This is a genomic window from Luteibacter aegosomatissinici (assembly GCF_023078495.1).
Taxonomy (GTDB): domain Bacteria; phylum Pseudomonadota; class Gammaproteobacteria; order Xanthomonadales; family Rhodanobacteraceae; genus Luteibacter; species Luteibacter aegosomatissinici.
In genome coordinates this window covers 4697501-4811862 of the sequence record NZ_CP095742.1, presented here as the reverse complement: position 1 = coordinate 4811862, position 114362 = coordinate 4697501, and the positions used below count along the sequence as shown (strand labels likewise).

Genomic DNA, 114362 nt, shown 5'->3' with positions numbered 1-114362 from the left:
ACCTGCGCCAGGACGCAGACTTCGTCGGCCACATCGGTGGCGACGATTTCATGGTGGTGTTTCAGGGCATGGACTGGCCTGCGCGCTGCGATGCCATGCGTCAGCGTTTCAACGCAAGTGCCGGTGCGCTGTTCGATGAAGGCGACCGCGTGCGTGGCGGCATCGATAGCGAAGACCGCCACGGGCACCGCCGCTTTTTCCCCATCACCACGGTGGCCGTCGGCGTGGCCTGCTTCGGTGACGCGTTCCCCGCCGATGCCGAAATGGTCGCCAGCCTGGCCGCATCGGCCAAGCGCGTGGCCAAGAATGCGCAGCTCGGCATGCACGTGGTCGAGTGGCGAAACGATGCCGACATCCTCGCGCCACGAAGAATTCAACTCACTGAAATAAAAGAGTAATTTTGCGAGTCGGCGCTAAAGTTGCCGAATTTGCGGCCGATGCCGGGGTATCCCCAACCGCTCCGAGCACCGCCATGCGCCTCCCCCAGGCCACCTTGCCCACGCTGACGCTTCGCACCCGTCTCGCCCTCCGCCTTGCCGGTACGATCCTGTTGCTACTCGCCCTGTGGATCGTCGGCGGCGTGCAACTGCGCCAGGCCAACGCCCGTTTGCAATCGGTGGTCGGCGAAACCCTGGCCCCGGTCGCCGCCGTCGGCCACATCCAGAACGACTACAACGACCTGCTCGACGCGCTGGTGCACGCCACGCTCGCCAAGCTGCCGTCCGCCACCGACGACGCGGTGACGGCGATTGGCGCGAACCGGCACGACATCGACAAACAGTGGAAGGAACTGGAAGCCAGCGGACTTGGCCAACAACAGAAGAAGCTGGTGGCCCTCGCGGCCGAGCATCGCAAGGCGGCCGATGCCGCTGTCGATGGGGTGGTCGAATTGTTGAAGGCGGAGCAGTACGAGATCGCGCCGCTGCAGCTCTCCAACGACGTGCAGTCGGCGGTGGGTCCGCTGAAGAGTGACTTCTCCAACCTGTTCCAGCTGGCGCTCGCCGGTGGCAAGGCGGAGGCGGATGCGCAGCAGGCCGCGGTGAGCCACGGTGCCGTCCTTTCCGCCGTGCTTCTGGCTATCGCGCTGCTGCTCGCCAGTGTCGTCGATATCGCCATCATTCGTTCGCTGCACCGTCGCCTCCGCCAGGCCACCGGGGTCGCCGCAGCGATCGCGCGTGGTTCACTGGGCACGGCGATCGATGTGGGCCGCGATGATGAGATTGGTCAGCTCCTGTCCTCGTTGTCCGCGATGGATGCGCAGCTCGGCAACGTCGTGGTGCAGGTCCGCGATCGTGCCGATCACGTTGCCAGCGCCGCTAGCGGCATTGCACGCGGTAACGATGCATTGAACGACCGCACGCGCACGCAGGCCGAACACCTCGAACACACCTCGACCTCCATGCGCGACATGGCCGAAGCCGTACGTGGTGGACTCGGTCATGCCACGGCCGCCAACCAGGCCGTCATGGAAGCGCGCACGATGACCGACGAAGGCCACCGGGTGGCGATGGATGCGGTGGAGAACATGCGCGCCATCCGCCAGACCAGTGAACGCATGGGCGAGGTGCTCGATCTCGTGGACCAGGTGGCCTTCCAGACCAACCTGCTGGCGTTGAACGCGGCGGTAGAAGCCGCCCGCGCGGGCGAGCATGGCCGCGGCTTCGCGGTGGTCGCCCATGAAGTGCGCGAACTGGCACAACGCTGCGGCATGGCCGCACGGGATATCCGTGCATTGATCGGTGCCAGCGACGAGGCCGTGCAGGCCGGTGTCGCCTCGGTCGATCGCGCCGGCGCGGTCCTGTCCGGCATCGGCGAACGCGTCGGCGCGCTCTCGGCCATGGTCGCCGACGTCATGGCGGCCACGCATGGCCAGACCCAGGGCATCGAACGCGTCAATGGCGCCATCGTCATCATCGACGAAACCACCCGCGAGAACGCCGCCCTGGTGGAGCAGGCCGCCTCGGCCAGCCGGGCCATGCGCGAAAGCGCTGAGATCCTTCGCCGCGAAGTGGCTTATTTCACGCTGGAAGCCGCCTGACGCTTACGTCCATGCCGCCTTGTGAAGCGTATGCGCGGGCAACGCATATGCGACTGCCCGCCGCATCATCGCCGGGCTGACGTAGCGCCGGTGCACGCCACGGATGGCGCGGATGTACAGGCGCCCGAACGCGTTATGGCAGCGAACGCGAGTGCCCATGGACACGTCGACGCGGCCATCGGTGATCCGCACGGCGACACACGAGCGGAAGCGCAGGTGCCGATCGTTCGCGCCAAGGATGACCTGGGCGTACGAGCCATCGGGGGAGACGTATTGCGTATGCACCGGGAAGCGGCCGGCAAAGACATGCTTATCCACCGGCCCAAGCAGCGAGGACACCGGGCAACCCAGATGCGAGGTGCGCAAGCCAAGCGGCTTCACCAGTGCATTGCGCAGCGCCATCAAATGCGAGACACCGCGTGGTGGATCGTTGACGAAACCCTCGAGCACGTCGGCAAGCAGTATCTCGGCACGCACGCCACATGGCTGGCGCTGCGATACCGCCAGCCGAAATGCATCTTCGTGGTCGAAGCCCTCTGCCAGCTCCGCATGGAGCAGGGAATCCGGGTCGGGCCCATCGAGCTCAACCACCGTCTGCCAACCCAGCGTCTCGCGCAGGAAGCCACCCGCGTGGCCGAGTGCAGCAAGCCTCGCGCGCAACGTGCCGACGATACGCCGTGCGAAGCCGCACAGCTTTACCTGCAACGAATCCGGCGCGGCCTCGAGCGCCAGCGCCATGAGCGGAACGTGCAGCTGATCGGGCGGCGTGTGCGCCATCCACGCCTGGACGGCGGCCGGTAGCACCTCGGTCAGGGCGGGGATGCTTGCTTCCCCATCCATCACCTTCTGGCGCAATGCCGGGTCGAGCTCACCGCCCAGTTCGTTGGTGTGGCAGGACAAGGCGAAGAACGCGGGGTGCTGGCTGCGCGGGTTCAGCGGCAGGAACTGGTGCCAGGTGCCGCCGCCAAAGCGCACGGTGAACAGGCAATCGGGCGGAATGCTCACGTGGCGTAGCAAGCGGGCGAAGTTCGCAGGGTCGGCCGCGAGGTCGTCCGCCGTGGCCGTGCTGAAGCGGAGCAGGGCCCCGCCGCTGCCGGATACCGCCGTAAAGACGCGATGGCCGGCATGGCGATGGAACGGGTGGCCCTTGGCGCCGACAGCGAAGGTGTACAGCGACGTGGTATCACCCTGCGCCAGGTGCATGCCGCCCAGCTGGGCGGAAGGCTCATCCAGCTCATCGATGAAGGAGGGATGGGCGCGCTGGCGGGCCTGGGCCGAAGCGACAAGCTGGCTGCCCGCGCCGTGGCCCAGCTGGGCAATCAGGTTCACCTCGACCGGCAACCCACCCTGCGCGGGCGTGATGGTGGCCGATGGAAACGATGCGGTGGCATGCGAACGGTACGACATGGAAACCCCTCCCTTTCCGATGGCGCGCTGCGCCGCTTAGCCCGTGGTCTTCTTCGCGGCGATACGGCGTGATTCGCGCTTGAGTGGCTTGCCCACCGGGCAGATCTCGAAGGCGAAGCCGGTAAGCGTGTTGACCAGGCTGTCGCGGTTGAGCTGGTAAACCACGTATTGCCCGCGCTTCTCACTGCTCACCAGGCCTGCGCTTTCCAGCACGGAAAGGTGCCGGGAAATGGAGGGCGCACTCATGTCGAAGCGGCTGGCGATCTCACCGGCGGTCATCTCGGTGGCCGAGAGGTAGGCGAGGATTTCCCGGCGTGGCCGGGAGGCGAGGGCTTCGAAGACCTGGTCGATGGCCATGTATGCTTCGTTAGTTAGCAAAGTTGCTAATTATCTAAGCGCGTATCGCCGTTCCCGTCAAGTGCCCGGCGTTTCCGGGCAGCCGGCTCAGGTCAACGAACCGCCTTGAGCGTCTTGTACAGGGTGGCGCGCGATACGCCGAGCACCTGGGCAATGTAGTTCGCGGCGTGGCGTATATCGAACAATCCACGCGACGCGAGCACACGCACCAGGGCCTCACGCTCGGAAAGTTCCAGCGCCGCGAGGCTGGTGCCACGCTCACCGAGGAACTGGCCGACCAGGTCGTTGACCTCCTCGCGCCAGTCTTCGCGAAACAGTGCCGCCGGCCGTGGTGCATCGTCGGCGAAGCGCAGGAAGTCCTTCAGCGTGCCCTGCATCGCGGCGAACATCGATACATCGAGGTTGATGCACATCAGGCCCGTCGGCTTGCCGCGGCCGTCACGCAGGACGGCCGTCACCGATTTCATCGGGCGGCCATCCGCGTTCGTCTTGGGATAGGGCCCGATCACGGTGTCATCGGCCGCTGGCAACTCGCCGATATCGTTTAGCGACGGATCGCCCACCGCGCGCCGCGACAGGCGATTGGCGATGTGCCGGATCGTGCCGTTGCCAAGGTCGTGCACGACGACCTCGGCGTGGGGCTTCAGTAGTGCGGCCACCGCGTCGGCGACAGGGATAAACGGGGCAAGCGAATCAGGCATGCCCCGGATGATCCCATGGCGAGATTTTTTGTCCAGCCGGTTGTCTCGCTCAGTAGTCCAGCTTCGGGTACCAATCGGGCTTCCGGCCCTCCGGCGTGCTGTCGAGGATCGTCCACAACGGCATCAGGTCCGGCGCGCCGCGTGGGTCCTGCCCTGGGTCCGATGTATCGAAGTTCATCTCACCTGCCCAGAAATGACGCACCGTGCCATCGCGGCGGGTGAACACGTTGAACGCCGGGATATCGTTGCCCTGGTCGAGCGCGTAGTAGTCGCGGCTGAAGTTGCCGTTGGTATCGGTGAAGAAGCGCAGGTGCTGCCAGCCACGCGAGCGTGCAAAGGCCTGCATGCGCTCCAGCGGCGAGCGCGAAATCACCACCAGCGCCACGTTCTGTTCGACATCGCGCGCCTCGCCATCCCATGACGACAGCAGCGAGGTACACATGGGGCAGGGCTTTTCGCGCTGTGGGCCAAACATCCAGCTGTAGGTCACCAGGGTCTGCTTGTCGCCGAACAGCCCCGCGAAATCGACCGGGCCGTCCGCTCCGATGAACTGGTAGTCGCCAATGACTTCGCCGCCCGGCGGCAGCGCGCGGCGCTGCTCCGCCACGCGCTCGATTTGCCGGCGAAGCTCGATTTCTTCGGCAAGCAGGGCCGTGCGTGCGGCACGATAAGCCGCGCTTTCATTCGGCATGCGCATGGGGCTGCGCGCGGCCAGTTCGGCGGCAGGAATCAGGGGTTGTGCACTCATGGGGTACTCCTGTTAGTCGCGGTCGGGCGCGCCAAGGGGGAATAGCGCGCGATAAGGGCGGGCCTCGTCCACGGCCCGGGCGAACGAAGGGCGTGCAAGGAGGCGCCGGCGGTACGCATGCACGTGGGCGAACGCGGGATCGATCGGGTGCGTCCAGTCGGCGTAGAACAGCGAAGGTGCGGCACCGCAGTCGGCCAGGCTGAAGGCCTCGCCCACGGCCCAGGTGCGGGCCTCCATGTAATGGTCCAGCCAGGCGTAGGCGACATCGAGCATGCAGGTCGATTGCTTCACCCCATAGGCATCGTGCTCATGGCCCGGGCGCAGCGCGTTGCCGACGACGGCCTGCAGGGGCGTGGAAATGTAGTTGTCGAAGAACCGGTCCAGGCTGCGCACATCGAGGGCCGCCTTCGGATCGGCCGGCAGCATGGGCGCCGGGCCGGGATGATAGAGCTGCAGGTACTCGATGATGGTGCTGGCCTCGGTCACCACCCGCTTGCCATCCACCAGCACCGGAAACCGCTTGAGCGGCCAAAGATCGGCGAACTCCGCGTAAATCTCCGGGTGATCCGGCGAAAGCATCTTCCAGTCGAACGCCGTGCCGTTTTCGTACAGGGCAACCAGCGCCTTCTGGCAGTACGACGAGAAGGGGTGGGCGTACAGCTTCAGCGTCACGGGCAGTTCCTCGCTACGAACGTGGGCTCTCCTCCTTCGTCGAACGGGCCGTGGCGTTTTCGACAAACCGCCTTGCTATGCTCGGCACGACACGGAGGAACCATGAAGATCGCGATCGTGGGCTACGGAACGGCGGGGCAGGCCAGTGCCATCCTGCTCGCCGGGCAAGGGCATGAGGTTACCGTTTTCGAGAAGAGCCCGTCGCTGGGGCCGGTAGGCGCGGGTTTCCTCCTACAGCCGACCGGGCTGGCCGTGTTGTGCCGGCTGGGGCTGGCGGACAAGGCCCAGGCGCTGGGCCAGCGTATCGATGAGCTGCACGGCTGCACGCCGCGAGGCCGTGCGGTCATGGCCATGCGCTACCGTGACCGGCGCGAAGGGTGTTTCGGCCTGGGCATGACACGCGGCGCGCTATTCGAGTTGCTGCGTGGCGCACATGCGGAAGCGGCGAGCGTGCGCACCGGCGTGCGTATCGAAAGCTACGACCCCGCGACGCACACGCTCAGGGACGATGCCGGCACCGAACATGGCCCGTTCGACCTGGTGGTGGCCGCCGATGGCGCCCACTCCGCGCTGCGGCCGCACTGCACGGGCAACGTTCGTCGCGCCGCCCTGTATCCGTGGGGCGCGGTGTGGTGCCTGCTGCGCATCGACGACTGGCCCTCGCCGCATACCCTGTTGCAGCGTTACGCCGGCACGCGCGCCATGATCGGCATGCTGCCGGCGGGCACGCGCCCTGGCCATGACGGCCAATGGGTCACGTTCTACTGGAGCCTGCCGGGCACGGCCGTTGAGGCGTTCGACGACGCGGCCGTCGCGGCGATGAAGGAAACCGTCCATGGCATCTGGCCGGAGATCTCACCGCATCTGGCACACCTGCAACGTGCTGACCAGCTCAACCGCGCCCGCTATCGCGATGTGCTGCTGAAGGCGCCACACCATGAGCGCCTGGTCGTGATCGGCGACGCCGCCCATGCCATGAGCCCGCAGTTGGGCCAGGGCGTGAACATGGCGTTGCTCGATGCGGCCGCGCTCGCCGACGCACTGGCGGCGCATGCATCGCTCAGCAAGGCACTCAAGGCCTACCGCCGCGAGAGACATGCCCACGTGCGCATCTACCAGCGCATGAGCCGCTGGCTCACGCCCCTGTTCCAGTCCGACTACACCGCCCTCGGATGGTGCCGCGATGCCGTGTTCGGGCCGCTGGGCCGCGCCCCGGGTGCACGGCAAGCCATGCTCAGCATCCTTACCGGCGAGGCGGGCCACCGGCGCACCATACCTTTGGCTGAAAGCCATCCGCCGGCCGATGAAGGTAACCTCGACGCCCAAAGCACCCAGGGAGTTTCCGCATGACCCGCCTGCTCGCCAGCCTGGCTTTGTTCCTGGCCATGGCCACCACCGCCAGTGCTGCCGTGCCCTCGTGGGGTGCGAAGCAATCCAGCCCCGCTGATACGCCACCCTCGGCACTGAAGCCGGGTGAGTGGATATGGGGTGGCGCGCCCATGGCGCCGGGCCCGATGGCGGTGATCGTGAGCCTCACCGAGCAGAAGGCTTACGCCTATCGCAACGGCATCCTTGTTGGCGTGACCACGGTGAGCACGGGTAAGAAAGGCCATGAGACGCCGACCGGTGTGTTCACGATCCTGCAGAAGGACAAGGACCACAAGTCCAACGTGTACAACGCTGCGCCCATGCCCTACCAGCAGCGCCTGACCTGGGATGGCGTGGCCCTGCACGCGGGCGGCTTGCCCGGCTATCCGGAATCGCACGGTTGCGTGCACATGCCCACCGAGTTCGCGAAGCTGTTGTTCGAAGCCACCAACATGGGCATGACCGTGGTCGTGGCCGAAGAAGGCACGGCACCGGTCACCGTGGTTCACCCCAGCGCGGTGATTCCCATCGATCCGCGCAATGGCAAGGATCTGACCGTCGCGCCGTTGATGAACGGCTCGATGTACAGCTGGAACCCGGAAGCATCACCCACCGGTCCGATCTCCATGGTGCTCAGCGTGCCCGACCAGCGCGTGATCGTGCTGCGCAACGGCATCGAGATCGGCCGCGCGAAAGTCGAGGTGAGCAACCCGCTTGTCGGCACGCATGCCTATATCGTCTCGCAGGGTTACATGGCCAACTCGGCCACCCGCGAAGGCCTGCGCATGCCCAACTGGATCACCATCGGCATTCCCGGCCACGGTGACGAAGCCGGCAAGGTGGTGGATGAGGCGCTTGCCGACCGTGTCGCGGCACCGCGTGAGTTCATGGAAAAGATCCTGCCCGAGCTGAAGCCCGGCGATGTGCTGCTCGCCACCGACGAGCGCATCCTGCCCTCCACTACCGGGCCCAAACTCCAGGTCATCGATTCCAACCCACCGGAACGCGCGCCTTAATATCAAGTTCTGATTTAGCATCGAGGCGAATGGGGCGCATGCAGGGATGTGGATGCCGGATCTTCACGACATCAAGAAACACCTTCAGCAGTCGCTTGGCGATGGGTTAATGGTCGTCATCGGGTCGGGCTTGTCGTGTGCCGAGGGATTGCCAAGCATGGGGGCGCTTGCGTCGTTTCTTAGTGCTCACATCGGCAAAGATCTGGATGCCGAAGATCGAGTAGCTTGGGATAATATCGCGCCCCTCCTCAAGGACCTCGGGTTAGAAGCAGCGCTGCTGAAAAGTCCTCCCACGGCAACACTTGAAGCTCACATAGTGCGCCTTACAGCAGCGTACATCGCTGAGGCAGAGGCTAGAGTGTTGCAGCAGGTCGTGGCAGAGGGCCGAGAGCTAGCGTTTACTCGGCTACTCGGGCATCTCGTAAAGCCGGCGACGGGAATTCCCGTTGTTACGACAAACTACGATCGGCTGATTGAGTACGCGACCGAGTACGCGGGCGTAGGCGTAGATACCATGTTCGCTGGCTCGATTGTCGGCCGCCTCGATGAGCGTGAAAGCAGAATGGGGCTATGCCGCGAGCTCGTTCTGCGCTCGAAGATTCCAGTTCTCGTCTACAAACAGCGAATTACGCTGTTCAAGCCCCATGGAAGTCTCGACTGGTATCAGATTGCTGGCGAACCACGTCGAGTCAGTATAGCGGTCGACGCGCCGCGCCTAATTATCACTCCAGGCCTCAATAAATTTAGAAATGGCTACGAGAGCCCGTTCGATAAGCACCGTGATAGAGCTAACACTGCAATCGATCGTGCGGCCCGGTTTCTTATTATTGGGTAAGGCTTTAACGACGATCACTTGGAGACTCATTTGCGGCCTCGCATCGAGGCAGGCATCCCGTCGATCATGCTCACTCAAACACTGTCAGAGAACGCGCGCACGCTCGCGATCAATTGCAGGCGAGTTACTGCGCTAAGTGCGGCGCGAGTGGATGGAATTGACGGAACCGAAATCATTCGTGACGGAGAGATCGCTTTCTTAGAAGGTGTCGATCTGTGGAGCCTAAAGTCATTCATAACCGAGGTCCTTGAGCCATGAAAGAGGTTGCGCTCCAATTTGCCGACGAGAGCAAGGTTGGCGTTGTTGATGCAGTAGACACGAGCCGTGTCTCGATATCCGTTAGTAACTCAGATCTTCTGACGCGGGTCGGAATTGGCCAGCTCATCGCAATCAGAGGTGCAACAGAGTCCGAGCTTCTAATAGCGATCACCGAACGCGTAACACGCTCTCTTCGAGAGGGCCTGGCGTCTCCATCGGACGACTCCGAGGACCCGAGTCTGGATTTGGTGACGGTGGATGCAATTCAAGCCGCGTTGATCGGGATATATCGTTCCGTTGACGGGACGAATGCAAACACATTCAAGAGGGGGGCGGATAGCTTTCCACAGATTGACAGAGACTGCTTCATAATTGATGCAGCCAATCTTCAGAGATTCATGGGGATCTTGGGTGAGGGCTTCGAGCCAGAAGAGCGGCTGAAGATTGGGCGATTTGTCATTGATGCAACCGCCGATGCAATCATCAATGGGGATAAGTTTTTCCAGCGACACGCCGCAATATTAGGTAGTACCGGGTCTGGAAAAAGCTGGGCGGTCGCGTTAATTCTCGAGAAGGCGGCGAGACTGAAATATCCGAATATCGTAGTGCTAGATATGCATGGGGAGTACACGCCGCTTGCGCATTCTGATAAGCCTATCGCCCGGAGATTTCGCATTGCTGGACCTGGCGATATTGGAAAAGACGCCGACGATGTGATCTTTCTACCCTACTGGTTGCTGAATCGGGATGAGATGCTTTCAATGATTCTAGATCGAAGTGACCAGAATGCACCGAATCAAGCATCTCGATTTACAAGCCATGTGAGGAAGCTGAAAGGCGACACCCTTGCAAAGGAGAAGAGAGAGGATGTCCTTCGAACGTTTACGGTCGACTCTCCTATCCCGTACGACATTAGGGAGCTTGTCGCCTTGCTCACTAAGGACAATACGGAAAAGGGAGTTGGCAAGACGAATCAGCCTGTTAAGGGTGAGTGGGAAGACAAACTGACTCGATTCATATCTCGACTAGAAGCAAAGCTTGAGGATCGCCGGTACGGATTTATGTTTGCTCCGCCGGGTCGAGTGAACGAGTACGAGTGGCTGTCAGACGTTGCGAAGATGCTTCTCACGAGCGAGCCGCGCGGTATAAAGGTTATTGACTTCTCTGAGGTCCCGTCGGATGTCCTTCCGGTTGTTACCGGCACCTTCGCAAGGCTGCTGTACGACATTCAATTTTGGATGCAGCCCTCGGCGAGGACGCCAGTAACCCTCTTATGCGATGAGGCGCACCTATACTTGCCGACTAGAGACGATGCGGATGTGGTTCAACGGCAGGCATTGCAGGTATTCGAGCGAATAGCGAAGGAAGGGAGAAAGTACGGATTCTCACTGCTCGTGGTTAGCCAGAGGCCGTCGGACGTGAGCAGGACGATACTTAGTCAATGCAATAATTTCCTATCATTGAGACTAACGAATGACACAGATCAGGCAGTAATTAAGCGGCTGATGCCCGACTCTCTCGCTGGTCTGACGAGTTTCCTGCCGCTCCTGGATACGGGCGAGGCGCTTCTACTGGGCGACGCGGTTCTTCTGCCTACAAGGATTAAGCTTGATGTGCCGCAGGTAGCTCCGGATAGCGCAACTCGCGATTTCTGGAAGGAATGGGGAGCGCGGGCGCCGAGCGCTGACGCGCTTGTAGCCGCAGTGGAGTCGCTTCGGAGTCAATCTAGGCAATGAGCACAGGAGATTCTTGCGAGGGGGTAAAGGAGTGATCAGATTAATCTTGTTTCGGTCTAGCCGAGAGCAATTTCGTTCGATGCTCGATGCAGAGGCAATTCGCCATGACGAGATTCTCACGTTTTCCGCCGCTCCGATGGCGAGCGCGGCGAGTGAGATATTGTACGCGGCGTCCGGAGCCGTTCCTTGGGCCTCAATTGCGGCGGTTACTGTCGCGTGGATTCGATCGAAGGCGAGCCGGAAGGTCATTGTGACTCTAACGGATGGAACGGTTGTTCATGCAGAGGGCCTGTCCGTCAAAGAATTAGAGTCGGTCCTAGATAAAGCTGAAACGATGGCGGTCTTCGATACGAAGGCAGAAAAATGAGGGTGGGGTGCACGCACCCACCCTCACGAAACGGTTCAATTAGGTAATGGCAACGAAATTGGATTTGCCTTGATGCTGGCGCTTAGTGCCGGGAATGGATCCACGCCGGTCTCGTCCGTGATGTCCTCGATCGACACCACCGTGCACACAGGTGTATCCACATTCGTACAACGCCACGCCGCTGCACCACCGGCCGCGGGATCGTAGATCGCCTTCCACGTGTAATTCGGCACCACGACGGCGTCGTCGCCGATGGTATCCGGCGTGGCGCCGTCAAATCCCGGCCCTGTCACAACGTAAATCTCACCATCATCCAGCACCATGTTGCGCAGGCTGGTCTCGATCCGCTCCCACTTGCCGGTGTTCAGTGTGTGGTTCTGCGGCACCATGTTCGCCAGCGAAAAGCTCTCGCGCTGCGCCGTCGCATTGGGTTCATCACCACTGGGTGTCATGTGGCCACGGTCGTAGCCGCTGCCTTTGTAATCGGCGAGTTCGGAGCGATCCTCTTCCGGTATCCCGGTTTCCGCGTGGAACGCATCCTTGCGCGGCGTGTTCTGCGCATCGTCGATCTGCTGCGCGGTGAGGTGTTCGGCGGACCACAGCGGGCCCTTGGTGACGCCGGATGCAATGAGCGAGTACGCGTTGAAGCAAAGCGTGGTGGTGCGCTCGGCAAGTGATGTATCGATCAGGTCGGGTGCCTGCGACCCCTGGAACAACTGCGGGCACGATGACTCGGAGGCATGTGCCGCACCGGCGAGCACAAAGACGACGACGGCGCAAAATGCGCGCGCATGGCGTTTGAACATGGTGCTGTTCCCCAAATGGACGCGGAGTCCCCTGTTCGCGAGCCCGGACAAGGTGCCATGTTCATGTGACGGTTGGGGCCAACATGTACGCGATGAAGTGCGACCGCGGTCACGCTTATGCACTTATCAATCGTTTGTTCAGCGATCGAAGCCGTTTTCGCCTATCGCATCGGCAAGGTAATTCACGAACGATGCGATGCGCGCGGAAATCGCGGTGTTGCGGTAGTACACCGCATTGATCGGCTGGCGATGCTCGATGTTTTGCTTCGCCAGCACCTCCACCAAGCGGCCCGCCTCGCGGTCTTCCCAGGTCATGAAATCGGAAAGGCAGACGATGCCGTTACCGCCCAAGGCCAGATGACGCAATGTCTCGCCGCTGGACGATGAAATCGTGGGCTTGATGTGCACGGGCTGGCGCTGCGTATCGAGCAGCGGCCAGTCGTTGAGTGAATCCGGCTCGGTGAAACCCAGTAGGGCATGCGAAGCCAGGTCGGCGACCTTGCGTGGCGTGCCGTGCTTCTCCAGATACGCCGGGCTGGCGAACAAACGTATCCGGCTACTGCCGATCGGCTTGGCGTGCAGCGTCGAATCCTTCAGGCGGCCGATGCGCAGCGCCACATCCGTACGGCGTTCGAGCAGATCGATGTAACCCTCGCTGGTATGCAGCTCCAGCTCCACATCGGGGAAGCGCTCGCGGTAACCCGCCACAAGCGGTGCCACCACGTGCAGCATGAACGGTGTGGCCGCATCGACGCGCAGGCGACCCGCTGGCCGCGCACGCCGTGTCGCCATGGCTTCCTCGGCACCCTCTACCGCCGCGACGATATCCCGGGCGCGCTCGAGGAACGCTTCGCCTTCGTCGGTCAGCTCAATGCGCCTCGTCGTGCGGCGGATCAACGTGGTCTGCAGCTTCTGTTCCAGCCGCCCCAGCGTGCGGCTGGCGGCCGACACGGTCTGGTCGAGTTGTTGGGCGGCGCTGGTGATCGAGCCGGTATCGACCACGGCGATGAAGTTCTGGATCTCGTCGAGCGTGATGTTCATCGTTGCGTTCGCGGTAAGTGTGATTCGCTTATACGCGGCTTTTTTGTCAAAGGTAAGCCCCGGAGAATGCGCCCATCGCAACCCTATGAGGCAACCGCGCATGGCACTTCCCCGCTTCGGCCTGGGCACCTTCCGGCTCACTGGCCAATCCGTCATCGATAGCGTCACCACGGGCCTGGAGCTCGGTTATCGTGCGATCGATACCGCACAGATCTATGGCAACGAAGCCGAGATCGGCGAGGCCATCGCCGCGTCCGGCGTACCGCGCGATCAGCTCTACCTCACCACCAAGATCTGGATCGATAACCACGCCCCTGACAAGCTGGCGGTGAGCCTGGAAGAAAGCCTGGCCAGGCTGGGCACGGACCGGGTGGACCTGACGCTGATCCATTGGCCAGCGCCTGGCCACGCGGTGCCCCTGGAACAAACGATCGAAGCCTTGGCTAAGGCCAAATCAGCCGGCCTGACTTGCGCCATCGGCATCAGCAACTTCAACATCGACCAGACCCGCCGTGCCATCGGGGTGGTGGGTGAGGGTGAACTGGCGACCAACCAGATCGAGCTAAGCCCCTACCTGCAGAACCGGAAGCTTGTGGCCTTCCTCGAATCGCGCGGTATTGCCGTCACCTCCTACATGACACTGGCATATGGCAAGGTGCTGAAAGAGCCGGTACTGGAGACCATCGCGCGCAAGCACGAGGCTACCGTGGCGCAGGTTGCACTGGCATGGGCACTCCAGCGCGGCTTCGCAGTAATTCCATCCTCGACCCGCAGGGAAAACCTCGCCAGCAACCTGCTGGCCCAGGATCTCGAACTCTCGCACGAGGACATGGCGGCCATCGCGATGCTCGAACGCAACGGGCGTGAGGTGAATCCGGAAGGTCTCGCTCCCGTTTGGGATGACTGATTGCCGGCAGAAGGCAGATAAAAAAACACCGGCCGAAGCCGGTGTTTCCGCCCCAAGCACGATCGCAATGCTGCGCGCACAAGGGGAACGTCGTGGGGATATCTTGCCTATCGTGGGCTAGATGGGCAAGTCAGGGAATGGCGACGCATTGTGTAGGCGCTACCCCCGCCAGGCGTCCATGCGCCATCCCCTGGGAGAGGCTTCCAGGCTCAGTGAGAGGTTGACTGCGTTTAGGAAGTGAACGTCATGCGAGATGATTAGCAAGGCGCCAGAATATTCTCGCAGCATGGCCTCAACAGCCGTCGTCGAGGCGAGGTCCAAGTGGTTCGTCGGCTCATCCAGCAACAACAGTTGCGCGGGTGGCGTGGCGAGAAGCGCCAGGGCGAGCGCAGACTTCAGGCGTTCACCGCCGCTTAGCCGGGATGCCGGTGTGGTGATGGTGGCGGTATCGAGGCCGAGCAGGGCGAGCCTTGACCGCAGTTCGCCTTCCGGAATTCCTGGCGCCGCATCCATGAGTTGGGAAAGTACGTTTCGTTCTGGATCGAGCTGCGTCAGGCGTTGGTCCAGTCGCGCAAACGGTACGAACACATCCGCCGTGCCGGAGGCGGGTGCGATCTCACCTGCCAGGACTTTCAGGAGTGTGGACTTGCCGCTGCCATTGGGGCCCACGATGCCAATGCGTTGTGCGCCGCTGATCGTGACATCGATCTGCCGTAGATGAGGTGGTCCCCATGGCAACACCACATCGGCAAGGCGTGCGACGCGACCCTGAGCTGTCGATGCGCCGGGCGCCCGTAGAACAACGTCCGCGCCGCGCCCGCCGGCCGCGACGGCCGAGGCAACACGTTGCCCCACGCGCTCGCGCGTCTCTTCGGCCTGCCCGCGTAAGCGGGCCGTGGTCGCCTCGCTCTTTTCCTTGCGCCGCCCGAGGAGGATGGGCGCGAAGTTTGCTGTCTTTCCTTCGCGATCACCGCGTGCGCTACGCCGCGCTTGCCGTTCGGCCTGCTCGCGCAGGGCTTCTTCACCGCGCCGTCGTTCGGCTCGTGCATTGGCAAGTTCGCGACATGCTGCTTCGCGCTCGCGCGCGATCTGGTCAGCGTAGAAGTGATAGCCACCACCGAACGAGCGCAGGCCTGCCGGCGAAAGCTCCAGCGTGCGCTCCATCGTCCCGAGCAGCGCGCGATCATGGCTGATCACCAACAGGCCGCCTTGCCAGGAGGCGAGCCATGCCATGAGCGCGGTGCGGTTCGGGCCGTCGAGATGGTTGGTGGGTTCATCGAGAATCAGGTAGCCCGCGCCGGAGAGCCTCGCGCCGAGTAATGCGACGCGCATGGCTTCACCACCGCTGAGTTGCGCCGTGGGCGTATGGGCATCGAGGTTGCCGAGGTTGGCGTCGTCGAGCGCCTCTGCCAGCCGGGAGCGCATGTCCCACGCATCACCCACGGCATCGAAGTCGGTCTGTTCGACGCCTCCGCTTTCAATACGGTCAAGGCTGGCGAGAATCCGGTCGAGGCCAGCAAGCGACGCCACCGTGCCACCGCCGACATCGGCCTGCTGCGCCAGGTAGTGCACGGATACACCGCGTTCGCAGCGGCCTGAACCGGGCGGGAGCTGCCCAGCGCACACCCGTGCAAGCACCGATTTACCCACGCCATTGCCGCCAACGAGGCCGGTCGGCCGCGCGTCGAGCGTTTCATGCAGGTCGTGGAAGAGGGTCCGGCCATCCGGCAGGACAAACGAGACGCCGTCGAGCGTCAGGAGGGATCGCGTCATGGATATCACCAGGCATGCCGTGCACTCCCCGCGGAATACGGGGCGGGAGGAGGGCTGGCCGTCAAAGGACGGCGGGCATTACTGGCGCATCGGACGCACACCTAGGTAGAACGAGAGGAGGGCGCATTGTAGCGCGCCCTCCTGAACGATCCCGTGGCGAAGGTCACGGGGTGTTGGATCAGCTACGGCTGATCGATGCGCCGCCATCGACCAGCGACGCGGTGCCGGTCACGAACGATGAATCGTCCGAGGCCAGGAACAGCGCGGCCTTGGCCAGCTCATCCGGGGCGGCCACGCGGCGTAGCGCGTGCAGGCGGTACATGTACTCCTGCGATTCCGGCGTGTTGTTCATTTCCAGGTACATGTCGGTTTCCACCGCGCCCGGCAGCACCGCGTTCACGCGGATGTTGTTCGGGCCGTACTCGGCAGCGAGCGCCTGGGTCAGGCCGACTACGCCGGCTTTGCTCGCCGCATACGCGGCGGTGCCGGGGAAGGCGAAGGAGTAGCCGACGAAGGTGGACGTGAAGATCACTGAGCCGCCACCGTTCTTCAGCATCTGCGCGATCTGGTGTTTGGCGCCAAGGAACGAGCCGGTCAGGTTGATATCGATCGCCTGGTTCCAGCCCTCTTCGCTGACATCGGTGGACGGGCCGGTCTGGCCGAGCGTACCGGCGTTGTTGAACGCGATATCAAGACGGCCGTAGCGGGCCACGGCAAGGTCAACCAGCGCCTTCGCGTAGGCCTCCTCGCGGACATCGCCAGCGAGGGCCACGGCGTGGCCACCGGCCGCTTCGATTTCAGCGACGAGCGACTGCAGCTCGGCCTCACGGCGGGCACCGACGACGACGCGGGCGCCCTCCGCGGCAAACAGCTTGGCCGTGGCACGGCCGATACCGGAACTGGCACCGGTGACAATGGCAACTTTGTTGGCAAGGCGGGACATGGCGTAACTCCGGGTGGATTTGAGGATGGAGATACGATGCGCCGCGGCCTGCGGATTGTCGTTCCATGCGCCGGGTGGGAACGTTCGACCGGATCGAACGTGACGACACGCATGCACGGAAAGGCGCATGCTATGCGCTTTCACCTTTGTGACGACGCGCATGCGAGCCATCGATTTCAGCGATTTTGGAGCCGCCTCGGTCCTGCATCTGGCAGATCTGCCCGAACCGGCCGTACGGCCGCATGACTTGCTGGTACGGGTACGCGCCGCCGGCGTGAACCGCGCGGATGTACTCCACCGCGAGGGCTACTACGGCCGCTCGGATTTCGGCGATTCCACCCTCATGGGCCTGGAGATCGCGGGCGAGGTGGTGGCGATGGGCAGCGAGGTGCGGCAGTGGCGGCTCGGCGACCGGGTCATGGGTATCGTCGGCGGCGGCGCGTATGCCGAGTTCGCGCGCATCGACTACCGCATGGCCATGGCGATCCCTGGCGGGGTCGATTATGTGCAGGCCGCCGCCATACCCGAAGTATTCGTCACGGCGCATGAAGCCCTCGTACATCTTGGCCGCCTGGTTGCGGGTGAAAGTGTGTTGATCCACGCCGCGGCCAGTGGCGTCGGCTCGGCGGCGGTGCAGCTGGCCAAGGCTTGCGGTGCACGTGTGTTCGCCACGGCGAAAGGCGCGAAGCTCGAGCGCGTGCGTGAGCTGGGTGCGGATGTCGGTATTGATTACACGACGACGGACTTCGCGCAGGCGATCCAGGAGGCGACCAACGGGGATGGCGTTGACCTCATCGTCGATTTCATTGGCGCGCCGTATTTCGAGCGCAACCTGGCGTCGCTCGATTTTGGTGGCCGCCTGGTGCAGGTCGGATTGCTGGGCGGCAGCGAGATGCCCGCGCTTGACCTGCAGCGATTGCTCTACCGCCACCTGCACATCTTCGGCACGGTGATGAAAACCCGCTCGCAGCCAGAGAAGCAGGCGATGACCAAGCGCTTCCGCGACACGTGGCTGGACCACTTCGCGAATGGCGAAATGCATCCGGTGGTGGATAGCGTGTTCCCGCTGGCGCAGGCCGCCGCGGCGCATGAGCGCATGGAAAGCAACGAAAGCGTCGGCAAGATCGTGCTGACACCGTGATCCCCTGACGATCTGCGGCCCTTGTAGGAGCGCGCTTGCGCGCGATCCACGATTCCCGCGAGCACCCATCGCGCGCAAGCGCGCTCCTACAGGTTGGGGTCGTCGTGGTTGGCGGGTTCGTTCAGTAGCCAGGCCAGGCGTTCCAGGCCGTGCTTCAGCTGCGAGCGTTCACGCATGCCGCCCAGGGATATGCGTATGGCTTCCGTCGTCGGCGTGGTGGCGGAGAAGGCTTGCGATGGCGTGACGGCCAGGCCTTCCGCCCGGGCGGCGCTGGCCAGGGCTTGCGCGGTCCAATGCGGGGGAAGCGGCACCCACAGGTGAATGCCTTCGCCTCGCGTAAAGGGATCAAGCCGCAGGGTGTTCACCGCCATACGACGGCGCTCATCGGCTTCGGCGCGTACGCCATCGACGATATGGGCGGCCGTGCCATCCTGGATCCATTGCGTGGCCAGCGATGTCATCACCGGCGTGGACATCAGCGCCAGCGCACTCAGGCTGTGGAGGAACGACGCACGCGCTTCGCCGTCCGGAACCACGACGTATGCCGTGCGCAGCCCCGGCGTGAGCGACTTGGAAAGCGTGGCGACGTAGTACGTGTGCCCGGCGACGCGTGCGGCCAGTGGCGCGGGCGCCTGGGTGGCCAGCGGCCAGTAGGGATCATCCTCCACGAAGACCAACCCATGCCGGGTCGCTACGCTCGCCAGGGCATCACGGCGCGTGGTGCCCATGGTGGTCGCTATGGGGTTGCGCAGCGTCGGATTGAGATAAGCCACGCGCACGCCTTGCTGGGCGGCTTGCCCGAGCGCCTCGGGCAACATGCCCTCGGCATCCGCCGCCAGGGGAAGGATGTGTCGACCAAGCTGCCCGGCCGCGCTCAGGAAACCCGGATAGATCAGCGGTTCACAGGCGATGCTTTCACCGGGTGCAGTCAGCGTGAGCAGCAGCGCGGAGAGCGCCACCTGCGCGCCTGGCGAGATCACGACCCGTTCCGGATCGACCTTACCCAGCGGGCCGGCCAACCAGGCCGCACCGGCCCGGCGATCGGCCGGGGTGCCCCCACCGGGGTGGTAGCTCATCAGCGCGTGCGTTTCGCTATGCGTAAGCACCTGCTCGAAGCCCCGCCGCAGCAGGTCGCCCAGGTCGACGCCAAGCGGCGGGGGCGGGAGGTTCATGTCCAGGTCGAGCCGCTGCACGGTATCGAAGCGTGGCGCGGAAACGAACGAACCCATGGCGCCACGCGCGTGCAGCAGGTTGCGCTCGCGTGCTTCGGCATAAGCGCGGGTCACGGTGGTGAGATCGACACCCAGTGCGCGGGCCAGCTCGCGCTGCGGCGGCAACCGGTCCCCCGCGCGCAACCGGCCATCGGCGATGGCGTTCTCCATGAACCGCACGATCTGCAGGTAACGCGGGCCAGGTTCATCCAGTGCGACGCGCCAGTCAGCCTGTTGTAGGGACATTGTCCGCGCCACCTGCCGCCAGCGTTTGGGTATTCCGGGCGCCTAGTATGCGCCCCAACCCCGACGCGCCGCCTGCATGGGCGGCTTACGCCATGGCTCGGGCGATCGCACGCGCCAGGTTATCGCGGTCGAACGGCTTGCCCAGGCGCTGCATGCCGGGGAAGGCTTCGTTGGCCATGTCGGCATAGCCCGTTGCCAGCACGATGGGCAGGCCCGGACGGGTAGTCAGTGCGGCGAGGGCGACATCGCCGCCGGTCAGGTGTGGCATCGCATAGTCGGTAAGCAACAGGTCGAAGCGTTCCTCACCACGCAGCAGCTCGATCGCCCGTTCACCCGAGGATGCGGCGGTGACCACGTGACCCATGTCCTCAAGCAACGCTTTCAGCGTCGAGAGCACAAGCACGTCGTCATCGACGGCGAGGATCCGCAGGGTCTCTGCGGCCTTCGTCGCGGCCATCGCGGTGGGCGGAGCGGCTGCGGCTGCCATCCTGGCATCGCTGGCGGTCACGACGGGCAGCCAGATGTCCGCGCGCGTCCCCACGCTTACCTGGCTACGCAGGACCAGCCGGCCCCTTGATTGCGCCGCGAGGCCGTGGACCATGGAAAGCCCCAGCCCGGTGCCCTTGCCCACGCCCTTGGTGGTGAAGAACGGATCCGCGGCACGGGACAGGGTGCGTTCGTCCATGCCGGGACCCTGGTCGATCACCGCCAGCCGCAGGTAGCTGCCCTCGGCCAGGCCCGGTACATCGCCGTGCGGCGCTTCGCTCATGTCCGCTTCGATCGAGATCCGGCCGCCTTCGTCGCCATAGGCGTCACGTGCATTGACGACCAGGTTGAGCAGGGCCAGTTCCAGCTGGTGCGGATCGACCATGACGCGATCCAGGCGGTAGGCAAAACGGGTGGCCAGCTTGAAACGCGCACCCAGCGTGCTGTCGATCAGCTCGGACATGCCGTGGACCAGTTCGACGACATCGACGGCGCGCGGTTGCAGTTCCTGCTTGCGCGCGAAAGCGAGCATGCGCTGGGAGAGGTTCTTGCCGCGATTGACGCCGGCCTGCGCCACGCCGATCAGGTTCTGTACGTGTTCGTCGGCGGGTACGTGGCGGCCCAACAGGTCGAGCGCGCTCTGGATAGCCATGAGCAGGTTATTGAAGTCGTGCGCCATGCCGCCGGTGAGCTGGCCGATGGCTTCCATCTTCTGCGACTGGAACAAGGCCTCGCGCGCTTCTTCCAGTTGCTGCGCGGCAAGGCGCTGCTCGGTGACGTCGCGGGTCACCTTGGCGAAACCCAGCAAGTGGCCCTCGTCATCGAGGATGCGGTCGATGATCACGTGTGCCCAGAAGCGGGTGCCGTCCTTGCGCACTCGCCAGCCCTCGGCTTCGGCGCGGCCCTCGTTCGCGGCGCGGCGCAGGTTGTTCTCCGGCTCGTGGCTGGCCTGGTCTTGCTCCGTGTAGAACTCACGGTAGTGGTGGCCGATGATCTCCGCAGGGGCATAGCCTTTGATGCGCTGGGCGCCGGAGTTCCAGCTCGCGACCAGGCCTTCCGGGCTGATCATGTAAATGGCGTAGTCGGCCACGCCATCCACCAACAGGCGGAACTGGGTGTCGCTCTGGCCCAGCGGCATGCCGCCGCCCGCGCTGCTGAGTTGTCCCTCGCCCATGGATCCCGCCCCCTGTAAACACCGCGCAGCATGGACCGGTGCGGCGCGCTTCGCCAGCCCCCCCCCGGGCGGGGGCTGGCCTCACGTCCTTACAACAACGCTTATCGGATCGTTGACGCCTCGTCCACAGAGGGTGGTGCCATGACCGACCACGTGTACAAGACCGTCGAGCTGACCGGCTCGTCCCCCGAAGGCACCGACGCGGCCGTTCGTTGCGCGATCGAACGGGCTTCCAAAACCATCCGGGATATCCGCTGGTTCAAGGTCACGGAAACCCGCGGTTATGTGGAGGATGGCAAGGTGGCCCACTGGCAGGTCACGCTGAAGGTGGGGTTCACCCTGGAAGAGTGATCCGGCCACTCGGCGGCCGACCTAGCCGCCCCGGCGCTCAACCAGCTTGCGCACGGCTTCGGTGGTTTCCGCCGTGCTCGGGTTGTAGATCATGAGCGTGAGGTCGGGCCGGCCCTCCACCGCAAACGTCGAGAACTCCAGTTCGATCGGGCCAAGCACGGGGTGATGCAGGCGCTTGAGGCCGTCGCCGTGGCTGGCGATGTCGTTGTTACGCCAAAGCGCCTCGAATTCCGGGCTGGTGCGTGAAAGCTCTTCGACCAGTTGCGTGATCTCGGCCGTGGCACCCGCGCGCGCGGCATCGGCGCGGAACGCGGCGACGACGAACTGCGCTACACGCAGCCAGTCCTCCTGTGCGGCACGCACGCGCTGGTCGGAAAACATCAGGCGCAGGATGTTCCGCTTTTCGCGCGGCAGCTTCGAGTAATCCGTCAGAAGGGCGGCAGCCGCAGCGTTCCATGCCACGACATCCCATGTCGCGGTGCGCAGGATCGCCGGGCTGGTGGGCAGGGCATCGAGTACACGCTGCAGGCGCGGGGTGATGCCTTCGGGCTGTTTGTAACGTGGCTCTGGTGCGTGCCCCAGCGCCAGGATGAACATGTGCTCGCGCTCAGGCTCGGTCAGCATCAGGCCGGTGGCAAGGCGGTTAAGCACCTCGGCCGAGGGCGCACCGCCGCGGCCCTGCTCCAGCCAGGTGTACCAGGTAGGGCTGATGTTGGCGCGCTGCGCGACCTCCTCGCGGCGCAGGCCTGGTGTGCGCCGGCGGCCGGCGGCAAAGCCGAACGTGGCCGGATCCAGGCGGGCGCGCCGGTCGCGGAGGAAGGTGCCGAGGTGGTTGCCAAGATCGATGGGCATGGCGAGGCAGGTGGTTCCTATACCATGATAACGTCACTACTTTAACATGGAAGAACGCGGGGCCAGACTGGGTTTCATCGAACCCACCGGAGACACCCCATGCGTATCTTCCTTACCGGCGCCACGGGCTTCATCGGCTCGCGCATCGTCCCGCAGCTGCTCGCCGCAGGGCACCAGGTGCTGGGCATGACCCGTTCCGAAAGCGGCGCGGCGTGGTTGCGAGCCAACGGCGCGGACGCTCATCGCGCCACGCTCGAGGATCTGGATAGCATCCGTGCTGGCGCCGCGAAGGCCGATGCGATCATCCACACCGCCTTCGATCACGACTTTTCGAACTTCGTGGCCAACTGCGAAAAGGACCGCCGCGTCATTGCCGCGCTCGGTTCGGTTCTGAAGGGCTCAAAGCGCCCGCTACTCATCACATCCGGTACCGGGTTGGGCCAGGCTAGCCACGGCGCCCTTGCGACGGAAGACGTTGCCAACTTCGAGCACCCCAATCCGCGCGTCGCATCGGAGTTGGAAGGCAAGGTGCAGCTCGATGCCGGCGTGAACGTTTCCGTGGTGCGCCTGCCGCAGGTGCACGACACGAAGAAGCAGGGCCTGATCACGCCGTTTATCGAGATCTCCCGCGAGAAGGGCCTCGTCGGCTACCTGGGTGACGGCGGCAATCGCTGGCCGGCGGCGCATGTTGATGATGTGGCGTTGCTGTACCGCCTTGCGGTGGAACGCGCCGAAGCGGGCGCGCGCTACAACGCGGTTGCCGAAGAAGGTGTACCGGTGCGCGAGATCGCTGAAGTGCTCGGTGTGGGTCTGGGCCTGCCCGTGAAGTCGCTCACGCCGGACGAAGCGCAGGCGCACTTTGGCTGGCTCGGCATGTTCGCGGGCCTCGACCTGAGTGCCTCGAGCAAGCTCACGCGTGAGCGGCTGAACTGGCACCCCGTCGGCCCGTTGCTGCTGGATGACCTGCGCAATATGGATTACGCCACCGCTACCGCCTGACCAATGAGCCAGCGCCCGTCGCGTTATGACGCCGGGCGCTGCAACACCTTGCCGGGTGCGCCGGTGGCCTCATCGGTGATGACCAGATACCGCCGTGCGCCGGATGTCGGCTTGTCCACCAACTGCCGGATCGGCCCAGACGCATTCACGATGGCGGCGCCGGCCGGGTTGGTCATGAAGCGGGCGAGCGGTTGCAGGTTGCTGCCGGTGGGCGAATCGGCCAGCGCGATGAAGTAAGCCTTCTTCGGCTCAAGGCCGGTCACCGCGGCTTGCAGCACCTGCACCAGGCCCTGGTCGAACAGGGTGACATGCGTGCGTTCGCCGCTGGCGTCGTTCAGTGTCAGCGAGTACGTGTTACCCGCGATGCCTAGTTGCGCGAGCGACTTGTCGGCCTGTGGCGAGGCGGCCGCGTTGGAGACGAAGGCGAGCGCCTGCGGTGCCTGGCCGATGGGGACAGTGGCAACCACCTTGTTCGTAGCGGTATCGATCACGGCCAGCTTGTCATCGTTCTCGAGCCCCACGTACACGCGCGACCCATCCGACGAGGGCCACACACCGTGCGGCATCGCGCCCACCGGGATGGTGGCGACGACCGAATAGTCACTGACGCGAAGCACCTTCACCTGGCTCAAGCCGCCGACCGTGACATAGGCGTACGGCACGCCCTTTACCGTCGCGAAGTTCACGTGGTTGGCGATCGGGCCCATGTCCATGGTCTTCAACACGGGAAAGGGCGGCAGCGCCGAAAAGGCCACCAGCTTGCCGGTGTCCTTCAGGGTGAACCACACCTGCTTGCCATCCGGCGTGACGGCGATGTTCGGGCAGAACGGGCTTGGCTGTTTCACCTCGCCCACTTGCTCGCGCGTGCCGACATCGATCACGACGGTGGCCGGATTGAACGACGAGCAGATGTACGCGTACTTCCCATCCGGGGAAAAGATGGTCATGCCCGGGCCGGCAGGTGTCTTTACCCGCGCCACTTCTTCGTACGTCTTCGCGTCGATGACGGCGACGTAATCCTCGCCGCGTACGGTTACCCATACGGCTGTGCCATCGGGCGTGAAGAACGCCTCGTGGGGCGAGCGGCCCACGTAGGTCGTGTGCTTGACCGTGTTGGTGGCGGTATCGATGAAGCTCACGCCGTTGGAGCCGATGGATACAATTGCCAGCGTCTTGCCATCGGGCGAGAAGCCCATGCCGTGGGTGAGCACCTGGCCTTTGTACAGCGGCGCGAAGTTCATGGGTTGGGGATCGCCCAGACGGATCACACCCAGCAGCTTGTTATCCACCGGGTCGGTCACCGATACCGTATTGGAAAACTGCTCGGCCGCGTACACACGATCGGCGTGGGTAATGGGCTTGTCGGGCTTGCCCCAGGGCGCTTGCTGGGCAAGCGACAGGATGGGTAGCAGGGCCAGCCCTACGGCGATAAGAGCGCGCGCTTTCATGGCGATTCCTTGACGCCGGCGGTGGGCGGGCGGGTGGTGACGGTGGTCGGGGCTGGCGCGGAGGGCGGCAATGGCTGGTTGAGCGCCAGCCGCATGGCCGCGATCTCCTGCTGCTGATCCACGATGATTTCCTGGGCGATACGGCGCAGGTGCTCGTCGCGGCCGTACTTCAGTTCGGCGATCGCCATATCGATGGCGCCCTGGTGGTGCGGCACCATCATGGCCACGAAATCGTGGTCGACATCGCCGGTAGGCGGCGCGTCCATGCCTTTCATCATCACGGCCATGGCCTGGTCCGATGCTGCGTGGAAGTTATCCGCAGGGCTGGGCGGCGCGGATGCGCGCAAGCCCGACGCCGCCAGGATGGCGGCAGAAAGCAGCGGAGCCGTGAGCCCCTTTGAGATCGACATGGCGGAACCGTCAGTAGTGAATGGCTGCCCGGGGCGACCGGGCAGCGCATTCTCCGCATGCCGAAGGGGGCATTACTTGCCGTGGATAGGAACGGCTTGTCGAATCATGTCTTATCGCTTCCCGCCTTCACGCGCCGCTGCTCCATCCAGTCGTAGAGCACCGGCAACAGCACCAGTGTGAGCAGGGTGGCGGTGATCAGCCCGCCGACCACCACCGTCGCCAGGGGGCGTTGGGTTTCTGCGCCCACACCCGTGGAGAGCAGCATGGGGACCAGGCCCAGGATCGCCACGCTCGCGGTCATCAGCACGGGGCGCAGGCGCAACGCCGTCCCGCGTAGCACCGCCTCGCGAACGGGCAGGCCGGCATGCCGCTGCTCGTTGAGGAAGCTCACCAGAACAATGCCGTTGAGCATGGCCACGCCGAATACCGCAATGAAGCCGATGGCCGAGGGTACCGAAAGATACTGTCCCGTGAGGAACAGGCCAACGATGCCACCGATGGTGGCGAACGGGACATTGGCCAGGATCAGTGCGGCATAGCGCATCGAGTTGAACGCGGTATAGAGCAGGATGAAGATCAGGAAGATTGTCGCGGGCACGATGATCGCCAGCCGGGCCAGCGCCCGCTGCTGGTTCTCGAAGGCGCCACCCCACTCGGTGTAGTAGCCGGCGGGGATCTTCACCTCACGCGCGATCGCCGCATTCGCCTCCTGGACGAAGCCATCGATATCGCGGCCGCGCACATCCATCTGGATGACGGCATAGCGCTGCAGCTGTTCGCGGCGGATGAATGAATAGCCCTCGGCGGTGGTGACCTTCGCCACCTGGCTCAACTGGACGAGGGCACCCGACGGCGTTCGCAGCGGAATGCGCTCGATCGCCTGCACGTTCGCCTTGCTGGCGTCATCCAGGCGAACGGCGATATCGAAGCGCTTCACGCCATCCAGCAGCGTTCCCACCGGCTCGCCGCCAATGCCGTTGCGTACGACCGTGAGCACATCATCGGCATTGAGGCCGTAACGCGCCAGGGCATCCCGGTCCACCTCGATGCGTACCTGCGGCTTTCCGATGTTCGCCTCCACGGCCAGGTCGGCCACGCCCGGCACACGACCAAGCGTTGCCTTCAGCTGCGCGCCGAGGCGGTCGAGTTCACCCAGGTCATTGCCATAGACCTTGAGCGCCAGGGTGGCGCGAACACCGGAGATCAACTCTTCGATTCGCATCTGGATCGGTTGTGTGTAGCTGACGACCGCCGTGGGCAGAAGCGCGGTCAACTCGCTTTGCATCGATGCCTCGAGCGTTTCCAGCGTTTCGCCATCACGCCACTGGTCCTTCGGCTTGAGTGGCGTGTACACCTCCATATAGTTCACATCAGCGGTCTCGCCCTTCTCGGCGCGGCCGATCATCGCCAGTGTCGTATCTACTTCAGGAAACTTCGCCTTGATCCGCTCGGCCACGCGCCGCGATACATCGATGGATTCCTCGAGCGAGGCGGAAGGAATAGAGGTGATGCGCCACATGATGGCGCCCTCGCGCAGGTTGGGCATGAACTCCTTGCCGAGGAAGGGGAACAGCGCCAGCGCGCCGATGAGCGATGTGGCGGCGATGATGATCACGCCGCGCCGGTGCGCGAGCGCCCAGCCCAGCAGTCGCGCATAGCCGCGTTTGAGGTAGGCCACCAGGCGGGTGTCCTTCTCCTCCTTCGGCTTCAGCACCATGGCCGCGAGCACCGGCACGAGGGTGAGCGACAGGAGCAGCGAGCCGCCCATTGCGAACGCGATGTTGAATGCCATTGGCTTGAACATCTTGCCTTCCAGCCCTTGCAGGCCGAACAACGGCAGGAACACGACGATGATGATCAGGATTGCAAAGGCGACGGGGTTGGCGACCTCACGCGCCGCGGCAAGCACCGCCGCGGTCCTGTCGACCGTTTCCCCATGGGCTCGCTTTTCCGCCATGAGCCGGAATGCGTTCTCCACGACCACCACGGCACCATCGACCATCATGCCGATGCCAATGGCCAGGCCTGCCAGCGACATCAGGTTGGCCGACAGGCCTACCTTCTCCATGCCGATGAAGGCGATCAGCATGGCCAGCGGCAGGGTGATGACCACGACCAGCGCGCTGCGCAGTTCGCCCAGGAACAGGAACAGCACCAGTGCAACCAGCACCGACCCTTCGATAAGCGCCCGCACGGCGGTGCCGACAGCGGCGTTGACCAGATCGGTACGCTCGTACACCGGCTTGACGACGGCGCCTTCGGGAAGCGCCTGCTTCACCGTCTCCAGCCGTGCCTTCACGGCATCCACGACATTGCGCGCGTTCTCGCCAATGCGGGCCAGTGCCTGGCCCATGACCACTTCCTTGCCATCGCGGGTCACGGCACCGGTGCGCGGTGCGCCCGCTTCGGTCACGGTCGCGACATCACGCACGTACACAGGGGTGCCGTCTTCCGTCTTGAGCACGATGTTGCCGATGTCGGCCGCCGTCTTCACCAGGCCTAGCCCGCGCACGAGGTACTGCTCGCGGCCCACATCGATGAAGTTGCCCCCGACCTGGGCGTTATTGGCCTCCAGCGCTTGCAGCACATCCTTGAAGCCGAGGTCGTGTGCGATCAGGCGCAGCGGATCCACGCGTATCTGGTACTGCTTTTCCTGGCCGCCCCATGACGTGACATCGTCCACGCCAGGCGCGGTGCGCAGGATCAGGCGCACGGTCCAGTCCTGCAGGCTGCGCAGGTCCATGTCGGATGGGCTGTCCTTCAGGGCTTTATCCCCGCGCTCCACGGTGTACCAGAACACCTGGCCAAGCCCGGAGGTGTTCGGCCCCATTTCGGGCTTGCCGTAGCCGGCGGGCAAGCGCTCGCCCACCTGCTGCAGGCGCTCGTTCACCAGTTGCCGGGCGAAGTAGATATCCATGGCATCGTCGAAGTAGACCGACACATACGACAACCCGAACAGGCTCACCGAGCGGATCTCCTGCACCTTCGGCAAGCCACCCAACGCGGATTCCACCGGGGTGGTCAGCAGCTGCTCCACGTCTTCCGCAGCGAGGCCCGGGGCCTCGGTGTAGACGTTCACCTGCACGGGTGTCACATCGGGGAAGGCGTCGATCGGCAGCGTGCGCGCAGCCTGGTAGCCAAACGCGGCCACCGCGGCGAAGGCAATCAGCACCAGTACCTTGTACTTGAGCGAGAGTTCAACGAGGCGCGCCAGCATCACTCCTCTCCCAGCTGCGAACGGAGCAGGCGCGCCTTCAGCGCGAACGCACCCCTACTCACGTACGGTGTGCCTTCACCCAGGCCGCGCTTGATCTCGGTCCAACCGTCGCGTGTTTCGCCTGCTTCCACCGATACCGGCTCGAACTGCCCCGGCTGTTCGCCACGTACGAAGACGGTGGGCTGGTTTTGCAGCAGCACGATGGCATCGGCGGGAACGGCCAGCTGGCGTGACTGACTCGCCACGTCGATGCGGCATTCCACCAGCTCGCCCTGGTGCAGGAGATCGCCTTCGTTGGGTACCTGTATGCGTACGTTGACCGTACGGGTCTTCTCGTCGGTCTGGTGCGAGCGCTGGATGACACTGCCCTTCAGCGTCTTGCCGTGCGCGGATACGGTGACGGCCGCACCGGCGCGTACCTGTTCGGCGATACTTGGGGCAAGGCGGGCTTCAACCCACACCGATGACTCCGCCACCAGCGTAAACAGCGTGCGGCCGGGCTCGATCCGCTCGCCGAGCATGAACTCATCCGTCGTGACACGCCCCGCCTGCGGCGCCAGGAGCTCGAAGCTGCCATCGGCGGCCGCAGAGCCCCGGCGTATGAGCTGGCCGATCTGCCCCTCGGAGAGGCCATACGCCTTGAGCTTCGCCCGAGCCTGGTCACGCTGCACCAGTGCCTCGTTGTAGCGGCGCGCGGACACCGCCTGGGGCCCCAGTGATGACACGCGCGCCCAGTCTTGGCTGGCGACGATGAGCTCGCCCTGCGTCTCGGCGACCTCCACGCTGGAGAGCACCACCAACGGCTGGCCGGCCTTCACGACATCGCCCAGCTTCGCCTTGCGAGCGACGACCTGTGAGGGCACGCGTGGCGAGACCAGCGCGGTGGCATACGCATCGGCGCGCACCTCGCCCGGCGCGCGCACCTGGTCGGTCAGGGTGCGCAGGCTCGCCGTCGCCAGCGTGATGCCTTCGGCCTTGATCGCTTTCGCGTCGAGAACGAGGGGGTTGGACTCTTCAGCAAACAGCGCGGGGGTAGCGCAAAGCAGCGCGGCGAAAAGAACGGTACGCATCATGGGGAAGTGTCCTTGTCGGTGCCATCGATCCATGCAGGCAAGCGGCCCGCCGCGGCGAGGTAGTCGAACCACGCCTGCCAGGCCTGGTTCTGGAGGGCGATGCCGGAGACGGCGGTATCGAGGCTTTGCTTCAACTGAAGCAGGTAGTCGGAGGTGGTGATCTCACTGGCTTGCCAGAGCTTTTCGAGCAGGCGCGCCCGCTCATCGAAGGCGCCAGCGCGGCCTTTGCCGAAGGTTTCGCTCGCGGTGCGCAGGGCGGTGTAGGTCGCCTGCGCCCTCACCAGCTGTGCATCGGTCCGCAGCGCGGCCGCGCGTGTCGATGCGTACGCGGCATCCGCTTCCGCGCGCGCAGCGCTCACGCTGTAACGCCCCGAATCGCGTACGGGCAGTGGCATGGACACACTCACCCCGATGACACGATCGGTACGCGGGCCGCTACGTACCTGGCCACCGGTGACGCTGATCGTGGGATCAGGACGGCGTGCCCGGTCGGCGACGGTCACCGCGGCATCGGCGCGGTCCTGTGCTGCGCGGGCGAGGAGCAGGTCGGGGCGTTCATCGGCCGACAGGGGGATGATGGTCGTCGCGGCGGGCGGAAGGTCTGTCGTTACGATCTGCGCATTCGCAGCGTTCGCAGCGTTCGGAGCGTTCGCGGTTCCGGTGATCGCTAGCGCCGCACGGGCGTCGGCTTCCTGCGTATCCAGCGACGCCTGCTGAACCAGCGCTTCGCCTAAGGCGAGCGCAGCCAGGTCGCGCTCCGGGCTGCTGATGTCGCCGGTCTTCAGGCGTTGCGCCGCCAGCGCATCGAAGGCCTGCATGAGTTCAACGCGACGGCGGCCCAGCGCAGCCTGATCATGGGCCAGGGCGACGCCGGTCCAGCCTTTCAACCAGTCCAGGGTGATATCGCGGCGCGCCAGCGCCAGCTCGGCGGTACGAGCCCGCACATCGGCATCGCTTTCCGCGATGCGCGCCTTGCGCTTGCCGGTGACATCCAGAGCGAGGCTCGCGCCCGCGGTGCGCCGGTCGACATCGGCGTTCTCGCCCTCCAGTTGCAGCGAGGGGTTGTAGAAGGGTTGCGCGGCGCCGCTCGCACGCTCGTGCGCGGCGCGCAGGTTGGCCTCGGCCGCCTGTACCTGCGGGTTGTCACGCCAAAGGGCTTCGACCGCGGCCTTTACCGGCGGCGGCGAAGGGCTCGCGGCGACGGAAGCCACGAGGAATACGCACACGGCGCCGAACGGCGCAGCACGCATGGGGAACATGGGGGTCTCTCCTGAAACACGGAAAATCCACGCCACGACGCAATGTCGTGGCGCGCCAGTTCACGTGATCAGGCGATAGGTGGGCGCAAGGGCGAAGGGCTGACGAGCGGCGCTGGTGAAGCAGGCAGATGCACGCTAAGCGCGGGCGGGATGGCGACAGCCGCGACGAACGGCGCGGTCGCGGGCAAGGTTACCGCGTGGGCGCAGGCGCAATGGCATCCGCCCACTTCGCCCAGCAGGCAGTCTTCGTCATCGGTGGCGGTGCTGGCGTGCGTCGTCACATCAGCTTGCGCGGTGGCCACCTGCGAAGCGGCAAGGGCAACGACCTTGGGGCCGTCGAGAACACACACGGTGGCCGCGGCCACCTTGAGCATAATCGCAGCGAACACAAGCAACCACGCCCCCTTATGGGAGCGCAGGCGCTGGAACAGGCTGGCGGTGCGAGCATGCATGGCCCAGAGCATAAGCAGCCCCGTGCGTGTTAGACAATTACGCACCGCCAGCGTGCGTTCAGAACGGCAGTTTGCCGATCGAAGCGCCGCCATCGACGAACAGCGTCTGGCCGGTCATGAACGAGGCCTCGTCACCGAGCAGGAACGCGATCGTCGCAGCGATTTCCTCAGGCTTGCCAAAGCGATTCATCGGCACCGAGGCCAGGTAGCGCTTCTCCCCTTCGCTACCTGGCGGGTTGTTCTCACGGAACAGCACGGTCTCGGTCGGACCGGGCGCCACCGAGTTCACGGTGATGCCCGTGCGCGCCAGTTCGAGTCCCCACGATCGCGTGAAGCTCACCATCGCACTTTTCGCGGCGGCATACGCGGTGCGCTCCACCATGCCAAGGATGGTGAGGCTGGAGATATTGATGATGCGGCCCCAGCCGCGCTCACGCATGCCGGGCAACAGCGCCTGCACCGCCTGGACGGTCGGGTGCAGGTTCACACGCAAGGTCAGGTCCAGTTCGTCGAGATCCACGTCGCCGATCCGCTGGGGGCGCACCAGGGCGACGTTGTTCACCACGCCATCGAAGTCATGGCGCGCAACTAACGCCTCCAGCCCTGCATCGGTCGCGGCGCGATCGGAAAGATCGATAGCCACCAGCTCGCCCGGGAAGGTGGGATCGTTCGCGTTCCGCGCGACCCCCACCACCCGGTGCCCCTGCGCCGCAAGCATGTCGGAAAGCGCACGGCCAATGCCCTTGCTGGCGCCCGTAATGAGGAAAGTACGAGTTTTCATGGTTCACCTTTGGTTCTTTGGCTCCACCCACGGCGGCAAAGGTGGGGACGGTAGTCCCCCAACAAAGGCAATGAAATCGAACAAAATGTTCGAAAATTTCGTACGTCCTTGCGGGCGCGGCGAGTTAGGGGCCGTGACGCGTTGTCAGGCCCATTTTCTCCATCGTCAGCACTTCATCCGCGCGCCCCCAACCGCCATCGGCGACTTCGTCAACAAGCACCATGCTGAAAGGGCGTACCCCCTCGCCGAAGTATTCGACGAACATGGCTGTCGTGCGGTGGATGATCTCTTCCTTCTGGGCGTGGTTGAGTACGCCCTGGGGCATTTTGAAGTTTGCGAAAGGCATAATGCAGGTTCCATCGAGTGGGAGTGCAGACATGCTGCACCTCCACCGCACCTGGATCATGCCCTCCGCTCAGCTAACTGCGTTCCACCCCGTGGAACAAAGGCTCGGTTAAAACACCACCTGCGCCCGCATCGATACGGTATTGCCCGCATCCGGCCCCTGGAAGCTGCCGACCTTGTTATCGGTGTTCCAGTGCACCCAGTTCAGCATCAGGCGGGACCAGTCGTTGAGGTACCAGTTCAGGCCAAGGGTGTAGCTCTTGCCCTTGCCGCCGCGCGGCGCATCGGCGTAGTCGTAGTGGTCGACGCGGCCAGCCAGTTCGAAGGCGCCCCAGCCGCCGGAGGTCACGGGGTTGGTCACCTTCACGGCCTTCCAGCTGCCCGATGTCCTGGAGAAGCCTGGCGCTTCGCCGGTGATCATCCAGCCGGCCGCGAACGAGGAGCCGTGCCGGCTCACCGAATCCGCCGTGCTGGAATCGATGGTGCGCTTGCCGTACTCGTTCATCATCCAGAAGTTTCGGTATACACCGCCGAGTTCGAAGCCCTTGCCGTGATCCTGGGTCGGGTTGGCGATAGAGCTGGCGGAGACCGCGAGGTTGTCGTTGTAATCCGCCGCAATGGCAGGCGTGTTGTTGATGCTGGTGACGCCGTCGCTGATCTTCTCGTAGTAGTACCAGGCACCCATGTGGATAAAGCCATCGGCACCCTTCAGCGGATTCCAGTGGGCGCGGGTGAGGTAGGTCGTGCTATCGGTATTCGTGCCCGAGGTTGAGCTGTTCGGCGCGTTGCCATTCACCGACAGGCTGACATGCCAGCCGTCACCATACATACGCATCTGACCACCCATGCCGAAGTAGCTCACCACCGGCTGGCCGACCGCGGTGGCCGCGTTGCGCAGCATGAACGGCACGCGTGCGGACTCGGACGAGCCTTCCGTGCCCAGGTCCTTGAGGAAATTGCCGAGGTAGAACTTGGTCCGGTTGCCGAACACCTGGGTCGTATAGGTCAGGTACGTCTGACGCAGCGCCACCTCGTTATCCGCGAAGTCCGCTTCGATGTGATACCCGAGCGCGCCGATCGTCCCTTCGCCACCAAGACGGGCGCTGGTGATCTGCGAGCCGGTGATGTTGCGTGTCTCATAACCCGAGCCCGAGGTCCGGCTGATGTCGTACAGCAGGCGGCCATCCGGTTTGAAGGTGAAGAAGCCATCGTCGCTGCGGAACACCGGGCCAGCCTCGCCGCCACGGCCCCAGCGCGCGCCCGATCCACCGGATGCCTTGCCCGAACCACGGGCCATGGCCACGGCCATCTCACTCTCGCGGGTATCGGCAATGGCATTGTCGACCTGCGCTTCGCGGCGGGCTGTCTCGTCGCTGACAGGCGTGGCGGCTGCGGCCGGCGTGCCGCTCGCCGTAGTGCCGGTAGCGGCGACTACGGGCGTTGCGCCGTTCCGTGCACCTTCCACGGCAGCGAGGCGTTGCTTCAGTTCATTGATCTCGGCCGACTGCGCCTTGATCAGCTTCAAGAGCTCCGCATTGGTTACTTCATGGGCGGCAAATGCCGGCGTGCAGGCACCGGCGAACAATACCGCGGCCAGCGCCGGGTACAGGCGGGACTTGATGGTCATGTTGGCGATCCCTGCGTTTAGTTGTCGTCGATACCGCCGGCATCGTCGTTCGACGCGGCAGGCGAGGCGGGGGTAACGGCGGGTGCGGCGAACGGCCCGGCATCCACGGCGTTGAAGAAGCCGGCGCGGCGCGCCCACGCGGCGAACAGGCGTGGCCAGGCGGAAGGTGCACTGCCCGGATCGCCCAGGCCCCAGCCATGGCCGCCCTTGTCGAAAACGTGCAGTTCGCTGTCGACACCACTACGGCGCAGCGCATCGAACATCACCAGGCTGTTGCCGATGTTGGCGATGGGATCGTCCGCGGCCTGGGCCAGGAACGTGGGCGGTGTGTCGTGTGTGACGTGCAGCTCCACCGAGTAGGCCTGCACCGCATCGCCCTGCGAGGACAGCTCGCGGAACGAGCGCGTCGTGTCGTAGGGCTTCTGCAGCGACACAACGGGGTAGATCAGCCCGGCGAAATCCGGGCGCGCCGACAACGTGTCACTCGCATCCACCGCGGGGTAGAACGCATCCGCGAAACGCGTCTCGGCAATGCCTGCCAGGTTGCCACCGGCGGAGAAGCCGATGACACCCACGCGTTTCGGATCAATACCCAGCTCCTGCGCGTGCGCACGCACCAGGCGCATGGCGCGTTGCGCATCCTGGAACGGCGCGGCGGCCGGCCAGCGATCAGCGGGCAGGCGGTAATAGAGCACCACGGGCGTTACACCCAGCGCAGCGAGCCAGCGTGCCGTCGGCATCACCTCATGGCCGATACCAATGCGGAAGTAGCCACCGCCACCAATGAGCAGGACGGCGGCTCCATTCGGGTTGGCGGGCTTGTACACCTCGATGCGCGGCCGGCTGATGTTGGATACCGCGCCCACGCCGGTGCCAGTCTGGCCGATGCGCTCGGGACCACTCGGGCCACCGCCGCCCGGCGGCGTGCCCGGCCACAGATCGTAGGTGATCGGTTTACTGGCAGGCGGCGCCGCCTGCGCGAATGTCGCGCTGGTGCTTGCCAACGCCACGGTAGCCGCGAGCAACGCGGTGCGAAGAAGCCTCATGGTTAGTCCCCCTGTGTTGCGATGATCGAAGGTGCGCGGTTGTCACCGGCGCGGTTGGACAAGGCCTGGTGCAGCGCATCGCGATCGAGCGCACCCTCCCAACGGGCGACCACGATGGTCGCCACGGCGTTGCCCACGAAATTGGTCAGCGAGCGGCATTCGCTCATGAAGCGGTCGACGCCAAGGATCAGCGCCATGCCGGCAACGGGCAGCGACGGCACCACCGACAGCGTGGCGGCGAGCGTCACGAAGCCCGCACCCGTCACACCGGCGGCGCCCTTCGAGCTCACCATGGCCACCAGTAGCAGCGCCACCTGTTCGCCGAGCGTGAGCGGTGTATTGGTCGCCTGGGCGATAAACAGCGCGGCCAGCGTCATGTAGATGTTCGTACCATCCAGGTTGAACGAGTACCCGGTGGGCACCACCAGGCCGACGACGGACTTGTCGCAGCCTGCACGCTCCATCTTTTCCATGAGCGAGGGTAGGGCCGCCTCTGACGATGACGTGCCCAGCACCAGCAGGAGCTCGGCCTTCAGGTAGCGCAGCAGCTGGAAGATGGAGAAGCCGGTAAGCCGTGCCACCGTGCCAAGGATCACGATGACGAACAGCAGCGCGGTCACGTAGAACGTCGCGACCAGGTACATCAGGTTCGACAGCGAGCCGATGCCGTATCGGCCGATGGTGAAGGCGATGGCGCCGAACGCGCCGATCGGGGCGGCCTTCATCAGGATGTGGACCAGCTTGAACACGGGTGCGGTCAGCGCCTCGAAAAAGGCAATGACCGGCTTCGAGCGCTCGCCCGCCAGCGTGAGCGAAATACCAAACAGCACAGCGAACAGCAGCACCTGCAGGATATTGCCCGAGGTGAACGCGCCAAACACGGTATCCGGGATGATATCCAGCAGGAAATGCGTGAGCGTCATGTCGTGCGCCTTCGAGGCGTACGTCGCAATCTCCTTGGTGGAGAGTGTGGCCGCATCGATATTCAGGCCCGCGCCCGGCTGCACCACATTGGCCACGACCATGCCGACGATGAGCGCCAGGGTGGAGAACACCAGGAAATACACCATGGCCTTCAGCACCACGCGGCCCACGGCGTTCAGGTGCGGCATGCCAGCGATGCCGGTCACCACGGTGAGGAAGATCACCGGCGCGATCACCATCTTCACCAGCTTGATGAACGCGTCGCCCAGCGGCTTCATCTGCTCCGCGAACCCGGGCCAGAAGTGGCCGAGGATCGCGCCCAGGGCGATCGCCACCAGCACCTGCACATAGGTCTGGTGGTAGAAGGGGACGGGGGCGGCGGGGGTGGTGTTCTGCACGAGCATGGCGGGCGGCGGCTTACAGCATGGGGTGTGGCTTTGTAGCCCGCACGGCGCCAAAGCCCCATAGCACATTCCGGCTAGGTGCCCGCCCGCTGTGCGACCATGCCCGCCAAGAACATGGCCAGAACCCGCTCCCCACGCGCCCTGTGGCTCCTGCTTCTCCTGCTGTTGGTGGCGGGCAGCGCGGCGCTGGGCGGGTGGATGGCGTGGCGACGGGCCTTAGGGGCGATCGGCGACCAGGCCGGCGAGCGCCTGAACCTGCATGCCCTGGCGGTGCAGCGCCTGATCGACCGTTACCGTGTGTTGCCCCGGGTACTGGCCCTGGATCCGGAGCTGAAGGCGGCCCTGGAAGGTGCGCCGGGTGCGGCCGATACCGCGGCGCTCAACGCCAAGCTGGATCGCGCCAACGATGCCGTGCGTGCCTCGACGCTCACCTTGCTCGACCGGCACGGCAAGGCCCTGGCCGCGAACAACTGGAACACCCCGGAGAGCAACGTGGGCCTGGACTACGCGTTCCGGCCGTACTTCCGTGATGCCATGCGCGATGGCTATGCCACGTTCTATGCGCTGGGTGTCTCCACCAATGTGCCGGGCTACTTCATTGCCCAGGCCGTGGATGATGGCGCCGGGCAGCGCATAGGCGTCGTGGTGCTGAAGATTTCGCTGGATGCGCTGCAGGAAGACTGGGCGCCGGGCGGCGATGTCGTCTTCCTGTCCGATGCGCACAACGTGGTGTTCCTGGCCAACCGGCCCGAGTGGATCTACCGCGTGCTGTTCCCGCTTGCGCCTGCCGATGCCGCGGCCATTGCCGCGACCCGCCAGTACGGCACACGTCCGCTGCAGCCCGTGCTCTGGAAGGTGCTGGCACCACAAGGGGCCGATACCTTGCGCGTGCGCATGACCTCGCCTGCGCTCGCGCACGACACCATGTGGCGCTCCCTGCCCATGCCACGCCAGGCCTGGACACTGCATCTGCTGGCCGATACGCGCCCGGCGGTCGCCGCCGCGCGCAACGCGGTGTTTGGCGTCCTCGCGGGGTGGCTGCCGGTGCTGCTGCTGGGCATGTTCATGCAACAGCGCGTGCGCATGGCGCGCCTGCGCCAGCGCAGCCGCGAGGAGCTTGAACGCATGGTGGCGCATCACGCGTCGGCGCTGCGTTCGGCGCAGGACAGCGTCGTGGCCGCTGCGCACGAAGCGGCGCAAAGCGGACACGGCAATCTTGAACACCTGCCGCAAGGCGTGAGCGTGGTCGATGCCGACCTGCGTCTCGTGGCGTGGAACTCGCGCTATCAGCAGATCTTCGGCTTCCCCGACGAGTACATGCGGGTAGGGCGGCCCATCGAGGACATGTTCCGCTTTAACGCCCGCAAGGGCCTGCTCGGCCCCGGCGATACCGAGGAAGCGATCGAGCGGCGCCTGCAATACCTGCGTGCCGGTAGCCCGCACATGTACGAGCGCGAGCGCCCGGATGGCACGACGCTGGAGATTCGTGGCAACCCGCTGCCCGGCGGCGGCTTCGTCACCAGCTATGCGGATATCACGGCATATAAGGCTACCGCTCGCGAACTGCGTGGTCTCGCCTCGTCGCTGGAGCGGCGGGTCGAAGAACGCACGCGCGACCTCATCGCGGCCAAGGCCGAAGCTGACAAAGCCAATCGCTCGAAGACGCGCTTCGTCGCCGCCGCCGTGCACGATCTGCTTCAACCATTGAACGCGGCGCGCGTATTCGCGGGCAGCCTGGCGGCCGGCAAACTCGACAAGGAAGGCCACGAGCTGGTCGAGCGTGTGCGCAGTGCGCTAGATACGCAGGATGAGTTGCTGGCCAGCCTGCTCGATATTTCGCGCCTGGAGGGTGGTGCCGTGGCGCCACGCTTCGCGAGCGTGCCCCTGGATCCCCTGTTACGCGAACTCGCCCGGCAATCGGCCGTCCTCGCATCGACGCGTGGCCTCGCGTTGCACTACGTGCGCACGCGCCTTGCCGTGCGCAGTGATCCACTGCTGTTGCGCCGCGTACTGCAAAACTTCCTCAGCAACGCCATTCATTACACGCCGCGTGGCCGCGTGCTCGTTGGTGTACGGCGCACGGCAGATATGGCGCGTATCGAAGTCTGGGATACCGGCGTCGGCATTCCCGAGGCGAAGACGCGCGCCATCTTCGATGAGTTCCTGCGCCTGGATAACGGTGTAGACCGTGACCGGCGTAGCGCGGGGCTCGGTCTGTCGATCGTGGATCGTATCGCGCGGCTACTCGGTGCCACGGTGGCGGTGCGTTCGTGGGAGGGGCAGGGCAGCGTGTTTTCCATCGCGCTACCGCTAGCGGACACCAGCGAGACGCTGCCGCAACAGAACACACCGGCCGAAGATGAATCGCCCTTCGCGGGTAAAAGGGTTCTCGTCATCGATAACGACCCGCTGACACGACGCCAGGCCATGGACCTGCTGCTGGGATGGGGCTGTGACGTTACCGGGGTCGGCAGTGAGCGCGGGGCACTGCGTTACGCCGAGACCGATGAGGCCCCAGCGCTAATCCTGATGGATGACCCGTTGGATGGCCGCGAAGGTGATGCGTTGCGCGAGGGGCTTGCCTCGCGCTGGGGCCGACTTCCGCCCACGGTGCTCATGGCAGCCGCGCCGCGCCAGGCGGATATCGAACGCGCCACCATGCAGGGGCTTCGCTACCTGGTAAAGCCCCTGGCACCGGCTCGCCTGCGCGCGGTCATGACGCGCCTGCTGATGGTCGCCGGTTAGCCCGGGTGCGAACCCTCGACCCCTTCATCCAGGTCAAGCGACTTCACCAACACAGCCGCCTGGGTGCGCGAGCGACATTCCAGCTTCGATAGCACCGCCGTCACGTGGATCTTCACCGTGTTCTCGGCCAGGCCCAGTTCGCTGGCGATCTGCTTGTTGAGCAGGCCCTCGGCCAGCAGCATCAGGACGCGGAATTGCTGAGGGGTGAGGCTGGCCAGGCGGGCGGCCAGCCTGGCATCTTCCTCGCTGCGTTCGGCGCGCGCGCCGATGAAGGCGGTGCCACCGGCCATCACGGTTTCGACGGCCTCGCGTAGTACTTCAGGCGGTGCGGATTTCGAAACGAACCCGGCCGCACCGAACTGCTGCGCGCGGCGCACATTGCGTGGGTGATCGTTGGAGGACACCACCAGCACGGGAATATCCGGGTGCTCGCCGCGCAGCCACAGCAAGGACGAGAAACCCATCGCGCCGGGCATCGTGAGGTCGAGGAGGACGAGGTCTACCGCTTCGCCACGGGCCAGCACGGCCTCCATGGCGCTGTGGCTGCCGGCTTCCAGTGCGCGGCCATCGGCCAGCAGCGCGCCAAGCGCGTGCAGCATGGCCCCGCGGAACATGGGGTGGTCATCGGCGATCAGGAGCGAGAGGGGCATGCCGTGCAGTGTAGCGGCGCCCCTGCGCGAGGGGAAAACCGGTGCCGCACCCTGCTTGCGGCACCGGTGTCGAGCTTACTTGGCCTCGGGGACGAGGTTCGCGAGCTTGCCCTTCTTGTCGAACTCGCAACTGAAGTTCTTTTTGCCATCCATGCCGGCATCGGCCACGCCGGCAATGGAATAGCCGGAATCGGCGGCCTGGATCGGCTGCAGCTGGATGTAATCGTTCTTCACATCGAACTTCTTGGCGGCCGCGTCAAGGCACTTGGTCGTGAGCTTGCCCGGATCGGGGCGATCCGACGCGAAAGCCTGCGAAGCCATGACAAAGCCGAGCGAAGCGGCCAGGAGGAGGGCGGAATGGCGCATGGGGTTTATCTCCGTACAAGGCACGAGGCCGGGTTCACTGCCTTTTCGAGTCTGCCTTTTAATTCCTTGCGGCTGGATGAATAGCCCTGGCGCCGAAAGCCTGCCGTTCAGCGAAGCCGGGGCCGCCTCCGTCGGCCGGTATCAGCCGCGCGCAAGACTGGCCCTTGCGGCCCGCCACCGTAGCTTTACGGACACGGTCCCTGCAGAAATACGATTCCCCGCGCCACGGGCACCCCGGAGGATGGAGCGTCACCAGCGGCCGCTGCCGGTCGCCTCACCACCTGCCGGGGCAAACCCATGATCACTCCCGCCGATAGCACCGAACGCGAACCGCTTGGCGGCCAGCCACCTCCTGGGTCCAAGCCCTCAGTCACCGATTTCGACGCGCAGATCAAATACCACCGGGCCTTCGAGGCGGTGTTATGGAACATGCCGGCGATCGCCATTTATGCATTCCGTCGCGCGGCCTTCGATACGCTGGGAATGAAAGACAACGACATCATTGTCTATTCGGCGCCGGCGACCCCCAGGCTCGAGGCAATCACCGCCAATTCCACCACACCGTACATTGCCGCCTATACCGATCTGCGGCGCGGGCCCGTCGTGCTTGCCGTACCCGCCGCGGGTGCCGATGGCAGCCTGTATGGGCAGGTGGTCGACGCGTGGCAGTTCACGATCGCCGATGTGGGTCCGGCGGGGCTCGATAAGGGAAAGGGTGGGAGGTACCTGTTCACGCCCCCGGGGTACGCGGATCCCATTCCACCGGGCTACATACACGTTCCCTCGCCCAATTTCCGCATCGCGTTCGCCTTCCGCTCAGTGCCTGCACCCGGAAAGACGACCACGGATGCCTACCACTATGCCCAGGGACTACGAATGCACTACCTGGCGGAAGACGCAAACCCGCCGAAACAGCGTTTCGTCGATCCGATCGACCAGCGCTATCCCACCCTGCCGCATTACGACGAACATCATTTCCATGACATGTACGAGGTCATGAGCGTAGAGCCGGTCCGCGAGCACGACAAGGTCATGATGGGCATGCTGGCGTCACTTGGTATCGAGAAAGGCAAGCCCTTTCATCCCGACCAGGCGACCACGGCCATTCTTCGCCAGGCCGCCATCGATGCCTGGTACTACCTGCAATACTGGTACGACACGCAGGCGTTGAAGAAAGCCTTTTGGGAGGATCGCCACTACGTTGCGCTGCTGCAGGCGGATGCGAACAAGCGCTTCAGCTTCATCTACGACGATCATATTGCGCTGATCGACCGGGCCGCCGAATACTTCTGGTGTACCTACATGCCCAAGGTGCTGGCGGATGTTCCCGCCACGCAATACCTGATGGCCATGGCCGACAAGAACGGCAAGTTGCTGGAGGCGGGCAAGCTATACAAGGTGGATGTGCCCAGGGATATGCCGGTCAAGCAGTTCTGGGCAATGACAGTGTATGACCGCGCAACCTTTGCCTTCATTTACACCGAGACGGGCCGCACTACGTTGTCGTCGTACGACCTGGACAAGATGACGAAGAATGCCGACGGTGGCGTGACGCTTTATATCGGGCCGGAGGCGCCGTCCGGCCTTGAGCAGAACTGGATTCCCACCCGAGGGAAACGACCGCTTCCGGCCATGCGCCTGTATGGCACCACCGAGGCACTGAACAACCGAACGTTCAAGATGCCCGATTTCGAAGAGGTGACGTAGCTGTCGCCACGGGGAGGTTTCCGCTTAACCCTCGGCAACACGTAATTTCTTGCCGTGGTCAACATGACACATGTACCTTGAAGCCGTTCCGGTATCCCCCCAAAGTCGTAGGCAATCGCCACGTACGACGCCAAGGTACCCGGAACCCACCATGCAAAAGCTGCTGTTCTCCCTGATCCTGCTGGTCGCCGCCTCGGTGGCCAGCGCCGCCGATTCGCCGAAGGATGTGCAGGCCTTGATCGCCAGGGGGGACTACTCCGGGGCGGAAGCCGCTTTGCGCCAGGCCGTCGCCGACCATCCCCAAAGCGCCAAGGCACACTATGTGCTGGCCGAAGTACTTGCCCACGTATGTGCTGGCCGAAGTACTTGCCCACGAAGGCAACATCGGCGAAGCCAAGGCCGAGGCCAACAAGGCCGCCGTGCTCGACCCGGGTACGCACTTCACCGACCCGGCCAAGTTTCAGTCGTTCCAGCAGAAGCTGGACCAGGCCCTGGCACCGCCGTCGGCTAGCCGTAACACCAGCAGCCCCGTGCGCTACGCGGAAGCGCGCCCCGCCGGTGCCCGTGAAAGCGGCGGTGGCATCGGCATCGGCGGCATCGTGCTGATCGTCGTCGTGATCGGCGGCATCGCTTTCCTGTGGTCGCGCCGCCGCCGTGTGGTCGATGCTCCATTCGGTGGCTACGGCGCCGTACCGCCCTCGCCGCCGGGTTCGCCGTACGGCGGTGCGCCGGGTGGCTACCCGGGCTACGCCCCGCCGCCGTCCTCAGGCATGGGCTCGACCATTGCCGCCGGTGTAGGTGGCCTGGCTGCTGGCGTGCTGCTCGATGAAGCGCTGCGTTCGCACAACCAGAACGAAAACAACAACGTCGGCGGCTGGGGTAGCGGCGGCAACAACGGCGGCGATGTGCAGCGTGATCCGTCTGGCGATGCGTACAACGACCTGCGCGACGATCCCATCGACATGGGTAACAACGACGGCTCGTGGGATGACAGCAGCTCGTCGTCCGATAGCGGGTCGTTTGACGACAACCAGTGGTGAGCCACCGGTTCTGCTGGGATCAGTTAGCGCGCAGCGTCATGCCTGGATCACTGCGCGATCCCATGTGACCTCAACACCTCCGAGATATCGAACCGCCACAGGTTGCGTGAACCATTCAACGCGGAGGCGAGGCGATGCTGGAGCGTGAGCAGGGTGTCGCGCACCTTGGGGTACTGCGGTGCGTCGGAGCGGCTGCTTGAGAGATACAGCTCGCCGAAGGCGCGTCCGGGGGTGGGCGCGTTCTCCAGCCCGGGGCTGTTGATATCGCCGGGCAGGTGTTCGGGCTTGCTCCACTTGCCATCCGGGCCGCGGAAGCTGATGTAGATATCCGCGCTACCCAGTGAATCCGGACCGCTGCCCGCGAACACGATGTAACGCTCCTGCGGATCCACGCCAGGGTCCATGCGGTTCTGGTCGGCATCGCCCAGGTCCAGCCGCTCCGGCGTGGCATAGCCATTCGCCGTGCGGCGGGCGACGTACACCTGGTAGAACTTCCCGGAATCCGGGCGGTGTGCGGAGAAGTAGATATTCCCGTTCGCCGCGATCGATGGGTTGTAGACCTGGTTGCCATCGTTCATCGCACCGTCGACGTGGACGGGCTCGCCCCAGTTACCGTTTGCCTGCTGCTCCACATACCACAGGTTCGTACCCGGATAGCGTTGGCCCATCATTTCAACGGTAAGGGATTCACCACCTGGTGTGACCGGGCGATTGGAAACGAAGTAGAGCCGCTTACCGTCCGGCGACATGGCCGGCTCGGAGTCATGCCATTGGCCCGAGAACGAGGCGACCTCCGGCACGGACCACTGGCTGCCCTTCAAGTACGAGACGAGGATGGTGTCATCCTTTTCGGAGAAGTCCGAGCGCATGAAGTACACCGTGTGGCCATCCGGGCTGAAGGCGGAGGAGGTCTCCTGCAGGCCAGTGGAGATCACGCCCGGGGCGAATAGCTCCCCCGCGCTCACTGGCGCGGTGATGCCGGCCAGGGCGAAGCAGATGGAAAGGATGATCGAGTTCGTACGCATGGGTGGAAAGTCCTTGTCAGCGGGTGTCTGCAAGGCGAACGATGACGGCCGGGGCCGGTAACCGCATCCATGTTGTGTCTGGTGGTGGCGCTACAGGGACGAGCGGTGCGTAGCGTGCGACGAGCGGTCAGCTCATGCCCAGCGCATGGCGGGCGCTCGCGCGGAATCGTCGGCTCAGGTTCAGGCGGGTACCATCGTGCAGCACCACTTCGGCGCTGCCCTGGAACAGTGGATGCACCTCGGCGATGCGGTCCACGTTCACCACGATGCCGCGGTGGATGCGCAGGAAGCGCGCGGGGTCCAGGCTTGCCAGCAAGCCGGTCAAGGCCTCGCGGTGAAGATATGCCTTCCCGTGGGCATGGATATGCACGTAATTGCCATCGGCGCGGATCCAGTCGATATCCGCTGTGGCGATCACCCGTACATGTTCGCCGCAGACGACGCTGAGCCGTTGCAGATAGGAAGGCTTCGCTACCGACACCGCGTTGGTCAGCCCAGCCCAATGCTGGCGCACGCGAACCATCGCCTGGTCAAAGCGCGCCTGATCGATCGGCTTCAGCAGGTAATCGATCGCATTGGCATCGAAAGCTTGCAGCGCGTGCTGCCCGTATGCGGTGGCGAACACCACCATCGGCAGGGCCGTATCACGCCGCATGCCATGCAGCAGGCGGAAGCCATCCATGCCCGGCATCTTGATATCGAGGAACACAAGATCGGGGGTAAGCGCATCGATCGCCTGCTTTGCCTCGGCGGCGTTGCCGCATTCGCCGACGATGGTGATATCGGCATGCGCGGCCAGCGCCTGACGGATTGCCAGCCTGGCCAGTATCTCGTCATCCACCAACAGGGCGCGAATCGAAGGCGCGTTCATGCGGCCTGCTCCTGGTACGGGAAGCGCATCTCGACGCGCGTGCCGCCGTCGTCACGGCGAGACAATTGCAGCGTGGCCAGGTCACCGAACAGCATATCCAGCCGCGTACGCGTATTGCCGAGACCGATGCCATCCTTCGGGCCACCGGGAGGCAGCCCCAGGCCATCGTCTTCGATCTGCACATGCAACTGGTCGCCCTCGCGGCGCGTGGCGATGCGCAGGGTGCCGCGTTCGGGTTTATCCAGCAGGCCATGCCGCAGCGCGTTCTCGACCAATGGCTGCAGGATCATGTTTGGTACGAGAGCGCGAGTGCTGTCACCCGCCACATCCATCTGCGTCACCAGCCGGTCCTGGAAGCGCACCTGCTGGATGCCGAGGTAGCACTCCAGGAATTCCAGCTCCCGGGAAAGCGGCACTTGCTGCGCATGCCGCTCCTCCAGCGTAAGCCGGAGGAAGTCGCTTAGCCGCGAGATCATCAGGCGCGCCTGCATCGGATCGGCCAGGGCCAAGGCGGAGATGGCGTTCAACGTGTTGAACAGGAAGTGTGGTTGCAGCTGCACGCGAAGGGTTTGCAGCTGCGATTGCACCAGCTGGGTCTCGAGCAACGAATTGCGTAGGCGCTCGTCACGCAGGCGCTGTTGCGATTCGATCGCCCGCAATGCGCCCAGCAATACCCAATACGTGATCAGGCCCAGGTGGGTTTCATAGACGATGCTCGTCTTCAGGAACACGACGAAGGTCATGCCCTGCATGCTGGGCGGCGCACCGAAGGCCCACCAATAGACCGAGACGGTGAAAAGCATCTGCCCCGCGGCGAGCACCAACCCGGCCGGCACATGCACGGCCACGAAACGCGGCCATCTCCCCTGGCTGCCCACCCGCCCCAGCCAGCCGACCAGCGGCGTCATCACCATCCACAGGTAGAAATCGCTGAAGGTCCACACGAGCGGCCGGCCCCAGGTGGCCGGGTGCCCTTCGGCGCGCGCGGAGATCACCGAGCTGGCAGCATAGGACAGGCCAAGCACCGTCCAGAAGGCCAGCACGGCCAGGTATTTCTTCCAGGTAGGCCAGGCCATGGGATCGTTCACGAGGCGCCCCTCCACGCAACGGGCCGAGTATGTAATCCGTCCCAGACCACGGGCCAGTGTCGTTAGTTGGCCCGACCCGCGCCCGATCCCACGGCCCGCCTGCCACCAGCGTACGCAGCAAGCCCACCACCATCATCCGCGCTGGGCCAGGCGGCCGCCCCGCGTGACCAGCGGTCGCCACGCCGTGACAAACGGCAACCCAGCCCACGTCCCCACGCCCAACGCCCCGCCGCCCCTGTAGGAGCGCGCTCGCGCGCGATCCGCCGCCAGGCGGCCCTCCACGATCACGCACCGGATCATTGCGTCACGCCCCGTCCGCTCCGCCCAGGCGCCCACGAACCGCAAAATACGCCTCAGCCAGCCGCACCCCCGCCCGCTTCAACGCCACCTCGGCCACGCCCGCATAACTCAACACCAGCGTCACATGTTCCGGCGGCACACGGTACAAACGCTCCGCCGAACGAATCCGCACCCCATGCGCCAACGCCTCGCTGATCAACGCCTCGGTCGCGCTACGCGGCAACCCCGGCAGGTGGACGAACAACGACCCGCCGGCGACCGAGCCCGTCACGCTCATCGCGCTGCCCAGCCGTGCCTGCAACGCATCATGCAACGCGCGGTGCCGTGGCGCCAATCCATGCGCGATACGCCGCAGGTCACGCAGGTACTGCCCGCTGTTGATGCACGCCGCAAGCACGTGCTGCTGCATGGAGATACTGCCGCGATCAGCCAGCCATTTGACCGCGAGAAAGCGCTCGCGCAACGAACGGGGCACCAGCATGTAGCCGAGCTGCAGGGCCGGGAACATGGAGCGCGCGAAGCTGCTCACATGGATCACCCGGTCATGCCGGTCGAGCGACCACAACGAAGGTGACGCGCGCACGCCAAAGCGATGCTCGCAATCGAAATCGTCTTCCACGAGGCACGCATCGTTCGCGTAAGCCCACTGCAACCACGCGCGGCAACGGTTCTCGGACATCACCACACCGGTCGGAAACTGGAACGATGGCGACACATTCACCAGCCGCACACCTTGCAGCACCGAGGCATGGCGTTCGATATCCAGACCTTCCGCACCCACCGCGCATGAGACAAGGCGCGCACCCATGGCCTCATAGGTATGCCGTACGCTCCAGTGGCAGGGCTCCTCCACCCCCACGCCATCGCCCTCATCGAGCAGCACGCGCGCAATCAGGTCATGCGCTTGCTGGGCACCGCTGACGATCAGGATGTCGTCCGGATCCACCGCGATGGATCGCTCCACGCTGAGGTAACCCGCGAGGGCCTTGCGCAGGTCAAGCACGCCTTGCACCTGTGGGAAATCCGGTACGTCGCGGCGGCGCAGCAGGGCCAGCAGGTTCTGCTTCCAGGCCCACAGGCTGCGCGGATCCGACTTCACGCGCGGCTGGGCCAGGTCGATCACATCGCTCTCAGGCGCGGGCGCTTCCTGATCGGTGGTGGCGGGCAACACGGCCCGTTGGGCCAGCCGCGATAGCCGCAGCGGCGGTGGCGTGGGCGCCGGTTCCGCGGGCGGTACATCCATGGCGGGCATCGCAAGATTTCGCGCGCTGACATACGTGCCACTGCCGGAGCGGGAGTCCAGGTAGCCCTCGCCCTCGAGCTGCTCGTAGGCCATAAGCACCACGGTGCGGGAGACACCCAGCGCGAGCGCCATGGAGCGGCTGCCTGGCAGGCACGCACCCACTTCGAATCGCCCGGAATCGATATCCCGGCGGATCGATTCAGCGACCTGGGCGTACATGGGGTCGTCGGCATGGCGGCGCGCCGCCGTCCATCCCTGTTGTGACCGTTCGAAGTGGTCACATCGAAATACCCTGCCACCGGTCATTTACCTTGCCCCCGCCCCTGAACATGATCCCGGCCAGGCTGGCAGGGCACGGCTGCTGCGGTCCCCACCGCCACTTCCGCCCGCATCGGGCAGATCTGACCAAGGATGCACCAAAATGAAGCGTATGACCTTGGCCGCGTGCAAGCTCGCGGCGTTGATCGGTTGCATGGTGGGGCCAGGGTTGGCCAGCGCCCATGGCATCGACGATTACAGCAACGATCCCGCTTACGCCCGGTACTACCACCAGCAACTCACTTGGGGCGGTTGCCCGCCGTCGCTGTTCACCGATGGCAGCACGATCCAGTGCGCGTTAGTGACCGTGCCGGTGGATTGGGCCGACCCGAAGCAGGGCGATATCACCATCGGCATCTCCCGGCCGCTCAACACGCAGCCCTACACCCGCCTCTTGCTCGTCAATGCCGGCGGCCCGGATAACTCCAGCGCCTCGCAGGCCGAACTGCTGGAACAGCTGCAGCCGCAGGTGATGGACGATCACCTGGTGATTGGCGTGGACCTGCGCGGCCTGACCGATGGCACCGGTACCCAGGTGAGCTGCGACTACGCCACCCGCAGCGGTGGCGAGAACTTCATGGATGGCGACAGCCGCAACCCCACCGCCACCAGCCTGCGTGCGCAGCAGGATTGGTGGAACCGCTCGATCAGTGCGTGCCTGAAGAAGAACGCCACGTTCCTGAAGGGCATCACCACGCCCAACCACGTGCGTGACCTGAACCTGGTGCGCGCCGTGCTGGGCTTTAAGCGCGCCGACCTGATGGGCATCTCCAGCGGCAGCAGCCTGATGGCTTACGCCGACCGCATGTTCCCCGATACCTTCGATCGCGTCGTGCTCGACAGCAACATGAACTGGGTGCACCTGGACTGGCAGCGGCAGTCACTGACGCGCGCCGCCATGGACCAGCTGAACATCCAGCAGGCCTTCATTCCCTTCATCTCGCGGCACGATGATCAGTTCCATATGGGCACCACGCCGCAGCAGGTGCTGGGCACGTTCCAGCAGATCTACAAGGCCACGTCCGAGCACCGCATGGGCACGGTCACGCCCGATCAGGCGCTGGGCGCCATGGACGGGACCGGCATGTGGGTGTTCTGGGACCTGCTGGTGGCGCCGTCGCTCAGCAGCATGGCCCAGGCATTGGATGGTGACCCGGCGCATATCGCCGCCGCCGAGCAGATCGCGGCGGTGACGTACACCGACCTGCGCACGACGCCCAGCTTCAACCCCATGCAGTACGCCCTGCAGTGCAATGACTCGGGCTCTACCGATCCGCGCAGCACCAACCAGAAGATCGCCGATGTGCATACCTACTGGGCGATCGGTGCTTCCACGCTGATCGACACCTGCGAGAACTGGCCGTGGCGCCCGGTGCTGGATCGCGTGCTGGAAGCGCGTACCACCGTGCACGCGCTGATGCTGCAGAACGAGTTTGATCCATCGACGCCGTATTCCGAGGCGCTGAAGGATCGCCTGCTCAGCGGCAACGACGCGCGCATGGTGTTCGTCAATAACGCCGCGACCCACGCACTGATGTACGACGATAACGCCTGCGTGAAGGCCGCAGAGGTTGCCTATCTGAAGGGTGGGACGATGCCTTCCCGGGATGTGATCTGCCAGGGCCAGCCGATGCATTCGTTCTCGATGCAGGACAGCGTGACGTATGAGTACGGCTTCCCGGCCGCCGGGTGGTTGTTGCCGCCGCCGCCGCTCGTGCAGCAGGTGAGCTGGCGCCTGGTGCCGTAACGCGCCCAGGCATGGTGCGCACCGAGGAGGCTGGGGCCGCGCTGACCCCAGCCTCTTTTCTATGCGCGTTGGTCAACGGTTGGCTCAGCCGCCCTTGCTCGCGGGCGGCTTTTCGGCCACGCGCACCAGCTTCATCGGCGGCGCGCCTTCGATCATGGTCATGCTCGAGAAATCCGCTGCGTACTCCACCGTGACGCCGAGCGACTCGGCCCGAAAGCGCGTCGGTGAGAGTGTGATAAGGCGTTCCGCCACGGGTGCACCCGCGTTGGCGTACAGCCCATCGGGGCGCGCCTCGATCATCACATCGAGGTCGCCGCCGATGAAGTGGCCGGCAGCCTTTGACAGTTCCGCGAGCGAGAGCGTCTTCTCTTCGGTAGCGGGTACCGCGATATCGATCATGCCGTAGTCGGTGGCGATCGCGCGAACGATTTCACCGATCAACCGCCGGCCATCCCCGCCATTGGCGAGTGCCACCACGCCATCGCCCTTGTCGGTGTACGCCACCATGAAGGAATCAAAGCCGGGATTCACGCCGTCGTGCATGAAACGCGGTGTGCCTTGCGGATACACCGCGACGCCGAGCCCCCAGTTGTCCTTCACCGGCGTCATCATCGTATGCGTCATGGCGGGCGAAAGGCGGTGGCCTTGCTTACCTGCGGCGGAAGCCTGCAGGTCCAGCAGTAAGCGGGCGAGATCACCTGCCGTGGTCCACAGCCCGGCGGGCCCGAGCTGCGGGGTCACCACGTAACCGCCTGGGATAAGGCTGCCATTGGAGTGGCCCAGGGCCATGTTGGCACGGACCGCCGGTGTAGGTGGCATCGCGAAGGCGCTTCGTTTCATGCCGAGGGGGCCGAGCACCTCGCGTTGGGCCAGCTCGGCGAACCGTGCGCCCCCCACATCGGCCAGAGCCAGCTGCGTGATGACGTAACCACCGCCGGAGTACTCGAACTGCGCACCGGCCGGAAGCACACTGCGTACCGGTGGCGTGCCCGAGGGCGGCAGGCCATCCAGGATCTGCACGGTGGTGGGTAGCGGGTCGCCGGGTTTGTAGCCGTTGAAGCCGTGCACGCCGATCCCCGCCGTGTGGCTCAGCAACTGGCGCAGGGTGACACCGTTGGGTGCCAGTTTCGGATCCACTGGCAGCTTCCAGGTATGCAGCGCATCGTTGATGTTACGGTCCAGGCCGATCTTGCCCTGTTCCACCATGCGTAACGCGAGCATGGCGGTCACGACCTTGCTGATCGATGCCGCCTGGAAATCCGTGTCAGGCGTGACCGGTGCGCAACTGGCGATATCGCGCACACCCCAGCCACGCGCCCACTCAAGCTTGCCGTTGTGAATCACGGCGACGCTCAGGCCGGGCACCGCGTATTGCTGCATGCGCTGGGCGAGGCTGAAGGGCTTGTCGCCCTGCTTGATGATCGCGGGTTGCAGGTGCATCTCGATGTAGCGGGTATGCGCATTGCTGGGCCCACCGGCCGCCTCGGCGGGCGCGGGGCAGTTATCCGCCTGTGCGGCCATGGGCATGGCGAGCAAAACGGAGGCAAGCGCTACCGAGCCGCGCAAGGCGACTGTCTGAAACCTGAGCATGGTTCGTTCCCTCGGGGGAGTGGGGTGAGCGGAGCGTCTTACTGGCGGCGTTTGACCGAGCTGACCATCAAGCCGTTCTTATCCATCTGGATGAATACCTGTTGCGCACCGTGCGCATGCTGCACGTCGTAGATGTCCCAGCCGTAATCCGTGACACCTTCGAACTTGTACGACTCAACGGGACCAAGGCGCGCGTAGTAGTCCTTCTGGGAGTCAGGATCGCCCGGGCCGCCCTTCGCGTAGTGCGACATCATGGCGGCGTCGTATTGATTGTTGAGGATGAGCTGGAGCGCCTTCTCGCTGTTGGGGAAGGCGACCTGGTTCTTCACGTGCGCCACCAGGTCACGGCGGATCTGCTCGGCAGTCGCTTCATCCACGCGGTCAGCGGTGGCGACGAGCCAGCCATGGATATACACATCCATCGCGCTACCGTGGCCGTTGGCGCCCTTGGCGAATGTGAGCTTTGCGTCGATGCTCGGAATCGAGAACTCGGTATCGCTGAGCGTGGGGGCATCGATCACACCCTGGGCCATGAACTGGCCAATGGGCGCGACGGTGAGGACGTCGCCTCTCCGGGCCACGGTGACCAGCGAGTAGTCACTGAGGCGATATTCGCCGGTATACGCATCCAGAAGCGCGGGATCGATCGCTACCGTGCCGGGGGTGGGTGGGGTGGATGCCGCAGGGGGTGTCACCTGCGCTGCGAATACCGCCATGCCGATGGCGAGACTGATCAGGACGAACGCGAATGCACCTGCCCATTTCCTGGGTTTCGACAGCATGATTCTTATCCTCTGTTCGAGAAACGACCGGGATTCCGACATCGCGGTGACCGCGCCCATGTACTCCGATTGGTTCTGCCCTACCTGGATCAACGTTTCGCAGTAGTCACCGATATCACCGCCGCCGCGCAGCACGCGGGCATCGCAATCCACTTCGATGGCGCGGCGCAGGCGATGGCACTGCCACCACAGCAACGGATTCCATGGCATGGCGCCGAGAAGCACCAGGGCCGTCGCAACCAGCAGCGGATCGCGCGCGTTCAGGTGGGATTGCTCATGCGCCATGACGTAGCGCTGTTGCGCGGCCGATTCCTGCAACACCCAGGCGGGAACGACGATGCGCGAACGCATCAGGCCGACCACCGCTGGCCCGACATCAGGCGATACCAGCACGGGCACGTCACAGACCTGGCCGGTGGCCCAGCCGCGCTTGCGCCGATGAAACAGCGTGGTGCTCACGCCGAGGAACAGCAGCAGCGTGATCGAGCTGGCGAACCAGAGATCCTTCAGGACCAGGTTCACCGGTGCGGATGAGGTGTACGGCCTGGCGCCGCTCCAGTCGATGACCGCCGATGCCAGGGGGATCGCTGCCTTGGTGTGCAGGGCCGCGGTTGCCGTGGCTGGTGCCGAAGCATGGGCCTCTGGCGCGCCAGGCGGCACCATGGCCATGCCGACGGGAAGCAGCAACGAGAGCGCCATGGCGATGATCCACGGCCACCGCGTGGGCATCCGCCGTGCCCTAAGCGCCTCTTCGGCCAATACCGCCGCCGCACAGAGCGCGAGCGCGACCAGCGCGGCGTAGATCATCCAGGCCAGCATTACGGCTTCTCCTTGCCGTTCCTCTCCGCCAACAGTTCGCGCATGCGTGAGATCTGCTCCGGGCTGAGCTTCTGATCGGACACCAGGTGCGTGAACAACAACTCTGCCGAACCCTTGAACAGCTTATCCGTGAGGTGCTGCAAGGCGTTCTTGCGCGCCGCCTGCTGCTTTACGCTGGCAAAGTAGCGGTGGCCCCGGCCTTCTTCCTCGTAACCGACATAGCCCTTGGTCTGCAGGGTGCGCAACACGGTCAGCACCGTGGTGTAGGCGAGGGTATCGGTCAGGCGTTCGCGCACCTCCGACACCAGCGAGGGGCCGTGGTCCCACAGCACCTGCATGATGTCGGCCTCACGGTCGGTGAGTGAGATCTTCATGGGGGTCCCTGACCTGGTTATCTACTATAGGTGTAGTAGATATAGGCCTGGGCGGGGAGGGTTGTCAACTATGGCTTTAGTAGATGAGGCGGGTGGGGATTCGTTGGGGCGATCGCCGCCATGCAGGTCGACGCCTGCCGTTAGCTGCCGCAACCCGTGCTGGCGTCGTTAAGTACCGCCCCTTTAGGACAGCGCTTCCTTATTTCCTCAACGATCGCCGTAGAGGCCGCGTGTGCGCGATCGATCTTCGGGCGGTACTCGGTCTGGATGCGCTCGATCTCCGAGGTCAAGGCGATGGTCGCCTTGGGCCCCCGGCGTGCCCTGGCTTCGGCAATCTCGCGGTTCATGTCATCGACCAGGTGCCGTTCGGCATCGCTCGACTCACGCAGCCGGCTGCTCATCTGGACCAGGCTCATGGAATGAATGTCCCCACCACCCGATGCGGCGGCGCCCACGACCGAACCCGTGACTTCAATCTTTTTGCCGTTAGCGCAGGGCTTGTCCTGGAAAACGGAGGAGCTGCCGACGGTGCACTTGTAGACCTCGCCTGCCGACGCGGCGGTAGGCAGTGCGACAACGAGCGAGAAGAGCAGAGCCTTCTTGAGCCACATACCTGAGCGTCCCCTGGCCTGAGATTGAGTCGCCGTGCCAGGCGATCGTAGCTGGGGGGCTGAGAGTGTGTCGAGGGATATGGCTCCATCGCCCAGTTCAGGGGGCATCCTTCCCGCCGAGAGTAATCACCGATCGCTCACGAGGCTCACCTGCCCCGTTATGCCGACGTGGCGCGGGCCTCGGCTGCGAGGGTGATGTCCGGCCCAGCGTGATGTTCTTCGAGGCACGCACCTCGCGATTGGAGAAGGTCCAGATCTCGCCCGTCTCCGTGATGAAGACCGTCCAGTAGAGGTCGGACTCGGGGCCATAATCAATCAGGAAATGAGCGAAGCCCTCGCCCTTGGGCGTGTTCAGGGGTAACGGGGGATTGAGTTGCAGCATGGGGTTATCCGGCCTTCTTCGCCCGCGTGCGGGCCGCCTTCGTTGCCGCTGCCTTGCGACCTGCTGCGCCCTTGGTGTGGGCAGCCTTCTTGGCCGCCGCGGATTTGCTCGCTGACGTGCGCTTGGCGGCGCTCTTGCGTGCCTGCGTCGATACCGCACGCTTCGATGCGGCTGCCGTGCCCTCGCGCTTAAGCGCCTTGGTGGAGGCGCGTTTGCGCGCCACCGATTTCTTGGTGGCGGTGCCGGCCGAACGCTTCTTCGCTGCCTTCGTATCCTGCGCGGCCTTCTTCTTGGTGGCCGCGCTTGCCGTCTTCGAGGGCGTTGCCTTCACACCGGCACGGCGGGCTTTCGACAGGCCAATGGCAATGGCCTGCTTCGCCGAGCGGGCGCCATGTTTGCCTTCGCGGATGTGCTCGATCTCCTCGCGCACGTACTCGCCGGCCTGGGTGGAAGCGGACTTGCCTTCGCGTCTGTCTCTGGCGGCCCTGGCGGTGGTCTTTCTATCGGGCATGGGTCTGGCCTCTTCGGTGCAGGGGCCTAGGAGGCATCTACCGTCGTGAGCGGCGTGTGGCCTTGGTGTTCATAGTTTTGCGAAAGGCCTTCACCTCGGTGTTACCCGCGAGAGGCTGCGGCGCGCTGAGACGCATTACGAGGCGGCGCCTTCCGCTTGACGAATCCGCCGTCAAGCATGATCGAGTAGGACAGCATGTGGCCCCTCCTGGGCACAAAGTTGGCCGCCAAGCAGGTGGAGGTCTAGCCTCTCTTATATGTCACCTGCAGGGCAGCCGGGTCTTCCTTGACGCGCTTTGCGTCGAGCGGAAGTATGTACGTCGAGATCTGTCCGTCAAGCCCTGTTGCGTCTACTTTGCACAGAACTGAGCTAGGGCGCGGCCTCGCGCAGCGTATGGTGGCGCCGATCGGTAGCGGGTTAGCTGCGACCGTGTTCAGATACGCACGAATGTTCCCAAGGGATGACGTTTTCGCGGCCGCCAAGCCGAGCAGGACAGTTGTCGAGCCGGCTTCGCGTAGCCCGTCCGGGGCTGTGTGCCAACGCGCGCCCGCTATAGGTCAGCGTCTAGCCACTTGGCCGGGCAAGAGATTGCGGTGCCGAGATCGTCAATGATATGCGTAGGGAACTGCGAGTGCGTGAGGTGAGCTAGTCGGACTGGGCGGACGAAATGCGCATTCTTTTCGAGTTCGACTACAGGGTCCTTGGCCGGACAGAGAACGCCGACGACCTTACCCATATCGCGGACAAGTCGAAGCGCCTCTGCAAGGTCAGAATCGTTCGACAGAACCACGGCGCAGTCGTACGCATCATTCCATGCGTCATGCAGCATGTGGACAGCCAAATTGACGTCTGAACCCTTCTCCTCGCGGGAGATAACGCGAACGTAAGGATCCCGCGCGTCACCTGGCACTGCGAGCCGCATCCGCTTTTCGCGCTGCCGGAATGTGCCGAAGTGAATGGACACACCACTGGCCGCCAGCGCTCGGAGATACACATCCTGGCGGCTTGCCTTATTGGGGTCTGCGGGGGTATCGGCGACACGCGCCGTGAAGTAGCGGAGCATCGTCACGCTATGGTCGTTTCGAAGCGCCGCTCGGGAAAGCGCAAACAGGTCCAGCCACTTCACGCCTTGGCGTCCATCAAGCAGCCGGTGAAACAGGTTGAACCCGTCAACGTAAACGGCCGTCCTCATTTCCATTCCTTAGAAAAGGCAACGCCACCCTCGAGGGGGTGGCGTGCGACCCGGCGACCGAGACCGACGGGGGTGTGGCCGTAGTATGCGAGAAAGGTCAGCGACGGGTCAAGGTTGTCCCGCCGGGGGACCTGCGAGTGTTCAGATCACCTTGCTCGCCACACCCGCGTAGCTCGATGCGGGCGTTGCCGATTGCGGGTGGAGCCCAGTGCCACGCCACGGTGTCGCCACCCGCAAGAAAACCGGCACGGAGCGCTACGCGCGGTAGCCTCCTACCATGGCTTACCGACACTGCTTCATCACACCAGCCATATCACGCTGTGTTCTCAACGAAAGTCCGGATGCGCGGAGCGTTACCAGGCTCTCACCTCCGTTACGATTGGCTACGCTCATTTCGGCCAGCGCATTCGCCTGGTCGTCAGGCGCGATAAGGATCTGCCGGCCGCTGGGATACGTCGCGGCATGCGTGCCCGGCCACTGCTTTGCATAGCCTTGCGTGACGCACGCGACGTACGTGTCTACATCCCTGTGCGTGGTAAGGCCATCGATGATCGGGGGTTTGCCTTCGGCTGACCATGCGGCCGTCGGTGAAAGCGAGAGTAGAACGGAAACAACGATGCTCAGGCGCATGGACAGTCCCTCGTTTTGATGGAGCGTCAGATCACGCTGGCGCGACTGCGCCGGGATCTCCGTATTCGCACATCGATGCGACCATAGAACACGATTTGTCCTAAAGACAACGCACATGTGATTTGTTACGGTCGCTTCGTTGCCTGCGTGCGCTTCACCCCCGCCACGCAAGCAACCACCGCTTGATGCGGTGAGAGTCGCGAGCCAGATGTGCGTCAACACACCTGGCCCGCTAACCAAACCAACTGACAAAGAGTTGATTATGGCTACCCTTGATCATACGGCACCCGCACGCCCGCCGAATCCCCCCGGCGACACCTCAACCGGTAACGGGCCGCCTGCATAAGCCGCAGGCACGGTTGAAGAACCGCAGCGGCACCTTTCTTTGAGGCAATTCTTGATCGAATGAGGCAGGCATTGCGCCTGGTACGCCTCACGGACGGTCGTCGCCGCTCTCTACTTCGTCAATCAAGCCACCCGGCGCCCGGATAGGGCGGCCGGTGAACCCGCGATCGTATGGTCCGTGGCATGGCAGGTCGTGTTGACTGTCGTGCCACGTTAGGTCGCGTGGTGGCGGTATAGGAACTACCTAATGAATGAGCGGAACGAACGTGCCGACAGCTCAGAGCCTTCGGTGAATGATCTGCTGAACCAGGCGATTGCGTGGTTGCAGTATTCGCGTGGTGTTACCGCGATGCTGGCCGATCTTGTGCATGAGGCGGAAGGCCTCGATTCGAAGCAGCTGGGTTTGTCACTTGAGGCGATTGCAGCGATGACCCAGGCAGGTGTGGAACAGGTGGGGCAGGCCCATGCGAAATGGACGTGGGAGCAGAGGCAGGCGGCAGCCCTGGCCTAACCGGATGGGCCTTTGCAGGTAGGGCGCCGGGCAGGGTAGGCAATTACTAGCTTTGACAGCTATGCTCGCCCCTCCTTACATCGACCCCGCCCCGGGTATTGGCTTTTACGGGCGAGGGGCCTTGCGGGGTTGGGGAAAAGCCTGCCTGTAAAGACATTCGAGGCCTTCGAACGTCTCCATGCGTGGCCGTGTACGTCTTTCGTAGTCCGAAGTCGCAACCTGTTTACTCGGGCGGCCCGTTGCCGCCTTCATCACGGGAGTGTTCGGCATGGCACGTATGAGCGTTTGGGCGTCGGTTTCGAAGTTCCTTGTCACAGGTGCGCTACTGGCCGCCCTGAGTTCGCCCGCCGTGGCCGATATCACGCCGCTGCCGGCCACCTTCCACACCCAGGACATCGCCACCGATGGGGCGACTATCCACGTGCGCGTAGGCGGCACCGGTCCGGCGGTCATTCTGCTGCACGGCTTCGGCGACACCGGCGATATGTGGGGCCCGCTGGCTACGGACCTTGTTCGCGACCACACCGTGGTCATCCCCGATCTGCGCGGCATGGGCCTGTCCTCCCACCCCGAGGGCGGTTACGACAAGAAGACCCAGGCGGCCGATATGCGCGCCGTGCTCTCCAAGCTCGGTATCGACAAGTCCGTTGTCGTCGGCCACGACATCGGCACGATGGTCGCCTACGCCTATGCCGCACGTTACCCGGACAAGACGGTGAAGCTTGTCGTGATGGATGCGCCTGTCCCGGGCATTCCGCCGTGGGACCAGATCGTGCGCAGCCCGCTGCTTTGGCACTTCGACTTTGGTGGCCCGGATATGGAGCGCCTGGTGGCCGGGCGTGAGCGGATCTACCTGGATCGGTTCTGGAATGAATTCGCGGGTACGCCGTCGAAGATCGATGAGGGTACGCGTAGCCATTACGCCGCTATCTATGCACGGCCTGGTGCCATGCATTCGGCCTTTTCGCAGTTTCGTGCCATTCGCACCGACGCGGTTGATAACCAGGATGCACCGAATCACAAGCTCACGATGCCTGTGCTCGCTATCGGTGGCGAGAAGTCGTTTGGGGCGAATGAGGCGATTGTGATGCGGAATGCGGCGACCAACGTGACTGAGTTGGTTGTGCCTGGCGCTGGGCACTGGTTGATGGAAGAGGCGCCTGCTGTCACCACGAAAGCGATTCGGCAGTTCATTGAAGCGAAGTGATTGCTCTCCCTTCGGGAGCGGGATTGCTGAAATGACGGGTCTTGCTCGATCAAGACTGGCGCCAGATGTGGCACCATGCTACCCGGGGCCTGGTCCATGCGGGTACACGCCTTTTCTGATCTTCGAATGGGCCTATCGGAATTTGAAGGGCGTCGGAAAGTACGGCCAGCCAGGGCCCGCTATCAACACCTTGGCGCGATGGTGACGACACAGTAAGCAGTGCCTCGAAAATTGACCAGAGCCGATCAAGCTCAACAAGAGAGAAGCTGGATATGCCGAATGCGCACAACCTATTCTTCTGGGTGACCCTCCACGGGCACGGCTTCGATGCTTACTCATACGCGCAGCACGCACACGCCCCCTTAGGTGAAGTTCGGACCAGACGGCATTCAGGACCGCCGTTACTCGACGACTATCCACCAACGTACTGGACTAGCATCGATCATCCCTCTGCGCGCGATAGGCTTGGATCTGATGTTGAAAGCATCCTCCAACAGGTGAAGCAGACGGATCCGGGTGCATGGCATGGGAAAGTCAGTGTTCAGATCGTCGACAAGTCAAGGTCTAACGAAGAACGAGGTGGATACTACCTCCCAATCTCCCTGATAAAACTCCTTGCTGAGATGGAGGCCGACATAGACATTGATGTGGCTTCCGGGGATCTGGTGTAAGGACGTCATAGCAACGAGTGGGATCTGCCCAACGCGTAGGAGATTCCTCGCGTATCGACCGACGAATGCTCTGGAAAGGTGGTGAGAATGACTTTCGAATCTGACCACCGCGCGCATCGTCACGCAGGAAAGATATACCCCTGGCTAGCGTGGATTCTGTGGCTGCTCATCGTGTGCTTCGTACTGGCGCCATGGGCACCGTTATACGTGAACGCTTTCCTTACGGTCGCCGGCACGGCGCTACTTGTGAAGGCGACCGCCCGTTATCGTACCTTCGGTTGGAAGGGTGTCTTTTCTCGGCAAAGGCAGAGTGATCTTGACCTGAAGTAGGCCGCTTGACGCGGCAAGCAGCCGGGCGGTCAGTGAAGCTCGCCTTAGGTGCACAGTCTCGTGCGATTCGGGCGGATGCTATCGATAGCCACGATGCGCTGAGTCACAAGATCACGTGACGACTCAGGCGATTCGGTAATTCATTGAGGTTAGGCGATTCCTCAGTGCCGCGTAGTCCCGCGCCGAACCAGCGTCGGCGGAATCGTGATCGTCAGCTTCGCCGGATCATCCGCCAGCAACGCCACGCTGCCTTCCGCCAGGGCCTGCATGTCCTGGTGGAAGGTGGTGATGTCGTAGGCGCGCCAGCCGGCCATGGGGATGTCATCGAAGCCGATGACCTGCACATCCTTCGGCACGGACAGGCCAAACTCCGTGCGCAGCGCATCCAGCGCACCGATGGCCACGAGGTCGTTGACGCAGAACAGGCCATCCGGGCGGCTGCCCGAGCTCATCAGCGCCACCGCGGCGGCATAACCTTCGTCATAGCTGTAGCCCGCCACCAGCCGCTCGGGTTCCGGCATGCCGCGCTCTTTTAGGCGCTTCAGGAAACCCTTCTCGCGCTCACTCTGCGATTGGCTCTCGCGGCCCGCCAGGTACGCAATGGACGTGCAGCCGCCATCGATCAGCAGGTCAGCCGCGACACCTCCCGCGGAGCGGTTATCCGTGGATACCGTACGCAGGCTGCCCACGCGCTTTGAATTCACGGCAACGATGGGAATCCCGACGCTCTCCAGGGCACGCACCACGCGCGTGGAACCGATGGCCATGGCGCTGATCACGCCGTCGATGCGGTAGCGCGACAGCTCACCCACGATCTCGTCGATGTTCGCATCGCTGTGCGTATCCACCAGCATGATTTCGAGTTTCCGCGCGCGCAGCAGCTCGGTGACGCAGCGCAGGAACTCGGTGAAGAACGGGTTGTAGAAGCCGCCGACAATGACCGCGATGATGCCGGAGCGGCCGGTTTGCAGAATGCCGGGCAACGCGTTGGGCCGGTAGTTGAGCTCGGCCGCGGCCTTCATCACCTTTTCGCGAATGGCCGGGGATACTGCGGCACCACCCGCACTGAACACGCGCGATACCGTGGATTGGGACACTCCGGCCAGGCGGGCTACGGCGGTTGAAGATGGCTGGGCGCGATGGGCACCTGGCGGGCTAGGCGGGGTCCGGGACATTGCCCAGCCTAGCATTTCCTTGCACAGCAGCAGACACAGGCGTACCCTTGCATAGCTATGCAGACGCGGCACATGGTCAGGGGCGCCTGCGCGGACTTGGAGCCCACAAGGGGTGGTCTCCGGTTTCCATCGCCAGCACGGCGACGACGAGTGCCAACGCATCCGCCGCCCCAGCTGGCACCAGCCAACGCTCGGCGTGGGATGACGCCAGCGGCGGCGATTCCTCAGCGAGGATCCATAAATGAGTACATCGGAGAGTGCCCTCGCACGTGGGGGCAGGCTTTTGCTTGCCCTCGTGTTGGGCCTGTTTGGCCTGGCCATGGTGGTTGGCGGCGTTCGCCTCATCACCCTGGGTGGTAACTGGTATTACGCGATCGCCGGCCTGTTGAGCCTCGCGAGTTCGATCAGCCTGTTCCGCCGCCGCACCAGCGCCACGCTGTGGTTCGGCGTGCTGTTCGTCCTCACGCTGTTGTGGACGATCTGGGAATCGGGCGCGGATTACTGGGGTTGGGTGCCGCGCTTCGCGCTGATCCTCATCTTCGCCATCGCCTTCTCGTTCCTGCTGCCCAGCCTGCACCAGGGTCGCCTGTCGCGTGCTGTCACGCGTGGCATCCCTGCGTTGCTCATTGCGGCCTTCGTGGTCGCGGGCGCCCTGGCGTTCGTGCCGCACCACGTCACGGCGGCCAGCAACGTGCCGGAGCCGGGTGATAACCCCTTCGCCGCCGACACGGGCCCGAGCCCGGAAAGCGGTATCCCCGGTTCCGACTGGCCCACCTACGGTGGCAACCAGGCCACGCAGCGTTACAGCTCGCTGACCCAGATCACGCCCGCCAACGTGAAAGACCTGCAGGTCGCCTGGACCGCGCAGGTCGGCGATGTGCCGACCGACACGCGCTGGGGCGTGCAGAACACCCCGCTGAAGATCGGCAACATGGTGTACGTGTGCGGTTACCTCAACAAGGTGGTCGCGCTCGACGCCGCCACTGGTGAGCACAAGTGGGAATTCGACCCGGGCATCACGCCGAAGTCGGTGCCGTACACCCCATCGTGCCGCTCGATGAGCTACTACGAGGACCACGGTACGGCCACGGCCAGCACCGATGCACCGGCCGCTGCGACCAGCACCGCCGCTGCGGTTGCCCCGGCCACGGGCGCCATGTGCGACCGTCGCATCATCGTCGGCACGCTCGATGCCCGCGTCATTGAACTCGATGCCGCTACCGGCAAGCGCTGCACGGACTTCGGCCAGAACGGCGAAGTCAGCCTCACGGTCGACATGGGCAAGGTCTACCACGGCTACGTGGCGATCACGTCGCCGCCCATGGTCATCCGCGACACCATTGTCGTCGGCCACACCACGGTCGATGGCCAGCGTGCCTTTGGTCCCGCCGGCGTCACCAAGGCGTACGACGTCAAGACCGGCAAGCTGAAGTGGGCATGGGACGCGGCGGCGCCGAACGATCCCGCCCCGCGTACCGGTGATGACCTCTACAAGCGCGGGTCGCCTGATGTGTGGACCTCGTTCACCGGCGATAACAAGCTGGGCCTGGTGTTCCTGCCGGTGGCGAATGCCTCGGGTGATTACTACTCCAGCAGCCGCACCGCGGACGAGCTGAAGTACTCGCCGTCGCTCACCGCTATTGACGTGGAGACGGGCCTGCCGCGCTGGTCGTTCCAGAACACGCACGACGACGTGTGGGATTACGACCCGGGTTCGCCGCCCACGCTGGTGGACTACCCGCAGAAGGATGGCACCAAGGTGCCGGCCATCATCTTCCCGACGAAGAATGGCGAGTTCTACGTGCTTAACCGCGAGACCGGCAAGTCGCTGTTCGGGGTGGAAGAGCGTCCCGTGCCGCAGGGTGGCCTTGAGCCCGCCGCGCGCAGCAAGACGCAGCCGTTCTCGAAGTTCAACTCGGTAGCGCAGCCGGACCTCACGCCGGCCAGCATGTGGGGCCTGACCCCCATCGACCAGCTGTTCTGCCGCATCCAGTTCGCGGAAGCCGACTACCGCGGCAAGTTCACGCCGCCGGATACCAAGCACCCGATCATCGACTACCCGGGCTACAACGGTGGCGTCGACTGGGGTGGCGTGGCGTTCGATCCGGCACGTGGCCTGATCATCTCCAACTACAACGACATGCCGAACTACGTGAGCCTGGTGACGCGTGCGGAAGCCGACAAGCTGGGCTGGAAGGCGCGTGACGTGCTGAACGACCCGGTGCAGGAAGCCAGGGCCGAAGGCGCAGGCGACCCGCAGGAAGGCGTCCCCGTGGCCGTCAATGTCAACGCAGGCTGGCAGGTGCCGGCGACCGGCATGCTCTGCAAGGAACCGCCGTACGGTGGCATCCGCGCCATCGACATCCGTGATGGCCGCACCGTGTGGGACCGCCCGTTCGGTACCGCGCGTGAAAACGGTCCGTTCGGCATGCCCACCGGCCTTCCGATCCAGATTGGTACGCCGAACAACGGTGGCTCGGTCATCACGAAGTCGGGCCTGGTGTTCATTGCCGCCGCCACCGACAACCTGATCCGCGCGATCGACATCACCACCGGCGAAACCATCTGGTCGGCCCCGCTGCCCGCTGGCGCCCAGGCGATGCCGATGGTGTATGAGCAGGATGGTCGCGAGTTCGTGGTGATCACGGCTACTGGGCACCACTTCATGCATACGCCTAAGGGCAATTATGTTGTGGCTTATGCGTTGCCTAAGCGGTGAGGGGTTTGCGGGCTCTTGTTAGACGAGAGCTCGCCTTTTCTGAGTCGAAGTGATGAAGGGGCTGGGATGATTCCGGCCCCTTTTTGCCTTGTGGTGAGGTGTCGTCGCGGCGGCAGGAAAATGGGCAGAACGCAAAGGCATTACTCTGGCCTTTAACCAGCCTGACCACCCGTCCGCCCAGGCCGATCGCCAACCATCCCCGGCCAAGTCAATAACCACCCGGCAGGGCGTAGTACGTAAATTCAACGCCTATCTCTGAAAGCTGCCGTTTGGCGGCTTCCAGGAATCGCGTTCCTTCATCATCGGGCAGAAACTGATGGATCAGCTCAATGCGTACGTGCCGATAAAGTGATTCGGCGAGGGCATCGTAAATCTGTCCGCTACGAATAAACCCCAAGTAGTTTCCAAGCTTCCGTTCAATCATCCGCAGGTGATCGGGCTCAGAGACCCAGTCCAAGTGGTCGACTATGGTCAGGATTGCCTTACCGTCGGCCCGCGAGATCCCTAAGCCATCGACAGACGAAGGATCATCTATAGCCATTCTCGGTATCCATATGCCCTCCTGTGGCGATAAGGCTACCGCGAGTCTTGGCCCTTCGCACCCGGCAGCATCCAAAGCACTGCGACCTTGTTACCAGCGTTAGGTGCAATGGAGGGAATCCAGTGGCCGTAAGCCGCCGAGGCGTCCGAGCGCCAAGCCGAGGTCGGGGCCATTCAAAGCCGCCTGGCTACGGCTCGGGGTTGGGTTCATGCGGCAGCTGTGGAGCTGGGGCCGGATTACCTGCCGTGCCTCGTGGCGGCGCTGGCACCGGAGCAGCGGGACGAACTGGTCCCGCTGGCCGAGGCGTTCGATCAAGGGAACGAGCAGGTCGCCGTTCGACTGGACGAGCAGTTGACGTATCTGCCGCCGGTCCCGGTCCCGGTCCCGGTCCCGGTGCCGCGGCCAAGGCCAAGGCCAAGGCCGTGATCCGCTAGATTGCTCCGTATCGTTTGAGGAGCGCCAACTGCTTCTCAAGCTTCTCGGTGTCTAGACTCGAATCCAAACTCACGTTGACATGAAAAACGGCACGCGGCGTAGCACCCGCAGTTGCCTTGACCTTTCCGGTTGGTTCCTGGTCTCCGTCGGCACCGTCACCAGAACCTTCGTTCTCGTCAGTTTCGTCAATCTGTTCGTCGACCGATGACTCCCTGCCTTTCTCAATAGGTAGAGGATCCGGCTTAGCGCCCTCTGCCAGCTCAGCCTCACTTATGTGCAGGACCTTTTCGCCGCTCACCGTAGCGAGGTTCGCCATGGTCATTGCGGATAGGTAGGTTTCCACGCAGTCATCGGTCGCCTCAGGATGAACTTTAAGCTCAGCGGCCCTTTGCTTAAGTTTGCCTTGGTAACCTCATCTCCATGGAATACGTCAAAGATCTTCCTAAATACAGGAGGTTTCAAAGCGGCTTCACGAAGAAAAGGGCGTAGTTCATCATCGGGTGACGACTCGATTTTCTTAGCTAGCTCCGATGCTGAGAAATGCGAAGTCTTATCGCCTTCCATGAACCCATATTGCTTAAGCGCAGACATCTTGATTCCACCCTGCGGCCCTTTTGCTCCGACAACAGCAAATATGGCGGCTTCCGACTGTGGAGATGTATGCGTCTTTGAAACCAGTTTCCTGGCATTTTTTACGGCATCAGGAAGGCTCATGCGAGGGTAGATCGTTCCACCTTTACGTCCGCCTTTTGGCATCACGCGGTTGGTTTTCTTGGTGTCGATCATGCGTCATTCCTCATCGCCGTAACTAACTCTTCGAGGCCGCTTTTGTATGATTTTGAGAAGTCCGCGTATTTCTTATCCCCAATGACCGCTGGGACTGGGGTGGCATCTAGCTTCAATGGGAGAATATGAACCTTGCGTCGTTGGACCTCACTAACCAAGGCGTTATTTAGCTCTTTCCTCACCCACTCAGATTCGGCAGAGTTTTCACTGATGGCCAAGAGGAAGTAGTCGGATCCAGCCAAGCCTTGCGCGATCTTTTCAGGGATTGAATCGCCAACACGTATGCGTTGCTCGTCTAGCCATACGTCGATGCCGCGGGCTGTTAGATCGGCGGCGAGTTGACGAATGAATGGCTTGTCAAGCGAGCTATGAGAGATGAAGGCGATGCGCTTGGCAGAATGCTCCGTGTGCCGTTCTTCCTTTTCTTTCTCTGCTGCGTCGACCAGATCCTCTGCGATAAGGTTGGCCTTCATCGCTCCGAGCGCTTGGGCCCAAGCCATGAGTGGGGCGAAATCGTTAGCGGAAAACGGAATGATGTCGAGCATGGTGGCGGCTTTGCGCAAGGCCACTTCGGTCTTGTCGCCTAGTTGAATGAACTGGCGAACCCTGACAAGAAGGGGGTGTTTGACTAGGGCTTCTCTAACAACCGCCTCTTTTTGCTCCTTCGAACCCTTGAATGGATAGGGTAGGGAGAGGACGTAACCTCCTCCGACTTGTTCCGCCAGGCCAATCTGGGATGCGTTCTTCAATAGCTTTCCGGCTACACGCCGGTCAACAGCGGCAAACTGGGCAACCTGCGTAATGTTGGGGCTGTCCAGCCAAGCGATGGCATCCAGAGCCACAAATAGATCATCGAGCTTCACCGGTTCGAACCGCGGAGTGGTTGGCCCTTTTGGTTTCTTTGTCCGAGTAACCGCCGATTGCTTGGCGGTCGCTTTCTTTGCGGTTGCCATAGCTCTGATTGTCCCTGTCCCCGGCCAGTTGGCCTCCTACAGATAATCGTATCCACAAAGTCGGCGGTTCGCTATGCGGGAAGCGCGAGATTTGGCTGAGTCGCTGGACGAGGTCCCTTCCGCGCCTTGAACTCCTTACCTTCCACCTTTTCGCGCGCTTCCCGCTCCCGCTCGGCGGCCGCGTGTGTGAGGTATCCAGCAAACCGATCCGACTCATGCGGCTTCAGCGGAAGCTCGGGGAAGGGCAGGCTATCGAGCACCCGTTGGCACTCTAGGACGGTCCCGCCCGCAATGTAGTTTCGTTGATCAATAGAGTCCCCCGTTGAATGACCGTTGATGGCGCAGATGATGCTCTCTGGCACCTTGGTGCGGTCCATCAGGGTCGTCAGGTTGTGCCGAAAACAATGAAGCGTCTTGCGCTTGCTGGTGATCTGACAGCCCTTGCGCAAGTGGGTGCCATTGAACCACTCGCTGATCCCCTGGCCCGGGCCACCCTCCGCCCACCGCAGACCGGGGAACACGAGCTCCGAACCACTCGCCCTGACATCGGCCAGATACCGGTCGAAGCCAAGGTCCAAAATGGCCCGCGGGACGGCGTGCGGCGAATCGCGTAATCGGTTTTGACGCTCTGACCGGTGCGGTCCGGGGCGATGTCGAACGTCAGGACGTTCCACTCTTGGCCCGTGTCATCGAGATACGGATTCAACCGCACATCTTCGACGTAGAGTTGGGCGATCTCATTGACCCGCATGCCTGTGAAATGGGCAATGAGCGGAGCCCAGTATTTGTGCGGTGCGGTGAGCTTGGCTAGGTGTTCCGGGGCGAAGATCTGGGCCAGATCGGCGTGGTGGAAACTATCCTTTTTCTTCCGACGCCGGCCGTGCTCGTCCTTCGAATAAAGGGCCAGGTCGACGTAGCGGAATTGGTTTTCAACCAGATCGCCTGATTTGATCGCCGCGTTCATAAGGGCGTTGATGTGGCCAAGATACTTGCGCTGCGTGCCCAGGCTGATGGGTGGCAGTTTCTCTCGTTTGGCCCGCGCCGCCACGGCGGGCGCATCCAGGCCATCGAGCTGGCGCAGGTGCCGCCGGCGCGCTGGCCAGACTGCCAGAAGATCAGCGAACGCACTGGCGTCGTCCGAAGTGAGCTCCTGGATCGGGCGATCGCCGACGGTCTGGAGCAGCAGGTCGAGAGCATATCCACGGTCCCGGGTTGCCGGGGAGGCGCGCTTCGGACCCCGGGGCGATGTTGGCCATGTGGAGCTTGATGAGGTGGCCCAGGCTTTTGCTGGCGGGTACTGCCTCCGTGGCGAATTCGGTGGCTGCGGGCGACAACGCCACCGCGGTTAGAGTGCCTAGGGTATTCGGCTCCCCTGGAGCTGGCCCCGGAGCGGGTGCCATGTCCGGGGAGGCGGGCGCCGGTGGCGGGGTTACCGGAACGACCTGGCGGGTGACACCGCGCTGTCCACCTCGGACTTCCAAGTGATCACTGGGCTGTCTCGCCCGATGGTGCTGGAGGGGGGCGTCGCGCTGGAGGCCTTGGGCCGGGTCCAGATCGAAGCCCGTGCTGCGGCCAACACCAATAGGTGCTGGCGTCGCGGTAGACCACCCGGATATCTCGCAAGCAGGAGCCCGGCGGCACGACGACGGCCCCCTGGCCCTCGCGGCCCCCGATCAGCGGCGAGGGGAGATTGAGCGGTTAAAAAGCGGCCGACCCGGAAGGCGCCAGCTCGACGAACTGGACCGCACGGCTGTCGTGGTGTAGCCAGACCGCGCTTGTCTTCCACCAACGACCAGTGTCCGGCATGCGGCCCATGTCACGGTTGGTGGTCACGTCAGCATAAATTATCTGGTATCGATAGCTTAAGACGATGCATCACCATTTCTTGGCCACAGAAGGCAATGTGAAGCGCAATGCAAGGATGCGCACCAGCATCTCGCTTGAAATAGTCGGAAGCGATTCCCCCCGCCTCCACCAAGCAAGCGTCCTCGGACGTGCCTAGAAGGACGAAGATACCTATAAATAAAGGACTTCGACATTTCCTTTTCCCGGCGCGTCCCATAGCATTCCTTGAACGCGCGGGGCAACTGGGGGCAAGATTCGGGGCAGCACATGCGCTGAGGTCTATAGTTGCCCCGATGCCCTGTCTAGACGGTCTTCGAATGAAGCCGTAACTGACCAAGCGAAGCACTGCGAACTCCAACTCTTGCAAGGACGGCGACTATGAATGATGGCATCACTCAACCTGAGCAAGAAGATCTGGAAGCGAAGCACTTCTTCCCTCTCGAAGTCCGAGCGCAAGTTCAAGCCGGAAAGGACGCCGTAGAACATGTCCTGGTGTTGCATAGCGGCCTCACTATTCTCCTCGGACCCAACGGAGCCGGAAAGACCCAACTAATGCGCGCGATGAAGCCTGCATTACAAGAGTTAATTGGGAGAAAGAAAGTTCGCTTTCTATCCGCTGGTCGCATGGGCTTGCACGAGCAGTACCGAAGCGACTATGACGGCTATCGTGGCGGGATGCTGCGCTATGACTAAGCGCAATTTGGTCAAGCACACGAAGCGAATCTACGGCACTTGCAGGAAACCCTTTCTGGCGACTTTTACACCCTCGCAGTGAGACCAGACATTCTTATTAAGGTGCGCGAACGCCTAAGAAAGCTATTCCGTCGAGACATTAGTATCGAATGGCAGCAAGGCACGCTTCGGGTGCAGTTCACAAGCGAAGGAAGCACCGAAGCTAAGTACACCTCCGGTCGCGAGGCGTCGGGCCTTATTCATCTAGTCGGTATCCTAGCTGCCATTTACGATGATGACGTAGGCGCACTACTGCTCGACGAGCCCGAAGTATCGCTCCACCCCCAATTACAATCGTTCCTTCGCCGCGAAATCGAGGAAGCTTCGGGTGCTCCGGACGACGCGAGCTACAAAAAAATCATCGTCCTTTGCACACATTCGACCGAGTTCGTGAAGATAAATACTCCGCTCGATCTCACGACAATCGTATTGTGCCAAGCGCTCAGCAAGCAGCCCATTCAAATCAACCCCGAAACGCCCGAACTTCTCTCAAAAAAAATGTACGGACTTGCGGCACGGCTAGGCCACGAACATAAGTCTGCATTCTTCGCCAACCGTCCGCTTCTGGTTGAAGGACCCTCGGATGCAATCATTTGTGGCGCACTCTCGGGAAGGCTCGACCTGCCGCTTGAAGCCGCAGGCGTACAAATCGTTCCCGTGATAGGAAAGGGTGAGTTCCCCTTAGTCTCGAAGCTTTTTCGGTTGCTCGGAAAGAATCCTGCGATTCTTCTGGACGCCGATGGCATTGCTGATGGGTTATCCACGGTGAATTCATTCTTGCATACGCCATCCGCCGTAGAGTTCGCGAACTCGAAACTCGGCCAAGAGAGCGCGATACACTTCTCTAAGCAGGTATATGACGCATTCTCGAAGCTGGTGCAAAATCGCTGGCACGAGATTGAGAGTCTCGCCGTCAAGCATCCTTACTGGAGTGCTCGAAGCAGCCAAGATGATGACCTCACGCCCAAGCTACGCGCGACATTCTCAACGCTGTTTCAATGCCAGAACGATTCGTTAAGCTGTCTCAGCAGTGACGGGGCATGGCAGAAGATAAAAGCGCGTCTGACGCTACTTCTTGACCTTCTCGAGTCCCAGGGATGCTTCGTCCTCAGGAAGGGAACAATTGAATCCTACTACGCGAATATCGCGTCGTCAGAGAAGGTCCTTTCGGCGGCAACTGAAGCATCCAGCCTTGGGGGGCGGAGCGTCGAAGAAGTTAGCGCGCACTTCGATGACATCGTCCGCTGCCTCACTACAGTGGCAGCGGTCCCGTCGATCGTTGAGGCCGACTCATTACAGGATACGCTTCTGCGGGTCGCAGTGCCTATCCTCGCAAGATTTCAGAACGGGGAACGCGGCGAAGACCTTGTAGCCAGCATAGGAAATGCGCCAGATCGACCGGAAGCGATATTCAGCTTCACAGCATCCAACGACAAGATCGAGATCGACCTCAACAGCAAGGTGTTGAAGGTTCCAGGATTTCCCATGTCCTTTACAAGGAAGTCAAACATCGTCGCGGAAATCACCCGATCCATCGGCACGCGAAGAAAATCCAGCGTAGACGCAAATGAATAGATCGGAAAGTCGAGCAATTTGGCGTGCGGACGAAATGCATTCGCTCAACCAACTCAACCTAAGGACCAAGGTAAGTGGACAAGAAGCGTGAAGGCTTAGATCTGGAAAGACAATATTCTCGGATCCTTTTCCGCCCACGACGGCACGTCGGCCGTCGGCGAGCTTCGCCTAAAGGGTCGAAACACGATCCTTCAGCTCCATTTCGATGCTAGCTTGGATTCGTTATCCCGGTCTAGCCATATCGTTGGCACATCGGTAAAAGGCGAGCGAGTCACACTGATTGACTGTCACAGTCCATGTGCATCTCGCACACACCTCAAGGATGAACCTAGCCGCTACCACGCAGATATATTTCCCCACTATGCCGCGGTTGGGCGAGTTCACTTCGACCCTGGGATGTCGCTCATTCGATCCATTCGGTTCTGCGTAACAGATTCGGCGAAGCCTTTTTACGATTTTGACGCCTTCAGTCATCTTATCGTTGCGAAGACGCTAATCGATGCCGTCTTGTAAGAACGCCGGGGTATGAGGTCTGTCGAACGAGGCGATTCCCCGCAAATTGCTTACTTCACCGGTAAGACTTCAATGCAAGGGTAGATAGTGCTATCGGTGAGGTTAGCGTCAGTCATCAGCCGAGTTACAACATTGGCGGTCCGGAAGGCGTCTTCATCAAGAGCAGAATCTTGATCTCTATCGATCTTGGTACTCCGGCCTCCTTCCAGGATGCGCTAGACGGGATGCACGTAGTTGCGACCTTTCTGTCCATGGCAGCAGGTCGTGCCCAGGGGATTTCTAGAATCTTCGCTGATGTAAATGAAGGCATCAGAGATGCAGCTCAACCTCTAAGTATTTATCGTAGCTACAGGTGGAGATCGCCGAAACGTAGCCTAGACACGCCTCATCCTTCAGAGATTCCAATCGATCCATGACAACATCGCGAAGGATTCGAAACAGTTCTCGATCGCTGAATTGCTCGGCACGAGGGATGGCGGACAGCATGTAGCAGGTACATTGTCTGCCTGCAGAAGAGCAATAGATATGATGTCGATAGGCTAGTCGCTGCTGCGCGTATGTTTGATATTTCGCCGCTCATGCGACGCCCCTTGCAACAGAATTGACTAGCGAGCTGGCGGAAGCAAAGAATCAATGCCGCGCATTATTTCGTGAAATTCCAGCCGACGTCGACAGAAATGGTGCTCTGGGCGCGCTTGGTAGACTCGGTAAGCAGTCGTTGTCGAAGAAGGCTGCTTACCGCGCATCGGTCGTTGAAGCGTCGCTAGCCATCAGTTTCCTGAGCTCCAATTCCCAGCCTCCATCGCAGTGAAGTGCCGGAACTTCTTCGTGCACGGAAACTCTGACGACATCAACTTTGCGGACGTAGAAGCATTTCTTCCCTTCTTGACCGATGTGCTGGAGTTCATTTGTGCGGCATCGGACTTCATCGACTGTGGATGGGAGAGCAAACGCTGGGCCGTACAGCCCTATGGATGGGGACACAGCTTCAGTCGATTCAGGAGCGAATACTCTAAAGCGCTAGCAGATTTACGAAGGGCCATGCCAAATAGCGAGCTTCCCTACCTGGCCCATGTCCGCTCGCACCACATCGTCGAGTGAGTCCCATAGTCGGCGCAGGTGTCGCAACTTAGGGAATCCGTTGTGTATGGACCGATTCCCAAAGTAGGTGCCTGCAAATTCCCATAGTTGTTGCGCGTCCAGTCTCAGGGCGCCGATGGCCGACGTTGTGTCGCGCCCCCGCCTTGCATTAACAAACAAATAACGTACATGCCTCGGTCCGCTTTCACGGCATTAGCGCTTGCCGCGTTTGTTCGGCCGCTCGTCGACGGCGCGGAGGGGAGCTCGCCAGGACAGGAACTCGCTTCGAATGTCTGGTGTCGGCGTCAGCTGGATCGAGCGGCAGTGCGCTCATCTGGGGAGAGTCGCCCTCAATAATCGCGACTTTCTGGTCTGCGTCCATCCGACCTCGGCGCTATATGTTCGGCCACGTAGGGTGCAAGTCATCGACAACAAAGGGATGGGCATGCTTCCTGTCTCCCACCTGCTCCCCCTGGGCCAAATGCGGATGATCTGACGGCAGGTCGTCATGACTATGAGCGACAACGTCCGGATCCGCCGCTGGCCAGAGCAGTGCGCTCAGTGCCACCGATGCCAGCACCACGCCGAGCATGACGGCGCCGCCCAGCAGCGGGCCGCCCAGCGTTCCGAGCCACCCCGCAATGGGATACATCACCAGCCAGCACCCATGCGACAGCGAGAACTGGGCGGCGAATAGCGCTGGCCGACCCTCGGCGTCGGCCGAGCGGCGAAGCAATCGTCCGCCAGGTGTGAGGATGGCCGCATAGCCGGCGCCGATCAGTGCCCACGACATCCAGAGCACCGCTTCCCGGGCCGAAGAGGGTATGGATGCTGCACCGGCGACAAGAACAACCAGGCCGGCCGCTGCCACGAAGGCGCCACCCTGCATCACGTGTCGATCGGCAAGTCGGTTAAGCAACCTGGGCAAGCTCAGGGCCGCGATCATGGAGGCTCCACCGAAGATCGCCATGCTGAATGCGACCGTCCGGTCGTTTCCGCCGAGCCACCGGTGGGCGTAAATCACCGTGTTGACGATGACCAGGGATCCGGCGGCCGCCTCGGCGAAGCTCAACGCAAGCATGCCGCGCAGGCGTGGTGTTGCCAGGTAGCGGCGCATGCCCTGCAGAACCGGCGCACGCGGTCCGGCGGCGTTTCGGCGGCGGGGAATCGGGACGGTCATCACCAGGATGGCAGAGCTGACAAACCCCGCGAGGGTGAACCCGAACAGTCCGCGGAACGAAATGACACCCAATAGAAGTGCCGCCAGCAGGGGGCTCAGCAAGTTCTCCAGGTCATAGGCGAGGCGCGACAGTGAAAGCGCCCGCGTGTACTGCGCTTCGTCCGTGAGCACATCCGGAATCGTGGCCTGAAAGGTTGGCGAGAACGCGGCAGAGCAGATCTGCACAAGCGCGGTGAGCACGTAGATCTGCCAGATAGCGGTCACGAATGGCAGGCAAAGCACCAGCGCTGCGCGCACCAGGTCCATGCTCACCAAGAACGGCTTGCGCGCCCAACGGGCCGTCCATGCGGTAGCCACGGGGGCGACCAGTACGTATGCGACCATCTTGATCGCGAGCGCCGTGCCGAGCACCGCTGTCGCCCGGTCGCCCGCCAGGTTATAGGCGAGCAAACCCAGTGCAACGGTCATCATCCCGGTACCGATCAGGGAAGTGGCCTGGGCGGCGAAAAGATGGCGGTAGGTCCGGTCGGTGAGGACTTCGAGGAACATGTGGCGTGCCGTGGCGGGATCATCACCACGCTACCGGTCCACCCCGCATCCGGCAAATCGAAAATATCCATCGTGGAACCCGAGGGGACAGTCCCTCGGGCCGCGTATAGGCAGAGCAGACAGGAGAACCTGATGAACTCCGTAGACCAATGGCTGGCGAACGCCTCGCGCGTGACGCACCCGACCCAGCCGGTGCAGGGCGAGGAAATGGCGCTCATGGAGCGCCTGGCGCATGAGCGCACGCCGGCGGCGTGGGCCAGCCGCCGTGAGGCGCGCCGGGCAGTGCTTTGTGCGGCGATGGCCGCCGTCATCACCTTTGGTGGCGCCGGCTGGCTTGCCCGTGCCGAATTTGCTCCGGAGCGACCGACCTGGGTAGCGGCGCCGTCCGCGTTGTCGCCGTATGCGTTGCTGGTGGGTCGCTGATGAACCCGGGCATGCGACTACCGCTGGCGACGTTGGCAGGAGCCTTGATCGGCATGGCCGGTGCGCTCGCGCTTGCGTGGGGCTGGCACGCCTTCCATGGCGACCAAACCGAGTTGCACGCGCTTTTGCACAAGGCGGTGCCACTCGACCCGGATGAGCAGCGGCAACTGGATGAAAAGGAACGCCAGTTCGTCTTGCGCCGCTCCGCGATCGAGGCGCGCCTGCGCGTGGCCAACGGCCAGCTGGCCAATGCCATCGCGAGTGATCCGGAATGGTCACCTAAGGTCGAAGCAGCGAGCCGGGAGGTTGAACAGGCGGCGGGAGACCTGCAGCGCATCACCCTGGAGCACATCTTTGAGATGCGAGCGGGCCTCAAACCTGAGCATCGCGACGCCTACGACAAGGTGCTCGTTGAGGCCCTCCGTCGCGGATCCCGGTGACGGACGGCGCAGACAGCTGGGTTGTTGCCGCCGTCGCCGGCGATACGGCAGCGTTCGCCGTGGGCGTGCGCGCGCATAGCGCAGCCATCAAGCAGATGGCGCGTGGCATGGGCGTCCCCGAAACCGATGTGGACGATATTGTCCAGGACACCCTGGTGGCAGCGTGGCGGGCGCTGGCGGACTTCGACCGTAGCCGTGCCTTCCGCCCGTGGTTACTGCGCATCGGCGTAAACAAAGTGCGCGATCTTCAGCGGTTTCGTCGCGTGCGCCATTTCCTCTTTGGTGCTGCGCCGATAGACCAACTTGAACCGCATGCGTTACCCGATGAGGCAGCCGATCCGGCCCGCGCATCACACGCCGTGCGGGAATTGCAGCGCGTCACGCACGTACTCGGGCAGCTGGCCCCGGATCTGCGCGAGGCCATCGTCCTGATTGGCATCGTTGGTCTTTCGCAGGTGGAGGCGGCAGCCACGCTTGGTGTGAGCCTCAAGACGATCGAGGGGCGTGTCCTCCGCGCCCGGGCCAAGCTGGGCCCGTACGTCGCCGGGTGAGCCCATGCGCCGGTAGGCCGAGGGGAAGGCGTGGGCAGCCGCGTAGGTAAAGGGACGGTCCGTTTCGACCTTTCCCGCGAGGCCCCCGGCTTTCATGTCCACCCCCACTCAACGCGGCCTGTTGCTTGTGCTGCTCGCCGCGGTGCCCGCTGCGCATGCGGCGGAAGCGCCGGCATATCGCACCTTGCTGCAGCAAAGCCTCGAGCGCGCGCCCTTGCTCCTGGAGCAATCGGCACTGGTCGATGCCGCGCGCGGCGATGCCCGCCAGGCACGCGCATGGCAAAACCCCACCATCGATGTGCTCGACGAGAACCTTAGCGCCCCGGCACCGGGTGGCGTCAGCCAGCAGCAGATCACCTATTCGCTGACGGTGCCGCTGGAGCTCGGCAAGCGCGGTGCGCGCATCGCCGCAGGCGAGCGGGGCGTGGATGCAGCGCAAGCCCGACAACGCCAGGCCGAAGTGGATTTCTCCGCCCGGTTGGCCGAGACCTACGCCGTGGCCGAAGCGTCGGTTCGCCGTCACGACCTGGCGATGGAGGACGTGGCCCGCGCCCGCGACGATCTGCGCGCGGCAACCGCACTGGTGTCGTCTGGCCGCGAAGCCAGCTTGCGCCAGGCACAGGCCCAGGCGGGTGTGAGCGGCGCACAGGCCGTCGAGGCGGCGGCCAAGGCTGATGCTATCGAAGCCCTGGAGCGGCTCGCTGCCCTGGTCGGCGCCCCGGAAAGTTACACCGCCATCCCCACGTCGCTGTTGGACGCGCCGGCAACGCCGGTGGCGGGCGAAGGTGACTCCCTCGCCGTGGCCACTGCTGAAGCCGAGCGTGCGGCGCAAATAGCGCAGGTGAAAGTGGAACAACGCAAGCGCCTGCCGGACTTCGGTGTCACCGCTGGCACGCGTCGTTTCGGTGGTTATAACGGCAGCGGCCTGGTGGTTGGCATCAGCGCGACGGTGCCGCTATTCGATCAGAACCGCGGCGGCATCGCCGCAGCCCAGGCCCGCCTCGACGCTGCTGATGCGCGCCTTGCCGCGGCACGGCTCGACAGCACCGCCGCTCAGCGCGCGGCGGCGGCACAGGTGGCCGCCAGTGCCGATCGCCTGAGCGCTGCCGAAGGCGGCGAAGCCGCGGCCGCGGAAGCGTACCGGCTGGGCCGGGTTGGATACGAAGCCGGTCGTACGCCCCTTCTGGAACTACTCATTACCCGGCGCGCGCTGACCGACGCACGCCTGGCAACGGTGGATGCCCGCCTGGCGCGCGTACGCGCGCTGGCCGAGTTCGCCCGCGCCAACGGCCGAATCGCATTTGGAGAGTGAACGCATGAGCCCTGTGGAACGCAAGACAAACTGGCCCGTGGTCGTTGGTGTCGGTGTCGTCGCCCTTGCCCTTGGGTTTGGGGCGGCGCGCTGGTCGGCCCCCGGCGCACCGGCTAGCCCGCCCGACACGAAAGCGGAGGCGTCCGCAGAGACATCGTCGTCGACCGTCACGATCCCGGATGCGTATGTGCGCTCGGCAAATATCGCCGTGGAGCCGGTGGTCGCCGGCAATGTGGGCGCCGAACTCCTCGCGCCGGGCAGCGTCGTGACCGAGCCGGGCAGTGAGGCCGCCGTCGTATCGCGCGCGGCCGGTAACGTCACCCGTGTCGAACGCGTGCTGGGCGAGCAGGTAAAGGCCGGCGACGTACTGGCCCGCGTGGCAAGTGAAGACGGCGCTCGCATGGCCGCCGACCTGCGCACCGCGCAGGCCCGCGCGGTACTCGCTCGCAAGGCCCAGGCACGCGATGCGGACCTATTTCGCCAGGGCGTGATCGCGCGGCAGGAAGCCGAGGCCAGTGAAGCGGCCTTCACCGCGGCGCAGGCGGAGGCCGACCGTGCGCGAACGGTAGCGAACGCGGCTCATGTGGAAGGTAGTGGCGACATCGCCATCGTCAGTCCCATCGACGGCACGATCACCGCTGCCGATGTGAACCTGGGTGCGTACGTGGCGCCGCAAACGGCGATGTATCGGATCGCGGCATCCAGGGGCAAGCGCATCGAAGCTTCGGTGCGGGCGGCCGACACATCACGGGTGAAAGCGGGCGACACCGCGACCATCGTCCGCGCCGACGGCCGCGTCATACCGGCCACCGTGCGCGGCGTAACCCCGACCGTCGATGGGATCACTCGCGCCGCTACCGTCATCGTCACGCCGACGGCAGGCGGCGAAGGTCTGGTGATCGGCGATGGCGTGCAGGTGCGCCTGGTCGCGCATGCCGGCGGTGGTGAATCACTCACCGTGCCCGAAGAGGCCGTGCAAAACCTTGACGGCAACGATGCCGTGTTCGTGCGCACCAAAGAGGGCTTTCGTGCGCAGCCGGTTCGGATTGGAACGCGTAGCGGTGGCATGGCCGAGATCCTTTCGGGCGTGAAGGCTGGCGACCAGGTCGCCACGCGCAACGCTTTCCTGGTCAAGGCCGAGTTGAACAAGGGCGGCGGGGACGACGAAGAATGATCGAGCGCATCCTCTCCAGCGCTGTCCGCCTGCGTTGGCTCATCCTGTTCATCACCTTTGTCGTCGCGGTGATCGGCGCATGGCAGCTCAACCTGCTGCCGATCGACGTGACGCCGGACATCACCAACAAGCAGGTGCAGATCAACACCGTCGTGCCGACGTTGAGCCCGGTGGAAATCGAAAAGCGCGTTACCTATCCCATCGAAACCGCGATGGCCGGCCTGAATGGCGTCGACAACACGCGCTCCATGTCGCGCAACGGCTTTAGCCAGGTCACCGTGATCTTCAAGGAGAGCGCGGATCTGTACTTCATGCGCCAACAGGTGACCGAGCGCCTGGCGCAGGCACGTCCGCAGTTACCCGAAGGTGCCGAGCCGCAGATGGGGCCGGTGTCGACGGGCCTGGGCGAAGTCTTCCACTACAGCGTCGAGTACACGCATCCCAACGGAAAGGACGCGCCCAGGGTCGCCGGCAAACCCGGCTGGCAGCCGGATGGCAGCTTCCTTACCGCCGAAGGTGACCGCCTGACCGACGATGTATCGCGGCTGGCCTACCTGCGCACGGTGCAGGACTGGATCGTGCGCCCCCAACTACGCACGACGGCTGGCGTCGCGGACGTCGATAGCCTGGGTGGGTACGTCAAGGAATTCGTTGTCGAACCGGATGCGGCCAGGCTTTCGGCGTATGGCGTCTCGTACAGCGAACTGGCGGATGCACTCGAGGCGGCCAACCTTTCCGTGGGTGCCAACTTCATCCAGCGCTCGGGCGAGGCATACCTGGTTCGTGCCGATGCGCGGCTGCGTTCGACCGATGAACTGGCTCGCGCCGTGGTGACCAACCGCGACGGCGTACCGGTCACCGTCGGCGACGTGGCGAAGGTCACCATAGGTGGCGAACTGCGCTCCGGCGCCGCCAGCCGCGATGGTGTGGAAACGGTGGTGGGTAGTGCACTGATGCTGGTCGGTGCCAACAGCCGCACCGTGGCCAGCGCAGTAGGCGATAAGCTCAAGGAGATCACCAGGACCCTCCCGCCTGGCATCACGATCGTGCCCACCCTGGATCGCTCCCAGCTGGTGGTTGCCACGATCAGCACCGTTGTCCGCAACCTCGGCGAGGGCGCGCTGCTGGTCATCGCCATCCTCTTCTTCATGCTCGGCAACTGGCGGGCGGCCGTTATTGCGGCATTGGTCATTCCGCTATCCCTGCTCATCAGCGCCATTGGCATGAACCAGCTGGGTATCTCGGGCAACCTGATGAGCCTGGGCGCGCTGGACTTCGGGCTCATCATCGACGGCGCCGTGATCATCGTCGAGAACGCGATGCGTCGGCTGGCTGAGCGGCAACACCACGAGGGCCGTGTACTCACGCTACGGGAGCGGCTGGAGGAAACCCTCGAATCCTCCCGCGAAATGGTGCGTCCCACGATCTATGGCCAGGCGGTGATCTTCCTGGTGTTCGTGCCTTGCCTGACCTTCCAGGGCGTCGAGGGCAAGATGTTTTCGCCCATGGTCATCACCTTGATGCTGGCGCTGGCGTCGGCTTTCGTGCTGTCGCTGACCTTCGTGCCGGCGATGGTGGCCGTGCTGCTGAAGGGCAGGATCGCCGAAAAGGACGTCAAGGTCGTGGCGGTGGCCAAGGACCGGTACCACCCGTGGCTGATTCGCGCGATCCGCCGTCCGACGCCGTTCATCGCGGCCGGCGCGGGCGTGATCATCGCAGCGGGTATCGCCTTCGCGTTCGTCGGCCGGGAGTTCATGCCCACGCTTGACGAGCAGAACCTCAACCTGTCGTCGGTGCGCATCCCCTCCACTTCAGTGGATCAGTCCGTGGCCATGGATCTGCCGCTGGAACGCGCCGTGCTGGCATTACCCGAGGTGAAGACGGTGTACTCGAAAGCGGGTACAGCCAGCCTCGCGGCCGATCCCATGCCGCCTAATGCCTCGGATAACTACATCATCCTGAAGCCGAAGAGCGAGTGGCCGGACGGTGTGACCACCAAGGAACAGGTCATCGAGCGCATCCGCCAGAAGACAGCGGTCATCGTGGGTAACAACTACGATGTCACCCAGCCGATCGAAATGCGCTTCAACGAGTTGATCGGCGGTGTGCGCAGCGATGTCGCCGTGAAGATCTACGGTGAGGACCTGGACAAGCTGGCCGCGACGGCGCAAAAGGTGGCCGCGGTGCTGCGCAAGATACTCGGCGCTTCCGACGTCCGGGTGCCGTCTACGGGTGGCTTCCCCACGTTCGACATCGCCTTCAACCGGGCGGCCATTGCCCGCTACGGCCTCACCGTGAAGGAGGTGGCTGACACCATCTCGACAGCGCTGGCGGGTCGGCCTTCCGGGCAAATCTTCGAAGGCGATCGACGCTTCGATGTGGTGGTCCGCTTGCCGCGCGAGCAGCGCGACAACCTGGATATTCTGGGTGCCTTGCCGGTGATGCTGCCACCCGATGACAAGAGCGTGCGCGGCTCGGTACCACTGCGCGAGCTGGTCGAATTCCGGTTCACCCAGGGCTTGAACGAGGTGACGCGCGACAACGGCAAACGACGCATCTACGTCGAAGCCAACGTCGTGGGCCGTGACCTGGGTAGTTTCGTTGACGACGCCCAGAAGGCGATCACGGCGCAGGTCACCTTGCCCACCGGATCGTGGATCGAATGGGGTGGCCAGTTCCAGAACCTGCAGGCGGCGTCCAGGCGTCTCGCCATCATCGTGCCGTTGTGCTTTGTGCTGATCGCCGCCGTGCTGTACATGGCCATCGGCAGTGGCCTGCTGACGGCAACGGTGCTTACCGCCGTGCCCCTGGCGCTGGCCGGCGGTGTGTTTGCCCTGGTCTTGCGTGGCATTCCGTTTTCTATCTCAGCCTCTATTGGCTTCATCGCGGTCTCCGGTGTCGCTGTGTTGAACGGCCTGGTCCTGATTTCCGCCATTCGCAAACGGCTGGCCGATGGTGCCAGCCTGGATGAAGCGGTGGAGCTCGGCGCGATGGAACGCGTGCGTCCGGTGCTCATGACGGCGTTGGTCGCGTCGCTTGGTTTCGTACCCATGGCGATCGCCACGGGGACCGGTGCTGAAGTGCAGAAGCCACTGGCGACCGTGGTCATCGGTGGCCTCCTTACGGCCACAGCGCTGACCCTGTTTGTCTTGCCTGCCTTATGCGGCCTGATACTTCGGCGGCACAAGGCGCAGGAGGCGGTCGCAGCGGGGCCCGTCACATCCCGGCATGCCGAAGGGTAGTCGCTAACCGACGGTGGGATGGCGTAACCCGCCGCCGTCCCACCTATCCATCTGGCGGGCCGCGAGGTGTGTCATGGCTGATCTTCAGGCGACACCGATCTGGCAAGGAAAACCCAGCCGTATTCCATTCGTTCGCAGGTGGCAGGATGCGTGGTACGAACGGCGCTTCCTGGCCCACGTTGCCCCTACCCATCACATCTACAGAGGGGTATACGCCTCATTCGATGAGGCGAAGGCCAGCATCCCTGCGGGCCGGACTGCCGGATACGACAACGCTGGCGCCGCCGATATGTATCGCGACCGGACGCGCCGTGTCTTCATCAACGACTACCCGATGATCTACTGGCTTGAGCGTTTCTTCGGCCAAGGCGCGCGAAGTGTCTTCGACCTGGGTGGGCACATCGGGATTGCTTACTATGCCTACCAGCGTTACCTCGAGTATCCCGATGGCGTCGCGTGGACAGTCCAGGATGTCCCCGCTGTCAACGCTGCAGGGCGTGCATGGGCGGACACGCATGATGCAAGGCGAACGCTTGCCTTCGTGCCCTCCATTTCCGAAGCGTTGGGCGCAGATATCCTGTTCGCGGCCGGGTCGCTTCAGTATCTCGAATACACCCTGGTGGATGCGGTTGAAGCGTTGCCGCGGCGACCACGCTTTCTGCTGCTGAACTCGGTGCCCGTCCATGGGACGACAACGTACTTCACGGTACAGAACATGGGTGTGACGTGCTGCCCATACCGGGTCACCTCCGAGCGTGACTTCCTGGGAAGTTTGACTGACGCCGGATACACGCTGCTGGATCGTTGGGAAAATCCGCACCGGCACTGCACCGTCCCCTTTCACCCGGAACTCTCGCTCGACCGCTACTTTGGCTTTGCCTTTGCGCGGGGTGCGGGCGCCTGACGGACTGACGGTCGAATCCCAACCTTGAGAACACGTTCACACCCCCTAGGAATCCCTCCAGTTGCACCGCAACAAAACCCTCCCTAGATTGGTGCAATGCATGCACCCGAACAGGCTGAGCTTCTTACGCTTCTAGGCACCGGCCTCGCCGTGGTCGGGCCGGACCTGCGCGTCCTCTGGATCAACCCCGCCCTGGGCGAGGTGCTGGATGTCGGGCCCCGGACGGCCGTAGGCCAGCCCCTGGCCCAGCTCCTGCGGGAGCCCGCGCTGGCCAGCCAGCTGGAGCGAACCCTCGACGAAGGCCGGGGTTTCAACCTCCGTGGGGTCACCTTTGGGGTGGCCCGGGGGCGGGAGGTCACGGCCGACCTGGCCATGCAACCCATCGGCAATGGCAAGGTACTGGTCGAGGTGCATGCCCTGGCGCCCGACCTCCACGGCTCGGAGACCCCCCTCTCGGCCACCCTTCGCGGGTTCGCCCACGAAGTGAAGAACCCCCTGGCCGGCCTGCGTGGTGCGGCGCAGCTGCTGGAGCGTCGTTTGGCCGAAGGCGACCTGCGCCAGCTGGCCGCCATGGTCATCGCCGAGGCCGACCGGCTGGCCGCGCTGGCCGATGGCCTGCTGCGCCACGGCGGTACCGCCCGCATCGGCCCGGTGAATATCCACGAGCTGCTGGAACGGCTGGAAGGGCTGGTCACTGCCGAGCCCGGTGCCCCGCGCGTGCGCCACGACTACGACCCCAGCCTGCCCGATGTCACCGGTGACAACGACCGCCTGCTGCAGGTGCTGCTCAACCTCACCCGCAATGCCGGCGAGGCCGGTGCACAGCAGATCACCCTGCGTACCCGCATCGAGCATGGCGCCCGCCTGGGCGAGCGCACCGTCCGCGCCGCCCTGCGCGTGGATGTGATGGACGACGGCCCCGGCGTGGCCGATGAACTACGTGATGTGCTGTTCCACCCCCTGGTAAGCGGGCGCCCCGATGGCACCGGCCTTGGCCTGGCCCTCTCGCGCGAGATCGCGCTGGAGCACGGTGGTGACCTGCGTTATGTGAGCCGACCAGGCGATACGGTGTTCTCCCTTTATCTCCCCATGGAGCGTGCGCATGAGTGAGATCTGGATTGCCGATGATGACCGTGGTGTGCGCTTCGTATTGGCCGAAGCCTTGCGCGATGCCGGCCACACGGTGCGCGAGTTCAGCGCGGGTGATGCGGTGCGTGCCGCGTTGGAAGAAAGCCGCCCCGCGCTGCTGGTGACAGATGTACGCATGCCCGGAGAAAACGGCCTGCGCCTGCTGGAAGACCTCACCCGGCGCAATATCGGCCCGGTGATCGTCATGAGTGCGTTTACCGACGTGGCGACCACGGCCGCAGCGTACCGCGCCGGCGCGGCGGATTACCTCGCCAAGCCGTTCGATCTCGACCAGGCGGTGGAAACGGTCGAGCGTGCCCTCGCGGCGGCGAACGAAGAAATCAGCATCCCGCCGCAGCGTGGCGATACCCACGCGCTGATCGGCGAAAGTGTCGCCATGCGCGAAGTGTTCCGCCTGATCGGCCGCGTCGCCGCCAGCGACCTCAACGTGCTGATCACCGGTGAAACCGGCACCGGCAAGGAACTGGTCGCCCGCGCGCTGCACGAAGAAAGCGCCCGCGCCGGCAAGCCCTACGTCGCCTTGAACACCGCTGCCATCCCCGCCGAATTGCTCGAAAGCGAACTGTTCGGCCACGAAGCCGGCGCGTTCACCGGCGCCACGCGTCGCGTCGCCGGCCGCTTCGAACAGGCCGATGGCGGCACGCTGTTCCTCGATGAAATCGGCGACATGCCGCTCGGCCTGCAGACGCGCCTGCTGCGCGTGCTCGCTGGCGGTGAGTTCTACCGCGTGGGTGGGCGTGAGCTGATGCACGGCAATGTGCGCATCATCGCCGCGACGCATCAGGATCTGGAATCGCGTGTCGCGCAGGGTTTGTTCCGAGCTGACCTGAAGCATCGCCTCGATGTGGTGCGCATTCCGCTGCCGTCGTTGCGCGAGCGCCGCGGCGATGTGCCGTTGCTGGCCCGCCATTTCCTCAGCCAGGCCGCGGCGGAACTGAACCTGCCGGCGAAGCGCTTTTCGCGCGGTGCCATGAAACTAATTGAACAGCGCGATTACCCCGGCAACGTCCGCGAGCTGGAAAATCTCTGCCGCCGCCTGGCGGTGATCGCACCGGGCCTGGAGATCCAGGCGGCCGACCTGGGCGCGCTGCCCGCCCGCGGCAGCCGCACCGGCGAATGGACCGAGGCGCTGCGCATGTGGGCACAGGATGCCTTGGCCCAGGGCGAGGCGGATATCCATTCCCGCGCCCGCGAGGCCATGGACAAGACCCTGCTGCAGGCCGCGCTGGTCGCCAACGATGGCCACCGCCAGCAAGCAGCCATGGCGTTGGGCGTGGGCCGTAATACGCTTACGCGAAAACTCGGCGCGTCGCGCAAGCGGCGGCCATCAACGGAAGTGTGAGATGAGCCTTGACGTAAGACGGGCGGCCCTTGAGGACGCCGACCACATCGCCGCGTGGAATATCGCGATGGCGTGGGAGACGGAACAGAAGAGGCTGGACCCGGACACCATCGGTCGCGGTGTGCGTGCGGTGTTCGACGAGCCGCGGCGTGGCTTCTACCTGGTCGCCGAGCTGGATGGCGTGCGCGTGGGTTGCCTGCTGGTCACGTACGAGTGGAGTGACTGGCGCTGTGGGGATTTCTGGTGGGTGCAGAGTGTGTACGTGGCGCAGGAAGCACGACGCGCGGGCGTGTTCCGGGCGATGTACCACCATGTGAAGGCCATGGCGGAAGGCGCGGGTGCGGTAGGCCTGCGGTTGTACGTTGAGACCGAGAATGAGCGGGCGCAGGCGACGTACAGCGGCCTGGGCATGGAGCGGTGCCATTATTTTATGTATGAGGCGCCGTTGGGGCGTTGATTCCTGGGGCGGCGTCGCGGACGGCGTCGCCCACAGGGTGGGCTCCTACACGGGGTCGCGTGGGTTGCCGGTGTCGATCTGCGCGATGCGTTCTTCGAAATCGCGGGCAGGGACGGCGCGGCCGAAGAGGAAGCCTTGCATCTGGGTGCAGCCGGCGTTGCCGAGGAAGGTGGCTTGTTCCACGCTCTCCACGCCTTCGGCGAGCACCATCTTGTTCATGCCTTTGCCCATCGTGATGATCGCGCTGACGATGGCGGCGCTGTCGTTATCCCAGGCCACATCGCGGATGAACGCGCGATCGATCTTCAGCGTATCGACCGGGAAGTGCTTCAGGTACGAGAGGCTGCAATAGCCCGTGCCGAAATCATCGAGGCTGAGCGCCACGCCTTCGGCCTTGATCCGGTGCAGCAGGTCGGCGATGTGGTCGCCGCCTTCCATCACCGTGCGCTCGGTGACTTCCAGTTCAAGCAGGGTGGGGTGCAGGCCGGTTTCCACCAGGATCGCCTGCATGGATTCGAAGAAGCGGGTGTGCTGGAACTGCAGGGCCGAGACGTTCACCGACACGGAGATGGGCCGGTACGCGGCGGCCCACGCCTGGGTCTGCCGGCAGGCTTCGCGTAACGCCCATTCGCCAATCGGCACGATCAGCCCGCAATCTTCCGCCACGGGGATGAACTGCTCGGGCGTGTACACATCCTCGCCATCCACCTGCCAGCGCAGCAGCGCTTCGGCACCGACGATGGTGCCCAGGTCCACATCCACCTTGGGCTGGTAATGCAGGCTGAGTTCGTTGCGGGCGAGTGCCTTGCGCAGTTCCACCTCGATACGCACGCGCGCGGTGTTGCGCTCGTTCATGCTCGGGTTGAAGAAGCGGTAGCCGTTGCGGCCCTGCATCTTCGCTTCGTACATGGCGGTATCGGCGTTGCGCAGCATGGATTCCGCATCGAACGCGTCATCCGGGTACAGGCTGATGCCGATGCTGAAACTGATCGCCAGCGCCGACGCTTCCAGGCCAATGGCTTCGTTGCACGCCTGCAGCACCTTCTCGGCGACTTCGGCGGCATCGGTGGCATCTTCCACGTGCGGCAGCAGCACCACGAACTCATCGCCGCCGAGGCGGCTCACGGTGTCATCCGCGCGCACGGCGGAACGAATGCGCCGGGACACTTCCTGCAGCAAGGCATCGCCGGCCGCATGGCCGAGCGTATCGTTGATCTGCTTGAAGTGATCGATGTCGACGAACAGCAGCGCGCAGCGTTGTTTGCGCCGCGTGGCCACGGTGACGGCGAACTCCATGCGCGATTGCAGAAGCGCGCGGTTGGGAAGGCCGGTGAGCGTATCGTGGTGGGCCAGGTGCGCCATCTTCAGTGCGAGCGCACGCGTTTCGCTTACGTCGTGGAAGACCACGACACCGCCGACCACGTTGCCCGCGTGGTCATGGATCGGTGCGGCGGAATCCTCGATCGGGCTGTCGAAGCCGTTGCGGTGCACGAGGATGGCATCGGTGGTGAGGCCGATGATGGTGTTCTTCTGCACCGCGGTGAGCAGCGGGTTGGCGATGGGGCGGCGGGTGAGCGGATCGCGCAGCTGGAAGATATCGTCCATGGGGCGGCCCACCGCTTCGTGGCTGGCCCAGCCGGTCATCGCCTCGGCGATGGGGTTGAGCGAGGTCACGCGCAGGTCGGGGTCCGTGGTGATCACGGCATCGCCGATGGATTTCAGCGTGACTTCGGCCAGCTCGCGCTCGCGGAACAGCGCGTCTTCGAAGGCCTTGCGCTCGCTGATGTCCTGCACCTGGGAAACGAAGTACAGCGGCTCGCTGCGTTCATCGCGGACGAGCGACACGGTGAGTAGCGCATGCACCACCTGGCCGTCGCGGTGCAGGTAGCGCTTCTCCATGTGGTACGACGCGCGCTCGCCGGTGAGTACCTGCTGTAGCAGGCCCAGGTCGGTGGCGAGGTCATCCGGGTGGGTGATGTCCTGGAAGCTCAGCGCCAGTAGTTCGGCTTCGCTGTAACCGAGCATCGCGCAGATCGCATCGTTTACCTGCAGCCAGCGGCCATCGGGCAACACCAGCGCCATGCCGATGGCGGCGTGGCGAAAGGCTTGCGAGAAACGCCGTTCGCTTTCCTTCAGGCGTGCTTCGAGGGCGCGGCGGTCGGAGATATCGGCCAGTACGACGAAGGCACCGCGCACATGGCCGTGCTCATCGGTATCGGGCGAGAAGCTGGCTTGCGCGTAGCGGTGCATGTCTTCGCGGCGCAGTTCGCGGTCGGCGATGACGGGCGTGCCGGCCAACGCTGCAGCCACGCCTTGTTCGATCCGGGGGTACAGGTCGGGCGGGATCAGCTCTTCGAGCTTGCGGCCTTCGATGTCGCCATCGCCGATACCCATCCACGTGCGGTAAGCCGGGCTGGCGTAGCGCAGCCGCTTATCCGTGCCGACGTACGCCAGCATGGCCGGTGCGCGTTCCAGGAGGAACGTAGGCCAATCGGTGGGCGAGAGCTCGTCGGGTGAAGCCGGGAGGGGCATAGGAAAAGCCGGGTTGCGTTGGCTCACTCTAGTGGCTTGGCGCAATGCCGTACATGACCGCCACGTGTAGGAGCCCACCCTGTGGGCGACGCTGTTCGCGAAAGAGCCACAGATCCTGCCGCCTCATCGCGAAAGATGTCGCCCACAGGGTGGGCTCCTACCGGGGCTTAATGCAGGGCGGGGGCTGGGGCGGTCAGGGCGCCTTGTTCGTCCAGCAGCATGCGGCCCAGGGTGTGAAGCTCGGGGTCGGTGCCGTAGCGGGTGGCCAGGGCTTCGAGCAGGGGGACCAGGGCATTGGGCTCGAGGGGGTAGCCGTGCGCAAGCACCCGGGCCTTGCCGGGAACGGGCTGGGCCACGGTGACGGCGGCCATGCCCAGGCCGGGCGCCTCGTGGGCGTACAGCTGGGGCGCGGGCTGGGCCGGGTCGGCCTCGGCGACGGCTTCCACCAGGTAGCCAGCGCTGGAGGCCGGGTCGCCTTCCAGGTGCAGGGGCACGTGGTGGGCGGCCAGCAGGGCGGCGTACTGGCGCAGCTCGAACAGCGTGCCGGCCAGTTCGTGGGCGGCGTTCTTGCCCTGGTTGCCTTCGCGAGCGAACCAGCTGGCGATGCCCGGCACGCTCACCCGGCCCTCGCTGTAGTGCAGGGGCAGGCCGCGCGAGCCCAGGGCGGTCTCATCGCGGTAGGGGGTGAGCAGGGCGGCTTCCAGCATGGTCCACAGCGGGGCCAGGTTCACGTGCTCGTACTGGACGCAGGTGAGGGCCAGCAGGTCGTCGCGGGTGAGGTAGCGGGCGTGTTCCAGGCGGATGCCGAGGGTGCGCATGAGGAAATCCGCCGTCCGGGGGCCGGCCTCGCCCTTGGCGGCCAGCTCGCGCTCCATGGCCTGGCTGAGGTCATCGGAAAGCTCGGCCGGGGCCAGCAGCACCCACGGCACCAGCCGCATGGGGCCGCCGGCATAGCGCGGATCCGGCACCAGCGGCTGGGCCGGCATGTGGCCCTCGTGGGTGCCAAAGGCCACGACACCGCCCTGGGTGGTGACCCGGGGGATGCGCTTGGCCAGCTCATCGAGCGTGGCGTACACCGGAAAACCCGGGCGCAGCAGCTCCACGCCATCGAACAGGGCGCCGGCCACGGCGAAGCGCGAGGCCTCGACGCCCGGCAGCAGGGCCTTCAGGTCCTCCGCCATCAGGGCGGCCAGTTCCTGGGCTTCATCGCGCGTGAGCTCAAGGCGATCGGGGGCCTGGCCCGGGACCAGTTCCAGCGCCAGGACGGCGGGGCAGGCGATCAGCGGCTCGGACACAACGCAATTCCACAACGGCAAAGGAACGCAATTCTACCATTGGGCGCCTTTGCCCTTTCGTTGGAAGGTGATGCGGGTTAGCCTTGCCGATACCCGGTTCGTCGGCGAACGTCGGCGTCCGCGATCCCTTTGGCTTCGATCGTTTATCGGTCGGCCCTTCCTTATTTTGGTTTTCGGACAGTCCCTAGAGCATGGAAAAGTCGCAAAAGCGCGTGGGTGTGGTCGGTGGCGTCCGCATTCCCTTCTGCCGCAACAACACGGCGTACGCCGAGGTCGGCAACTTCGGCATGTCGGTCAAGGTGCTGGGCTCGCTGGTCGAGAAGTACGGCCTGCACGGCGTGGAGCTGGGCGAAGTGGCCATGGGCGCGGTGATCAAGCACGCCTCGGACTGGAACGTGGCCCGCGAGGCGGTGCTTTCCTCCGGCCTGGCGCCCACCACCCCGGGCATTACTACTGCGCGCGCCTGCGGCACCTCGCTCGATAACGCGATCATCATTGCAAACAAGATCGCCACGGGGCAGATCGAGGCCGGTATCGCCGGCGGCTCGGATACCACCAGCGATGTGCCGATCGTCTACGGCCAGAAATTCCGTAAGCGCCTGCTGGCGCTGAACCGTGCGAAGACCTTGAAAGAGAAGTTCCAGGTCGCCACGCGCGGTTTCTCGTTGAAGGAACTGAAGCCCTCGTTCCCGGGCGTGGCCGAGCCGCGCACGGGCAAGTCCATGGGCGACCACTGCGAGATGATGGCCAAGGAATGGCACATCGGCCGCGTGGAGCAGGATGAGCTGGCGCTCGCCAGCCACAAGAAGCTGGGCGCCGCGTATGACGCCGGTTTCTTCGATGACCTGGTGGTGCCGTTCCGTGGCCTGAAGCGCGATGGCTTCCTGCGCGCCGATTCCACGCTGGAGAAGCTCTCGTCGCTGAAGCCGGCGTTCGACAAGACCTCCGGCCAGGGCACGCTCACTGCGGGCAATTCCACCGGCCTTTCCGACGGCGCGGCCGCCGTGTTGCTGGCCAGCGACGAATGGGCCGCAGCGCGTGGCCTCGCCATCCAGGCGTATTTCCTGGATGCCGAAGTCTCGGCGGTCGATTTCGTGCACGGCGAAGGCCTGCTCATGGCGCCGACCGTGGCCGTGCCGCGCATGCTCAAGCGCCATGGCCTCACCCTGCAGGATTTCGACTTCTACGAGATCCACGAGGCGTTCGCGGCGCAGGTGCTCTGCACGCTGCGTGCATGGGAAAGCGAAGACTATTGCCGTAACCGGCTGGGCCTCGATGCCCCGCTGGGATCCATCGATCCGGCCAAGCTCAACATCAACGGTTCCAGTCTCGCCGCGGGGCACCCCTTCGCGGCCACGGGTGCGCGCATTGTCGCCACCCTGGCAAAGATGCTGGAGCAGAAGGGTTCGGGCCGCGGCCTGATCTCGATCTGCACCGCCGGTGGCATGGGTGTCACGGCGATCCTCGAGCGACCTTAAGCGTCACCGCATGTTTGCATTCCGGACCAGCACCTCACTCAGCGCCTTCGGGCTACTTATCGGTATTGCCGGCACCAGCTGGCTTACCGCGCTTACCTACGAGCGCGCGCCGGCGACACGCCGGCTGGCTGAAGTGGTGATGCCGGGTTCGGCACCGGCGTTCATGCCGAAGACGGTGAGCGACCGGCCGATGACGGCGACACCGCCGGAGCGCCTGCGTACCCGTGCGGTGGTGGATCTTGCCGCCGAATCCGCCATGCATCGCGCGGCCGCGGCGAAGGTGGCCAGGCCGGCCGCGATGGCATCGGATGCCGCCCCTGCGGCCCCGAAGGCCGAGCCGCTGGTGCCGGTGTACATGCCGTCACCGCGCTACCCGATGGAGGCGCTGCGTGCGCACCGCGAGGGGCAGGTGGTGCTGAGCGTGACCGTGACGCCCGATGGCGATGTCACCGCCGTGAGCGTCGGCCGTTCCAGCGGCGATCCGTCGCTGGATGATGCGGCGGAAGAAGCGGTGCGGAACTGGCGCTTCGCCGCCGCCGACCGCGCGCCGCGCTACACCTCCGACCTGCCGATCCGCTTCGAACTCACCGACCCGCTCTAACGCATCACCGGTAGGAGCCCACCCTGTGGGCGACATCTTTCGCGACAAGGCAACAGGCCCTGTGGCGCTTTCGCGAACAGCGTCGCTCACAGGGTGAGCTCCTACATGCGATCCCACAGATGATCTGGGCAGGTTTTTACAGGATGCCGGAGGACGCGGAGCCGAAGGCCGTGATCATGCGGGTGTAGATCACCTTCAGTGACACATCCACTTCCGGGAAGTCGCCGACGGGTTCGTAGCATTCGAAGAACTTCGGATCCGACCAGCGCATGGGAATGCAGCCGGGCTTGAGGTCGTAGCTGGTGGCGTAGCGGAACGGCCACAGGTCGAAGAAGGGCAGGCGCTCGGAGACATCGCCGATGAATTCGTTGATCTCCGACAGCACCGGGATCTTCTTCTCGCGCGGGCCGATGACCCACGCGTTACCGGGCTCGGTGTCCTGCATGATCGAGCCGCGCAGGCGATCGGCGAAGCGCTTGTCGTAAATGATCACGCCAGCTTCGGTGTTGTAGTGGTCCGAGCGCGGATCGAAGTTGTGCGTGCCGACCATCGAGAAGTTGTCATCGACCACGATGGATTTGGCGTGCAGGCCAAAGCGCACGCCGGCGGTGAGCAAGGGCGCGGGGCGGTGCCGTGCACTCGGGCCGTAACGCCGGCCGGCGGAGAGGAAGCCTGTGCTTTCCGAAGGACCGTTAGCCGCGGCCAGCTGCTGGCGCTCGGCGCGGGTGAGCCGGCGGCCACCGCCGCCTGACCCCACCGGCCGGTTGATGGGCGGTGTATCGATCGCGGCCGAACGGCCTTCCAGCGCATCCGCGTCGGCATTCGACGGGTGCGGCTTCATCTCGTAGATCTCGAAGCCGTAGTCGGTGAGGTAGCGTTTGCGGTGCTTGTACGACATGGCATACACCGCGAACGCATCGGTGGAGGCCAGGGAGTTGGTGGAGACGACCACGCGCGGCGGGTCGGGCTGGTCGTGCAGCGTGCTGAAGATCTTCTTCGCCGGCCGGCTCATCACCAGGTAAGGCGTCTGCAGCACGATCTCGCTCTTGGCATTACGCACCAGGCCCATGATGTGCCGGGTCAGCGCGCGGGCCTCGCGACGCTTTGGGTTATCGGTTTTGCCGGGAAGATCGGAGAGGTACTCCACGCGGTTCAGGCGCAGAGAGGCACGCACCAGCCGTTCGTCGAGCCACGCTGGATCTTCGGCGTGGGCTTGCAGCTCGGCAACACGCTCAGGGTTGTCGTACTTGGGTACCGCCCACTTCTTCTGGTCGTCGGTGTCGGCGACCAGCTCGCGGTTCACATCGCGCAGGTGGGTGAGCGGCACCGAACGTTTGTGATCCCAGAACTGATCGAAGCTGACGGCCATGGCCTTCGCGGCAGGACCACCAATCATCACGTCGCGGTCGACGTAATCGAACACCGGGTCCCAGTCGAAGTAGCGGTCCTCGTAGTTGCGCCCGCCGGTAATGCCGATCAGGTCATCCACCACGATCAGCTTGTTGTGCATGCGCTGGTTGAAGCGGAAGAAGCAGCAGATGATGCCGGCCGCGAATTCCAGTGGCGGCGTGCGCGCGCTGGAGAACGTGGGGTTGTAGAGGCGGATGGCCATGTGATCGCTGGCGCGCGCCAGGCCGGCGAGCAGGCCCGGATCGCGGAACGAGAACAGCTGGTCGGCCACGATGCGCACGTTGACCCCGCGCCGGGCGGCGGCGATCAGTTCATCGAGCACCAGCTTGCCGGCGTCATCCTGCTCCCAGATATAGGTCTGCACGTCGATGCTTTGCCGCGCCGCGCGGATCAGGTTGATGCGTGCGGCCAGGGCGGCTTCACCATCTTCCAGCAGCGTGGCCACGTGCACGGGCTTGTCGGGCGTGGAGGCGCTGTTCGCTTCCAGCGCCGCATCGACCAGCGGCGAGGGCAGGGCGCAGTGATCCGCCTGCGTGCAGGTGAGCTGGCGATCGACCGTAAGGGCCACCACGGCATCGGCTTTCTGGATGCGGGCCGCCGAAAGCGAGCAGCCGCCGGTAGCCAGCGTGGCGGCAAGGGTGAGTAACACGAGGAGGCGGCGCATGCCGCGCATGATAGGGGACGTGGCGCAACGGCACGTGAGCCGCGCGGGGGCCGAAGGGCTTTACATCGACTCGATGACGATGGCCATGCCCAGGGTGACCCGATCGGACAGGGCGCCGCGGCGGCCGAGCATGCCGAAGTCCGTGCGATCGATGATGCCTTGCAACTGCAGGACGCAGCCGGCCATGGCCTCGGGTGGGCAACGGTTGGCCATCAGGCGGAAGGTGACCGGGCGCGTGACGCCGCGGATGGTGAGGTCACCTGCCACATCGCCACCCCGGCTGAGGAGTGCCAGCGAGGTAGGTTGCGAGACGAAGTGGATGCTCTTGTGGTGTTCCGCATCGAAGAATTCCGGCGCCAGCACCCAGCGGCGCAGGCGGCCGGATTCCATCTTGATGCTCTCGGTATCGATATCGGCCCGGACCACCGCGGTGGCGGTGGCCGGATCGGTAGTGAGGTCGCCCCGTATGCCCTCGAAGTGGCCCGTCACCGAGGTGACCCAGAGCAGGCGCACCGAGAACTCGGCTTTCGAGCGGACGGGGTCGATACGCAGGTCGGCGGCGATCGCAGGCGACGCCAGGAAAAACATTGCGATCGCCGACAACAGGAGGCGCATCAGGAACTCGTCGTGCGGTAACTAGTTGGGTGGGGACCAGAAGGTCTCGAGCTTGGCGGAACCCGGCTGCAGCCCGCCAGCGAACGACAGGCGAGCCATGCCGCCCGGCGGCATGCCACGGTAATCCTCGGAGCGGCCCTCGACGAGGAAAGCTACCAGCTGTTCGATGCCGGGATTATGACCGACCAGCACCACGCGTTCGGCGTCGCCCTGCTCATCGAGCAGTTCGTACAGATCGCCCGGGGTGGCGTCGTAAATCTCTTCGGCGAAAACCGGCTCGACCTGGCCCAGGGCGAGGGCGGCGGTTTCCTTCGTGCGCTGCGCGGGTGAGCACAGCACCCGGTCGTACTTCACATGGTGTTCGGCCAGCCACTGGCCGGCGGCCTGGGCTTCGCGCTTGCCGTGTTCGGTGAGTTTTCGCTCGCGGTCGTCTTTGCCATCCACGCCGGGTGCTGCTTCGGCATGGCGCAGGAGAATGAGTTCACGCATGGGTACCGCCCTCCGCTAAGGCCACTGGTGTGTGGCGTGATCCGTCGCCGCGGTTGCCCTTACGTCAGGTGCTTCGCTTGATCCAGCGGAGCAGTTTCGCCCAGTCGTCCTGGTGGCCGCGTACGTTTTCCGAGTGATAGTCGAAGATGCCCTTACCAAGCGCCGTGAGCAAGACGTAAGCCTGCGAATCACGCAATTCAGCCACCACGGGGAACGGCGCCTGCTCGGCGAGTTCGGCCATGGCCTGCTGGCTGGCGTTGGTCCACGGCTTAAGGCGGTTGCCCACCAGGCCCACGGGCAGCTTGCCACGCTTTACCCGGGGGATGCCTTGCAGGATCTTGAGAAAATCCAGCGTCGCGTCGAGATCGAACGTGGAGGGCAGCACCGGGACCAGGATGACATCGGCCTTGTCGAGGTACGGCTCCATGTCCTTTTCATCCATGCCGGCGGGCATGTCGATCATCACCCGCTGGATATCGTCCGATAGCCGGTCGAACGCCTTGCGGCTGCCTTCGATGGCGGTGACGGACGGGACGTTCTCGGGGCGGCGGCCGGCCCAGCGCAGGCTGGAGTGTTGCCGGTCCGCATCGATGATGGCCGCGTGCTTGCCGGCCTGTGACCAGTAGGAAGCGAGCTGGGTGACCAGCGTCGACTTGCCGCAACCACCCTTGCTGCTTGCTACGAGCGTCGTAAGCATGCGCGACCACCTGCCATGGGGAGTGCCCCTAGCCTACACAGCCGCGCGATGGATCAAAATAGCTTGGTACGAACCTTGGGCAGGATGACCAGGATAAGCGTGGCGATAGGCCCCAGGATGAGGGAAAGCAGCCACCAGAGCAGGCCGCTGCGGTTCTTGCCCTGGGCCAGGCCGGCGTTGATCAGCGTGAGGGTGCCCCAGCCGACGAAAAAGCCCGCGCGCTCGCTGGCGAAGATGGCGAATTGGTCCATTGTAAGCTCCTGTTCTGTCGCAGGATTGGTGCATCGGTCATGCGGCATTCCACAGGCATGTTCCCCCCGCGCTGTGCCCGATGGTAACAATGTAGGGCACGTGTGAAGCCAAACCCCGCAGCTTCCGTTCATGCTGTGGCCGTATCCTTGTCGTTTTATTTCACGGAGATGTCCCATGCAGGGACGCCGCGTCCTCACCCTGGCCCTGGCCAGCCTGCTTTCCCTGCCGGCCCTCGCCACCTCGCCGTGGCCCGGCGCACCGGCCGCGCCGAGCAAGGCGGAGCAGAAAGCACAGAAGGATCAGACCAAGGCGCTGTTGCAGTTCCAGAAGGACCTGGCCAGCGTGCTGGCACTGCGTACCGAGGCCGAGCCGCTGCTGGGCGCCGCCCTGCTGGCGCGCCCGCTGACCGATCCGCCGGCCGTGCTGAGCTACCACGCCCTGCTTGAGCGTGCCTCGCGCAATGCCGATGCCGGCCCCCGGGTGACCTGGGTGAGCCTGGCCGATTGCGACGCGAAGGCGGGCGAGTGCCCGAACGCCGAGGCGGTGACGCAGCTCCAGACCCAGGCGCCGGATAACGCCGCGGTGTGGCTGCTGAAGCTGGGTATCGACGACCACAACGGGGATGCCAACGCCGCCCGCACCGACCTGGCCAAGGCCGCCAACGCCAAGACCTATGATGATTACCTCGGCGCCAGCCTGAAGGCGCTGGCCAATTCGGTCAGCCAGCTGCCGCCGCCGCCCAATACCTTCAACGCCCTGCAGGGCGCCGGCGCGGCCGGTGTGCAGATGGTGCTCGTGTTCGGCCTGGCCAGCGCGCAGCCGATGCCCGGCTTCCAGGCCACGGCGAAGTTCTGCGAGGCCAACAAGGAAAACAGCGCCATCGTCGGCGACTGCCTGAAGCTGGCCAAGGTGCTGGAATGGGGCAGCAGCCCGCTGGGCCGTTCGCTGGGCCTGCACCTGCGCGAGACCCTTTCGCCGGATGCCGCCGACCAGCAATCGGCCAAGACCGCCCGCCTGAACCTCATCTGGCAGATGCAGCGCTTCGCCCAGCTCAACGTGCAGGCGCAGGGCGACAAGACCACGGCGCAGAAGCTGCTGATGCTGGCGCGCAGCGGTGGCACCGAGATGAGCGTGGTGCTGGCGGCGCTACGCGCCTACGGCATGCCGGCGGAAGCGCCGGCGGGGTGGGAGCCTTCGCACGTGGAAAGCAGCAAATAAAAAAAGGGCGCCTCAAAGGCGCCCTTTTTCTTTACTGCAGCAGCTCATCGATCTGTATGTAGGAGCTCACCCTGTGAGCGATGCCCTTAGCGAAAGCGCCACAGGTCTTGCCGCCTTATCGCGAAAGATGTCGCCCACAGGGTGGGCTCCTACCGCGATGCTTATTCGCCGAGCGCCTCGCGCATGAACTCCGGCTGGGCCAGTGCGCCCTTGTGGATATCGGCGTTGTAGTACTTGGTGGCGAAGCCCTTGCTGATGGCGCCGCGCTCGCGGAAGCCGGACAGGTCGCCATCCTTGCGGGCCATGGTGCAGCTCCACCAGCCGGTGGGGTAGCACGGCTGCGGGAACGGCAGGGTGCGGACGGCCTTGAAGCCCGAGGTGCGCATGGCCGAACGCATGGCCTTGATCAGCTCGATGTGGGCCAGCGGCGATTCCGACTGCTGGACCAGGATGCCGCCGTGGCGCAGGGCCTTGTAGCAGCTGGCGTAGAAGGCGGCGTTGAACAGGCCTTCGGCCGGGCCGACCGGGTCGGTCGAATCGACGATGATCAGGTCGATCGATTCCGGATCCGCTTCGGCCATGTACTTGATGCCGTCGATGAACAGCAGCTCGGCGCGCGGATCGTTGTTGGCATCGCACAGTTCCGGGAAGTACTGCTCGGCCAGGCGGGTGACGCGCTCGTCGATCTCGACCTGGGTGGCCTTTTCGACTTCCTCGTGCTTGAGGACCTCGCGCAGCGTGCCGCAATCGCCGCCGCCGATGATGACGACGCGCTTGGCGCGGGCGTGGGTGAACAGCGCCGGGTGGGTCATCATCTCGTGGTACAGGAAGTTGTCGCGGCTGGTCAGCATGACGCAGCCGTCGATCACCATGAGGTTGCCCCAATCGGTGGTCTGGTAGATCTCGATGGTCTGGAACTCGGTCTTCTCGGCGTGCAGCAGGCGCTCGACGCGGAAACCGATGGAGGAGCCCGAAGCCTGGTGGGCCTCGGTAAACCAGCTGAGCTGCTGCTGCGACATGACGCTTGTTCCTGGAAACGGGTAGGGGGTGTAAATCGGTGATTGTACCGGCATCGGGGCAAAAAGCGGCCAAGTCCCTGACCGGATTGCTTTGTAGGGCTTCGCCGACCGATACACGGATGTCATCCCGGCCCGCTACAATAGAAGGTCAGCCGCCCTCCGTCTTGGATGGCTGGCCCCGTCTGGATGGCCCCGCGGCGTGCGAGGCTCCCGGCTGTCCAGGCCCGTTTCAGGTCAAAGTTCGCCGCTGCGACTGTTCCGCGCCCCCTCAAGGGGACACGACAACACCTTTGGAGAACGCCTGCCCATGGCGAACTGGTCCATTGATCGCGCCAAGCTGACCTACGCGATCCCCCACTGGAGCAACGGCTACGTCGACGTGGCCGCTAGCGGCCACCTGCAGATGCGCCCGCGCGGTGACGAGGGCCCGGCCCTCGACCTGCCCGCCATCGTGGCCCAGGCCACGGCTGAAGGCCTGCGCCTGCCGCTGCTCGTCCGTTTCCCCGATATCCTGGCCGACCGCCTGCGCCGCCTGCAGGAAGCCTTCGGCAAGGCGATCGAGGATGCCGAGTACGCCGGCCAGTACACCGCGATCTACCCGATCAAGGTGAACCAGCAGCGCGGCGTGGTTGGCGAGCTGGTGGCCGCCGGCGAGGAGGGCTTCGGCCTGGAAGCCGGCTCCAAGCCCGAACTGATGGCCGTGCTGGCGTATGCCCGCCCCGGCAGCATGGTGGTGTGCAACGGCTACAAGGATCGCGAGTATGTGCGCCTGGCGCTGATCGGCCGCAAGCTCGGCCTGCGCGTGCACATCGTGATCGAAAAGCTCTCCGAGCTGGACCACGTGCTGGCTGAAGCCAAGGCGCTGGATGTCGAGCCGCTGCTCGGCGTGCGCGTGCGCCTGGCCTCGATCGGCGCCGGCAAGTGGCAGAACACCGGTGGCGACAAGGGCAAGTTCGGCCTCAGCCCCGGCCAGGTGCTGGAACTGATCGAGCGCCTGGATGCCGCCGGCCTGAAGCACACCCTGCGCCTGCAGCACTTCCACATGGGCTCGCAGATTTCCAACGTGCGCGATATCGCCGCGGGCATGCGCGAGGCCGTGCGTTACTTCGTGGAACTGCACCGCCTGGGCGTGCCCATCGATGTGGTGGACGTGGGCGGCGGCCTGGGCGTGGATTACGAAGGCACCCGCTCGCGCAGCTTCAACTCGATCAACTACAGCATGGGCCAGTACGCGGCCAGCATCGTGCAGCCGCTGGCCGAGGCCGTGGCCGAGTACGGCATGCCCGCGCCCACCATCTTCACCGAATCCGGCCGCGCCATGACGGCACACCACGCCGTGATGGTGGTGAATGTCAGCGAAGTGGAGGAGGTGCCGGAAGGCGCCGTCGCCGCGCCGCGCGCCGATGAGCCCACCGTGCTGCGCCACCTGCGCGAGACCCACGCCGAGCTCGATGAGCGCCCGCCGCTGGAACTGTTCCACGAGGCCCAGCACCACTTCGCCGAAGGCCAGGCGCTGTACGCATTGGGCCAGCTCGACCTGCGCGACCGCGCCACGCTGGATGATCTGTTCTACGCGATCGCCAACGCCGTGCGCCCGCGCCTGCTGCCCGCCGAGCGCGCGCACCGCCAGGCGCTGGATGACCTGGACGAGAAGCTGGTCGACAAGTACTTCGTGAATTTCTCGGTGTTCGAATCGGTGCCGGATATCTGGGCGATCGACCAGATCTTCCCCATCGTGCCGATCAACCGCCTGGACGAAGAGCCGACCCGCCGCGGCGTCATCGCTGACCTCACCTGCGACTCCGATGGCCGTATCGATCATTACGTGGATGCCGAAGGCGTGGACGTGAGCCTGCCGCTGCACCCGCTGAAGGAGGGTGAGTCGTACCGGCTCGGCATCTTCATGGTGGGCGCGTACCAGGAGACCCTGGGCGATATCCACAACCTGTTCGGCGACACGGATGCCGTGAACGTACGTGCCACCGCGACGGGCTATGAGTTCGCCCACATTCGCCGCGGCGATACGACCGACCTGATGCTCGATTACGTGGGTTACGACGTGAAGGCGTTGCGCACCACGTACGCCGAGCGGATCAAGGCGGCCGGGATCGAGGGCGCGCTGGCCGATGAGCTGGCGGCCTCGCTCGACAAGGGCCTCACCGGTTACACCTACCTGGCGGAAACCACGCGATGACTTTGAAAGCGGCATTCATTGGGCTGGGTGCCATGGGCGCGCCCATGGCGGGCCACCTGCACGCGAAAGGCCTGCTCGCGGCCGTGAGCAACCGCACGCAGTCGCGTGCCGATGCACTGGCGAAGGAACTTGGCGTGCAGGCGCCTGATCTTGCCACCATCGCCGCGCAGTGCGATGTGATCGCGCTTTGCGTGAGCGCCGATGCCGATGTCATCGGTGTGGTCGAAGCGCTGGCGCCTTCGCTCAAGGCTGGCGCCATCGTGGTCGATCATTCAACCGTCTCGCCCGATACGGCCAGGCGCGCGGCGCGCATCATCAGCGAGGCTGGCGGTGCGTTCCTCGATGCCCCGGTGTCCGGCGGCGTGGAAGGCGCGAAGAACGGCAAGCTCTCGGTGATGGTGGGCGGCGATGCCGATGTGCTCGCCAAGGCGCAGCCCGTGCTCGACGCGTACGGCGTGCGTATCACCCACATGGGCCCGGTCGGTAGCGGCCAGGCCACCAAGGCGGTGAACCAGGTGCTGGTGGCGGGTATCGCCCACGCGGTGACCGAAGGCCTCGCCCTTGGCGAAGCGTTAGGCCTGGATCCGGAGCGCCTGATTCCCACGCTCGGTGCAGGCGCGGCCGGCAACTGGTTCCTCGAAAAGCGTGGCGCCACCATGTTGCGCAACGAGTTCTCGGTGGGTTTCAAGCTGGCGCTGCTGCACAAGGATCTCGGCATCGTGCGCGGCATCGCCGCCGATGCGGGTACCGACCGCACGATCATCGAGCAGTCGCTGTCGGATTTCGCGCAGCTCATGTCCGAAGGCTACGGCGATGACGACATCTCCGCGCTGATCCGCCTGAAGCGCAAGAGCTAAAAAAGGCCCCGAGAAGTCCCGGGGCCTTTTTTTCGCTCTCCTGTAGGAGCCCACCCTGTGGGCGACGCTGTTCGCGAAAGAGCCACGGATCCTGCCGCCTCATCGCGGAAGATGTCGCCCACAGGGTGGGCTCCTACCGTGGCCGAACGCCGGCAGCCGGCGAAATGCTTAGGAACCTTCCTTCAGCGCGATGGCCTTGATGCCGGCCGACTGCAAACGCTGCTGGGTGCTTTCCAGCTCCGTGGCCGACTTGAACGGCCCCAGGCGCACGCGGTTGTACGTCTGCGCGCCGACTTTCACCGGCTGCACGTTGGCGATGAAGCCCTGCAGGGCCAGCTTCGCCTTCAGCGCTTCGGCATCGGCCGCGCTCGGGAACGCACCCACCTGGAGCAGGTAGCCACTGCCGCCGGACGATGCCGGTGCCTGGGCCTGTGCGGGCGCGGCGGTCACGGTCTGCGTCGTGGCCTTCGGCAGGTTGTTCGCGGCGGTTGCGGCCTGCTGCGACTGCTGCTGTTGCTGCGCGGCGGCCGCCTGGGCCTGCTGCGCGGCCTGCGCCTGCTGTTGCGCCGCGGCCTGCTGTTGCTGGTTCTGCTGCGCCTCGGCCTTGGCCTGGGCGTGGATCTCCGCATCCGGGATACGCACTTCCTTCTCGGAAAGCACCGAGTAGAAGTCGTACGACGGCTTGCGCGGCTTATCGCTCTTTTCCGGCTCGGCCTGGTCGGCGACGCCCGGCTCGCTACCCTTCTGCGCGGTGGCCTGCGGGTTCGGCTCCGGGCCATCCTTCTTCATGGGCATGAAGCTGCCCTTCATGGCGAAGGCCATGAGCAGGGCGCCGGCAAGGATGCCGATCAGCGCCCAGCCCCAGCCCGGCATGCCGCCGGAGCTGTTGCGGACGGCCTGGCGGCCTTTGCCCTTCTTGCGTGTCGCCATTTACATGCTCTCCGGGGCACTGATGCCCAGCAGGTCCAGACCGTTGCGGAGCACCTGCTGCGTGGCGGCCACCAGGGTAAGGCGGGCATCGCGCAGGTCGGCGTCGTCAACGATCCATTTGTGCTCGTGATAGTAACTGTGCAGCGCGCCCGCGAGTTCGCGCAGGTATTGCGCGATCAGGTGCGGTTCCAGATTGATGCCGGCGGCTTCAACCACTTCCGGGTAGCGCGACAGATCGAACATCAACGCCTGCTCGTGCTCGGTGGTGAGCTGCGACAGCTTGGCCAGGCCGTTGCCGCGATCCGTGGTGAGGCCGCGATCGGCGAGTTCACGGAACACGCGGCTGGCGCGCGCATGGGCGTACTGGATGTAGTACACCGGGTTGTCGTTGGTCTGCGAGCGGGCCAGGTCGATATCGAACACGAGCTGCGAATCGGCCTTGCGCGCGATGAGGAAGTAACGGGTCGCATCGCGGCCCACTTCATCGATGAGATCGCGCAGGGTGACGTACGAGCCGGCACGCTTGGAGATCTTCACCTCCTCGCCGCCCTTCATCACCGTGACCATCTGGTGCAGCACGTATTCCGGCCAGTTCTTCGGAATGCCGGTATCGAGCGCCTGCAGGCCGGCCTTCACGCGGGCCAGCGAGCCATGGTGGTCGCTGCCCAGCTCGGTGATGGCGCGCTCGTAGCCGCGCTGCCACTTGGTGCGGTGGTAGGCCACATCGGGCAGGAAATAGGTGTAGGTGCCGTCGGACTTGCGCATGACGCGGTCCTTGTCGTCACCGAAATCGGTGGAACGCAGCCACAGCGCGCCGCCTTCCTCGTAGGTGTGGCCGTGGGCGACCAGCTCGCGCACGGTCTCGTCCACCTTGCCCTCGGAGTAAAGCGAGGATTCCAGGTAGTACACATCGAACGAGACGCCAAAGGCCTTCAGGTCCAGGTCCTGCTCGTGGCGCAGGTAGGCCACGGCAAAGCGGCGGACATCGTCGAGGTTATCGGCATCGCCCGAGGCCGTGACGGTCTCGCCATCGGCCTCGACCGATTCCTTCGCCAGGAAGGCGCGGGCCACGTCGGCGATGTAATCGCCGCGGTAGCCCGATTCCGGCCAGCCGGCCTCATCCGGGCCGATGCCCTTGGCGCGGCATTGCGTGGACAGGGCCAGGTTGGCGATCTGCACGCCCGCATCGTTGTAATAGAACTCGCGGAACACCTTGTAGCCGGTGGCGTGGAGCAGGCGGCCGATGCTGTCGCCGATGGCCGCCGCGCGGCCGTGGCCGACATGCAGGGGGCCGGTCGGGTTGGCCGACACGTACTCGACACCCGCCGTGCGGCCGCCACCATCGCGGTTGTGGCCGTAACGGTCCGTCTCCGCCAGCGCGCGCTCGATCTCGGCGTGGAAGGCGGCCGGGGCGAGGAAGAAGTTGATGAAGCCCGGGCCGGCGATCTCGACCTTGCCCACCAGCGGCGAGGCCGGCAGGGCCTCGACCAGGTCGGTGGCGATATCGCGCGGCTTCCGGCCGGCCGCCTTGGCCATCATCATGGCGGCGTTGGTGGCGAAATCACCGTGCTCACGGCTGCGCGTGCGCTCGATCACGAACACCGGGGCTACGAAATCGGACGGCAGCTTGCCGGACTCCCGCATGGCGCCGATGGCCTGCAGGACGAGTTGTTTGAGCTCTTGTTTCACGGGCTTCGCGACACGGATATGGAACCGGTAATCCTAGCAGAAAGGGGCTACAGGCCCGCCCGCGAGGGGCGGGGCAGGTTCTCCACAGGCCTGTGGATAACTCTGTGGGCAATACCCGGCCTTTGCTGCATCTGCGTGGCCGCGTGCCCCGTGACATCGCTGCGTAACAAGCTAAACCTCATCAAAACAATGGCTTGATGGCGTGACCTGCGTTGGGACAACAGCTGTGACGGGCAACTGAGAAAAAGCGCCGATGTGCATAAGTCAGATATTGCAAGCCCGCGAACTACCCGGAGCCGGCACGTCACGGCCTTGTCATCGGCCGCTGTCACACTTTTCCTCGTGCCCGGTGTCTCCCCGGCCCACGGCACGCACGGGTTATCGATGCCCCTCCCTCGACAGGTGACCCATGACGGCGCGAGCGGCACTCGCGCCGTCATTTTTTTGCCCTTGGCTAGACCATGCCAAGCCTGGCCATGGATACCGGCGTGCCCGCGCCGACCACGATGTGGTCCAGCAGCTTGATGTCCAGCAGCGCCAGCGCATCGCGCATCGAGATCGTAAGGGCCTGGTCATCGGGGCTGGGCGTGGCATCGCCCGAGGGGTGGTTGTGCACCATGATGATGGCGACGGCGTGGTGGCGCAGGCAGGCCCGCGCCAGCTCGCGCGGGTAAAGGTCCGCGCAGTGGACCGTGCCTTCGGCCACGATCTCGAAGGTGATCACGCGGTGCCGTACATCGAGGAACAGGCAGCCGATCACTTCGTGCTTCATATGGAAGAGCCGGGCCTTCAGGAAGGCGAAGCAATCCTCCACCCCCTCGATGCATGGCAACTGGGCCAGGTTCTCACTGAGCGAACGGCGTGCCAGCTCGATGGCGGCGATGAGCCGCGCGCGCTTGACCGGCCCCACCCCGGGCGCATGGGCCATCTCCGCGGCGCCAGCCAGCAACTTGCCGACGCCACCGGCCCGGGTGAGCAGCGCGCGGCCCATGGTGACGGCATCGACGCCGCGGCTACCGTTGCCCAGCAGCACGGCGACCAGCTCGGCATCGGACAGGGCCTGGGGGCCGTTGGCCAGAAGCCGCTCGCGCGGGCGATCGCGTTCGGGCCAGGCGTGGATGGGGCGCGACCAGATCGAACCCGCCGACGAGCCATCGCGGGCGGTGTGTTTCGTAGGGGATGGGTTGGGCATCGCTGGCGTCCTTTGCAGATCCGGGGAGGCCGTCCACAGTACGGTTGCCCGGCCCGCGCCGACGATGGAAGGATTCGGAAAACGCCCCGGTCCGCGCTCACGGGGTTGTGTAGGGGAAATCCGTTAAGCTAACGCGTCCAGCCGCTATGCCATGTCTCGCCATGACCCTCCGCCAGCGTCGCATCCTGATCGGCGTCACCGGCGGCATTGCCGCCTACAAAATCTGTGAGCTTGTACGCCGCCTGCGCGACCTCGATGCCGAGGTGCGCATCGTGATGACGGAAGGCGCCACGCACTTCGTGACCCCCACCACGTTCCAGGCTCTTTCGGGCCAGCCCGTGCGCGTGAGCCTGTGGGATGAAGCCGGCGAAGCGGCCATGGGCCATATCGAACTGGCCAAATGGGCCGAGCGGATCCTGATCGCCCCAGCCAGCGCCGACAGCATCGCGCGGCTTGCCCACGGCTTTGCGAACGACCTGCTCTCCACCGTCGTGTTGGCCACGGCCGCCCCGGTATACATCGCACCCGCCATGAACCAGCAGATGTGGGCCCATCCGGCCGTACAGGCGAACGTGGGCACGTTGCGCGTTCGTGGCGTGCAGGTGCTCGGCCCGGCAGATGGTGACCAGGCCTGCGGCGATATCGGCTCGGGCCGGATGCTCGAGCCGCATGAACTACGCGACATCCTGGTGGCCTCGTTCGGCGACCAGCCCTTGCGCGGCCGCCGGGTGGTGGTCAGTGCGGGACCCACGTACGAAGACATCGACCCGGTGCGCTTTATCGGCAACCGGAGCTCCGGCCGCATGGGCTTCGCGGTGGCCGAAGCGGCCCGCGATGCGGGCGCGGACGTGACGCTGGTGGCCGGCCCGGTGTCCCTCGCGACGCCCCCGGGCGTACGCCGTGTGGATGTGCGTAGCGCCCGGCAGATGCATGAGGCTGTCCTGGCCGCAGCGCACGGCGCTGACATTTACATCGGCGCCGCGGCGGTGGGCGATTACCGCCCCGCCGGCACGGCCGAGCACAAGCTGAAGAAGGCCGGCGGCGAACCGCTGCGCCTGGAACTGGCGGAAAACCCGGACATCATCGGCGCACTGGCCGCGCAGCCGGCGCACCCGTTCCTCGTTGGCTTCGCCGCAGAGACCCGTGACGTGGCCCACTATGCGCGCGACAAGCTGGCGCGGAAGGGGCTGGACATGATCGCGGCCAACGAAGTGGGTGGCGGCCGTGGGTTCGAAGTGGCCGATAACGCCCTGCACCTGTTCTGGGCCGATGGCGACGCCGCGCTGGCGCGCGCTCCCAAGACCGAGCTGGCGCGCCAGCTCATGGCCCACGTGGCCACCCGATTCCTCGCCAAACACGGAAACGCCTCTTGATCGACATTGAACTGAAGATCCTCGACGCCCGCCTCGGCGACAGCATCCCGCTGCCCGAGCCCGCGACCGACGGCAGCGCCGGCATGGACCTGCGCGCCGCGGTGGAGGCGCCGATCACCCTGCGGCCGGGTGAAAGCGTGCTGGTGCCCACGGGCCTGGCCATTCACATCGGCGACCCGGGCTGGTGTGCTCTGATCGTCCCGCGCTCCGGGCTGGGGCATAAGCAGGGGCTGGTGATGGGCAACCTGGTCGGCGTGATCGATGCGGACTACCAGGGGCCCCTCACGATTTCGGCCTGGAATCGCGGAACTGCCGAATTGACCATCGCGCCGGGGGACCGGATTGCGCAATTATTGCTGGTGCCGGTCGGCCGGGCGCGGTTGCGTGTCGTCGACGGCTTTGCACCGTCCCGTCGGGGCGAGGGCGGCTTTGGTTCCACCGGCGTCAACTGATACTCCGGAAGGGTAAGGGGCAACATGGCTCGGATTGCGGGTGGGGAGGGGCGGGGGCCTCGCGTCGATGTACGGCAGCTGCTCACGCTGGTGGGCGCGACCGTACTCATTGTCGCGGGCGCGTTCTGCGCATGGCAGGCCTGGCTGATCGCGGATGAGGAAAACGCGGCCGCCAAGGTGCGCGAAGCGCAGGCGCAGGCCGTGCGTGATCTTTCCAGTGAGTACGCCAGCCTGCGCCAGCAGTTCCAGGCGGCCGTGAACGATCCCGCCCTGCTGGCTGCGATAGATGACCATGCCGCGGCTGCGGCACGCCTGCGCGCCCTGTTGCCCACCGCCCAGGTCGTCGAGGTGTACAGCCCGGGCCTGGATGAAGTGGTGCGCGCCAACTACCGCGAGTTCGGTTACGCGAAGGCCGCTCAGCTCATGGCGGCCCTGGGTTCGACCGAACCCCCGCCGGCCAGCACCAGGGGCGGTGAGGGAAAGCGCCGCCTGAGCGTCGTCGAGCCGATGCAAGTGGGTGGCGTGACGCGCGCGTGGGCATGGCTCGAGTACCCGTTCGATGGCCTCGCCTCGCGCTTCGAAGCCGTGCCCCCGCGTGGTGGCCGGCTGGAGCTACGCCAGGGCGATGGCCCTTATAGCCTCAGCCTGATGGCAGAGGGCAGCAAGAGCGGTGACGTTGGGGCCGAGGGTCAGCGCATCGCCGGCACGGCGCTGTACGTGTTCGCTGCGATGCCCAGGGCCTTCATTGTCATTCCGCATTCGGAGGTGCTCGCGGCCCTGCTGGCATTGATCGGCCTGGGCGGCGGTGCCTTCCTGCTCTGGTCGCGCAGCCGGCCTGCGCCGGTCGCCGCGCCCGAGCCCGAAGAGAAAGAGGTGATGGTGGCCGATGTACAGCGCAAGCCGCGCCTGCCGCCATCACCGGCGCCGGGCGACATGGGCGCTGCGCCGGAGGCCCCGGCGCGCGCCGCACCTGCGCGGGCACCCGTAGCAACACCGGCTGCCGTGGACCCCGCCATTTTCCGCGCCTACGACATCCGGGGCGTGGCCGGCGACACGCTGACCGTGGATGCGGCACGCCAGATCGGCCAGGCCATCGGCGCGGTCATGCTCGAGCGTGACCTGCGCGAGACCGTGGTCGGCCGCGACGGGCGGTTGTCGGGCCCTGAACTGGCCGGCGCGCTGATCGATGGCCTGCGCGACGCGGGCATCGATGTCATCGACCTTGGCGTCGTGCCCAGCCCGCTCGTCTATTTCGCCTGCTTCCAGTTCGGCACCGGGTGTGGCGTCGCCGTCACCGGCAGCCACAACCCGCCGGACCACAACGGCTTCAAGATCGTCGTGGGTGGCGAGACGCTTGCCGAAGACGCCATTGCCGACCTTTACCGTCGCATCGCCGGCGGCGGCCTGCCCACGGGCGGCCATGGAAGCTGGCGCGAGCAATCGGTCGTGGATGCTTACGTCAACCGCGTGGCCGATGATGTATCGACCCAGCGCCGGATGAAGATCGTGGTCGATGCCGGCAACGGTGCCGCCGGCCTCGTCGCGCCCCGCGTGCTCGAGGAAATCGGCTGCGAGGTGGTGCCGCTGTACTGCGACGTGGATGGCCGGTTCCCGAACCACCACCCCGATCCCTCCGATCCGCATAACCTGGGCGACCTGATCGCGGCGGTCCACACCATTGGCGCCGATCTCGGCATCGCGTTCGACGGCGATGGCGACCGGCTGGGCGTGGTGACGCCCGGCGGGGAGATCATCTTCCCCGACCGCCTGCTCATGCTTTACGCGCAGGATGTGCTGGCGCGTAACCCCGGTGCCACGGTGATCTACGACGTGAAGTGCACCGGGCACCTGCGCAAGGTGATCCAGGATGCCGCAGGCGTGCCGCTCATGTGGCGTACGGGGCATTCGCTGATCAAGGCCAAGATGCGCGACACCGGCGCCGCCCTGGCGGGTGAGATGAGCGGCCATTTCTTCTTCGCCGACAACAACCGCTGGTACGGCTTCGATGATGGCGTGTATGCGGCCGCCCGGCTCATGGAGATCCTGGCCGCCGACCTGGAGGACCGCACGCCGGCGGAAATCTTCGACGGCTTGCCGAAGAGTGTATCCACGCCGGAAATTCGCCTGCCCATGGCCGAAGGCGTACCCGCCCGGTTCATGGAGGCCTTCCGCGCGAAGGCTTCGTTCGACGAGGCGCGCATCAGCACGCTTGATGGCGTGCGCGCGGACTGGCCGGATGGCTGGGGCCTGGTCCGTGCATCCAACACGTCACCGGCGCTGGTATTCCGTTTCGACGCGGATAACGCCAAGGTGCTGGAACGGGTGAAGCAGGCCTTCAGGCTGCAGCTCCACGCCGTGGACGCGAAGCTGCCCGTGCCTTTCTGAGCGGTGCGATAAACGGCGGCGTCAACCGCCGTTCGGGTTGGCCGCACGCAACTGGCGGTAGTGCTCTACATCGGCGGCCATGCTGGCCTTGGCCGCTGTCTCGGCTGCCTGCTGGCGCTGCAAGGTAGCTCGCAGGCCCGATACCGTGTTCCGCTGCTCGCCGATGCGGGTGGTGAGGTACGGCGGTACGGGCTGTTTGGCGCGCTCGAGGTCGCCCGCACGGTTGAGCAGATCGGCGAGGGTCTTTTCCTGGCCCTGCAGGTTCAGCTGCGTGGTGTTCACCGCCTGGTGGAAGTTATCCAGCTGCGATTGCCGGGCCGCGGTGAACGCCTGTTCCGTCGGGTAGGCATTCAGCGTCTGCATGTCCTCGCGCTGGCGCTGGTCGGCCGCGGCCTTGGCGGCGGCTTGCTGGTCGGCGATTTTCTTGGCGGCGGCGCGCTCATCCGCGGTGAGCTGGCGGTTCACGTGCTGCACCACCATGCCTTGTGCATTGACCACGTCATAGCCCGCCTTCATGGCGTCCGGGGTCAGGCTATCGCTGAAGTTCGACTGGCCGGACGCATCCTTCCAGCGGTAGCGATAACCGTTGTTGTTCCTGTCGTTCGTCTGGGCAACGGCAGCGGATGTGGCCACGACCAGCACCGCTCCCGCCATGATGTAACGCACTGCACGCATTGGTATCCCCTCCTGTCACCGGAGTATAGCCAGCCGTGCACCCCGTTCGGCGCACGGACGGCAACGAAGGCGCGTCCGGCGCGTGACGGGGTCGTGGGTTTTGTCAGGCACTCACGCCGTATTGCGCGCGGTAGGCGAGCAGCCGTTCATGTTCGCTGGCCAGTTCAGGGCGCTCGCCGGCGTAGGTGAGTACATCGGCCAGGCTGGCGATGGCGATGACGGGGATGCCGAATTGGGCCGCCACCTCCTGTGCCGCGGAAAGCTCGCCCTGGCCGCGCTCCTGGCGGTCCAGCGCGATCAGCACGCCGGCCGGTTCGGCGCCCTGGGCGCGGATCAGCTCCAGCGATTCGCGCACGGCGGTACCGGCGGTCATCACGTCATCGACGATGAGGACGCGGCCCTTCAGCGGGGCGCCAACCAGCATGCCGCCTTCGCCGTGATCCTTGGCTTCCTTGCGGTTGTAAGCCCAGGGCACGTCACGGTCCTGGGTATCGGCCAGCGCAATAGCCGTGGCGGCCGCCAGCGCGATGCCCTTGTAGGCGGGCCCGAACAGCATGTCGAACGCGACGCCCGAGCGCACCGCGGCGGCGGCATACGAGCGCCCCAGCCGGGCGAGTGCCGCCCCGGAATCGATACGGCCCATGTTGAAGAAGTATGGGCTGGTGCGGCCCGACTTCAGGGTGAACTCGCCGAAGCGGAGGACGTCGCGGGCGAGCGTGAGCTCGATGAATTCGCGCTGGTAATCGTGCACGGCGGGGTTCCCGGTAAAAGCAAAGGCGACCATGGTACCGCGCGGCGCCCGGGCTCGCCTCGGTTGCTATCATGGGCCCATCGCTTATCGACCCGAGATCCCATGCGCATCATTTCCCTGAACGCCAACGGCATCCGTTCCGCTGCCACCAAAGGCGTGTTCGAATGGCTCCGCAAGCAGGATGCCGACGTGGTTTGCCTGCAGGAAACCAAGGCGCAGGAAGCGCAGCTGACCGACCCGATGTTCCGCCCCGACGGCCATCACTGCTTCTACCACGATGCCCGCAGCAAGAAGGGTTACAGCGGCGTGGCCATTTACTCCAAACGCGAGCCGGATGAGATCCGCACTTCGCTGGCGCGTGAGGATTTCGATTGCGAGGGCCGCTACATCGAAGCGCGCTACGGCAACCTCAGCGTCGTCTCGTTCTACATTCCGTCCGGTTCGTCGGGCGACGAGCGCCAGCAGTACAAGTTCCGGATCATGGAATGGCTGACGCCCATTTTCCGCGAGTGGGCCGCGAGTGGCCGCGACTACGTGCTGTGCGGCGACTGGAACATCGTGCACACGAAGAACGACATCAAGAACTGGACATCCAACCAGAAAAACTCAGGCTGCCTGCCCGAGGAACGCGCGTGGCTCGACCTGCTGTTCAACGAGCTCGGCTGGGTGGATAGCTTCCGCGCGCTGAAGCCCGATGCCGTGGAATACACCTGGTGGAGCAACCGCGGCCAGGCCCGCGCGAACAACGTGGGTTGGCGCATCGATTACCAGATCGTGAGCCCTGGCCTGCGCGACCGCCTGCGCGATTGCTCGATCTACCGCGATGAGCGCTTCTCCGACCACGCCCCGTTTACCGTGGATTACGCCGAGTGAGTGAAACGCAGGGTAGGGCCCGCTACAAGGGCTGGCGCGGCCTGTTCGCCGCGTTCGCCCAGCCGGGCGCGGTGGTCATGCTGTTCCTTGGGCTGGCATCGGGCCTGCCGTTCCTGCTGGTGGGCAACACGCTTTCCGCGTGGCTGAAGGAATCCGGCGTGGATTACGGCGCTATCGGCGTCGCGAGCTTCGTTACCTTCGCCTACAACTTCAAGTTCGTCTGGGCGCCGGCGGTGGACAAGCTGCGCCTTCCGCTGTTTTGCCGCCTGGGCCAGCGCCGCGGCTGGCTGCTGTTCGCGCTGCTGCTGCTGGCCGCGGGCCTGTTCGGCATGGCGCTGATGCCGCCTTCGGAATCGCTGCAACGGTTCCTGGGCATGACCCTGCTCGCCGCCTTCGCCGGTGCCACGGTGGATATCGTGGTCGACGCGTACCGCGTGGAGATCGCGCCGCCCGAAGCCCAGGGCGCGCTGGCCGCCACGTACACCCTGGGCTACCGGCTTGGCCTGATCGCCGGTGGCGCCGGCATCCTCATCGTCGCCGACGCCCTTGGCTGGCAGAAGGGCTACATGGCGATCTGCGGCCTGCTCGTGGTGCCGCTCATCACGGTGCTGGTCGCGCGCGAGCCGGCGCACCGGGTGCGCGAGCGCGTGCCGCTCGCGGTGGCCGTGCAGGAAGGTTTCATTGGGCCGTTCCGCGATTTCTTCGCGCGGTTTGGCGTGCCGCTGGCGCTGGGCCTGCTGCTCTTCGTCGCGCTGTTCCGCCTGCCGGACCAGATGCTTGGCGTCATGGCGTACCCCTTCTACCTCGATGCGGGCTTCAGCAAGACGCAGATCGCCGAGGTCTCCAAGGTGTACGGCGTCATCGTCGGCATCGTGGGTGCCTTGCTCGGCGGCTGGGCCGTCACCCGCTTCGATATGCGCCGCCTGCTGGTGGTGTCGGCGATCGGCGTGGCCCTGTCCAACATGCTTTACCTGCTGATGGCGCAGAATCCGGGCCAGACGTGGGCGTTCGTCGCCACCCTTTCCGGCGATAACTTCGCCCAGGGCTTTGCCGGCCCGGTACTGGTCGCTTTTATGTCGGGCCTGGTCAACCGCCGCTTCACGGCCACGCAGTACGCGTTGCTCAGCGCGCTGGCCAACCTGCCCGGCAAGCTGTTGGGTGGCTTCTCCGGGTTCCTGGTCAAGGATGCCGGCTATACCGCGCTGTTCGTGGTCAGCACGGTATCGATCGTCCCCACGCTGATCGTCCTGGCCATCCTGTGGCGCGGCCTGCCGGAACCGGCTGCCGTAGAGGAATAGCTCGACTGGTGTATATGCGCACCCCCGGCAAATCTGTGTAAGATCCGCGGCACAGGGGGCATGCGCGAAGGAGGTTACGCACGTGCCGGATATTGTGGTGCGACACATCGACGAGCAGATGGCCGAGCGTATCAAGCAGCTCGCCCGTGAAAGGCGCTGGTCGATCAATGAAGTCATACTGCACGCGTTGCGGTACGGGCTCGGCTTGAGTCCGGGTGACGTGTTCAGCGAGCTATTGCTCGAGCCAGGCGATATCGCGCACCTTACCGGCGCGTGGGATGCCGACGAGCAGGCGGCGTTCCAGGAAGCGCTGGCTGCCTTGTCGCAGGCATCGCCGGCGAGCCTGTCGGAAGCCGCGAAATCTTACGAGCGAGGCGCCGCCGCGGAGCCGCTATAGCGGTTCCCGCCTAGGGTGCGGCGTACAGGGCCCCCAACAGGCGCGGCCCACGCGCACCGGTCACTGCGGGCAGGTTGCCGGGTTCGCCGCGCAACCGGCGAAAGGCCAGCCACGCGAAGCCCATGGCTTCCATCAGGTCTGGATCGATACCGAACGCGCTGCTCACCTGCAGCGTGCGTCCTTCAAGGCGGCTTTCGATGGCGCGCATTAGCGCCGCATTGTGCACGCCACCCCCACAGGCGATCACATCGGTCGCATCGCTTGCATACAGGCGAATCGCATCGCCGATGGATATGGCACTGAGCGCCATCAGCGTGGCCTGCACATCCTCCGGTGAAACCTCCGCGACGCGCGGATGCGCATCGAGCCACGCCAGGTGGAAGTGCTCACGGCCCGTGCTCTTGGGCGGCGGCAACACGAAGTAAGGATCGTCGAGGAGTTCGGCGAGCAGGTCGGTATCGATCGTGCCGGTCGCGGCGAACATGCCATCGCGATCGAACGCCTCGCCGCGGTGGCGCAGGCACCATGCATCCATCAACCCGTTGGCGGGGCCCGTATCGAAGCCGGTGACATGCCCATCGGGCGTGAGCCGGGTGACGTTGGCGATGCCGCCCAGGTTCAGCACCACGCGTGCGCCGCTGGCGGGCCGCAACACCGTGGCATGGAAGGCGGGCACCAGCGGCGCACCCTGGCCACCGGCGGCGACATCCGCGCGGCGAAAGTCGGCGATCGTGTCGATGCGGGTGCGCTCGGCGATCACCGAAGGATCGCCGATCTGCAGGGTGAACGGGAACTCGCCATCGGGCCGGTGGCGGATGGTTTGCCCGTGCGAGCCGATGGCGCGCACGTCACGGGCATCGACGCTCGCCTTGGCCAGCACGGCTTGCGCGGCATCGGCAAAGCCCCGCGCCACGGCGACATCCAGCTGGCCATAGCCATCCAGGTCGAGGCGCTCTTCATCCTGCGCCACGGCAAGGATCCGCTGGCGCAACGGTTCATCCCACGCATGCGTAAGCCCCGCGACGAGCGCGGGGCGGGTATCGGTGAAGTGGACCAGTGCGGCATCGATGCCATCCGCACTGGTTCCCGAGATCAGGCCGAGGTACAGGCCATCGGAGCTGTGTGGCACGGGTCAGTCATCACCCGCGGTGTTGCCGGACTTCGCGCTGGCCAGCTTGTAGTTGCTATCGAGCTGGTTGAGGCGGGCGAGCTGCGGCGCGACGACTTCCTTCTTGAACTTCGCCAGCTGCGCGGCCGGCAGCGGCTCGGGCTTGGGCAGGGTGACCGTCTGCGGGTCGCGCTGCACATTGTTGACGCGGAATTCGTAGTGCAGGTGCGGGCCGGTGGCGAGGCCGGTCATGCCGACGAAGCCGATGGTGGTGCCCTGGCTCACGTGCTGGCCAACGCGCAGGTTGGCAAAGCGCGACATGTGGCCGTAAGCGGTGCTGATCGTGCCGTTGTGCTGGATGACCACGAAGTTGCCGTAGCCATTCATCCAGCCGCGGAACTTCACCACGCCATCGCCGGCGGCGTGGATCGGCGTGCCGGTGGGGGCCGCGTAGTCGACGCCCTTGTGTGCGCGCATCTTGCCCAGGATGGGGTGCATGCGGCCGGCGCTGAACTGCGAGGAGATGCGGGTGAAATCGACCGGGATGCGCAGGAACGAACCGACCAGCGGGCGGCCCTCTTCGCTGTAGAAGCTGATCTTTCCATCCGCGTTCTTGTAGCGGTAGGCGGTGTAGCGCTTGCCCTGGTTCACGAACTCGGCGGCGACGATGTCGCCTTCGCGCAGGTAGGCGCCATCGCTGTACACGTCGTCGTAGATGACGGTGAAGCTGTCGCCCACGCGCAGGTCCTGCACGAAATCGATGTCGTACTTGAAGGCCTCGGCGAGCTTCAACACCATCGCGTTGCTCATGCCGGCCTTCGATGCAGCGCCGAACAGCGAGCTATCGATGATGCCGTGGGCGATGTGCTCACGGCGCTGCACATCGCGGACCTGCGTGGTGAGCTTCGTGGCATCGCCATCGAGGCGCAGCGTGGCGATGGTGGCTTCGTCCTGATCGAAGCGCACGCCCTTCAGCACGTGGTCGGCGCCGATCAGGAACTGGAACTCCTGGCCCGGCTTGATCTGATGGAACACCTTGGTGCCGCCCGCGCCGTCGATGACGTGCTGCAGGTCGGTCATGTTGAGGCCTTGCGCAAGGAAGATATCGGCCAGCGTCTGGCCGGCCTCCACCTGCACCGTCTGCCATTCTTCCGCGGGGACGAGCGGCTTGATGGCGGCGGGGTCCATCTTCGGCACGGCGAGCGCGACCACGTTATGCACGACGGGTGCGGAGACGACGCTGCCGGTGGCGGTGATCTTGGGCGACTTCATGGCGCCGGCCCAGGCGGGGATGACCAGCGCGGAAAGAATGACGAGCAGGAACGCGGTACCGGCGAGGATCCAGCGCTCACGCGACCAGCTCAGT

Annotated in this window: 102 protein-coding genes and 1 pseudogene (2 of these 103 running past the window's edge); 44 read left to right on the top strand and 59 right to left on the bottom strand. The window is 64.5% G+C overall.

Annotated features, from left to right (window positions below):
• Together L2Y97_RS21535 and L2Y97_RS21530 are read left to right on the top strand one after the other, a co-directional pair.
• A protein-coding gene (locus L2Y97_RS21535; protein ID WP_247430854.1) for a GGDEF domain-containing protein crosses the window boundary here: on the top strand, positions 1-398 show its 3' end. 1435 nt of this gene lie to the left of the window's left edge; 398 of the gene's 1833 nt are visible here — the last part of the coding sequence; its start codon lies off the left edge, out of view; it ends in the stop codon at positions 396-398.
• Between the two features lie 74 nt (positions 399-472).
• Entirely contained in the window at positions 473-2038 is a 1566-nt protein-coding gene (locus tag L2Y97_RS21530) for a methyl-accepting chemotaxis protein (RefSeq protein WP_247430851.1), read from the top strand.
• Positions 2039-2041: 3 nt separating this feature from the next.
• Here L2Y97_RS21530 and L2Y97_RS21525 read toward each other — a convergent pair whose 3' ends face one another.
• The 5 genes from L2Y97_RS21525 to L2Y97_RS21505 form a co-directional block, all read right to left on the bottom strand.
• Entirely contained in the window at positions 2042-3445 is a 1404-nt protein-coding gene (locus L2Y97_RS21525) for a DUF2867 domain-containing protein (protein WP_247430849.1), read from the bottom strand.
• A gap of 36 nt (positions 3446-3481) precedes the next feature.
• Positions 3482-3802 carry a metalloregulator ArsR/SmtB family transcription factor gene (locus tag L2Y97_RS21520; protein ID WP_247430846.1) on the bottom strand — a complete coding sequence of 107 codons (321 nt, stop codon included), beginning with the start codon at positions 3800-3802 and terminating at the stop codon, positions 3482-3484.
• A 92-nt stretch (positions 3803-3894) separates the two neighbouring features.
• Entirely contained in the window at positions 3895-4503 is a 609-nt protein-coding gene (locus tag L2Y97_RS21515; RefSeq protein ID WP_247430843.1) for a helix-turn-helix transcriptional regulator, read from the bottom strand.
• A 49-nt stretch (positions 4504-4552) separates the two neighbouring features.
• Positions 4553-5251, bottom strand: coding sequence for a DUF899 family protein (locus L2Y97_RS21510; protein ID WP_247430840.1), 699 nt, complete (start codon positions 5249-5251; stop codon positions 4553-4555).
• Between the two features lie 12 nt (positions 5252-5263).
• A complete protein-coding gene (locus L2Y97_RS21505; RefSeq protein WP_247430837.1) occupies positions 5264-5923 on the bottom strand; it encodes a glutathione S-transferase family protein in 660 nt (219 codons plus the stop codon).
• Between the two features lie 102 nt (positions 5924-6025).
• On the opposite strand from L2Y97_RS21505, the gene L2Y97_RS21500 reads away from it, so the two are divergent.
• From L2Y97_RS21500 to L2Y97_RS21480, 5 genes are all read left to right on the top strand, one after another.
• Entirely contained in the window at positions 6026-7273 is a 1248-nt protein-coding gene (locus L2Y97_RS21500) for an FAD-dependent oxidoreductase (protein ID WP_247430835.1), read from the top strand.
• A complete protein-coding gene (locus L2Y97_RS21495; protein WP_247430832.1) occupies positions 7270-8307 on the top strand; it encodes a L,D-transpeptidase in 1038 nt (345 codons plus the stop codon). Before L2Y97_RS21500 ends, L2Y97_RS21495 begins: the two co-directional genes overlap by 4 nt.
• 52 nt (positions 8308-8359) lie before the next feature.
• Complete coding sequence (locus tag L2Y97_RS21490; RefSeq protein WP_247430829.1) at positions 8360-9142, top strand: SIR2 family protein; 783 nt, start codon at positions 8360-8362, stop codon at positions 9140-9142.
• Between the two features lie 254 nt (positions 9143-9396).
• Positions 9397-11136: an ATP-binding protein gene (locus tag L2Y97_RS21485; protein WP_247430827.1), complete on the top strand. Its 1740-nt coding sequence runs from the start codon at positions 9397-9399 to the stop codon at positions 11134-11136.
• Between the two features lie 79 nt (positions 11137-11215).
• A complete protein-coding gene (locus L2Y97_RS21480; protein ID WP_247430825.1) occupies positions 11216-11503 on the top strand; it encodes a hypothetical protein in 288 nt (95 codons plus the stop codon).
• Between the two features lie 35 nt (positions 11504-11538).
• Here L2Y97_RS21480 and L2Y97_RS21475 read toward each other — a convergent pair whose 3' ends face one another.
• Together L2Y97_RS21475 and L2Y97_RS21470 are read right to left on the bottom strand one after the other, a co-directional pair.
• Entirely contained in the window at positions 11539-12309 is a 771-nt protein-coding gene (locus L2Y97_RS21475; RefSeq protein WP_247430822.1) for a DNA/RNA non-specific endonuclease, read from the bottom strand.
• Positions 12310-12447: 138 nt separating this feature from the next.
• Complete coding sequence (locus L2Y97_RS21470) at positions 12448-13350, bottom strand: LysR family transcriptional regulator (protein ID WP_247430819.1); 903 nt, start codon at positions 13348-13350, stop codon at positions 12448-12450.
• Between the two features lie 100 nt (positions 13351-13450).
• On the opposite strand from L2Y97_RS21470, the gene dkgB reads away from it, so the two are divergent.
• Positions 13451-14257: a 2,5-didehydrogluconate reductase DkgB gene (dkgB, locus tag L2Y97_RS21465; protein WP_247430817.1), complete on the top strand. Its 807-nt coding sequence runs from the start codon at positions 13451-13453 to the stop codon at positions 14255-14257.
• 159 nt (positions 14258-14416) lie between these two features.
• Here the strand turns inward: dkgB and L2Y97_RS21460 are convergent, their stop codons facing one another.
• A complete protein-coding gene (locus tag L2Y97_RS21460; protein ID WP_247430814.1) occupies positions 14417-16030 on the bottom strand; it encodes an ABC-F family ATP-binding cassette domain-containing protein in 1614 nt (537 codons plus the stop codon).
• Positions 16031-16208: 178 nt separating this feature from the next.
• On the bottom strand, positions 16209-16973 hold the full coding sequence (locus L2Y97_RS21455; protein ID WP_247430811.1) for an SDR family oxidoreductase: 765 nt from the start codon (positions 16971-16973) through the stop codon (positions 16209-16211).
• A 160-nt stretch (positions 16974-17133) separates the two neighbouring features.
• On the opposite strand from L2Y97_RS21455, the gene L2Y97_RS21450 reads away from it, so the two are divergent.
• Positions 17134-18114, top strand: a complete 981-nt coding sequence (locus tag L2Y97_RS21450) for an NAD(P)H-quinone oxidoreductase (RefSeq protein WP_247430808.1) — start codon at positions 17134-17136, stop codon at positions 18112-18114.
• Positions 18115-18200: 86 nt separating this feature from the next.
• On the opposite strand, the gene L2Y97_RS21445 is transcribed toward L2Y97_RS21450, so the two are convergent.
• Both L2Y97_RS21445 and L2Y97_RS21440 read right to left on the bottom strand, forming a co-directional pair.
• Positions 18201-19571 carry an aminotransferase-like domain-containing protein gene (locus L2Y97_RS21445; protein WP_247430806.1) on the bottom strand — a complete coding sequence of 457 codons (1371 nt, stop codon included), beginning with the start codon at positions 19569-19571 and terminating at the stop codon, positions 18201-18203.
• An 85-nt stretch (positions 19572-19656) separates the two neighbouring features.
• Complete coding sequence (locus L2Y97_RS21440; RefSeq protein ID WP_247430803.1) at positions 19657-21231, bottom strand: PAS domain-containing sensor histidine kinase; 1575 nt, start codon at positions 21229-21231, stop codon at positions 19657-19659.
• A 141-nt stretch (positions 21232-21372) separates the two neighbouring features.
• Between L2Y97_RS21440 and L2Y97_RS21435 the strand changes: the two genes are divergently transcribed.
• The gene (locus L2Y97_RS21435; RefSeq protein WP_247430800.1) at positions 21373-21582 is read left to right on the top strand and encodes a dodecin; all 210 of its coding nucleotides are present in this window, start codon (positions 21373-21375) and stop codon (positions 21580-21582) included.
• 21 nt (positions 21583-21603) lie between these two features.
• Here the strand turns inward: L2Y97_RS21435 and L2Y97_RS21430 are convergent, their stop codons facing one another.
• A complete protein-coding gene (locus tag L2Y97_RS21430; protein WP_247430797.1) occupies positions 21604-22434 on the bottom strand; it encodes a helix-turn-helix transcriptional regulator in 831 nt (276 codons plus the stop codon).
• Positions 22435-22533: 99 nt separating this feature from the next.
• On the opposite strand from L2Y97_RS21430, the gene L2Y97_RS21425 reads away from it, so the two are divergent.
• Positions 22534-23433 carry an SDR family oxidoreductase gene (locus L2Y97_RS21425; RefSeq protein WP_247430795.1) on the top strand — a complete coding sequence of 300 codons (900 nt, stop codon included), beginning with the start codon at positions 22534-22536 and terminating at the stop codon, positions 23431-23433.
• A gap of 23 nt (positions 23434-23456) precedes the next feature.
• On the opposite strand, the gene L2Y97_RS21420 is transcribed toward L2Y97_RS21425, so the two are convergent.
• The 11 genes from L2Y97_RS21420 to L2Y97_RS21370 all read right to left on the bottom strand — a co-directional run bounded on the left by L2Y97_RS21420 (position 23457) and on the right by L2Y97_RS21370 (position 36420).
• The gene (locus L2Y97_RS21420; RefSeq protein ID WP_247430792.1) at positions 23457-24881 is read right to left on the bottom strand and encodes a YncE family protein; all 1425 of its coding nucleotides are present in this window, start codon (positions 24879-24881) and stop codon (positions 23457-23459) included.
• Positions 24878-25291, bottom strand: coding sequence for a DUF305 domain-containing protein (locus tag L2Y97_RS21415; protein WP_247430789.1), 414 nt, complete (start codon positions 25289-25291; stop codon positions 24878-24880). The genes L2Y97_RS21420 and L2Y97_RS21415 overlap by 4 nt, the downstream gene beginning before the upstream one ends.
• 104 nt (positions 25292-25395) lie before the next feature.
• Positions 25396-28509, bottom strand: coding sequence for an efflux RND transporter permease subunit (locus L2Y97_RS21410; RefSeq protein ID WP_247430786.1), 3114 nt, complete (start codon positions 28507-28509; stop codon positions 25396-25398).
• The gene (locus tag L2Y97_RS21405; RefSeq protein ID WP_247430784.1) at positions 28509-29582 is read right to left on the bottom strand and encodes an efflux RND transporter periplasmic adaptor subunit; all 1074 of its coding nucleotides are present in this window, start codon (positions 29580-29582) and stop codon (positions 28509-28511) included. The genes L2Y97_RS21410 and L2Y97_RS21405 overlap by 1 nt, the downstream gene beginning before the upstream one ends.
• Entirely contained in the window at positions 29579-30841 is a 1263-nt protein-coding gene (locus tag L2Y97_RS21400; RefSeq protein WP_247430781.1) for a TolC family protein, read from the bottom strand. The genes L2Y97_RS21405 and L2Y97_RS21400 overlap by 4 nt, the downstream gene beginning before the upstream one ends.
• A gap of 68 nt (positions 30842-30909) precedes the next feature.
• Positions 30910-31293, bottom strand: coding sequence for a hypothetical protein (locus tag L2Y97_RS21395; protein WP_247430779.1), 384 nt, complete (start codon positions 31291-31293; stop codon positions 30910-30912).
• A 58-nt stretch (positions 31294-31351) separates the two neighbouring features.
• Positions 31352-32074, bottom strand: coding sequence for an SDR family oxidoreductase (locus tag L2Y97_RS21390; protein WP_247430776.1), 723 nt, complete (start codon positions 32072-32074; stop codon positions 31352-31354).
• Between the two features lie 124 nt (positions 32075-32198).
• Positions 32199-32420: a tautomerase family protein gene (locus L2Y97_RS21385; RefSeq protein ID WP_247430773.1), complete on the bottom strand. Its 222-nt coding sequence runs from the start codon at positions 32418-32420 to the stop codon at positions 32199-32201.
• A 108-nt stretch (positions 32421-32528) separates the two neighbouring features.
• Positions 32529-34046 carry an OprO/OprP family phosphate-selective porin gene (locus L2Y97_RS21380; RefSeq protein WP_247430770.1) on the bottom strand — a complete coding sequence of 506 codons (1518 nt, stop codon included), beginning with the start codon at positions 34044-34046 and terminating at the stop codon, positions 32529-32531.
• A gap of 17 nt (positions 34047-34063) precedes the next feature.
• Positions 34064-35092, bottom strand: a complete 1029-nt coding sequence (locus L2Y97_RS21375) for an alpha/beta hydrolase (RefSeq protein ID WP_247430767.1) — start codon at positions 35090-35092, stop codon at positions 34064-34066.
• Between the two features lie 2 nt (positions 35093-35094).
• Complete coding sequence (locus L2Y97_RS21370) at positions 35095-36420, bottom strand: dicarboxylate/amino acid:cation symporter (protein ID WP_247430764.1); 1326 nt, start codon at positions 36418-36420, stop codon at positions 35095-35097.
• 114 nt (positions 36421-36534) lie between these two features.
• On the opposite strand from L2Y97_RS21370, the gene L2Y97_RS21365 reads away from it, so the two are divergent.
• Positions 36535-39165, top strand: coding sequence for a hybrid sensor histidine kinase/response regulator (locus tag L2Y97_RS21365; protein ID WP_247430762.1), 2631 nt, complete (start codon positions 36535-36537; stop codon positions 39163-39165).
• Here the strand turns inward: L2Y97_RS21365 and L2Y97_RS21360 are convergent.
• A complete protein-coding gene (locus L2Y97_RS21360) occupies positions 39162-39815 on the bottom strand; it encodes a LuxR C-terminal-related transcriptional regulator (RefSeq protein ID WP_247430759.1) in 654 nt (217 codons plus the stop codon). The genes L2Y97_RS21365 and L2Y97_RS21360 overlap by 4 nt on opposite strands.
• 75 nt (positions 39816-39890) lie before the next feature.
• The gene (locus L2Y97_RS21355) at positions 39891-40181 is read right to left on the bottom strand and encodes a hypothetical protein (protein ID WP_247430756.1); all 291 of its coding nucleotides are present in this window, start codon (positions 40179-40181) and stop codon (positions 39891-39893) included.
• A 297-nt stretch (positions 40182-40478) separates the two neighbouring features.
• Between L2Y97_RS21355 and L2Y97_RS21350 the strand changes: the two genes are divergently transcribed.
• The 3 genes and pseudogenes from L2Y97_RS21350 (at position 40479) to L2Y97_RS21345 (ending at position 42928) form a co-directional block, all read left to right on the top strand.
• Positions 40479-41888 carry a DUF1254 domain-containing protein gene (locus L2Y97_RS21350; protein ID WP_247430753.1) on the top strand — a complete coding sequence of 470 codons (1410 nt, stop codon included), beginning with the start codon at positions 40479-40481 and terminating at the stop codon, positions 41886-41888.
• Positions 41889-41958: 70 nt separating this feature from the next.
• Positions 41959-42180 (top strand): annotated as a pseudogene (locus tag L2Y97_RS22595) (hypothetical protein); the annotation flags it as partial.
• A gap of 28 nt (positions 42181-42208) precedes the next feature.
• Positions 42209-42928, top strand: a complete 720-nt coding sequence (locus tag L2Y97_RS21345; RefSeq protein WP_247430751.1) for a hypothetical protein — start codon at positions 42209-42211, stop codon at positions 42926-42928.
• A 47-nt stretch (positions 42929-42975) separates the two neighbouring features.
• Here L2Y97_RS21345 and L2Y97_RS21340 read toward each other — a convergent pair whose 3' ends face one another.
• From L2Y97_RS21340 to L2Y97_RS21325, 4 genes are all read right to left on the bottom strand, one after another.
• Positions 42976-43953, bottom strand: coding sequence for a TolB-like translocation protein (locus L2Y97_RS21340; protein WP_247430749.1), 978 nt, complete (start codon positions 43951-43953; stop codon positions 42976-42978).
• A gap of 127 nt (positions 43954-44080) precedes the next feature.
• Positions 44081-44824 carry a LytR/AlgR family response regulator transcription factor gene (locus L2Y97_RS21335; RefSeq protein ID WP_247430747.1) on the bottom strand — a complete coding sequence of 248 codons (744 nt, stop codon included), beginning with the start codon at positions 44822-44824 and terminating at the stop codon, positions 44081-44083.
• Complete coding sequence (locus L2Y97_RS21330; RefSeq protein WP_247430745.1) at positions 44821-45912, bottom strand: sensor histidine kinase; 1092 nt, start codon at positions 45910-45912, stop codon at positions 44821-44823. The genes L2Y97_RS21335 and L2Y97_RS21330 overlap by 4 nt, the downstream gene beginning before the upstream one ends.
• A gap of 304 nt (positions 45913-46216) precedes the next feature.
• Entirely contained in the window at positions 46217-47674 is a 1458-nt protein-coding gene (locus L2Y97_RS21325; protein WP_247430742.1) for an aminotransferase-like domain-containing protein, read from the bottom strand.
• 202 nt (positions 47675-47876) lie between these two features.
• On the opposite strand from L2Y97_RS21325, the gene L2Y97_RS21320 reads away from it, so the two are divergent.
• Complete coding sequence (locus tag L2Y97_RS21320) at positions 47877-49520, top strand: alpha/beta fold hydrolase (protein ID WP_247430739.1); 1644 nt, start codon at positions 47877-47879, stop codon at positions 49518-49520.
• Between the two features lie 84 nt (positions 49521-49604).
• Here L2Y97_RS21320 and L2Y97_RS21315 read toward each other — a convergent pair whose 3' ends face one another.
• The 8 genes from L2Y97_RS21315 to L2Y97_RS21280 form a co-directional block, all read right to left on the bottom strand.
• Positions 49605-51110: a serine hydrolase domain-containing protein gene (locus tag L2Y97_RS21315; RefSeq protein WP_247430737.1), complete on the bottom strand. Its 1506-nt coding sequence runs from the start codon at positions 51108-51110 to the stop codon at positions 49605-49607.
• Positions 51111-51148: 38 nt separating this feature from the next.
• The gene (locus L2Y97_RS21310; protein WP_247430734.1) at positions 51149-52711 is read right to left on the bottom strand and encodes a M56 family metallopeptidase; all 1563 of its coding nucleotides are present in this window, start codon (positions 52709-52711) and stop codon (positions 51149-51151) included.
• Positions 52711-53085: a BlaI/MecI/CopY family transcriptional regulator gene (locus tag L2Y97_RS21305; protein WP_247430731.1), complete on the bottom strand. Its 375-nt coding sequence runs from the start codon at positions 53083-53085 to the stop codon at positions 52711-52713. The genes L2Y97_RS21310 and L2Y97_RS21305 overlap by 1 nt, the downstream gene beginning before the upstream one ends.
• A 140-nt stretch (positions 53086-53225) precedes the next feature.
• On the bottom strand, positions 53226-53696 hold the full coding sequence (locus tag L2Y97_RS21300) for a DUF4124 domain-containing protein (protein WP_247430728.1): 471 nt from the start codon (positions 53694-53696) through the stop codon (positions 53226-53228).
• A gap of 97 nt (positions 53697-53793) precedes the next feature.
• Complete coding sequence (locus L2Y97_RS21295; protein ID WP_247430726.1) at positions 53794-54078, bottom strand: hypothetical protein; 285 nt, start codon at positions 54076-54078, stop codon at positions 53794-53796.
• 4 nt (positions 54079-54082) lie between these two features.
• Positions 54083-54589, bottom strand: coding sequence for a DUF6496 domain-containing protein (locus tag L2Y97_RS21290; protein ID WP_247430724.1), 507 nt, complete (start codon positions 54587-54589; stop codon positions 54083-54085).
• Between the two features lie 550 nt (positions 54590-55139).
• Positions 55140-55781, bottom strand: a complete 642-nt coding sequence (locus L2Y97_RS21285) for an NYN domain-containing protein (RefSeq protein ID WP_247430721.1) — start codon at positions 55779-55781, stop codon at positions 55140-55142.
• Between the two features lie 282 nt (positions 55782-56063).
• A complete protein-coding gene (locus tag L2Y97_RS21280) occupies positions 56064-56411 on the bottom strand; it encodes a hypothetical protein (RefSeq protein ID WP_247430719.1) in 348 nt (115 codons plus the stop codon).
• Between the two features lie 592 nt (positions 56412-57003).
• Between L2Y97_RS21280 and L2Y97_RS21275 the strand changes: the two genes are divergently transcribed.
• Both L2Y97_RS21275 and L2Y97_RS21270 read left to right on the top strand, forming a co-directional pair.
• Positions 57004-57267 (top strand): hypothetical protein, encoded by a 264-nt coding sequence (locus tag L2Y97_RS21275; RefSeq protein WP_247430716.1) that lies wholly within the window; start codon positions 57004-57006, stop codon positions 57265-57267.
• Between the two features lie 268 nt (positions 57268-57535).
• Positions 57536-58474, top strand: coding sequence for an alpha/beta fold hydrolase (locus tag L2Y97_RS21270; protein WP_247430714.1), 939 nt, complete (start codon positions 57536-57538; stop codon positions 58472-58474).
• A gap of 1162 nt (positions 58475-59636) precedes the next feature.
• On the opposite strand, the gene L2Y97_RS21265 is transcribed toward L2Y97_RS21270, so the two are convergent.
• A complete protein-coding gene (locus tag L2Y97_RS21265) occupies positions 59637-60572 on the bottom strand; it encodes a LacI family DNA-binding transcriptional regulator (RefSeq protein ID WP_247430711.1) in 936 nt (311 codons plus the stop codon).
• Between the two features lie 319 nt (positions 60573-60891).
• Here L2Y97_RS21265 and L2Y97_RS21260 point away from each other — a divergent pair, with 319 nt between their 5' ends.
• Positions 60892-63369 (top strand): membrane-bound PQQ-dependent dehydrogenase, glucose/quinate/shikimate family, encoded by a 2478-nt coding sequence (locus L2Y97_RS21260; RefSeq protein WP_247430708.1) that lies wholly within the window; start codon positions 60892-60894, stop codon positions 63367-63369.
• Positions 63370-63577: 208 nt separating this feature from the next.
• On the opposite strand, the gene L2Y97_RS21255 is transcribed toward L2Y97_RS21260, so the two are convergent.
• From L2Y97_RS21255 to L2Y97_RS21235, 5 genes are all read right to left on the bottom strand, one after another.
• A complete protein-coding gene (locus L2Y97_RS21255) occupies positions 63578-63910 on the bottom strand; it encodes a DUF6572 domain-containing protein (protein WP_247430705.1) in 333 nt (110 codons plus the stop codon).
• A 430-nt stretch (positions 63911-64340) separates the two neighbouring features.
• The gene (locus L2Y97_RS21250; protein ID WP_247430702.1) at positions 64341-64661 is read right to left on the bottom strand and encodes a hypothetical protein; all 321 of its coding nucleotides are present in this window, start codon (positions 64659-64661) and stop codon (positions 64341-64343) included.
• A gap of 2 nt (positions 64662-64663) precedes the next feature.
• Entirely contained in the window at positions 64664-65131 is a 468-nt protein-coding gene (locus L2Y97_RS21245) for a hypothetical protein (RefSeq protein WP_247430700.1), read from the bottom strand.
• Positions 65128-66084 (bottom strand): toll/interleukin-1 receptor domain-containing protein, encoded by a 957-nt coding sequence (locus L2Y97_RS21240; RefSeq protein WP_247430697.1) that lies wholly within the window; start codon positions 66082-66084, stop codon positions 65128-65130. The genes L2Y97_RS21245 and L2Y97_RS21240 overlap by 4 nt, the downstream gene beginning before the upstream one ends.
• 385 nt (positions 66085-66469) lie before the next feature.
• Complete coding sequence (locus tag L2Y97_RS21235; RefSeq protein ID WP_247430694.1) at positions 66470-67132, bottom strand: site-specific integrase; 663 nt, start codon at positions 67130-67132, stop codon at positions 66470-66472.
• Positions 67133-68307: 1175 nt separating this feature from the next.
• Between L2Y97_RS21235 and L2Y97_RS21230 the strand changes: the two genes are divergently transcribed.
• From L2Y97_RS21230 to L2Y97_RS22585, 4 genes are all read left to right on the top strand, one after another.
• Entirely contained in the window at positions 68308-68622 is a 315-nt protein-coding gene (locus tag L2Y97_RS21230; protein WP_247430691.1) for an AAA family ATPase, read from the top strand.
• Between the two features lie 39 nt (positions 68623-68661).
• Positions 68662-70236 carry an ATP-dependent nuclease gene (locus L2Y97_RS21225; protein WP_247430689.1) on the top strand — a complete coding sequence of 525 codons (1575 nt, stop codon included), beginning with the start codon at positions 68662-68664 and terminating at the stop codon, positions 70234-70236.
• 99 nt (positions 70237-70335) lie between these two features.
• The gene (locus L2Y97_RS22590) at positions 70336-70749 is read left to right on the top strand and encodes an ApeA N-terminal domain 1-containing protein (RefSeq protein WP_425492866.1); all 414 of its coding nucleotides are present in this window, start codon (positions 70336-70338) and stop codon (positions 70747-70749) included.
• A 92-nt stretch (positions 70750-70841) separates the two neighbouring features.
• Positions 70842-71165 (top strand): ApeA N-terminal domain 1-containing protein, encoded by a 324-nt coding sequence (locus L2Y97_RS22585; RefSeq protein WP_425492865.1) that lies wholly within the window; start codon positions 70842-70844, stop codon positions 71163-71165.
• A 1058-nt stretch (positions 71166-72223) separates the two neighbouring features.
• Here the strand turns inward: L2Y97_RS22585 and L2Y97_RS21220 are convergent.
• A complete protein-coding gene (locus L2Y97_RS21220; RefSeq protein ID WP_247430686.1) occupies positions 72224-73558 on the bottom strand; it encodes an MFS transporter in 1335 nt (444 codons plus the stop codon).
• A gap of 132 nt (positions 73559-73690) precedes the next feature.
• Here L2Y97_RS21220 and L2Y97_RS21215 point away from each other — a divergent pair, with 132 nt between their 5' ends.
• The 10 genes from L2Y97_RS21215 to L2Y97_RS21170 all read left to right on the top strand — a co-directional run bounded on the left by L2Y97_RS21215 (position 73691) and on the right by L2Y97_RS21170 (position 84552).
• Positions 73691-73981, top strand: a complete 291-nt coding sequence (locus L2Y97_RS21215) for a CnrY/NccY family anti-sigma factor (RefSeq protein WP_247430683.1) — start codon at positions 73691-73693, stop codon at positions 73979-73981.
• Positions 73981-74421 carry a periplasmic heavy metal sensor gene (locus L2Y97_RS21210; RefSeq protein ID WP_247430681.1) on the top strand — a complete coding sequence of 147 codons (441 nt, stop codon included), beginning with the start codon at positions 73981-73983 and terminating at the stop codon, positions 74419-74421. Before L2Y97_RS21215 ends, L2Y97_RS21210 begins: the two co-directional genes overlap by 1 nt.
• Positions 74418-74972, top strand: a complete 555-nt coding sequence (locus L2Y97_RS21205) for an RNA polymerase sigma factor (protein WP_247430679.1) — start codon at positions 74418-74420, stop codon at positions 74970-74972. The genes L2Y97_RS21210 and L2Y97_RS21205 overlap by 4 nt, the downstream gene beginning before the upstream one ends.
• A gap of 94 nt (positions 74973-75066) precedes the next feature.
• Entirely contained in the window at positions 75067-76284 is a 1218-nt protein-coding gene (locus tag L2Y97_RS21200) for a TolC family protein (protein WP_247430677.1), read from the top strand.
• A gap of 4 nt (positions 76285-76288) precedes the next feature.
• The gene (locus tag L2Y97_RS21195) at positions 76289-77458 is read left to right on the top strand and encodes an efflux RND transporter periplasmic adaptor subunit (protein ID WP_247430674.1); all 1170 of its coding nucleotides are present in this window, start codon (positions 76289-76291) and stop codon (positions 77456-77458) included.
• Positions 77455-80700: a CusA/CzcA family heavy metal efflux RND transporter gene (locus tag L2Y97_RS21190; protein ID WP_247430672.1), complete on the top strand. Its 3246-nt coding sequence runs from the start codon at positions 77455-77457 to the stop codon at positions 80698-80700. The genes L2Y97_RS21195 and L2Y97_RS21190 overlap by 4 nt, the downstream gene beginning before the upstream one ends.
• A gap of 73 nt (positions 80701-80773) precedes the next feature.
• Complete coding sequence (locus L2Y97_RS21185) at positions 80774-81604, top strand: TIGR04325 family methyltransferase (RefSeq protein ID WP_247430669.1); 831 nt, start codon at positions 80774-80776, stop codon at positions 81602-81604.
• 96 nt (positions 81605-81700) lie between these two features.
• Positions 81701-82714 (top strand): two-component system sensor histidine kinase NtrB, encoded by a 1014-nt coding sequence (locus L2Y97_RS21180; RefSeq protein ID WP_247430667.1) that lies wholly within the window; start codon positions 81701-81703, stop codon positions 82712-82714.
• Positions 82707-84095 carry a nitrogen regulation protein NR(I) gene (gene ntrC, locus L2Y97_RS21175; protein ID WP_247430665.1) on the top strand — a complete coding sequence of 463 codons (1389 nt, stop codon included), beginning with the start codon at positions 82707-82709 and terminating at the stop codon, positions 84093-84095. The genes L2Y97_RS21180 and ntrC overlap by 8 nt, the downstream gene beginning before the upstream one ends.
• Before the next feature lies 1 nt (position 84096).
• On the top strand, positions 84097-84552 hold the full coding sequence (locus L2Y97_RS21170) for a GNAT family N-acetyltransferase (RefSeq protein WP_247430663.1): 456 nt from the start codon (positions 84097-84099) through the stop codon (positions 84550-84552).
• A gap of 45 nt (positions 84553-84597) precedes the next feature.
• On the opposite strand, the gene L2Y97_RS21165 is transcribed toward L2Y97_RS21170, so the two are convergent.
• Positions 84598-87084, bottom strand: a complete 2487-nt coding sequence (locus L2Y97_RS21165; protein WP_247430662.1) for a sensor domain-containing protein — start codon at positions 87082-87084, stop codon at positions 84598-84600.
• Positions 87085-87251: 167 nt separating this feature from the next.
• Positions 87252-88379 (bottom strand): hypothetical protein, encoded by a 1128-nt coding sequence (locus L2Y97_RS21160; RefSeq protein WP_247430659.1) that lies wholly within the window; start codon positions 88377-88379, stop codon positions 87252-87254.
• A 191-nt stretch (positions 88380-88570) separates the two neighbouring features.
• On the opposite strand from L2Y97_RS21160, the gene L2Y97_RS21155 reads away from it, so the two are divergent.
• Together L2Y97_RS21155 and L2Y97_RS21150 are read left to right on the top strand one after the other, a co-directional pair.
• Positions 88571-89857 carry an acetyl-CoA C-acetyltransferase gene (locus L2Y97_RS21155; protein ID WP_247430656.1) on the top strand — a complete coding sequence of 429 codons (1287 nt, stop codon included), beginning with the start codon at positions 88571-88573 and terminating at the stop codon, positions 89855-89857.
• A gap of 10 nt (positions 89858-89867) precedes the next feature.
• Positions 89868-90458: an energy transducer TonB gene (locus L2Y97_RS21150; protein WP_247430653.1), complete on the top strand. Its 591-nt coding sequence runs from the start codon at positions 89868-89870 to the stop codon at positions 90456-90458.
• A 136-nt stretch (positions 90459-90594) separates the two neighbouring features.
• Here the strand turns inward: L2Y97_RS21150 and L2Y97_RS21145 are convergent, their stop codons facing one another.
• From L2Y97_RS21145 to L2Y97_RS21125, 5 genes are all read right to left on the bottom strand, one after another.
• Positions 90595-92532 (bottom strand): phospholipase D family protein, encoded by a 1938-nt coding sequence (locus tag L2Y97_RS21145; protein WP_343218381.1) that lies wholly within the window; start codon positions 92530-92532, stop codon positions 90595-90597.
• 60 nt (positions 92533-92592) lie between these two features.
• The gene (locus L2Y97_RS21140; protein WP_247430647.1) at positions 92593-93147 is read right to left on the bottom strand and encodes a YceI family protein; all 555 of its coding nucleotides are present in this window, start codon (positions 93145-93147) and stop codon (positions 92593-92595) included.
• A gap of 21 nt (positions 93148-93168) precedes the next feature.
• On the bottom strand, positions 93169-93636 hold the full coding sequence (locus L2Y97_RS21135) for a SixA phosphatase family protein (RefSeq protein ID WP_247430644.1): 468 nt from the start codon (positions 93634-93636) through the stop codon (positions 93169-93171).
• A 64-nt stretch (positions 93637-93700) separates the two neighbouring features.
• Positions 93701-94333, bottom strand: coding sequence for a ParA family protein (locus L2Y97_RS21130; RefSeq protein ID WP_247430642.1), 633 nt, complete (start codon positions 94331-94333; stop codon positions 93701-93703).
• A 53-nt stretch (positions 94334-94386) separates the two neighbouring features.
• A complete protein-coding gene (locus L2Y97_RS21125) occupies positions 94387-94584 on the bottom strand; it encodes an antitermination protein NusB (RefSeq protein WP_247430639.1) in 198 nt (65 codons plus the stop codon).
• Between the two features lie 175 nt (positions 94585-94759).
• Here L2Y97_RS21125 and L2Y97_RS21120 point away from each other — a divergent pair, with 175 nt between their 5' ends.
• Positions 94760-95803 carry a hypothetical protein gene (locus L2Y97_RS21120; protein WP_247430636.1) on the top strand — a complete coding sequence of 348 codons (1044 nt, stop codon included), beginning with the start codon at positions 94760-94762 and terminating at the stop codon, positions 95801-95803.
• A gap of 161 nt (positions 95804-95964) precedes the next feature.
• Here L2Y97_RS21120 and speE read toward each other — a convergent pair whose 3' ends face one another.
• Complete coding sequence (gene speE, locus L2Y97_RS21115; protein WP_247430634.1) at positions 95965-96822, bottom strand: polyamine aminopropyltransferase; 858 nt, start codon at positions 96820-96822, stop codon at positions 95965-95967.
• A 307-nt stretch (positions 96823-97129) separates the two neighbouring features.
• Here speE and speA point away from each other — a divergent pair, with 307 nt between their 5' ends.
• Complete coding sequence (gene speA, locus L2Y97_RS21110) at positions 97130-99016, top strand: arginine decarboxylase (protein ID WP_247430630.1); 1887 nt, start codon at positions 97130-97132, stop codon at positions 99014-99016.
• Positions 99013-99873, top strand: a complete 861-nt coding sequence (locus L2Y97_RS21105) for an NAD(P)-dependent oxidoreductase (RefSeq protein ID WP_247430629.1) — start codon at positions 99013-99015, stop codon at positions 99871-99873. Before speA ends, L2Y97_RS21105 begins: the two co-directional genes overlap by 4 nt.
• A 168-nt stretch (positions 99874-100041) precedes the next feature.
• On the opposite strand, the gene L2Y97_RS21100 is transcribed toward L2Y97_RS21105, so the two are convergent.
• The 3 genes from L2Y97_RS21100 to radC all read right to left on the bottom strand — a co-directional run bounded on the left by L2Y97_RS21100 (position 100042) and on the right by radC (position 103684).
• Positions 100042-100803, bottom strand: a complete 762-nt coding sequence (locus L2Y97_RS21100; RefSeq protein WP_247430626.1) for an SPOR domain-containing protein — start codon at positions 100801-100803, stop codon at positions 100042-100044.
• A complete protein-coding gene (gene argS, locus L2Y97_RS21095) occupies positions 100804-102492 on the bottom strand; it encodes an arginine--tRNA ligase (protein ID WP_247430624.1) in 1689 nt (562 codons plus the stop codon).
• A 454-nt stretch (positions 102493-102946) separates the two neighbouring features.
• Positions 102947-103684, bottom strand: coding sequence for a RadC family protein (gene radC, locus L2Y97_RS21090; RefSeq protein ID WP_247430621.1), 738 nt, complete (start codon positions 103682-103684; stop codon positions 102947-102949).
• Positions 103685-103845: 161 nt separating this feature from the next.
• Between radC and coaBC the strand changes: the two genes are divergently transcribed.
• From coaBC to L2Y97_RS21075, 3 genes are read left to right on the top strand one after another with little or no spacing between them, the layout of a single operon-like run.
• The gene (gene coaBC, locus L2Y97_RS21085; protein WP_247430618.1) at positions 103846-105057 is read left to right on the top strand and encodes a bifunctional phosphopantothenoylcysteine decarboxylase/phosphopantothenate--cysteine ligase CoaBC; all 1212 of its coding nucleotides are present in this window, start codon (positions 103846-103848) and stop codon (positions 105055-105057) included.
• Positions 105054-105509, top strand: coding sequence for a dUTP diphosphatase (gene dut, locus L2Y97_RS21080; protein ID WP_247430615.1), 456 nt, complete (start codon positions 105054-105056; stop codon positions 105507-105509). Before coaBC ends, dut begins: the two co-directional genes overlap by 4 nt.
• Before the next feature lie 24 nt (positions 105510-105533).
• Positions 105534-107894 (top strand): phosphomannomutase/phosphoglucomutase, encoded by a 2361-nt coding sequence (locus tag L2Y97_RS21075; protein WP_247430613.1) that lies wholly within the window; start codon positions 105534-105536, stop codon positions 107892-107894.
• 21 nt (positions 107895-107915) lie between these two features.
• On the opposite strand, the gene L2Y97_RS21070 is transcribed toward L2Y97_RS21075, so the two are convergent.
• Positions 107916-108569 carry a DUF4124 domain-containing protein gene (locus tag L2Y97_RS21070; protein WP_247430610.1) on the bottom strand — a complete coding sequence of 218 codons (654 nt, stop codon included), beginning with the start codon at positions 108567-108569 and terminating at the stop codon, positions 107916-107918.
• A gap of 103 nt (positions 108570-108672) precedes the next feature.
• Positions 108673-109320 (bottom strand): orotate phosphoribosyltransferase, encoded by a 648-nt coding sequence (pyrE, locus tag L2Y97_RS21065; protein WP_247430607.1) that lies wholly within the window; start codon positions 109318-109320, stop codon positions 108673-108675.
• A gap of 102 nt (positions 109321-109422) precedes the next feature.
• Between pyrE and L2Y97_RS21060 the strand changes: the two genes are divergently transcribed.
• The 3 genes from L2Y97_RS21060 (at position 109423) to L2Y97_RS21050 (ending at position 111888) form a co-directional block, all read left to right on the top strand.
• Positions 109423-110193: an exodeoxyribonuclease III gene (locus tag L2Y97_RS21060; protein ID WP_247430605.1), complete on the top strand. Its 771-nt coding sequence runs from the start codon at positions 109423-109425 to the stop codon at positions 110191-110193.
• Positions 110190-111491 (top strand): AmpG family muropeptide MFS transporter, encoded by a 1302-nt coding sequence (locus L2Y97_RS21055; protein WP_425492802.1) that lies wholly within the window; start codon positions 110190-110192, stop codon positions 111489-111491. The genes L2Y97_RS21060 and L2Y97_RS21055 overlap by 4 nt, the downstream gene beginning before the upstream one ends.
• Before the next feature lie 82 nt (positions 111492-111573).
• Positions 111574-111888, top strand: a complete 315-nt coding sequence (locus L2Y97_RS21050) for a hypothetical protein (protein WP_247430602.1) — start codon at positions 111574-111576, stop codon at positions 111886-111888.
• Between the two features lie 10 nt (positions 111889-111898).
• Here L2Y97_RS21050 and L2Y97_RS21045 read toward each other — a convergent pair whose 3' ends face one another.
• Both L2Y97_RS21045 and L2Y97_RS21040 read right to left on the bottom strand, forming a co-directional pair.
• Entirely contained in the window at positions 111899-113017 is a 1119-nt protein-coding gene (locus L2Y97_RS21045) for an anhydro-N-acetylmuramic acid kinase (RefSeq protein WP_247430599.1), read from the bottom strand.
• Between the two features lie 3 nt (positions 113018-113020).
• Positions 113021-114362: the 3' portion of an OapA family protein gene (locus L2Y97_RS21040; protein ID WP_247430597.1), read on the bottom strand. It continues 137 nt past the right edge of the window; the window shows 1342 of its 1479 coding nt (coding positions 138-1479); its start codon lies beyond the right edge, outside the window — the gene reads right to left on this strand; it ends in the stop codon at positions 113021-113023.

Excerpts from the sequence above, each read along its gene's own strand:
- L2Y97_RS21530 (WP_247430851.1), top strand. The coding sequence starts at position 473 with ATGCGCCTCCCCCAGGCCACCTTGCCCACGCTGACGCTTCGCACCCGT.
- L2Y97_RS21525 (WP_247430849.1), bottom strand. The coding sequence starts at position 3,445 with ATGTCGTACCGTTCGCATGCCACCGCATCGTTTCCATCGGCCACCATC.
- L2Y97_RS21520 (WP_247430846.1), bottom strand. The coding sequence starts at position 3,802 with ATGGCCATCGACCAGGTCTTCGAAGCCCTCGCCTCCCGGCCACGCCGG.
- L2Y97_RS21515 (WP_247430843.1), bottom strand. The coding sequence starts at position 4,503 with ATGCCTGATTCGCTTGCCCCGTTTATCCCTGTCGCCGACGCGGTGGCC.
- L2Y97_RS21510 (WP_247430840.1), bottom strand. The coding sequence starts at position 5,251 with ATGAGTGCACAACCCCTGATTCCTGCCGCCGAACTGGCCGCGCGCAGC.
- L2Y97_RS21500 (WP_247430835.1), top strand. The coding sequence starts at position 6,026 with ATGAAGATCGCGATCGTGGGCTACGGAACGGCGGGGCAGGCCAGTGCC.
- L2Y97_RS21495 (WP_247430832.1), top strand. The coding sequence starts at position 7,270 with ATGACCCGCCTGCTCGCCAGCCTGGCTTTGTTCCTGGCCATGGCCACC.
- L2Y97_RS21490 (WP_247430829.1), top strand. The coding sequence starts at position 8,360 with ATGCCGGATCTTCACGACATCAAGAAACACCTTCAGCAGTCGCTTGGC.
- L2Y97_RS21485 (WP_247430827.1), top strand. The coding sequence starts at position 9,397 with ATGAAAGAGGTTGCGCTCCAATTTGCCGACGAGAGCAAGGTTGGCGTT.
- L2Y97_RS21480 (WP_247430825.1), top strand. The coding sequence starts at position 11,216 with ATGCTCGATGCAGAGGCAATTCGCCATGACGAGATTCTCACGTTTTCC.
- L2Y97_RS21475 (WP_247430822.1), bottom strand. The coding sequence starts at position 12,309 with ATGTTCAAACGCCATGCGCGCGCATTTTGCGCCGTCGTCGTCTTTGTG.
- L2Y97_RS21470 (WP_247430819.1), bottom strand. The coding sequence starts at position 13,350 with ATGAACATCACGCTCGACGAGATCCAGAACTTCATCGCCGTGGTCGAT.
- dkgB (WP_247430817.1), top strand. The coding sequence starts at position 13,451 with ATGGCACTTCCCCGCTTCGGCCTGGGCACCTTCCGGCTCACTGGCCAA.
- L2Y97_RS21460 (WP_247430814.1), bottom strand. The coding sequence starts at position 16,030 with ATGACGCGATCCCTCCTGACGCTCGACGGCGTCTCGTTTGTCCTGCCG.
- L2Y97_RS21455 (WP_247430811.1), bottom strand. The coding sequence starts at position 16,973 with ATGTCCCGCCTTGCCAACAAAGTTGCCATTGTCACCGGTGCCAGTTCC.
- L2Y97_RS21450 (WP_247430808.1), top strand. The coding sequence starts at position 17,134 with ATGCGAGCCATCGATTTCAGCGATTTTGGAGCCGCCTCGGTCCTGCAT.
- L2Y97_RS21445 (WP_247430806.1), bottom strand. The coding sequence starts at position 19,571 with ATGTCCCTACAACAGGCTGACTGGCGCGTCGCACTGGATGAACCTGGC.
- L2Y97_RS21440 (WP_247430803.1), bottom strand. The coding sequence starts at position 21,231 with ATGGGCGAGGGACAACTCAGCAGCGCGGGCGGCGGCATGCCGCTGGGC.
- L2Y97_RS21435 (WP_247430800.1), top strand. The coding sequence starts at position 21,373 with ATGACCGACCACGTGTACAAGACCGTCGAGCTGACCGGCTCGTCCCCC.
- L2Y97_RS21430 (WP_247430797.1), bottom strand. The coding sequence starts at position 22,434 with ATGCCCATCGATCTTGGCAACCACCTCGGCACCTTCCTCCGCGACCGG.
- L2Y97_RS21425 (WP_247430795.1), top strand. The coding sequence starts at position 22,534 with ATGCGTATCTTCCTTACCGGCGCCACGGGCTTCATCGGCTCGCGCATC.
- L2Y97_RS21420 (WP_247430792.1), bottom strand. The coding sequence starts at position 24,881 with ATGAAAGCGCGCGCTCTTATCGCCGTAGGGCTGGCCCTGCTACCCATC.
- L2Y97_RS21415 (WP_247430789.1), bottom strand. The coding sequence starts at position 25,291 with ATGTCGATCTCAAAGGGGCTCACGGCTCCGCTGCTTTCTGCCGCCATC.
- L2Y97_RS21410 (WP_247430786.1), bottom strand. The coding sequence starts at position 28,509 with ATGCTGGCGCGCCTCGTTGAACTCTCGCTCAAGTACAAGGTACTGGTG.
- L2Y97_RS21405 (WP_247430784.1), bottom strand. The coding sequence starts at position 29,582 with ATGATGCGTACCGTTCTTTTCGCCGCGCTGCTTTGCGCTACCCCCGCG.
- L2Y97_RS21400 (WP_247430781.1), bottom strand. The coding sequence starts at position 30,841 with ATGTTCCCCATGCGTGCTGCGCCGTTCGGCGCCGTGTGCGTATTCCTC.
- L2Y97_RS21395 (WP_247430779.1), bottom strand. The coding sequence starts at position 31,293 with ATGCATGCTCGCACCGCCAGCCTGTTCCAGCGCCTGCGCTCCCATAAG.
- L2Y97_RS21390 (WP_247430776.1), bottom strand. The coding sequence starts at position 32,074 with ATGAAAACTCGTACTTTCCTCATTACGGGCGCCAGCAAGGGCATTGGC.
- L2Y97_RS21385 (WP_247430773.1), bottom strand. The coding sequence starts at position 32,420 with ATGCCTTTCGCAAACTTCAAAATGCCCCAGGGCGTACTCAACCACGCC.
- L2Y97_RS21380 (WP_247430770.1), bottom strand. The coding sequence starts at position 34,046 with ATGACCATCAAGTCCCGCCTGTACCCGGCGCTGGCCGCGGTATTGTTC.
- L2Y97_RS21375 (WP_247430767.1), bottom strand. The coding sequence starts at position 35,092 with ATGAGGCTTCTTCGCACCGCGTTGCTCGCGGCTACCGTGGCGTTGGCA.
- L2Y97_RS21370 (WP_247430764.1), bottom strand. The coding sequence starts at position 36,420 with ATGCTCGTGCAGAACACCACCCCCGCCGCCCCCGTCCCCTTCTACCAC.
- L2Y97_RS21365 (WP_247430762.1), top strand. The coding sequence starts at position 36,535 with ATGGCCAGAACCCGCTCCCCACGCGCCCTGTGGCTCCTGCTTCTCCTG.
- L2Y97_RS21360 (WP_247430759.1), bottom strand. The coding sequence starts at position 39,815 with ATGCCCCTCTCGCTCCTGATCGCCGATGACCACCCCATGTTCCGCGGG.
- L2Y97_RS21355 (WP_247430756.1), bottom strand. The coding sequence starts at position 40,181 with ATGCGCCATTCCGCCCTCCTCCTGGCCGCTTCGCTCGGCTTTGTCATG.
- L2Y97_RS21350 (WP_247430753.1), top strand. The coding sequence starts at position 40,479 with ATGATCACTCCCGCCGATAGCACCGAACGCGAACCGCTTGGCGGCCAG.
- L2Y97_RS21345 (WP_247430751.1), top strand. The coding sequence starts at position 42,209 with ATGTGCTGGCCGAAGTACTTGCCCACGTATGTGCTGGCCGAAGTACTT.
- L2Y97_RS21340 (WP_247430749.1), bottom strand. The coding sequence starts at position 43,953 with ATGCGTACGAACTCGATCATCCTTTCCATCTGCTTCGCCCTGGCCGGC.
- L2Y97_RS21335 (WP_247430747.1), bottom strand. The coding sequence starts at position 44,824 with ATGAACGCGCCTTCGATTCGCGCCCTGTTGGTGGATGACGAGATACTG.
- L2Y97_RS21325 (WP_247430742.1), bottom strand. The coding sequence starts at position 47,674 with ATGTACGCCCAGGTCGCTGAATCGATCCGCCGGGATATCGATTCCGGG.
- L2Y97_RS21320 (WP_247430739.1), top strand. The coding sequence starts at position 47,877 with ATGAAGCGTATGACCTTGGCCGCGTGCAAGCTCGCGGCGTTGATCGGT.
- L2Y97_RS21315 (WP_247430737.1), bottom strand. The coding sequence starts at position 51,110 with ATGCTCAGGTTTCAGACAGTCGCCTTGCGCGGCTCGGTAGCGCTTGCC.
- L2Y97_RS21310 (WP_247430734.1), bottom strand. The coding sequence starts at position 52,711 with ATGCTGGCCTGGATGATCTACGCCGCGCTGGTCGCGCTCGCGCTCTGT.
- L2Y97_RS21305 (WP_247430731.1), bottom strand. The coding sequence starts at position 53,085 with ATGAAGATCTCACTCACCGACCGTGAGGCCGACATCATGCAGGTGCTG.
- L2Y97_RS21300 (WP_247430728.1), bottom strand. The coding sequence starts at position 53,696 with ATGTGGCTCAAGAAGGCTCTGCTCTTCTCGCTCGTTGTCGCACTGCCT.
- L2Y97_RS21295 (WP_247430726.1), bottom strand. The coding sequence starts at position 54,078 with ATGCTGCAACTCAATCCCCCGTTACCCCTGAACACGCCCAAGGGCGAG.
- L2Y97_RS21290 (WP_247430724.1), bottom strand. The coding sequence starts at position 54,589 with ATGCCCGATAGAAAGACCACCGCCAGGGCCGCCAGAGACAGACGCGAA.
- L2Y97_RS21285 (WP_247430721.1), bottom strand. The coding sequence starts at position 55,781 with ATGAGGACGGCCGTTTACGTTGACGGGTTCAACCTGTTTCACCGGCTG.
- L2Y97_RS21280 (WP_247430719.1), bottom strand. The coding sequence starts at position 56,411 with ATGCGCCTGAGCATCGTTGTTTCCGTTCTACTCTCGCTTTCACCGACG.
- L2Y97_RS21275 (WP_247430716.1), top strand. The coding sequence starts at position 57,004 with ATGAATGAGCGGAACGAACGTGCCGACAGCTCAGAGCCTTCGGTGAAT.
- L2Y97_RS21270 (WP_247430714.1), top strand. The coding sequence starts at position 57,536 with ATGGCACGTATGAGCGTTTGGGCGTCGGTTTCGAAGTTCCTTGTCACA.
- L2Y97_RS21260 (WP_247430708.1), top strand. The coding sequence starts at position 60,892 with ATGAGTACATCGGAGAGTGCCCTCGCACGTGGGGGCAGGCTTTTGCTT.
- L2Y97_RS21255 (WP_247430705.1), bottom strand. The coding sequence starts at position 63,910 with ATGGCTATAGATGATCCTTCGTCTGTCGATGGCTTAGGGATCTCGCGG.
- L2Y97_RS21250 (WP_247430702.1), bottom strand. The coding sequence starts at position 64,661 with ATGGCGAACCTCGCTACGGTGAGCGGCGAAAAGGTCCTGCACATAAGT.
- L2Y97_RS21245 (WP_247430700.1), bottom strand. The coding sequence starts at position 65,131 with ATGATCGACACCAAGAAAACCAACCGCGTGATGCCAAAAGGCGGACGT.
- L2Y97_RS21240 (WP_247430697.1), bottom strand. The coding sequence starts at position 66,084 with ATGGCAACCGCAAAGAAAGCGACCGCCAAGCAATCGGCGGTTACTCGG.
- L2Y97_RS21230 (WP_247430691.1), top strand. The coding sequence starts at position 68,308 with ATGAATGATGGCATCACTCAACCTGAGCAAGAAGATCTGGAAGCGAAG.
- L2Y97_RS21220 (WP_247430686.1), bottom strand. The coding sequence starts at position 73,558 with ATGTTCCTCGAAGTCCTCACCGACCGGACCTACCGCCATCTTTTCGCC.
- L2Y97_RS21215 (WP_247430683.1), top strand. The coding sequence starts at position 73,691 with ATGAACTCCGTAGACCAATGGCTGGCGAACGCCTCGCGCGTGACGCAC.
- L2Y97_RS21210 (WP_247430681.1), top strand. The coding sequence starts at position 73,981 with ATGAACCCGGGCATGCGACTACCGCTGGCGACGTTGGCAGGAGCCTTG.
- L2Y97_RS21200 (WP_247430677.1), top strand. The coding sequence starts at position 75,067 with ATGTCCACCCCCACTCAACGCGGCCTGTTGCTTGTGCTGCTCGCCGCG.
- L2Y97_RS21195 (WP_247430674.1), top strand. The coding sequence starts at position 76,289 with ATGAGCCCTGTGGAACGCAAGACAAACTGGCCCGTGGTCGTTGGTGTC.
- L2Y97_RS21190 (WP_247430672.1), top strand. The coding sequence starts at position 77,455 with ATGATCGAGCGCATCCTCTCCAGCGCTGTCCGCCTGCGTTGGCTCATC.
- L2Y97_RS21185 (WP_247430669.1), top strand. The coding sequence starts at position 80,774 with ATGGCTGATCTTCAGGCGACACCGATCTGGCAAGGAAAACCCAGCCGT.
- L2Y97_RS21180 (WP_247430667.1), top strand. The coding sequence starts at position 81,701 with ATGCATGCACCCGAACAGGCTGAGCTTCTTACGCTTCTAGGCACCGGC.
- ntrC (WP_247430665.1), top strand. The coding sequence starts at position 82,707 with ATGAGTGAGATCTGGATTGCCGATGATGACCGTGGTGTGCGCTTCGTA.
- L2Y97_RS21170 (WP_247430663.1), top strand. The coding sequence starts at position 84,097 with ATGAGCCTTGACGTAAGACGGGCGGCCCTTGAGGACGCCGACCACATC.
- L2Y97_RS21165 (WP_247430662.1), bottom strand. The coding sequence starts at position 87,084 with ATGCCCCTCCCGGCTTCACCCGACGAGCTCTCGCCCACCGATTGGCCT.
- L2Y97_RS21155 (WP_247430656.1), top strand. The coding sequence starts at position 88,571 with ATGGAAAAGTCGCAAAAGCGCGTGGGTGTGGTCGGTGGCGTCCGCATT.
- L2Y97_RS21150 (WP_247430653.1), top strand. The coding sequence starts at position 89,868 with ATGTTTGCATTCCGGACCAGCACCTCACTCAGCGCCTTCGGGCTACTT.
- L2Y97_RS21145 (WP_343218381.1), bottom strand. The coding sequence starts at position 92,532 with ATGCGCCGCCTCCTCGTGTTACTCACCCTTGCCGCCACGCTGGCTACC.
- L2Y97_RS21140 (WP_247430647.1), bottom strand. The coding sequence starts at position 93,147 with ATGCGCCTCCTGTTGTCGGCGATCGCAATGTTTTTCCTGGCGTCGCCT.
- L2Y97_RS21135 (WP_247430644.1), bottom strand. The coding sequence starts at position 93,636 with ATGCGTGAACTCATTCTCCTGCGCCATGCCGAAGCAGCACCCGGCGTG.
- L2Y97_RS21130 (WP_247430642.1), bottom strand. The coding sequence starts at position 94,333 with ATGCTTACGACGCTCGTAGCAAGCAGCAAGGGTGGTTGCGGCAAGTCG.
- L2Y97_RS21125 (WP_247430639.1), bottom strand. The coding sequence starts at position 94,584 with ATGGACCAATTCGCCATCTTCGCCAGCGAGCGCGCGGGCTTTTTCGTC.
- L2Y97_RS21120 (WP_247430636.1), top strand. The coding sequence starts at position 94,760 with ATGCAGGGACGCCGCGTCCTCACCCTGGCCCTGGCCAGCCTGCTTTCC.
- speE (WP_247430634.1), bottom strand. The coding sequence starts at position 96,822 with ATGTCGCAGCAGCAGCTCAGCTGGTTTACCGAGGCCCACCAGGCTTCG.
- speA (WP_247430630.1), top strand. The coding sequence starts at position 97,130 with ATGGCGAACTGGTCCATTGATCGCGCCAAGCTGACCTACGCGATCCCC.
- L2Y97_RS21105 (WP_247430629.1), top strand. The coding sequence starts at position 99,013 with ATGACTTTGAAAGCGGCATTCATTGGGCTGGGTGCCATGGGCGCGCCC.
- L2Y97_RS21100 (WP_247430626.1), bottom strand. The coding sequence starts at position 100,803 with ATGGCGACACGCAAGAAGGGCAAAGGCCGCCAGGCCGTCCGCAACAGC.
- radC (WP_247430621.1), bottom strand. The coding sequence starts at position 103,684 with ATGCCCAACCCATCCCCTACGAAACACACCGCCCGCGATGGCTCGTCG.
- coaBC (WP_247430618.1), top strand. The coding sequence starts at position 103,846 with ATGACCCTCCGCCAGCGTCGCATCCTGATCGGCGTCACCGGCGGCATT.
- L2Y97_RS21075 (WP_247430613.1), top strand. The coding sequence starts at position 105,534 with ATGGCTCGGATTGCGGGTGGGGAGGGGCGGGGGCCTCGCGTCGATGTA.
- L2Y97_RS21070 (WP_247430610.1), bottom strand. The coding sequence starts at position 108,569 with ATGCGTGCAGTGCGTTACATCATGGCGGGAGCGGTGCTGGTCGTGGCC.
- L2Y97_RS21060 (WP_247430605.1), top strand. The coding sequence starts at position 109,423 with ATGCGCATCATTTCCCTGAACGCCAACGGCATCCGTTCCGCTGCCACC.